The organism is Bacillus cereus group sp. BfR-BA-01380 (genome assembly GCF_022663535.1).
In the GTDB taxonomy this organism is placed as follows: Bacteria; Bacillota; Bacilli; order Bacillales; family Bacillaceae_G; genus Bacillus_A; species Bacillus_A cereus_BB.
The window spans coordinates 115344-230686 of record NZ_JAKUFS010000002.1 but is presented as its reverse complement, the minus strand read 5'-3'; the positions used below and the strand labels follow the sequence as shown (position 1 = coordinate 230686).

Genomic DNA, 115343 nt, shown 5'->3' with positions numbered 1-115343 from the left:
TTGGATAAAATAAATAATCCACTTCTACTTCACGCGCTAAACGCTCATCACGCTCAATATCACGCGGATAACGATCTAAATCTTCATTCGGTCCAAATTGCAACGGATTTACAAATATACTTAACATAACAACATCATTTTCTTTTTTCGCTTGTCTCAGTAACGTCAAATGCCCTTCATGCAAATATCCCATCGTTGGAACGAATCCAACTTTTTTTCCACTTGCGCGAAGCTCACTTGCGATTTGCTGCATCTCTTGCACTGTTGTAATAATATTCATTACTGTTTTCCTCCGTATAACGCTAAGCATTCTTCTTCTTTCATCGTAAACGAATGTGCTTTCTCTGGAAATTGTCTCAGCTTTACTTCATGAACATATTGTCCAATCCCTCTTACAATTTCTTCTTGTACAGACGTATATTGCTTCACAAATTTCGGAACACGATCCACACCATACGTAATCAGATCGTGATAGACAAGAACTTGACCATCCGTTTTATTACCAGCGCCAATACCGATAGTCGGAATCAATAATTGATTTGTTACAAGTTCTGCTAATTGCATCGGTACACACTCTAATACAAGTGCAATTGCTCCTGCCTCTTCGCACTTTTTGGCATCTTCAAGCAATTTTTTCGCACTTTCTGCATCTTTCCCTTGCACTTTGTAGCCACCTAGCACACCGACAGATTGCGGAGTTAATCCAAGATGAGCTACAACTGGAACACCTGCATTCGTAAGGAAACGAATGATTGATACCACTTCATCTGCTCCTTCAACTTTTACAGCATGCGCACCGCTTTCTTGTATAATGCGGCGTGCGTTATGCATTGTTTCTTGCAGCGAAACGTGATAAGACATAAATGGCATATCCGTTACAACAAATGTATGTTTCGCACCGCGGCGCACTGCTTTTGTATGATGAATCATATCATCAACTGTTACTGGAATTGTTGAATCATAGCCGAGCACAACCATTCCAAGCGAGTCTCCAACTAAAATCATATCAACTGCTGCTTCTTCAGCAAACTTTGCTGATGGATAATCATACGCAGTGACCATCGCAATCGGCTCATTTTGTTCTTTCATTTTCAAAAAATCCGTCACAGTTTTCACAAATTTCTCCTCCTGTACCTGGAGAGAGGAGATGACCGGATGAAAAAACATATAAAAAACCCTTCTGACCATAAAAAAGGCAGAAGGGTAGTATCATTCGGTAATATTCATCCCTCTGTCCCAGTCCTATTTTGGATCAAGGCAGAACCACATGTTTATTTTGATTTTCCCACATAGCGGTGCAGTTCCTATTGATACTGCCCATATTCGCCCTTATTATATCAAATAGCAAAACATAATTGCTATACTTTTCTAAAAAAGAAAATCATTTTTCACATCCAATAGCCCTTCGCTTGTTTAGCAAAGGGCTATATATTGATGCTCATCCATTGAGCAATGAAACTTCGTTTTTCATAAGCAACAAAGAAAAGACGTGAAAAATAGCTGTTAAACGTCTCACTTTACTTCAATATCAGCGGAATGAATATGATGTACGACTCCATCATGATCTTCAAGTATAAGGACACCATCAGCCGTAATTCCTTTTGCAATTCCCGTAATTGCATTTGTCATCGTACGCGCTGTAATTTCTTTTCCGATACTCACAGCGTAACTTTCCCAAAGAAGTTTAATAACTGAAAAACCACGTTCTAAATATTCTTTATATAGCTTTTCCATCTGCAAGAAAATTTGCTGCATAAGTTCAGCTCGTACAATTGTTTTTCCGGATTCAATTGCTAAAGAGGTGGCAATGTGCTGGATATCTTCAGCAAAATGCTCTTGCTTTTGATTCACATTAATGCCAATTCCAATAATAACAGCATTAATTTTATCAGGATCTGCTTGCATTTCTGTTAAAATGCCAACTACTTTCTTCCCATTCATTAAAATATCATTCGGCCACTTAATGCCAACGGAAAGATTCGTGCATTTTTCAATTGCCTGCGCGACGCTAACAGCAGCTAACAATGTTAATTGCGGTGCTTGATGAACCGGAACAGTTGGACGTAAAATAATGCTCATCCAAATTCCTGTCCCTTTTGGTGAGTACCACTTTCTGCTTAATCGGCCACGACCTGCTGTTTGCTCCTCTGCAACAACAATCGTTCCTTCAGCCACTCCTTCATAAGCAAGACGAGCTGCGATTTGCTGTGTAGATGTTACCGACTCTTCAAAGTATACCGTTCTGCCTAGAAACTCTGTTTGTAAACCAAGCTGAATTTCATTTGCCGTTACTTTGTCCGGTTTACTTGCAATACGATAACCTAAGCGTCGTACAGCCTCTAGCTCATATCCTTCTTCCCTAAGAACTTCCATATGTTTCCACACAGCTGTTCTTGAGCATCCTAGCTTCTCGCTAATCGTTTGTCCTGATAGAAATTCACCATTAGCTTCAGAAAAGATTTGCAATAACTGTTTTCTTATAGCAGATTGCATCTATGCAGCCACTCCTTTATACACTCTTTCTCGTTTTTTAATCGCCCGTATACGACTTCTTCTTCAATTTTTTGCAGTGCATTTGCAACCCACGGTCCTGGCTGTTCACTTGTCCATGATAATAAATCATTCCCGCTAACTTGCAACTCTTGACGATTACGAATTGGTAAATCTTCATATCCCTTTTCAACACGCTCTACATTTGAATTTAAATATGTATTCATGATTCCTTCGTATACGCGCTCTGCCATAACGGCAATATCTTTTCCTGCTTTATATAATAAAAATGCATCCCATTCTTGTTTTTCCCTTGCTTTTACATATAATAAAACGGATACAATCTCTTTTATTTTTTTATTCGAGAATTTCCATTGTCGTAAAAAAACAGAGGGATGTTCTTCCCTAACGCAATATAAAAAGAACGCCCACGCTTCAATATCATTTTTAAAAAAGCTCCAATCATGCTCCGCTGCTTTTGAAATAAAGTCTCCGCACATTTGTAAATAAGGTAAGTGCTCATATAATTTTGTTTCTACCAATAACTGAAGCGCTTTTGCACACTGTGTACCGACAAGTAACTTTTCAAATTCAACTGCAATTCTTTCAATTGCGATATGTTCCAGTAAATGTCCATATTCTATAATGGCTTGTTTTGTTCTTTCTTCTAATGCAAAGCCGAGTGTACTAACAAAGCGAATGCCGCGCATCATTCGCAGAGCATCCTCTTGAAAACGGTCTACTGGATTCCCGACAGTTGCAATTTCTTTCTTCACAATCGCTTCTCGTCCACCAAATAAATCCACTATTTCTCCCGTTTCTTTCATCGCAATTGCATTCATTGTAAAATCACGGCGCTGTAAGTCTTCATCTAACGAACGAACAAATTGCACACTGCTAGGACGCCTGAAATCTTCATAATCTCCTTCTGTTCGAAATGTTGTTACTTCATATGGAATGTCTTCTTGTAAAACAATAACTGTCCCGTGTTCAATCCCAACAGGAACATGACGCGGAAATAGACGCATTACATCTTCCGGCAAAGCGGATGTCGCAATATCGATATCACCAATTGGTCTACCAATGATAGAATCGCGCACACTTCCACCTACAAAATACGCTTCAAAGCCGTTCTCTGTTAACGTCTTAATAATTGAAGCCGCTCGTTTAAATCGTTTCATGTTTGTCATCCCTTAATATGTCATAATAAATTGCTTCATATTGCGAAACAATCTTTTCTGAGCCAAATTGTTCATACGCCACTTGCATGGAACGTTTGGCCATTTTAGCATGTAATGTATCATCTTGAAGAAGCTGCACAGCGTGCTGCGAGACTCCTTCTATATCTCCTACTTCACATGTATATCCCGTTTCTCCGTGTTGAATGACCTCAGGAATTCCGCCAATACGCGTACCAATACAAGGGACACCGCACGCCATTGCTTCAAGTAATACGAGTCCAAAACTTTCTTTTTCAGACAATAATAGCATGACATCACTCATCGCCAAGAGCTCCGCTACATTATCTTGTTTTCCTAAAAATAAGACCCATTCCTCAATTCCTAACTGCTTCACAATCTGCACAATCGTACAAAACTCAGGACCATCACCAACGAGTAATAGTTTTGCTTTTACTTGTTTTACAATGAGGGCAAATGATTTCACGATATCCTGAACACGCTTTACTTTACGGAAATTCGAAATATGAATGAGTACTTTTTCGTCTTCTTGTATACCATATTCTTTTCTTAACTGTGACATATCTCGCTGAAAATACACACGCTCATCAATAAAATTATAAACTGTTTCAATTTCTTTTTGTGTGCTTATTAATTCATACGTTTCTTCAATAAGTGAATGTGATACGGCCGTCACAACATCCGATTGTTCAATTCCAAAACGGATTAAATTATTTAGAGAAGGATCAGACCCTAATATAGTAATGTCTGTTCCATGCAACGTCGTAACAATTTTAATGTTTTCCCCAATCATTTGCTTTGCCAAATATGCACAAATCGCATGTGGAATTGCATAATGTACATGCAGTATATCTAACTTTTCTCTCTGCGCTACTTCTGCCATTTTACTTGCTAACGCTAAGTCATACGGCTGGTATTGGAAAACAGAATATTGATTCACTGTTACTTCATGAAAATAAATATTCGGATATACTTTATTTAAACGAAATGGCAACCCTGATGTAATAAAATGAATTTCATGTCCGCGCTCCGCTAACAACTTTCCTAATTCCGTTCCAACCACTCCAGAACCGCCCACAGAAGGATAACAAGTAATCCCTATTTTTAATTTCATTTTATTCCCCCTATTAAATCTTCATCTAATAGAATTGTTCTTTTGCTCATAAACCCTTCTGCATACATCACGCCAACTTCTTTTCCAAACATTTTTTCCCGTGCTACAACTGTCTCTACATATCCTTCCGTCAACGGAGTGATTACTCCGTCCGTCCCTTTTGTAAATTGACTTTCATACGCTTCTAACGCAGCAATCTTATCAGAAATATAAGAACTAATATCAATACAAAAATCCGGTTTATGAAAACCATTAATCATATAAAAATAGAGTGATTGTACGCGATGCGGCGGAAATTCCGGCATATATTTACGAATTCCCGCTGAAAATATGGCTTCTTCTACAAGTTTGGCGCAATTCGCATGATCTGGATGACGATCTTCATAAAATGGTACGAATACAAGCTGCGGTTTATATGTACGGATGATTTTCACGATCTCTTGTATATACTCTTCCTTCATATAGAGGCCTCTGTCTGGCATCGCTAGGTTCATACGCTTTTGTACACCAAGTATGTGTGCTGCTTCTATCGCTTCGTGTTTTCTCAGCTCCACTGTTCCGTTAGAAGAAAGATCCGCCTCTGTTAAATCACAAATTCCAACTTCATACCCTTGTTTCGTATATTTGACAATCGTACCCGCCATGCCGATTTCAACGTCATCGGCATGGGCACCAAAAGCTAATATATGTAATCCGTTCATCTTATTCCCCTCATTTTCGTAGCTTTCGATAATCTAAATCGCCTCGCTCTAATGCATGCATTAAAAGCTCCGCACTTGCCATATTCGTTGCAAGTGGAATGGAGTATACATCACATAAGCGAAGAAGCGCATTTACATCCGGTTCATGCGGCTGTGATGTCAATGGATCACGGAAGAAGATCACCATGTCTAAGTCATTTTTTGCAATCATTGCACCAATTTCTTGGTCTCCACCAAGCGGACCAGATTGATATCTTGTCACAGACATACCTGTCGCCTCCATAATTCGAAGACCTGTCGTTCCTGTTGCAAACAACATATGTTTCTCTAAAATAGGCTGATATGCATACGCAAACGAGACCATATCATTTTTCTTTTTATCATGGGCAATTAAGGCAATCTTCATCTTCACTTTCCCCTTTAGTCAATAATATTTTCTAAACCATATACAAGATGATCTAAGTTCATCACTGTTTCAATAGAAAGTTTTACTCCTGACATAAATGATGCTCGGTTAAAGGAATCGTGGCGAATTGTTAACATTTGTCCATCTCCGCCAAATAGTACTTCTTGATGGGCAATTAATCCTGGTAAACGTACACTATGAATATGAATACCATCTACATTCGCACCGCGTGCACCTTCTAATTGTTCTGTTTCATTTGGATGCCCTTGCTGTTTTGGCTCACGATTTTGACGAATTAAATCTACCGTTTTCACAGCTGTACCAGACGGAGCATCTAATTTTTGGTCGTGATGTAATTCAATAACCTCAACATCTTGGAAATATTTCGCTGCCATTTGCGAGAATTTCATCATTAAAACAGCTCCAACTGCAAAGTTTGGCGCAATGATTGTACCAACTTGTTTTTCTTTTGCTGTTTCCGTTAAATGCTGTAATTCCTCTTCTGTAAAACCTGTTGTTCCGATAACAGAACGAATCCCTCGCTCTACTGCAAGAGTTACATGTTTTTTTCCGATTTCTGGTGTTGTTAAATCCAGTAAAACATCGGCTTCTATTTCATCTAAACAAGTATGTAAATCCGTATAAATTGGAGCATCTATGTTAGGCAATCCAGCAATATCAGAAATTTTCTTTCCGCCATGTTTATAATCAATAGCAGCAACTAAATTGAAATGAGGTGTTCTTTCCATAAGAAGTACCGCTTCTTGGCCCATACGTCCTCTTGGTCCTGCAATAATTACTTTAATCTCTTTCATTTCTCTTTCTCTCCCTCTTCTATGCGTGTCCAGCGATCTTTATCACGCGTATTAAACTTTTCTAGAACTATATTATGAGCCGTTTCTAAATCAATGTTTAAACTATTTGCCATACAGATCATCACAAATAACACATCGCCAAGCTCTTCTTCAATTGTACGCTCTTTTTCTGTGCTTTTCTTTGGCTTTTCACCATAATAATGATTAATTTCCCTCGCAAGCTCTCCCATCTCTTCTGTTAAACGCGCTAGCATCGCAAGTGGACTAAAGTATCCTTCTTTAAATTGACTAATATATGCATCTACTTCCTTTTGCATATCTTTCATTGTTTTTTGTTCCATATTATTCACCTCTAATCCTTCATTTATCATGTTAGCCAATTCATGACGATTTGACAAATGTTATCGCTCATTTACCACGTTTTTAAAGTTCTGAATTCCCTTCTGATTTTGAAAGAACAGTTCCCTTTTTCTACATGCTCAATATGTATGAAGTTTTGCAACTACTCAGCCATACACCATTTATTACCTTTCAGCACATAGATTGCTGCCATGAAGATAAAGTGAAACTTTAATCAGTGGGAGTTTTCTTCATCCCCCACTGATTATTAGTTGAACCAATCGGGCTTTTACGGACAGTTTATCTCCCACCTAACCTCTTTGCTTTCGCCGAATTTTGAGGTGGGAGTATTACTGCCCGTTAATGCGGGATAAAGTGAAACTTCCTTTTGGAGTGTTCTTCCCCAAAAGGTTAGCCCTCACCAATCGGGTTTTTACAGGCAGTTATCTTCGCTGTTATCCCCCGCCTTTACTGCCTACGAATAGCGGGGTAAAAATAGCAATGCACCTTGCTTCCTTTCTTTGTTTTAAAACGTTGCGCGTGGCAGAAATGGGCCCCGACCGCTCCCATACATGGCCAGTCCCTCTCGCCCATTTTAAAAAATGCTTTTCTTTCTTTTTTTCATAAAGTGGCTGAGTAGTTACGAAGTTTCCTTGCCAATTTTTCTATATATTACGTATACTATCCATAAGAACAAGCTATGATCATCACTACATACTAGGGGGATTCGCATGAAATTAAACTTAAAAATTAAAAACATTCTTTTCATTCTAGTTGGTTCTGCTATTTTCTCATTTGGCATCGTTAATATTAATATCGAAAACCATTTAGCAGAAGGCGGTTTTACTGGGATTACATTACTGCTTTACTTTCTATTTTCACTGGATCCTTCCTATACAAACTTACTCTTAAATATACCCATCTTTTTTATCGGTTGGAAACTGCTCGGTCGTACGACATTTTTGTATACATTAATCGGAACATTTAGTGTTTCATTATTTCTTTGGATTTTCCAGCGTTATGATGCGTTCAATTTACATTTAAACTTACAAAACGATATGACACTCGCCGCATTATTCGCCGGCTTATTTATCGGGGTTGGATTAGGGATTATTTTCAAGTATGGCGGTACAACAGGTGGAGTTGATATTATTGCACGGCTAGCTCATAAATATATCGGCTGGAGTATGGGGAAGACGATGTTTATGTTTGATGCTGTTGTTATTATCATCTCAATCCTTACATACTTATCATACCGAGAAGGAATGTATACATTAGTCGCTGTCTTTATCGGGGCAAGAGTCATTGATTTTATGCAAGAAGGAGCCTACGCTGCAAAAGGAGCAACCATTATATCTGAGAAAAATGATGAAATTGCCGCGAAAATTTTATCAGAAATGGATCGCGGAGCAACTTTCTTAAAAGGAATCGGTACATACACAAAAGTGGAACGACACGTTTTATATTGCGTGGTTGCGAAAAATGAAATTGTAAAACTGAAAAGTATTATTACATCTGTTGATCCGCACGCTTTCGTTGCTGTAAGTGATGTGCATGATGTTGTTGGAGAAGGGTTTACATTAGATGAGAATAAAAACCCGTTACATAATTAATGAAGAAGATGCTTCGCAATCACTCATTTTCTTACTAAATAAAAGACAAGAAACGCTTTCGAACACGAGAGCTTTTCTTGTCTTTTTGAATTTTAAAAGAAAATTTTGATTTTTTATACTAAAAAGCCTTCATTGAGTTACTTCACCCGTTGTAATTTTTAGAATTCTTATGATTTCAAGAACTGATTATTACTAGATTGAACCATTTTTTTATTGTATTATATTTCCTAACGATTATATATTAAATTAGAGAGTGGGATTATTTGACTACTGAAACTCTTATGTTATCAAGTAAAGAAGTATATGTATTAACTAGTCTGTTTAATCATGAAACAATGATTGGAATTCAAAGTTCCCTCGAGAATTAGTTGGACGTTAGATGCAAACGCATACAAATAATAAAATCTTTTCATTTTTCATGAGGTGCATAATGGACAAATATAACGGCAACAACATAGAAGATTGTATACGAATATTAATACCATTTGATGTAAGAAATATTGTCGGGGCCTTCGTATGGTGTATCATGAATTTTTTGCTACTCATCATTCTATTCATATTTCCACCCTACAGTATATACTCTTACGCGGCTCTTCCGTTTTATGTGATATGTAATCTATGGGGAATATGGATTTCAATTCATAAGCCTCGGCAACCTCAATTACAACATTTACTATATTCCGGATTTGTTGCATCAAGTATTTCATTGTGTAGCTTTATAGCTGTTCAAAAGTTAGCTTACGAATTCGTCGAACTAGAATCACCTTTATTTTTTATCCTATCGCTGATAGCATTTGGTTTAGTTGTTTATAAATCCGAGTTCTTCTGGATTAAATATTTTACAGCCCGCTTAAGAGGGATAGCTGATCCAGATGTAAAAATTCCTAAAATCGTACTTTTTTCAGGTTTAGGCTATATGATTGGGCAAGTTAGTATTGGGATTTTGAACCAAAAATCTATAGCAATTGTGCTGATCATTATCTTATCATTTATTTCAATTGTTTTCCTGGCTTTAAGTACCCATTTATATTTTTACTTTGATTTCAAAAAACAAGTCGAGGCTTCAGGGTATGTCAACATACAACATTCCCAAAAGAAACCTAAACTTACAAGAAAAGAAAGAAGACAATCCAAAACTTCAGGGCATGTCAACATACAACATTCTCAAAAGAATTCTAAACTTACAAGAAAAGAAAGAAGACAATAATATTAGACTATGAAACAATAGCATAACGATAAAGGAGACAGAGCTAGACAAAGATGTCGAAAAATGAAAATAGATTTATAAAGAGAAAATATAATCAGTCATAGGCTCTGTACTAGAAAAACGAGTTGAATTTTATGGGAGATTTATATGGAAAAATATCATGGCAAAAGCACAGAACAAATTATGCAAACATTGATGCCCTTTAGTGTTAGGTCAAGTGTCATTATGGTGTGGGTTGTTATTAACTTTATGGTCTTAACGCCATTTTTATTTCCTCCGACCTTTACCATATATTTATATATCATTTTACCTTTTCTTTTGATATCTAATATATGGGGCATTTGGGTATTTTTTTATAAACCACATGAGTTAAGATTGGTACACATATTATATAATGGATTCATGGGAGCAACTTTTTCTTTCGGAAGCTTTATAGTGATTCAAAAATTTGCTTATACTTTTATTAAGATTGAAACACCGCTGTTTTTTATTGTTACTTTTTCGCTTTACATTTTTACAATTTATAAACTAATTTCCCTTGGAATAAAAAGTTTTTTAAGACGATTAAACAATGAGGAAAAAGACAACATAAAAATTTCTCCAATTGTGTATGTTTCAGGACTGGGATATATTATTGGGCAGATATGTATAGGTTCATTATCGCAAAATGCTTTAGCAGTCCTCTTAATTTTAATCTTTTCTTTACTAGCTGTTGTGTTTGGTATATATGGTGTATATCTTTATTTTTATTTTGATCTAAAAAAGCAACAAAACAAGTTAGATTCCTTTCATTCTTAACTTGAGTTCAGCAAAATCCCTTACACATATTCACGAATGAAAAAGTGTATAAACAGAGCTAAATTTTTTAAACAGAAAATACTATAAAAGAAGTCAACAACGACGTTAGAGGAACGTAGCTGTTGACTTCTTTTATTGGGCATGTGGCTTTGTCAGTGCCCTAGGGACTCACAAAATAGCTAACACTTTGCTTATTCGTCGAACACTTTCCAGCATAACATGCCCACCGTTTGCTCTAATTGTTTATCTTGTTCTTTTAAATTTTTCTTTCTCTGCTCTTAGAATCTAGCAAAATAGGTAGAAAAATTATAATTGTAAATTCAATTTTCACTCATATTCTATATATATCCTCAGAACTATTTTGTTCTAAAAAAGATAAAATTTCTTTAATCACTTCAATTAATGTGTTCCTCATCGAAGAAGATTCTTTTATATTATCAATGTCAAAAGTTTTCAACTGCTTAATAGTCAATGAAACATCATCAATAAGCCAAGGTGAATCATTATACCAGCCTTCATAATAAAAATACTCTTTTAGAGTCCCCTTTTTTTCTGTATTTGAATCTAACAAAGGAAATTTCTCCTTCTCCTTCAAATCCATTATAAAATGTACTATTTATCATTTATATCAATCCTTCCAATAACCTCTATCCATTCATCATCACCTATTTTAAAAAATGTTTGAGGTTTACTGACTAATTCATGCGATTTCGTTTCTTAAAAACAATTCATATTATTTAATCTGAAAATTTTCTATGTAGTCTTCTGCTATATCAATATCGTTTGTCATTTCTAGTTCTGGAAACTTTTCATCCAATTTTCTTAAACAATTAATAAAGTGTTTGCTTTGAAAGTTTTCTGCTATATCTTCAAAAACTTCACTTATCCAATATAAATTATCTTTACTACAACTTTCTAAATATTTTATAGTATTCCCTTCATTTTCTGAGAGAACTTCTATTATTTCATGCCAACTTTTTTCTATTCCATAGTCATCATTTAAATTTAATTTTTTCCTTTTATTTAATATTACTTCCATTTTACTTACTAAGCTCATACTTACCCTCCTAACTCTATCTAAGGTAGTTTGATAATATCTAGGAAAATACCCCCTATTTCTCCTAATCGGCTTGTTTTGAGCACCAACACATAATTTATTTGGACAGACGAAAGATGAGCAAGTATCTCCTGTAAGCCCATCCCCTGTCTATTTCCAATGTCTTCATTAAGTTTGCTCCATTAATTCCTTTACCTCTAAAAATATATATCAAGTTCCATTTGATAAATCAAAAAAACTTGAAAGGCATATAGCTAATCAAGGTTTCTATCCTAAATTTTATTCCATTTATCACAACCCATTATTCTATTAATAATATGTTTTGTCTCCCAAACCGCAGCAATTTGTTTGGCAAAGGAATTGCAAAAACATCACCTAATTTAACCCTTTTTTCGTTTACTCATACTTACTACTCCTTAATCGTAAAATTGGTGCTATTCGATTTATTAAGGTGAAAAAACCTTCTCCCTTTAGGAAGAAGGTCTATCTTATGTTTTTAAGTCAGTGGTAAGCTATCCCTTTTTATATAATTGTAGGTTTCAATACTATCCTTTAATGAGTAGTTTTCCAATAGGTATCTTGTTACATTATTTAGACTTTCAATCTTAAAATAACCAGATTCAATCGCATTTTCACCTAATATTCTTAGTGTTTCGTCATCAATCACTTCAACCACTTGAGGAACAAATTTTCTTTTTTCCTTTTTATATGCTTGATAAGCTGTATAAGAAACAGCATCTAAATGGGAACATTTTTGATGAATCGATGATAACATTCTCACCTTTTGAAAGGGATTCTTCTATATCAGCAATTGCCTTTTCCAGTGTATAACCCTTTGGTGCAAATTTTGAATACCATCCTTTAACATCCTACTTTACACCTGTTTTATCAATAAATTCTGCACCTGCTGGATTAGTATCTCTAACTATAGGACCAGGTAAGTCCCCTCTACTACTGTCTGTACTTCTTTTAGCATTGGTTATTTTGGGCATACAAAAAAGCTCATTCCTACTCATGGTTCAAGTTGGAAAGAGCTTTTAAAAGTTTATCCAGTATTTTAGTGTTTGGTTTGTTGGTTGTACTATACGATTATGTTGTTGGATTTGCAAACAGGATTTGATTATTTATATCTTTCCAAGTCATGATATGGGTTAGAAATGTTCTCACCAACTTCATCAATGGTTTCTAATATTTCATTCAGTATCATTTCATCTATTTTTTCATTTTGAGTTATTGACTGCTTAATTTTCGCAAAGCAATTCTCTAAACCAAGGTTTACAACAATTGAAAGTATAATATCAACATCCTCATAGGAGTCAGTATTCCATAAACTACAAAGAACCTCGTCCACTTGTTTTCTTGTTTCATTCTCCAGTAATTCATAGGTCATGACTTGTCTATCTGTTAATTGGCTAAAAATTAATAAAAACTCTTGTTTATCAATATTTTCTGATGCAAGCTCAATTAATACATTTTGGAACATTAATGCTAACGCCCCTGTTGGCATTCTATCTGGTAATTTCTCAATTTCTTTAAGATTCATTTTCATTTCCCCTCTATTGGAACGTGAACTTCATTTAAAGACTGATTTTTTGTCCATGTTCCATCCGTTTTCATTTGTTTATTCCCAATCTTTATTTATGCAGTCCAACGATTTCCTGAGACAGATCCAGGATACTTACTTGCAGCTACAGGGTCTGGCGAGTGCCATCGGATAATTACCTTTTGGCCATCGACAAGTAAAAATTCATACTTTGCTCCATCTGTAATGGAACTTGTTTTAACAAAGGTGTTTGGGACTCCCGATGGAATCATCGACTCTAAATTGGATAAGCTAATCTCTCCATTTTGAAGCAGATTTTGTGCCGCTTGTCTTGCATCATCTCTTGTGAGTGTCTCCATTGAGGTATTTATAGACTTAGTACCTTGTCCCGTCCACTTATCCTTCATAAACTGATACGCATCTTTCAGCGATCCTGCATCTCTTACAGATCCACCACCCTCCACCGCATACTCTTTGCCTGGAATCCACTTATACTCCATAAGAGTTTTAATCGCAGCTTGTACCTTCTTGTCTGTTTCGTGGTCTTTTCCGATAATGGTACGTATGCCATCGTTAATGTCTAGAAACTTTTTTGTTCCGGTCCATGCTTTTTCTAATCATGATTTTTCTTTCTTATTTAGAAAAGGTGCAAGTACTGGTGATATTATTGTTGAACAGATTAATAATGTTGGGGCATATGACGTACAATATCGCTATGAAAATTGGATTTTTGTAAATGGTGGTGAGATAAAAGAAAGCGGCTGGATGTATTTTGATGAATCATATGTAAATTAGCTTAGATAATGAAGAGAGCCACTCCAATACAAAGGGGACGGCTCTCTAATACTTTTACATGTTTCTTTCAAGATGTCTAAGTTACACTAAGGTGTATGTATTATTTTGTAGCTAAATTAACTTTTTTACTATTGCTACAAACTATTTTCTATTATCCATTTCTTTGCTTGTTCTTGCTCCAACAGGATGGGTTGCTCCAATGTACCAATATTAATGCTTACAAAGTGAGCTTCTTCTATACCTTTAATATTTTTCAATGTTACTCCGTTTAATAATACTTCCTTAAATCTGGAACAACTTATATCTACATTATTTAATCTCGCATTACTGAAATCAGTTAAGTAAAAAGAAGCATTTATCAAATTACATTCTATTAAATCTGCATTATTAAAAATCGCTTCCGAACAATCACTTTTACTAAATCTAACATTTCTAATAGTAGCATTAGAAAAATCTGTATATGACAAATCTGCTTTATAAAAATCACATGCATTCAGATTGGCATTTCTATAAGTTGATGAACATAAAATTGATGCATAAAAATCGATATTCTCCAAATTAAGATTATCAAAAATACAATCTGTTACATATGCTTGATCTAATGATTTATCAGATAAATCGAAATTTCTTAGATCCACTTCATCTAACCTTAACTTTTCACCTTCCTCACCAATCGTCTCAACCCATTTTTTATGCAATTCAAACTTGCTAATAATATTGTTTTTCACTTGTTTCCTCCTTATGGATACCATATTATTTTACCTGCTACTCCTGCTTCATCAATTGCTTTTTTTAGTTGTTCAATATGTTCAGGAATCAATTTTCTTGTGTCAATAATTACATTATTTCCTTTGTTAAACTCTTCTTGAATCTTCTTTATGCCTTTGTCAACTTTAAAAGCACCTTTACGTGGACTTGTTATAGGTTGTCCATTAGAACCTATTGAAGACCTACTTCTCTTTCTTTTATACCTTGAGGTTCAATTTTTCCTCCATGGGAAGGGTCTCTTGCTAACTCGTCTAATTCAGCTTTGGTTCTTCCGCCTGTATAACCAGTAACTTTATTCCCAGTCTAATTTTTAACTTTTTCCGAATCTTCCATAAAATGGTACACGTCTTTCAGTGAACTTGCATCTCTTACAGATCCACCATCCACCAACGCTTATTCTTTTCCTGAAATCCACTTATACTCCATAAGGGTTTTAATCGCAGCTTGTACTTTCTTGCTTGCTTCTAGGAATGTTGTTTTCACGACTGTTTTTCCTTTATGTAGTGCGTCTCCTAGTTTTTGGACAAAGGATTTTGCTTTTGAGGTGATGATTTCCACATCTTTTGCAATTGACTTGGTTACCTTAATAACTACCTTCTCAACTGGTAACCGTCTTGAAGAAGCAACAAAAAATATCATAGAGAACTAAAAAGTGGCTTAATAAAATATATTCGAAATAAACAGAGCTAAATTTTTCAAACAGCAAACACTATAAAAGAAGTCAACAGACCGCCCCGTTCTCCTAACATCGTTGTTGACTTCTTTTATTGGGAATATGACTTTGTCAGTGCCCCAGGAACTCACAAAATAGCTATCACTTTACTTATTCGTCGAACACTTTCCAGCATAACATGTCCACCGTTCGCTTTAGCATTTTTACTTGTTCTTTTAAATTCTTCTTTCTCTACCCTCAAAATCTAGCAAAATAGACGTTTATTCTTCCTGATTAATACTCAATATATATTCAATTCTAGACTTATTTTCAAAAGTAGTTTCTATAATGTCATAACGGCTATTTAATAGCATTTCTTTATAAATTGATATACCTTCTTTTAGAAAATTTATTTCATCGTTCTCTATTTCTAAAATAACCGTATCTATATTAGACAATTTTTCATAGAGGAAATCGGCAATTTGATTCCTTTTTAGGCTCTCTATTCCAACTCTAATAAAATAAAAGTATCTAATAAAATCACTTGTATTTAAATTTCTCCATTCTTCTTCAATAATCTTTGAAGTAGCTTGTGTGACTGTTAAACCATCTGCATCAATATACTCTTCAAAATCCAATTGAACATCGTCTATTATTGATTCATAATTAACATTATTATTCATATTACCTCCACCAATCATTTATGAATTTTAACACTTATTTCACTATGCTATTGGTAACAACATTTAATTTAATATTAGGGAACTTATCTCTAAATTACAAAATTAGGTTACTATAACTTTAACAACAGTCCAGTTCTGAAAATATAGTTATTTCTCCTTTGATATTAGATCAATGAGCTTTATAGAAAAGAAACTTTCACTGATTTTCATTTACAGCTACCTTTTGCACAAAATTTAAAACGCTTAAGAACTGAAGCTGAATTTTCTAATGAAGAATTGGCAAAAAAGCTTGATATTATTATCGATAAACTAATGATCCTAGATAAAGGAAATAAATTACCAAATGAAGGATTATTACAAAAGATAGTTAAAATATTTTCTATATCAACGGAAGAATTATTAGAAATATGATTTCACAACAAAGACAATATTGGAAATTGAACTCGAACATTTTATTCAATATAGAAACTATATACTTTAAACTACTATTAATATGAAAAAACATGGTGATAATATCGAAGCTGAAGAATTTAACCTAGAAACTGATACTTACTACAAAAAAATTATTACAAGTGAGAAACAAGCAAAAAATATTTTGTTAAAAGAATTAATTAGTTTATCCTTTAATGAATTGGTCGATTTATGTAAATATTATTCTGCTCAAAAAGTAATAGAGCAGTTTAACCAAATAAATACCCAGCAGCTAATTAGCTACTAGGTATTTGTTTTTATTATTTAGACATAGTAAAAAGTTGCATGTCTTCATCCTCAGCAGGTTCATAGCCAAATAATATTGAACTATAAGTTATTCTGTTAATTAGCATTTCTAATTTTTCTTTTAGTAATATTACCTTTTTATCCTCAGCCATCTCAATATTTCCCCAATCATCTTCTGAAAAATTAAACGTTATATCGCCGTATACCTCGTCAAATGAAATGATAATTAACACTTTATTTATTGTAACTCCTATTTCTAAATCATTAATCAAGATGTTACACGTACAGGGCACTTGAAAATAATTATCTAAGTTCTTTATATCCTGATAAGTTAAATCTTCATCATTCATAAAAAAATGTGATGAGACGATATTCTCCTCATTGAAATGCAAAAAACTGAATATTTTCTTTATGTCAAATACCATCACATCTTTAAAAATAAGCTCTAAATTTTTCATAAATTCTCCTTCTTATCGCTTTTGGTCTATAAATCCTTTGAACGTTCCATCCATATTCAAACGTACCCCACGACCATCTGATAATTGTTTTTCTAAAAATGATAACCCATTTTTAGACTTGACCACCTTAAAATCTCCTGGAGCATTTAATATTTCATCTAAGTGTTTTTTAGCGGTGTTATTAATTTGTTCAGAATTACCTTTAACTTTCCCCCAAATATTCAGGTTTCTTCCAGCCTGTTTTTGCAGTGCATGCCCAACAACTGTTTCCCTACCTTTTTTAGGAGCATTTGCAGTTTGATTGACCTTAGACATATCTATCTTAGGAATGTTAGCTCCGCTGGCCTTCTTACTAACATCTTCCGTCTCCTTACCACCACTACCAACAATCTTCTCCCCAGTCTCTTTCATAAAATGATACGCGTCTTTCAGCGACCCTGCATCTCTTACAGACCCACCACCTGGAATTGCATACTCTTTTCCCGTCCCTGGAATCCACTTATATTCCATAAGGGTTTTAATCGCTGCTTGTACCTTCTTATTCGCTTCTAAGAATGTTGTTTTTACGACTGTTTTTCCTTTATGTAGTGCACCTCCTAGTTTTTGGACAAAGGATTTTGCTTTTGAGACGACCATTGTTACGCCTTCTGCAATTGGCTTGGTTGCCTTGATGACAGCTTTTTCGACGAATTTCCCTGCAAGTTTGATTCCTTTTGCTGCAAGGCCTAGAGCTTTCCCGATTGGTATAAAGTTTACTACTGTCCAGCCTATAGCAATCCACCGGTCTTTCGTTGAGAGTGTCTTACCTGTTTCAGGATCCTTCCCGGTAATTGCGTGAATTGCATCGTTAATACCTAGAAACTCTTTTGTTCCAGTCCATGCTTTTTCTAATCATGATTTTTCTTTCTTATTTAGAAAAGGTGCAAGTACTGGTGGTTGTTGAACAGATTAATAATGTTGGAGCATATGACGTACACTATCACTATGAAAATTGGATTTTTGTAAATAGTGGTAGGATAAAAGAAGGCGGCTAGATGTATTTTGATGAGGAATATGTAAGTTGGCTTAGATAATGAAGAGAGCCACTCCAATACAAAGGGGACGGCTCTCTAATACTTTTACATGTTTCTTTAAAGATGTCTAAGTTACACTATGGTGTATGTATTATTTTGTAGCTAAATTAGCTTTTTTTACTATTGCTACAAACTATTTTCTATTATCCATTTCTTTTCTTGTTCTTGCTCCAACAGGATGGGTTGCTCCAATGTACCAATATTAATGCTTACAAAGTGAGCGTCTTCTATACCTTTAATATTTTTCAATGTTACTCCGTTTAATAATACTTCCTCAAATTCGGAACAACTTATATCTACATTTAAATGTTCAAGTTATTTAATAATTTTTCTATTCTCTTCAATTCATTATTACTATGTTCTACAAGATATTCATCGGGACATTCTTTCAATATATCAAAAAAGTTTTCTGCTCCTTTTAATAAAGCAAATAATAATTCATTTTTATTAAAACATGTTTTTTCTCCTGCTATAGATAATAAAATTTGCTCCTGCGAAATAAACTGCATTTTTACTTCTAAAGGTTGGTCTGGAAAATAAAAACTTACACCGTTTTGATTTTCCAGCAATTCTTCAATTGCATTTATGAAATATGACCATAACTGATCAATCATATCCCACTGTTTAAATCCTAAAATAGGATTTTCATAATAGTTTATTATTATTGCACCTTCCATATAATCAAAATCAGTAACTAGTTCTAAACATTTTACATCGTTAAAATGCATAAAATATTCAAGAAAATCACTTTCAATATTATCTAATGAAGTTATTATTTTATCATTTTTTATATATGATTTTACACTAATCATATTAACACCTCCTCGGATTTTTATTTAGGGTATAATTGTCCTATTCTTCCATTTTTAAATCCAACAATATATGTTATTCCATCTACTTTTCCCTCAATTTGATACATACCTCTTGTTCCTTTGGAAATAATAATATCCCTATTCTGACTTATAACTTCTCCTGCTATATTTTGTATATCAGATATTGACAAATCTTTGTTTAAAAATGATTGTTCTGCTTTTACTGAACCATTCCAATAATCTGAATGATGTCTTTCTAAAACATGTTTCATTCCTTTTTTATCAAACATTATTTTGTTTCCATCAACATTCCATTTTTTTGATGTGTAATCACGTAAATCATTAATAAGCTTTTCTGGTTTTGTAGCTCCCTTACCACCACCAACAATCTTCTCCCCAGTCTCTTTCATAAACTGATACGCGTCTTTCAGCGACCCTGGCTCTCTTACAGACCCACCACCTGGAATTGCATAAGCTTTTCCTGTGCCTGGAATCCACTTATACTCCATAAGGGTTTTAATCGCTGCTTGTACCTTCTTGTTTGCTTCTAGGAATGTCGTTTTTACGACTGTTTTTCCTTTATGCAGTGCATCCCCCAGTTTTTGGACAAAGGATTTTGCTTTTGAGGCGATCATTGTGACGCCTTCTGCAATTGGCTTAGTTGCCTTGATAACAGCTTTTCCGACGAATTTTCCTGCAAATTTGATTCCTTTTCCTAATAGGCCTACGACTTTCCCAACTGGTATAAAATTTATTGCTGTCCATCCCGCGGCAATCCACCTGTCTTTTGTTGAAAGTGTCTTGCCTGTTTCAGGATCCTTCTCGGTAATGGCACGTATTGCATCGTTAATACCTAGGAACTCTTTTGTTTCAGTCTATGCCTTGTCTAGCCATGACTTTTCTTTTTCTTTTTTATGAGGTTCTTGTAGTTTTTCTTTCTTTTGTTCTCCTTTGTGTTCTTCATCCGCTTGGCGGAACTTCTGTGCGATTTACTGTAAATACTAACCCCCAGTAAACGAATACTCCTAGTTTACTTAAAAGTTGAATTTTTTGGCGAAAGTGTAAAAAACATCTTAGCAAAACTGTCAATTTTATTTTAGCGTTTACAGCTCATTTTATTGGCTCCTGAAGATACCTGTTCTAATTATCCAGGAAGTCCTTTATCAGATACCTCTATCTGTTAAATTATTAATACTTTTATCCTACACATACGATTGTTATGACTATCAGCTTATAAGCGAATTTATTGAGCATAGATTTTCCTAGCCCATCAACTTACACATCGCTTTCATCCTTGCTTTACTGGCTCCTAAAGGTGCAGGCATTAATTATCAAGGAAATCCTCTATCAGATACTTATACTTGATGAACTGCTGTAAAGATTTTAATCATCTATCAATTTCTATTAAATTCAGTAGCTTTAGGCTTTATTCAACACTTTTAAAACTCTATGCCATTCTTATTCACAGTCCTTTAAAACTCCTTTTTCTGGTGTGTTATCGTTGCTTTTGAATGTAGTTCTTTTGAAGAATGTATTTGTAGCATATATTAACTGCTAAAAAAATAATGAACCAGCCTACTTAAATTTCAGCTGATTCATTTCATTTTTCACTACATTATTAATATTATGACTCTAGTTATTATACAACTAATTGTTACTTCACATTAATCAATTAATACTTTTATAATATGCAGTTAATTTTATATTTATTATTAAGCGAGTTTTAAATCTTCTATTATAATTTTATTCATACTTTTCGGGATTACTTGCTCTATATTCTTTGAAAACAGCTTCGCATTTTATTGGATATTTTACATCTGGATAATACTTATTAAATTCCTGTTTTGCTAAAACTACATTATTCTTAAATTCACTATAATCATTTAATACTATTCTAGTTTTACTCTGTAAATCTAAAACGCCTTTAATCTTATATTCTTCATCTATTTTTATCAGAAGTTGAATTATCTTATCTACTATTTCTATTGAATTGGGTTTAGCAAATCTAATATATATTCTTAATTGATTTCTAACTTCATCAAGTTTTTCTTCCCCATATAGACCTTTGTGTACCTCATATGGATTTTCAAGTAATACTTCAATTACACCTTGTTCAAGATTGAAATCAATATTTACATAACCACATTTACTATCTTCATCAATTAGATTACCACCTAATTGAATTAACTTTTTTTTAATATCATTCTTAGAAACACTATCCTCTAATCTTACTGCTATTCTGTAAGCTTCGAATCCCATAATTAATCCCCCCAAAATTGTTCTTCATTAATATATTTTTTCCAATCAACATATGACCAGTCTGGCATTCCTGTTGGTCTATTGTCTTTCTTTATTTTTATTTCAATCAGAATTCCAGTTTCTTTACTTGCAACATATCTATGATGTCCTTCAATTATAAATTTTCCTTTTCCTTCAATATCTACAACTTCTATTGGTTCTATCTTTTCTCCTGCCTTAAGTTTTTCAATATAATAATCTACTTTTTCTCTATTAACCATATCTTGAGTAGGTTTAATTGCATTATGCTTTGTTCCTACGATTTCTTCAGCTTGTGTAGCCCCTTCACCTCCAACCCAATTCTTCACTTTTTCGCCCGTATCCTTCATAAACTGATATACATCTTTCAGCGACCCTGCATCTCTTACAGACCCACCACCTGGAATTGCATACTCTTTTCCCGTCCCTGGAATCCACTTATACTCCATAAGGGTTTTAATCGCAGCTTGTACTTTCTTGTCTGCTTCTAGGAATATTGTTTTTACGACTGTTTTTCCCTTATGTAGTGCGTCTCCTAGTTTTTGGACAAAGGATTTTGCTTTTAAAGCAATCATTGTGACGCCTTCTGTAATTGGCTTGGTTGCCTTGATAACAGCTCTACCAATTGGTAACCGTCTATCAAAACTTTTAGAAGCATTAGAAGTAACTCCAGAACAACTATTGGGTAGCTAAAATTTACAATTAGAATTAGAAAAAAGTTATTCAAAACATCGGAAGAACAAGGAAACGTTTTAGCTAGATATGATATAACAGTACAAAACCTTGAAGAAAACCAGTAACTTATGCAAATGAATTGAGCAATACTATTATTCGCTATACGAAAAATTCATTAACACCTATGAATATTATTACCAATCCTCAATACTAATCACACAATAAATAATCCGTAATGACTAAATAATGTCCGTCACGGATTACTTCATAGTAAATATTTAAGTACATATTTGCATTCATCCCATTACAACAGCCGTTTCCTAATTGAACGAGCCTCCACCATCTTAAACTCCCATAAGCATACCCCACAGGGAATTTTCACCCTATGGGGTACACTTCTGCTAGTTTACTAAAGAGGGATTTCTCTTTTCAATAAGACTACATTTTCAAACTGAAATCATTTAACCTAAAAATTATTTTCTCCCTATCCAATTAATCAAGCATTTTTATTTCACATCACTAGATATCTCAATATCTTTGCACCATATTTCTACTTCCATAGGGGGCATTAGTATTTTACATAAATAAAGTTCCCTCTTCTCTTTTTCAATTTCTTCCACTTTTATATCTTGAAGAAAATACGGTATTTGTTCTTGCTTTAAAGTTCTATATGGCTTTTCCTTTTCATAATCTAACCAATGAAGAAATTCAGATTTATAGCAACAAAGAAATCTATAAGTTACTATTTCCTCTCCATCATCATATGCTAGAATAACTACATCACTAAAATTATCACTATACAATTTCAATACCCGAGCATCCCAATAATATAATTTATCTATCTTTTCTTGTAGTTGTTGAGCATTCATTTCTTTCCTTCTCCTCATTTCTTATATGGAATATGTGCATCTGGGCTCTTTCTATCAACAATATTTCCATTGATATCTAAGGCATTCCCATTTTTATCATATATATGGACATGATCATATTTTGTAACTTTATCTGGTGGATCTATTCTCATTCTAATAACGCCATTTTCATCTCTTATATGTGCAAACCCATTATTATCACTAACTTTCCAATTATCGGGTATGGAATCAATAATTTCCTGCCTTTTCATATTAGGGATATCACTATTTTTTATTACCTTGGATAATTTAGCCTCACTGGCTCCCTTACCACCACTACCAACAATCTTCTCCCCAGTCTCTTTCATAAACTGATACACGTCTTTCAGCGACCCTGCATCTCTTACAGACCCACAACCTGGAATTGCATAAGCTTTTCCCGTCCCTGGAATCCACTTATACTCCATAAGAGTTTTAATCGCTGCTTGTACCTTCTTGTCTGCTTCTAAGAATGTCGTTTTTACGACTGTTTTTCCTTTATGCAGTGCATCCCCCAGTTTTTGGACAAAGGATTTTGCTTTTGAGGCGATCATTGTGACGCCTTCTGCAATTGGCTTAGTTGCCTTGATAACAGCTTTTCCGACGAATTTTCCTGCAAATTTGATTCCTTTTCCTAATAGGCCTACGACTTTCCCAACTGGTATAAAGTTTATTGCTGTCCAGCCCGCGGCAATCCACCGGTCTTTCGTTGAAAGTGTCTTACCTGTTTCAGGATCCTTTCCGGTAATTGCGCGTATTGCATCGTTAATACCTAGAAACTCTTTTGTTTCAGTCCATGCCTTGTCTAGCCATGACTTTTCTTTTTCTTTTTCTTTTTTATGAGGTTCTTGTAGTTTTTCTTTCTTTTGTTCCCCTTTGTGCTCTTCATCCGCTTGGCGGAACTTCTGTGCGATTTGCAATGTGCCTTTTCGATTCTATGCTAAAACATAAAAAAGCACTTTTTCCTTTAGTTGAACTGGACCACTGATGTGAGACAGGAATAAAACACCTATACTCAACCGGGGACAGATAGTTTAATTTTTTAAACGGTTGCATGTGATTATAATAATGCATGAAATCATTCACTTTTTCTAGTACAATAGAGTTTGTAAGGCGTACCCTTTTTGGGGTATAGAATTCTTCCGACTTTATGGTGGAGTGGAAGGATTCAATGACGGCATTATCGAAGCAGTTTCCTTTCCTGGACATGCTTGTGATAATGCCTTTTTCTTCAGCTAAATTCTGAAAGGCATAGGAAGTATAGACGGATCCCTGATCACTATGAAGTGTGACTCCTTTTACTTCTCGGTTCTCGCAAGCAGCTTGTAAAGTCTCTAGCACAAGAGATACATCCTGACTCTCTTTCACACGATAAGCGATGATTTCGTTATTATACAGGTCCATAATTGTTGATAAATACATCATAGATTCTCCAAAAGGTAAGTAGGTAATATCCGTTACCCACTTTTGATTCGGTCTGTCCGCTTGAAAATTTTGTTCTAAACGATTAGGTACCACTTTCTGACTTTCTCCTAATATCTTCACTTTTCGTTTTGGTTTTACTCTACACCGAAGGTTGTATTTTTGATAATTCTTTGTACTGTCTTTCGGTTAACGTGTATTGCTAATTTTGTTCGTAATAACCCCGTAACGGTGCGGTGTCCAATTCAAAATTTGTAAGTTATACAAAAATTTTTAATTTACTTTTCTAAAGGAGATAAGTCCCATGACTTTTTTCCAGCGATAATAAGTAGCACGGGAGATCCCTATGCATTCACAGATAAGACCAATGGGATAACGATTTTTCATTTCCTCTACGAGTGTAATGATGAATTCTGGGATCATCTCCTTTCGATTTCCTGATACTTTTTTAATATTTCTACTTTCATCTTAAGATAAGCATTTGTTCGTTTTAACTCTTCCACTTCCGTTAAATCTGCAGAGTCTTTCCCATAACTATACTGTTTGCCAATTGGTTGTGCGAATCGATGTTCTTCCCCATTTCGAAACCATTTCATCCATCTTTTAATCTGCGACACATCACGAATACCAAACTTCTCCATAATTTCACGATTGGTTAACTTTCCCTCCAACTTCAATTCAATCACTTGTCTCTTCACAGATTCTGGATAATAATTTTTCTTTTTCCCCATAGAAAAAACACCTCCAATTTGTCGTTTACATTTACATACAACAGTGGAGGTGCTTTATCCTTGTCTCATTTTACTGGGTCATTACACATACGACAGTGGGGGTGCTTTATCCTTGTCTCACTTTACTGAGTCATTACATCCATCCAAAGGAGCGTTATTTGTCCAATGAAAGACTATCACATCAAAAAGAAATCTACAACAGTTTAGTCGAATGGAATTTACCATTTTATTTCTCAAAGCCTGTCATCCGTCACTTTACTCACTTCATAGATGGAATGTTAAGTGTAGGTCTTACAAGAAAATTGACTGAAATCCACTCGTTTAGCCATCATCCAAAACATCGCTAAGTGTGAACCTGTATTTTTCCTACTTGATGATACCATTTGCGAAAAGACAAAGCCTTCGTCACAGGCAAATCTCCCCACCGAATCATGTGGGTATCATTTTTCGCATACAAATGGCAAAACTGTTTGGGGACATTAAGTCGTACAACTAATGATGAAAACGAAGGAACAAGCTTATCCGTATGAGTTTCAATTGTTTCATAAAGAAAAAACGGAAAGTAAAATTAAGCTTTCCATGGACATGATCAAACGTGTGCCGTCCTTTCAACAACCCGTTTACTTACTATGTGACAGTTGGTATACCTCACACTCCATCATCGAAACAGCATTATCACAAGGCATTCATGTGATTGGTGCGTTGAAAACCAACCGCATTCTCTATCCAAAAGGAATTCGGATTCAAGCAAAAGAATTCGCCAAATACATTCAAGAAGAAGAGACCGATTTAGTGACAGTCGGTAACGAATCGTATCGAGTCTATCGTTACGAAGGTGCGTTAAATGATATAGATGATGGTGTCGTTTTAGTGTGTTGGAACCAAGAACACACAATGGAGCCCAAGTACATGCGTTGTTTTCTAAGCACGGATTCAGAACTGGCAACGGAACAAATTCTAGCGTATTACAGTCATCGCTGGAGCATTGCAAGTAAAAAGCGTGGTTGATTTCAATGGCTACCAAGTTCGAAATCAGCGAGCCATCAAACGATTTTGGATCATGGTTCAGTTCACTTACATTTTTGCCATGTACCTTAGAAAGACTGCATTCAACATAGCAATTCAAGACATGAGGAAACAAAAAATGGGTAGTATCATTGAGTTTGTTTATTATGAAACCACAATTGGGACGTCACTTGATCAAATCAAAAACGAGCTTTAAGTGGCATAGGGTTCCCTTTATTTCTATTTATTTGGTAAAATTTGTATCTTAAAATACTCATTTAAAGTTATCTACTAAAAAAATGAACCAGCCTACTTAAATTTCAGCTGATTCATTTCATCCTTTCACTGCATTATTAATATTATGCATCAAAATACTGTACATAATTTATTAGTTAATATATCCTATTTAAGTTCTTTAATTTATGCAGTTAAATACTATATTTTATTGCAGTGAATATTCAAGTATATTTAAAATTCTTTAACCATTATAGCTTCATGCTTATATTCATCTAAATCAGCTTTTAACCATGAACTTTCATTTTCTCTAACTACATGAAATCTCATAGTAACATACCCCTCACTAAAACTAAGTATTATACAGAACTTGTATTGTGGATATTCTGTTTTTAATTTGTATTTCCATGTATCCATAATAATTTCAGCTAATTGTAGAACTACAATTTCATCAGAATAATCAATATAATCATTTATTCTTATTTCATTGCAACTAGCCTCATATCCTGTTCTATCCCTAAACATAGAAAGTATTCTTTTGAAATTTACATTTTCCACATTAATTTCATTATTCATATCAATTATAATACAATCATGTACCTCTTTAAAGTTTGGAATCATTATTTTAGCCAGATTATCTGTATTTATTTTAATTACTTCTTCTTTTTTAATTTTTGTTTTTTTCAATAGCTCTATCATATTTTTATTAGTTCTTATCAACATAATTCACCGGTTTTCTGATTATAAAATTGCTTTTCTTCAATATCAAGATACCATTTTGTATTATTAGGCTCATGGTAATGAATTTGACCAGGTCTTTCTCCCGGAGCAGGATTTTCAACATCAATTCTTTCAGTCTTACCATTCTGCCAAGTTGTTTTACTTTCAAATCGTGTACCATTTTTCCAACATCTGCCGCCCCCTCACCTCCAATCCAATTCTTCACTTTTTCGCCCGTATCCTTCATAAACTGATACACGTCTTTCAGTGACCCTGCATCTCTTACAGACCCACCACCTGGAATTGCATAAGCTTTTCCCGTCCCTGGAATCCACTTATACTCTATAATAGTTTTAATCGCAGCTTGTACCTTCTTGTTTGCTTCTAGGAATGTCGTTTTTACGACTGTTTTTCCTTTATGTGGTGCATCCCCCAGTTTTTGGACAAAGGATTTTTCTTTTTCTTTCTTATGAGGTCCCTGTGGTTTTTCTTTCTTTTGTTCTCCTTTGTACTCTTCATCTGCTTGGCGGAACTTCTGTGCGATTTGCAATGTGCTTTTTCGATTCTATGCTAAAACATAAAAAAGCACTCGTTACCTTTAATAGACAATCAAGTGCTTTAAGTTTATATGTTTTTAAGTAGCATAAATTTGTAAGATTTATAGTAACAGTATGACACCTTTTACATATCATGACAACTACTGCGTTAAAACTTACGGGTTTGTACGAGTTCGTTAATTTAATATACATTCCATGTGTTTATATTTGGCGCCCAATAAAATGTCATCTCACCTAAGCTCGTACTTCTTTTTCTATTCTAACATTGCACAAGGTACTCCATGATGGTACAACCATCATAGAGTATGTACTTTTTAACAACTTATTATTTTTCTTTCCACTTCAAAAATACATTCTTTTTCTTCACTTTTCTTATAAGTCTATATATTTCACTTTAACATGGAACGTTAAGTCTTGTTATATTACTTATAAAGTTATTGTAACCACTTTTATTGTGTTATCTCTATAGCAAATACTATTAAATAAAAAATCGCTTTTTATTCTTTTCCATCCATCTTCTGCTTTAAATATTCAGCAATTTCTGTTTGCCCTCTTTCAATAGCAAATTCATAAGCTCCCATATCTTTCATAGTATCCCCTGTATACTTAACAGTAATATCAATACCATTCTGAACAAGATACTTTACAATATCAAGGTGCCCACCATAAATCGCTGAGAATAGAGGATTTTTATTTGGGTCACTAGCATCTAATATTGCACCATTATCAATCCGCTTTTCGTCTTCGCTCCGCACAGCCGTTTTCCCATCTTTTCACCGCCTAACCTCATATCACGGGGTATCATTTCCCGACCGTGGGACAGCATCTTGCCTCCAAGCTGTTTATCTATCCGTTTTTACTACATTTTCAATATTCTTATTCATCCATTAAGCATGATTCTTCTAACAGTTTCCTCCTACTCTCTGCCTTTGTTTCTGATGTAATTGAAATGCTTCAAACTGATCTGTCTTAGCGATAAACGTCACTATCCGTGTTAGCTCTGCTTTCATTTGGCTTTCTTGAAGTAGCAATTCCCATAAGAATTCTTCATGTTTCGTCATTGCGTTACTTCCCCCTGCGACTATCGTATTTGGTTGCTCCAGCCGCTCCTCTGCATCCTAAATCATTTTCGCCGCTGCTGCCTTTGCATCTTCAAGTTCTTGCTTCTGCCGTATTAGAATTGTCTGGTTATACTGCACAAGCTGCCTGCAATCTGACACTTCTCAGTCTAACCTGTCTATGAGTTCTAGTGCTTGTTGGCGTGGCAGTCCATCCTTCTGCTCTGCTACCGAACCCAAGTGCTCCGCTCGGTTCAACAACTGCTGAACCTCTTCTCTAACCTGAAAATCTGTACGTCCTGATTGCTGTAACACTGCCGCCTGTTCACGTAATTCCCTTGCTCGCTGACAGTAACTAAGAATTTCATAAGCTGCTCGTATGTTGGACGGGCTTAGGCAATAGAGCGTACCTCCTTTTCTGCTTCCTGTGCTGGCTGCTGTTCCTTCAACTCTTCTGACGCTATCTGTTCCCGTTTGGCCATTCGTTTCGTCCTCCTTTGATTTTGGGCATGCAAAAAAAGCTCATTCCTACTCATAATTCAAGTAGGAATGAGCTTTTGAAAGTATATCGTTTATCAAGTGTTTGAATTATTTAGTGTTTGGCTTGTTGGTTGTATTGTACGATCTTGTTGTTGGGAAAGTAAATGGTCTTACATAAAATTCTTAACAAATCCTATTTAACTTGTTTCTTGCGCAAGGAATCTAATAAATTGTCATTTCGCTGATGAAGGTATTATCCTCTCCTCTGCTCCATTAACCACTTTTGGATATCATCTCCGTCCAACCTTATTGACTTCTCTTCAGTTCCAACAAAAATATGATTGGCAGACACTTGATCAATCCCCTTTATTTCTTCAAAACTAGCTCCATAGAGAAGCGCCCCGTCAAGTAGAGCGTTTGTTAAATCAACATTAGAGAACTTTGCGTAGCTTAGATTTGCTCTTCGAAATGATGCTCGCCTCAAGTCAGATCCAGATATGTTAGCAAAGCTAAGATCTGTATCTTCAAAAGACGATTTTATACCTACACAATTTGTTATATTTGAGTGTTTTAGGGATGCGTAATCAAATACTGTTTTACTCAGTATACATTCCGAGAAATTCACTTCTTCGAATGATGTACTTAAAAAATAGCAATCACTCATATCATTATTCGTCAAAAACGAATTGTTCATATTTGACTCTACAATCTCTGAACAACTCAGATTCATCCCTGCAAGATTTAGTTGTTTTAATTCTTCCTTCACAATTTCCAATTTCTCTCCAATATTACCATCTGACTCTGCCCATTTATGATGTTGTAAAAACATACTATCCTCCATATAATACTTCCTTTCGCATATTTTATGGCCACCAAAGCAATTTATCACTTAAACCGAATTCTTTTACTGCTTCGCGTACTTCGTCTATATGTTCTGGGAACATTTTTGATGAATCGATGATAACATTTTCACCTTTTGAAAGGGATTCTTCTATATCAGCAATTGCCTTTTCCAGTGTATAACCCTTTGGTGCAAATTTTGAATACCATCCTTTAACGTCCCACTTTACACCTGTTGCATCAATAAATTCTGCACCTGCTGGATTAGTATCTCTAACTATAGGACCAGGTAAGTCCCCTCTCGCCTCTAACTCTAAGCCTGCTAGTCTCTCAATTTTTGACTTCTCGTTTATTTTAAAGTTTTTTGCTGGATCTTTTGCCAAACTCTCGTACTCTTCTGGAGACCTAGCGAAGTATCTTCCCTTATCCCCATACTTGTCTATCAATTCTTTATAGTAATCCGGCGCAGTTTCTCTAATTTTGTCTAAGTCAGCTTTTGGCGTCCCCTTACCTCCAATCCAATTCTTCACTTTTTCGCCCGTATCCTTCATAAACTGATACGCGTCTTTCAGCGACCCTGCATCTCTTACAGACCCACCACCTGGAATTGCATACGCTTTTCCTGTGCCTGGGATCCACTTATACTCCATAAGAGTTTTAATCGCAGCTTGTACTTTCTTGTCTGCTTCTAAGAATGCTGTTTTTACAACTGTTTTCCCTCTATGCAGTGCGTCCCCCAGTTTTTGGACAAAGGATTTTGCTTTTGAGGTAATCATTGTGACGCCTTCTGCAATTGGCTTAGTTGCCTTGATAACAGCTTTTCCGACGAATTTCCCTGCAAATTTGATTCCTTTTCCTAATAGGCCTACGACTTTCCCAACTGGTATAAAGTTTATTGCTGTCCAGCCCGCGGCAATCCACCGGTCTTTCGTTGAAAGTGTCTTACCTGTTTCAGGATCCTTTCCGGTAATTGCGCGTATTGCATCGTTAATACCTAGGAACTCTTTTGTTTCAGTCCATGCCTTGTCTAGCCATGACTTTTCTTTTTCTTTTTTATGAGGTTCTTGTAGTTTTTCTTTCTTTTGTTCCCCTTTGTGCTCTTCATCCGCTTGGCGGAACTTCTGTGCGATTTGCCGTAATTTATTTTCTGTTCCCTGTAAGTTATGTATATAATTTTCCATTAACTTTGTTGATCGAACATATTCTCCGTAGAAGTGTTGACTTGTCGCTCCTTGCCAAACCGTTTGGATACTGTACATGGATTGATTTAGATGTTGCTGTAGTTCTTGGCTGCGTCTTTGCATATCTGAGATTCGCTTTGCAACTTGTTCAAGCTGCTCAGGCGTAACTTTAATCTCCAAAATTTCCACCGCCTTCCTTTATTCTATAACAAAATGTAAAGGAAACCTACCTGCTTCTTACTCCCCTTTTCGGTACAAATCAAAAATGGAACCATCACAAATCGCTTCTATTTCTTCTTTCACAAACAACTTTTGAAACATAGTTCCTGGGTTTAGCATAATATTCGCTTCTAAATCTACTAGTTTTAACAACTCCACCGCATTCATACAAACATAAGGGCACTCTTCCGGTATTACTAATTCTAAATGTTTTAAATCCGAATAAATTGGTAAAAGGAGCCCGTCTTCCATTTCAAAGTAATGCAGCTGAAGCTTTGTATGATCAGTCGAAAGCATATTTCCTTCTTCATCTGTCTTTGTATCTCCTTCTACAGAAGCAATAACATATAAATCAGACTTTTGCAGTACATCATAAAAATGCCCTCTTTTCTTCTCATACTGCATTGCTCCTACTAATGCTTCATCTAATGGACATACACCTGATATATTCATATATAATCGCTCCGTTTCTTTTATATAAATTCACCACCTTATCTAAATAAGGTGGTGAATTTATCATTATTGGTTTTTGTCTCTTTCTTTAATTTCGTTTAACTTTTGTAATGCTTCTGCTCTAGTTGTTTCAGGAATAAATTCATAATCTGTGCGTGTTAAAAATTCATAGCATTTATATGCAGTATTTAAATCATTTGCCTCTTTTCCTTTTTGAAGCATATCATCAGTTACTGTTTTCATAAAGCCAGTAGATACTGGGTTATTATATCCAAGTTTCATTGACTCATTTGTCAATGCGATTGCTGTTGCTAAATCTTCAATGCTAGTATTAGAACCTTCTTTTTTCTTGCTCTTTGCAGCATCAAACGTACCTAAATATTGAATTGGTTTTTTCAAGTCATGGACGCCTAGTTCTTTCACACCTGGAGTTGCATATAAAAATTGATATGTCTTCAATGCTTGTCCATAGTCTTCATTTTCAAGTTGTTGTGCTTGTGCTACTAAATCATTAACTACGTTTGTAAATCCAGTTTTTTCGACAACACCGCGAGCAGCCGCTTGTCCATAGTAATGCAGCGCGTTATATAGACGATTCGTATCATCTTTGTTTGCTTCAGTACTTGCAACGTTTAATAACTGAATTCCTTCCATTTTTCTTGACGCCTTATCAATAAATACACCTACCCCTTGGATTTGACCGATAGTTGAATCAATATCTGTTAATTGCGCCAATAATGTATAAGATGGAAGTACTTTCTCTTTCGCATTATCTTGCCAACGTTCTTTTCCGTTAATTTCATCCCAAGCTGCCTCTGTTTCATTCCATAAGCTTGTTGCATAAGTGTTCAATTCGTCCCTAGCTCTTCTTTCAAGTGGATGTTTTACACGAATTGAGTTTGCCATATAAAGTACAGCATTATAGTGATTTCCAACACTCATCGCTTTACTTGCATTCGCTTCAAATATTAGCGGCATTAACCATGTATTTCTCATTTCATCTTGAACCGCTTTTTCAACACGATTCACTTGAATTAATAAATTTGCTTTCTGCAATGCGTTTTCAACTGGTGTATTGGAATCCTTTACCTGTCCTACAAGTCCTTCGACAGCTTGAGTAAAGTACTGAATAAGCTGGCTTTGTTTTTCTCCTTTTGCTTGGTCAATCCATTGATCTGCGAGGAGTAAAGCCTGTTCGTAATTTGGACTTTGCGAGTGCAAATAGTCTTCTACTTGCTTAATGACTTCATCGATAGAATCTTGTTTTTCAGATTCTTTCGTTCCTTTCATTTTCTCTTCCTGTTTCTTTTCTTCATTTGAATCTTGCTTTGTTACTTGCCCATCATTCGTTGTAACTGATTGACCAGGAACTGGGATAGGTTGAATTTTCATAGTTTTTAATTTATCGTCTACTATTTTATTAAAAATAGATTTAACACGTTCATTTGCTCGTTCTATCAATTTATCATCTATATCCGCTAAAACAGATGTTACTAAATAATATTTACTTAAAGCCTTTCCTAATTCTTCTGTCTTATTCGGATCGTCCATCCACGCCTTTTCCTCGTGTAGCGCAGCCCGGTATACTTGCTCAGCTAGTGAGTTAATAAATTGTTTCTTTTCTTTCGTTAAAAATTTTTGTAATTCTTGCTCTTTCATATTCGCATCACTTAATGAATTTAATGCATTTCGTTGATTTCGAATATAAAACAATCGCTCATTATCCGAAAAGTCCATTTGTAAAATTTGTCCTAAGTTATTCTGTGTTAATTTATAATTTGCTTTCCCAGTGGCACCTGGATTTGCAGTTGTTTGAGATACAAGCGTTAAGTCTTCTTGAGGAGCTGAGTAATTATCCACCATGTTATTTAACGTATCAGGATTTAGTTGCTTAGTGGAAGATTGACCAAAGAGGTCACTAGAAAACTGATTAAAGAATACAGTACTATATTTCTGATTATTTTCATACCACGTAACTAGAATGTCACCTGTGTTAGGTGAAATACTGATTATAGGGCGATCTGGAACTGGCTTTGGCTTTGGATCTTCTGGTTTTGGCTTTGGATCTTCTGGTTTTGGTTTTGGATCTTCTGGTTTTGGCTTTGGATCTTCTGGTTTTGGCTTTGGATCTGGATCTGGTATCGGCTTTGGATCTGGCACTGATGGTTTTGGATCTACCACAGGTGTTGGTACATTTGTATTTGGTACATTCTGAGGTGGCGGTGCTGTTCTATCATCCAACTTGATTACTGGTTCCTTCTTATCAACCTGCGCTTCATTTGAATTATATGTTACAGGTGTAATTGGCGACTTTGTGTTACCAAGTAAATCAGATAAATTTATCTTCCCCGGTTCGTTCGTTTTTGCATCTTGTGGTTTATTTGGGTCCGCTAATACATTTGGAAACATAGACTGCAGATTGTTATTTCCTGTAATACGATCATCTTTTTTCTCTGTTTCGCTTGCTAGTTTAACTGCACTTTTCTCTGTTCGCTTGAATCCCTTATCATACACGATGTATCCCGAAGAACCTAATAATGCAGCTGCCATAGCGGATATCGCGACTGTTTTCCCCACTTTTTTATCCATATTGTTATCCCCATTCCCTATTTATTGAATCCAACCGTTTGTTTTTAATTCTGCAAGCTTTTGCTGTGCTATTTGAGCTTCTTCTTTATTTTCATTCGCTTGTACAGTTTTCTTTAAGAAACGGCTTGCTTCCTCATATTTTTTTTGCTTAATTTTGAACATACCATATACAAAGTTAACGTGCGGATCTTCATCGTTTTTCGTCAACGCTTCTGCAAAGAAACGATCAGCTTCGTTTGCTTGCCCTGCTTTATCATATAAAACCCCCATGTTAACAAGTGCATTTGTATCTCGCATACCGAGATTTAAAAGTTGACCATACGCATTTAAAGATTGCTTATATGCCTCTGTACTTTTTCCCCCATCACGCGTTTCATAAAATTGGCCACATTCATAATATACTGTTCCTAATTGATTTAGCAGTTGTACATTTTGTTTATCTTGTTCAATTGCTTTTTGCAAGTAGAGAGCAGCTGCCTGATAGTTTTGTTCTTTTTTAGAACTGTCGATTAAATTTGTCTTATTCCATAGTACATATAAATTAGACAGTTCGATCACATATGTTGCATTGTGAGAATCTAACTGAATCGCTTGTTTGAAAAAGTTTTCTGCTTTGTCTAACTGTACTGTTACCGTTGCTAATTGTCCTTTTAAATATGCAATAGTTCCTTTATCTTGCTGCGTATTTGTTTCCATCTTTAAGATGACATCTTCCGCTTTTTCAAACTCTTTCATTTTCATATGACTTACCGCTAAGTCACGCATAGCATCTTTCTTATATCCACCTAAGCCTTTTCCATCTTCGCTAAGCGCCTTTTCATAATTTGGAACAGCTTCTTTGTAGTTTCCTATATTGAAGTTTGCAGATGCCAATACATACATAGCCTCTTTGTTTCTATCGTCAATTTCACGCTCTTTTATTAACTTGGTAAGATAATCAATAGCAATCTTATTTTTCCCTTCGGCAATGTAAATCTTCGCAAGTTGTAAATACGCTTCTTCTTTCCCTTTTACTTCAATTGCCTTTTCTACATTTTCCTTTGCAATTTGATACTTATGCGCATCATAAGCCTTGCGTCCTTCTATCATAAAACTTTGATATGTTGCGTTTGTTTTATAAAAATAATAAGAAATGGTTCCAGCACCTAAAACGAATATAGTAGATCCGATAATAAGGACTCGTTTTTTATTCTCTTTCCACCATTTCGCAAACGCTGACGGCTCTTCCTGTTCGTGTGTCGCCAATGTTAACGGTTGATTAGAAGCCTTTGCATTTAAAATCTCATCATCGATATCGTACTCAACTTGTTTTGTTTTTTGCTTTCGGTTATTTAGTACATTGTTTGGAATTGCGGAAATGGAAGCAGCTACTTCTTGACTAGAGCCACTTTCTTGTTGTTGTTCTTCAAGCTCTTGAATAATGCTTTCCAGTTCACTTTTCAAAGCTTGATCAACGTTTGGAAATTGTATGATTCGTTTGTAAACGAAACAAGCAAAACTTGTATTATTTTCTCTCTCCAGTTCAGTAGCTAATTCCAAATAACATTGCAGCACCGCTTTTTCATCAATATGTAATTGTGCTGTCTCAATCGTTTTTATAATGACTGCTAGTTCTTGTTTTAAAGCATTTGATGTATGTGGCGAATTAAGAATTTCCTTATATTCATATAAGGCAGCTTGCTTATATCCTTTTTCCTCTAACAATCTCGCAATTTCCAAACATTTCGATACGAAAAAAGTATTCGATATCTCTTTATTTTTTTCCTCATCGATTTTGATGATGTCTCTTATGCCTTCGAATGCTTCATACCACTCAGCAAAACTCGGACATTCCATAAATGTATTACTATTCCAAGTTCGCTCCAGTAAGTCCACAACTTTTTCTGTCCAGTTGCTCTGCAAAGAATGTTGCAAAGTGCGATATCGTTCGCACGCTGTTTGTATTTCCTCTGTTTTGAAATAACTAGCATCGGTCCATTTTTGCTCTCGAACTTTTGGATCATACCAACTTAAAATTTCTGCTAACAAAATAGCTCCCGCAAAGCGATCTGCTTCTGGTTGCCATATCCCGCCCTTTAAAAACGTTGGAGCATATCCAGCTGAACCCGCAGGTAATAGAGATGGTTTTTTACTCTTTGGACTATACATTTGTTCAATATCAACTAATTCTATCGTGTGCTGTCCAACAATTTGATTCTCGCTTAAATACGGAATTAAAATATTACTAGACGACAAGTCATTATGAGCAATTTGTTGCTCTTCCATCGTTTTTAATGTCGTTACAAATGCTTCTGCAATAACAAAACATTGTTGTTTAGATAAAGACTTTTGTTCTTGTAAAATATCTGCCCATGTCGGCCCTTCAATCCATGGCATAACAATGCTGTTTACAAGTTCTTCTGATTTTTCAATCGCACCTGGATGCTCCTCTTTCGTAACAATATAACGTGAAGAAACTTTAAAACCTAATATACTTGAAAGCGGCTGTAAAAATTGCAGTTGATGCTTTTCTTCTCGATACCGTTCTTTAAAAACTTTTAAAGCGATCCGTTCACTATTATTTTCATTCTTTAATTGATAAACAATCCCTTGCCTACCTTCTTGTCCGTAAGGCATATCAAGCCCAAACACCGCTGGATGTCTTGTAAAAGCATACTCAGCTTTATTTAATATAATTTTCTCGGCTACTTCTGGTCGAAATCCCATTTTATCCCCTTACTCTCATATCACGAATTATTTAAAAAAAGACCAGGAACAACTCCTGGTCTTTTGTAATTGTTCCGTATTAATATGTATTATCAACTGAACGGAATTTTTCAGCAATGCGTTTTAACTCTGTTGAAATATTTTCTAAAATAGGAATATATTGTTGCATCGCTTGCTTAGATTGAGTAAATTCATCTCTAAATTTTGCTTGCGTTGTACCAGCCCATTGGCCTTCTAGACTATTAATATCCCCTTCTAGTCTATTAATTTGCTGTTGTGCCTCTCCTGCCGCATTAGTAAAATTACCTGCGATTTGGTCAAGTTGTTCGGGAGTAACTTTAATTTCTGCCATTACTCATATCCCCTCTCTATTTTTCAAATAAGTTGAACAATTCCATTATAAACTATTTCACCTTATTTTTGGAAGATTTTCTTCGTAAAAATGACAAAAAATTTATTCATTTCCGAATTGTAGAGAAAAAACACGAAGAAACGACGACATTTTTTGCTGTTACCATTTAGAGATGGGGCATGAAATTATCACTACATTTTCTATTAAAGTTTTGAATTTCTAACTCTCTTCTTCTGATTAATGATACACTCTACCTGCACTAAATACACCACACAGCAGTAGCTCTTTGTAGGAAAATATTAAATTTCATAAGGTCCTCCTAATTTTTGATTTATACAAAACCAAAGTCTTACATTATCTCGAATGTTAGGCACAAAAAAGGACAAACCTCTGATGTAAAAAGTATTACATTACAAAGGTTTGTCCTTTTCTAAAAAATTCCAGTTATTTAAATTGTATTGCGTACATAAAAATTTTTTTACTATATTTTATCCACTTTATATATACTGGTCAATTTACATTTGACAAAATTAATATCATGAAGGGAAACTTTTTTTACGCAAACCATAATTAGATTTATTTTCTAATTTGTTATTTTAACACATGAATTGCGATAGATCGACTTTCCCATATAAAACAAGTTATATTATGCCTAAATAATAACATATAAGAACTATTAAGGTTACACATAAAACGCACACTAAACCTAACTTATGTTTAATGCTTAATTTATCTTTATGTTTAAATAAGAAATTTAAAATAACCATAGAATTAACTATATAAACAAATATTATAAAAATCATATATGTAGTCATAGGTCTAATTGCTAAATATAGTAACAATAATCTCACTCCAATTGTGTAAAGAATTTATTTTAATGAGGCATTAAAGAACGTATATACAATAAATGTTGCTTTGAATGTGAAAGTGTTGTTTTTATAAATAAATTCGACAAAATCATCCAAATTCCTTTTTCATATATGATTTTTATAAAATAGTTCTCGCTATGTTTCATCGAAAATCTAAACTATTTACTCTAGTAGAAACCCGAAAAAAGTAACGCTTACTGCCCTCTTCGCACATAATAAAAATAACGAATGGTATAAAAAAGAATACAAACTGCCCCAATGCTGGCAATCACCACATTGATTGTATACAAAGTATCATTAAACGGATGGTCTTTCCCAATGAGTCTATTTACAATACACGTAATTGCAAATACAATCCATACACATACTACCAGCTTGTATATTTTCATAAAATTGTCCCTTTCTTTTTCCGGGAGATATGTTTTGATATCTTGCCGCATTTGTTTTGTCATAATAAAATCTTCTTTTAGGTACTTTAACATCTTTTAATCTCCCCTTACTTATTCTTGTCTGAAATAGCAGCGTAAGTAGCGTACATAATGAAAAATCATGTAGAATGCACTAATTATAAATAAAGCTACACAAAATAAAATCGTTACAACCCAAAGCTTATTCTGTGAATCAAATAGAATTACTAATAAAACATCTGTAAATACAGCTATCATCATAAAACGCATCCAAATGTATAGACTCCCGTACTCTGCAATAGCTTTTTCTGTAGAATAACTTCTCTCTTTTTTCATACAATCTCCGCCTTGTATATTTATCTTATGTTGGTGTACTTTGCCGTATAGCACCATACCATTCTACTGCACTAGTTGCTTTTCCTATTAAAATATCTTTTGGCATTTACATCGCTTCACCATTGCTCGTACTTCGATTGACCCAATGTGAAATGGACATTTGTACTTTTGTTCCTCCTATTCCCGCATTCTCCCCTTTTTTATTCTTGTCTGAAATAGTAGCGTAAGTAGCGTACATAATGAAAAATCATATAGAATACACTAATTATAAATAAAACTACACAAAATAAAATCGTTACAACCCAAAGCTTATTCTGTGAATCAAATAGAATTACTAATAAACCATCTGTAAATATAGCTATCATCATAAAACGCGCCCAAATGTATAGGCCTCCGTACTCTGCAATTGCCTTTTCTGTAGAATAACTTCTCTTTTTTTTCATACAATCTCCGCCTTGCATATTTATCTTATTTTGGTGTAATTTATCGTGTAGCACCGTACCACCCTACTGCACTAGTGAATGTTCCATTGAAATATGTTTATTCTCTAATGTATACCGATACCAAGATTCAAATTCCATCACATCGTTCCCTCTTTCTTATAATTATATTTCATCGAAAATCTAAACTATTTACTCTAGTAGAAACCCGAAAAAAGTAACGCCTACTGCCCTCTTCGCACATAATAAAAATAACGAATGGTATAAAACAGAATACAAACTGCCCCAATGCTGGCAATCACCACATTGATTGTATACAAAGTATCATTAAACGGATGGTCTTTCCCAATGAGTCTATTTACAATACACGTAATTGCAAATACAATCCATACACATACCGCCAGCTTATATATCTTCATAAAAGTGTCCCTTGCTTTTTCCGGGAGATATGTTTTGATATCTTGCCGCATTTGTTTTGTCATAATAAAATCTTCTTTTATGTACTTTAACATCTTTCAATCTCCTCTTACTTATTCTTGTCTAAAATAGCAGCGTAAGTAGCGTACTAAATGAAAAAATATGAAGAATGCACTGATTAGAAATAAAAATCCCACAAATGTGTTGACTACATAACCAAACACATTAAACTGACCAAACATAACTACTATTAGACCGTTCATAAATATACTTAATACTCCAAAGCGTACCCAAATGGATAGGTCCCCGTACTCTGCAACAGCCTTTTCTGTAGAATAACTTCTCTTTTTTTTCATACAATCTCCGCCTTATACATTGTCTTATTTTGGTGTACCGTCCCGATAAACACCCTGCCATCCTGCTGCACTAGTGAATGTTCCATTGAAAATACTTTTTGCCATTTGTTCCGCTTCGCCATCGCTTACATTTCGGTTGATCCAATGTGACAGCGATCCTTCTCCTTTTAGGCTGGTAAATAATGGCTTTATCCCTTTTATTCCTTTCATTCCGCTTACGACTCCACCTACTCCTGGAAGGGCACCTAGCGCATCTAATCCCACAGTTGTTAAATCTTTTTTCCCCATGGTGTAGAGTGTCATATCAGCAGCCAACCCTGCCAGTCCTGTTACTGTAGAAAACGCACCCAATACTCCCGCAACCGGCGGACACCATACTGTTAAAAGAGCTAATGTTCCTGTTACTGCTGAGATTCTCCCACCCCAGGTAGATACGAATGATAGTAAGCCGTCTGGGTCTTTCACATAGTCAACAGCTTTGTTTGCTGCATCTCCTGCTTCATCTACAAGTTCTTTTACTTTATCTGTCGCATCATCAACGAACTTCTTTGCGCCCCCCATCATTTTGTCCCAAAATCCTTGTTCCTCTTTTTTTGCTTCTTTCTGGTTTGCTCCAGTTGGAACTGTTCCTGCTAATTCTTGCTCATCTGCTCTCGCAACTTTTTCAGCTGCCCGTTCAAGGGAGCGCGCTAAGTTATGCGCATGGTGCATCGATTCGTTCATTTGTCTTTTTGCTTCATACCATTCTTGGTCAACAAATGATTTTGCTTTTACACTCCATGGAATGGATTGATAGTTTCTTTCATAGAAAAAGAGCATCCCCTTCTTAAGCACATAGGAATACTCTTTTTCTGTAAAACAATCAGTAGCCTATTATCATTACACCAATTGAAACGAATTTACAATTTGGAAAAATGAAGGCTCAAGCGCTATCGCGTCATCTATATGTAGTGTAGAAAATGTAATACTGTAAACTTGCTGTTTTTCTAGCATTGGAATCAAAAATTGATTTGTACATAAAGTTAACTGTTCATCGGCATATTCTACCCCAGTAAAACTCCGTACATGTACGACATTGCCAATGGAAAATGGTAATTCTTCAATCGAATGCAATTTATAAACATCTGATTCTTCCTTTTTTAACAATTCTTCTATATGATGAATCGAAGAATACGCTTTCTGATACGGAAATGTAGAAATTGTAACATCCGAAAAATGCACTTTATTCTCTTCATCCCCAAGAACTTGTAGTGCAAATAAGTCTACTTTCATCGCCTCTAAGTTTTGTAAAATATACGCTAATTGTAATTGAACAGGCTCACGATTTTCACTAACAAATGGAAAGATTTCAGCTTGTTGCTCTAAAAATAAAGAAGTAAATTCTTCTACATGCTCAGGATCTGTTTCCATGAGTGTCCACGTGTCTGGAAGCGCAATTGAAATATGTTTATTCTCTAATGTATACCGATACCAAGATTCAAATTCCATCACACCGTTCCCTCTTTCTTATCATTATGTTTCATCAAAAATCTAAACGATTTACTCTAGTAGAAACCCAAGAAAAGTAACGCCTACTGTCCTCTTCGCACATAGTAAAAATAACGAATCGTATAAAACAGAATACAAACTGCCCCAATGCTGGCAATTACCACATTGATTGTATACAAAGTATCATTAAACGGATGGTCTTTCCCAATCAGTCTATTTACAATACACGTAATTGCAAATACAATCCATACACATACTACCAGCTTGTATATCTTCATAAAATTGTCCCTTGCTTTTTCCGGGAGATAGTTTTGAATATCTTGCCGCATTTGTTTTGTCATAATAAAATCTTCTCTTATGTACTTTAACATCTTTCAATCTCCTCTTACTTATTCTTGTCTGAAATAGCAGCGTAAGTAGCGTACTAAATGAAAAATTATGAAGAATACAATAATTAGATATAAAAATTCCACAAATGTATTGACTATATCACTAAACACGTTAAACTGGCCAAGCATAACTACTATTAGAACATTCAGAAATAAACCTATTATCATAAAACGCATCCAAATGGATAGGCCTCCGTACTCTACGACAGCCTTTTCTGTAGAATAACTTCTCTTTTTTTTCATACAATCTCCGCCTTGTACATTGTCTTATTCTGGTGTACCGTTCCGATAAACACCTTGCCATCCTGCTGCACTAGTGAATGTTCCATTGAAAATACTTTTTGCCATTTGTTCCGCTTCGCCATCGCATACATCTCGGTTGATCCAATGTGACAGCGATCCTTCTCCTTTCAGGCTGGTAAATAATGGCTTTAGCTCTTTTATTCCTTTTAGTCCCTTTACGACTCCACCTACTCCCGGAAGGGTACCTACCGCATCTAATGCCACAGCTGTTAAATCTTTTTTCCCCATGGCGTAGAGTTTGGCATCAGCCAATAATCCTGCTCCACCTGTTACTGTAGAAACTGCACCTAACGCCCCCGCAAGTGGCGGACACCATACTGTTAAAAGAGCTAATGTTCCTGTTATTGCTGAGATTTTTCCACCCCAGGTAGATACGAATGATAGTAAGCCGTCTGGGTCTTTCACATAGTCAACAGCTTTGTTTGCTGCATCTCCTACTTCACCTGCAAGTTCTTTTACTTTATCTGTCGCATCATCAACGAACTTCTTTGCGCCCCCCATCATTTTGTCCCAAAATCCTTGTTCCTCTTTTTTCGCTGCTTTCTGGTTTGCTCCAGTTGGAACTGTTCCTGCTAATTCTTGCTCATCTGCTCTCGCAAATTTTTCAGCTGCTCGTTCAAGAGAACGCGCTAAGTTATGCGCATGGTGCATCGATTCGCCCATTTGTCTTTTTGCTTCATACCATTGCTGGTCAACGAATGATTTTGCTTTTATACTCCATGGAATTGATTGATAGTTTCTTTCTAGTTGGTGCTCTAATCTTTGCACTTCTTCAGCATATTGAATAAATGATTTACTTAAGTCTATTAACTGTTCTGGTCTGACAACAATTGTAGTCAAAGTTCCTCCCGCCTTTCCCCTTTTACCATATTCCGTTATATAATAACATATATTTACTTATCTATAACATACCAAAAATTTAAAGAGCGAAAACAACTAGTTTTATAGATATCATTGGAGACGGGTATTACAATATCATCCCGTCTCTTAGTAAAGAATAACAAACTTTTATTTTACACAACCTGACCCCTACTTGTTTTCTCCTTTTGTTTTAAACCTTGCATGTGGCAGAAGTAGGCACTGACCGCTTCTATGCATGGCCAGATGCTCTCGCCCGCTTAAAAAGAAAGAGGGTTTTTATGTCGGTTTTTTAATTCGTATTTCTATATCATTGCTGGATTTTACTCCATTTTGAAGCTACTCTCGTTATCATTTCTTGCAATTCATGCAATGGTGTATACGCAGCTTTCATTTTAATCGGCTTTCTGCGAATGCAATATCCTTCTCCGGCAGGTAATTCTTTATCCGTTTCTGGATGTGGCAAACGAATATTAAAGAAATATAGATCATTATTTTCAGTTGTTCCTAGTAAGTAAGAGAGACCTCTTTTCTTAATTTCCGCAAACCATTTTTCATGGTTATAGCTATTCAAGTTGGATGTTGTACCTGCTATAAAGAAATGAACACCTTTATTTCGTCCTTCTTGAACGATTTTGTCTATTTGTTCCTTTGCACCATAATCAGCAGATAATAATGCTAACACTTGGTCTACATCATCAATTGCAATTACAATACGTGGATATGGATATTTCGTTTCCTCATTTGGATGAATAGACGGCAGAACAGGTTCTCTTGTTTTTACGATTTCACTAAGTTCTTCTAACATTTCTTTTAGCTGATTTCCATCTGTCACCCGCTTTTTAATATGCGGCAATTCTCCCATAGCAAGAATACCTGTTGGTTTTCCACTTAAGTCAACCATGTACAATTCTACTTCTTCCGCAGCGTTCTGATACGTCATTGACAGCAACAATGTTTGCAGAAGCGATGTTTTCCCGCCTTCAATTCGCCCTGTAATGAGAACGTGGTTTATTTCTTCTAATAAGAATCTTTGTACTATAATATCGTCTGTTTCTAATCCCACGCAAAGTTCTTGTTGTTCGGTTTGTTCCAATATATCTGCTAAATACAAGTGTTTTGGAACCATCGGGATCGGTTTTGCATTTGCACCATCCCATGAATCATTCATCTTTTGAATCAATTTCCGCAACTGCTGAGAGTACTCTAATTCATTCTCTCCAACAAACGGAAGTGCCGCTTGAAATAACTCTGGCGGCTGTCCTTTCACTAATCCTCGTCCCGGCGGTACATCTGTTAATGGAAAATTCGGTTTTCCTACTAAATAATGATATTCCGTCCGATCTAACAGCTCAAATGAGATTGCTAGTGGGATATTATTTCGGAACCTGTCAAACATATCACTTGTTTGATTTAACGTAATGTGGAAATACACACCATATGTACTTGCTTCACGTAATAATTGCTCAAGAATTTCGTTCTCTTTTTCATTTTCACTACGAAAACGCATATAACTGTCAATCATCACAAAAATAGCCGGTAATTTTTCGTCTGCAATGCGGTTGTACATAGAAAATGATTTTGCACCAATTTGTGAAAACACATCTTTTCTATGCATTACTTCTTTTTTCAGAAAACTGAACAAACGTTTCATTTTTTCTGTTTCGCCTTCTTGGACAATGCCGCCAACATGCGGTAAGTTCTTGAAATCTAAAAACATTCGGCCAAAATCAATAATATAAAAGTTCACTTCTTTTGGTGAATGGGATAACGCCAGAGACATAATAATCGTTTGTAATAACGTAGTCTTTCCTGTTCCAGGCATACCGTAAATATTTAAATGCCCTTCCTGTAAATCCAATTGAACTGGATATTGAGCTTGTTTTGCTACATCATCAATTAACCCTAATGTTGGACGTAACCAATTTTCTTTCGTTCCCATCCAAGACTGTATATTCCAGTTTTCAATAGAATAAAAGTGATTTAGTAAAAGTGCTTCTGGTAACGGATCAAGCCACGGTCCTGGCAACGGCTGGATATGTTCTTTTTCTGCAATAGATTTTACATACTCGATAAACGCTTGTAATTGCTTCGGACTATTCGTTAATGGCTTCGGTCGTTTCTTAGATTTTATTCTTTGCCCCGTTAATGTTACTTGCGTAAAATCAACATACTCTATCGCTTTTTCCTCATCTGGATTATACGGTGCACCGCTCCACGCTGACTGGAATAATTCAAGCACTTCATTATTACCTACTTGTAAATAGCCCCGTCCCGGCACGTTAATTTTGGAGGCATTTGGAATTTTAATCATTTCTCGACTATCTCCATCATCTTGTACACGCAAGCAAATACGGAAGCGAGAGTTACTCCAAATTTTATCATTTACAACACCGGTTGGTTTTTGCGTCGCAAGAAGTAAGTGAACACCGAGCGTACGTCCAATTGCAGCAACGCTAATGAGCTCATCCATAAACTCTGGCTGTTCTTTCTTCATTTGCGCAAATTCGTCAATGACAATAAATAAGTGCGGCAACGGCTCTTTCTCTCTCCACGCTGTCTCATAATATTCGTCAATATGCTGAACATTCCCCGATTGAATGAATAGTTTTTGTCTTCTTTCCAATTCTGCTTTTAAAGAAATACGTGCACGCTCAATTAAATTTGGATCTTCCAAGTTTGTAATCGTCGCAATAACATGCGGCAATCCAGCAAATGTATTTGACATACCGCCCCCTTTATAGTCAATCAGCATAAACGCCATTTCATGGGGATGATATGTAACTGCTAATGCGGCAATAATAGATTGAATAACTTCACTTTTTCCTGATCCAGTTGTTCCCGCCATTAAACCATGCGGTCCATGTCCTTTTTTTTCAATTTTATCATGGATATTTAACACAACTGGTTTGCTTCCTTCTCGCACGCCGATAGGAACAGGTAAAGTCGTTGGATAGCGATTTTGTTGCCAACGATCTACAATTTGTAACTCTTCCATCGTTTTTGCTTGGAATAAATCTAAAAATGTCAACACCTTTGGAATATTCCCAGCAGCCGAACTCTTTAAACGAATTGGTGCAAGGCTTCGTGCACCCTGTTCACATCTTTCAAACGATAATCGATCTATTTGAAAATGAGAATATGTGTCTCCAGCATTCTCTGCAGTGCTAGAAAATGTTTCAAATACTTCTCCTTTTTCTCCATTTAAACTTACAACTATGTCACATTCCATCGGCAAGCGATCTTTTCGATCTGCAAATATGAATGTCGAAGCTCCTACATTTTCTCCTTCTCTTAATAACATCGGAAGCAATGGATCATCTTCTAAAAACTCACGTGCTGATAAAAAGAAAAGATACATTGGAACTAACGGCACTTTTGCATCAGCTTGCGATGAAGAATTATAAATTCTTCTCATATTTAATGGTGTAAATAACGCCTCTGCTAATTTTTGTGCCTCCTGTTCTGTTTCTGCCAAAAAGCGCATGCTATTTTGTTCATCCCAAACATGAGGTAGCCATCGCATCCAATCCCATTGTTTCTTTTCCTTTTCATGATAAAAAGATGCAATTTTCACTTCATTTGGCGCATGGTGCGTCATAATCTGTGTCGTCACAACACGAACAAAATTTAAAATATCTTCTCGATTTCCAACTATCCCTACAACATCATGCTTTTTTAAAGAAATCGAAATATGTCCATTAGAGATGTATTTAAAATCTCTTTCTACATTTTGCGCTTCTGTCACTAAAGGATTTTCCTCATATCCTTGTTGCCCGGGTACTTTCAAGTCAACAAGAAACGGTCTTTTTCCGGTCCCGATGCGAATATCCAAGAAGTCATCACTCTCTGGTGTTCGCTCCCATAAATTACTTTCGCGTTTTTCAATGCGCTGTATACTTTTCAGCGGACTTGGATTTTTTGTAATTAAATATTTTGCCTGTTCTACTTTTAATGTGTCTAATTCAACACGGTGTTTTTGAATTTGTTCTAAGTAACTCGTTTGCAGTTGTTCTGCCATTTGACGATATTCTTTCTTTTTTCTGAACAAACCCCTCGTCGTAAAAAGATATGACCCGAGCATCGGAATACTTGATATCATCATTAACGGCATATAGCTTGCATTCATTCGCGTACTTTTCATAACGACAAAATACAGAACCATAGTCAAAATTGTCATACCTGCCGGCAATAGCACAGTTTCTATTGAAAACTTAGGTTCTTCTGGCATTCTAGGCGGGTCATGTATAACAACTTTTCCCGTTGGAATATCAACTTTTACACGTGGTGAACGTTGAAAATATGGTGATTTTCGCACAATTTATGTCTCCTTCCTATTTCAACTGTTTTTACTCAATTAAATTCCAAGCATATCCTGTCTCTTCATTCGCAACAGGCTGCGTCTCCACTTTTGGCTGGGGTTTAGACTCTTCTTGCGGAATCATTTCAAAAGAAGGAATCAGCGCTCCTTTTTTATGTAAAGTAATATAAAATCCATCCCATATATTGTTATCCCGTAATGTTTCATTATGTTGAATCGAAATCCATTCTTCTTTATCACTTGTTATTCTTAATTCATATAATTCACTATGATTCACATCAATCTTTTCATAATGTAAAATCGCTTCTATAATTTGCACTGTTTTTACATCATTCGGAATAGCAATATCCATCTCTTCATTTGATTGCGTTACATACGTTACAATAATCTCTTCCAAACCCTATCACCTTTTCATAATGTTTTACCATGAAATATCAAGAAATGATATGTCATCACTTGCAGGAGAACATTGTGCGAGCTGAATCGCTTCTTCCACTTCTGCTTCATCATACTGAATGAGTGGAGACAATCCATCTGAATGAACGATAATTCGATTTATCTCATCTATAGCTATCGTTTTACAAACAATTTGCAACGGCTCTCCTATCATTCCTTTACGAGTTGACCATCTATTTCCGGTTTTTCGTTTACCTTGTAATCCGCATGTTGATAATTCCTTATCTTCAAAAAATTGAATATAAGAATCTCCATGCGTAATGAAGAATAGCCTAGCTTCATTTTGACCTGGCAATACATCAATCTTCCCACAAATAAACATTGATTCACTTCCATGCGCTCGCTTTTCATTCAGTACATCTCGCAGAAGCCATGGCGTGTTCTCTGGCAACTCATACGTATCGACTATCTTTGTTCCTGCAATTGTCCATTCCTGTAATTTCTCTTTCAATGATATTTCCAAATTCTCTGTTTCATGTAAATGAGCTACGGAAACTAACCACTCCATTAATCTTTCTCCTAAAAAAGATGACGCTAATTCCCCGTGAAACGACATTCCAACACCATCACATACAGTAAACAAGAAGGAAGAATCAATGATTTGAAAACCAAGAAAGTCTTGACCGCTCTCCTCCAATTCTTGCGATTCTTTTGCTCGGTAATATGCATACCGGCATTTAAATTTGTCATTTCCCCACCATTGTAGGGACGTTTCTTCATTTTGTGATACAGATTTCACATTCATTCCCCCGTTTCTTAACGAACAGGCGTAGCCGCTGACATTTGAAAGCCTAGGGAAACTAAATCTGCATTGGTCCCCGGTAACATCATAAGGGCTCCCTTTTCAATCTTGTATCCATGTTCAACCATCATTTCACGATAGCTTTCTGGAATTGGTGAAGAGAGTCTTTGTAACTTCACGCCGTACTCATCTTGAATTTCTGTATGAGGCATGATACCTGACCACTTCTTCGTATTTGGAATTGGCTCTTGCAAAATTTCATCCGAAATAAAAATATTTTCAACAAGGACATTTCCATCTGGAATCGATAAATTCATAATGCGCTGCACAATCGGTTCTGGATCTTCTCCGGTGGAAGCTCCATCTGTCATATGGCAAACGAGCGGAGCTGGCCCTTCTTGAAGATTTGGCAATTCATCATGCAATAATTTTTCAACAACGGAAAATGCCTTCGCTGTATCTGTTAACCGCTGCGTTTGTATCTTCTCTAACGGCCGCAATCTAGCAACCTCATCAATTGTTTTCACACCGCCCAATAAATCATATACACGGTCACTATAAGCTAAAATAGATAATCGATAGCGTGGTAACAATCGACTCCCTTTTGTGGAACGAAATACCATTTGACGAATAGCTAACGAAAGAGCATCTGTCACAATATCAATTCGACGCTTTTCTCCCTCTCCTGCATCCATCATTTGATTCATTGAAGCACTAACATCGAGTAAATAAATAATATAAGCTGGTGTTTGCTGCGTTGCTTGTGTCTGATATAACATTTCTCCTACCCTTTCTAAACCTTTTTATCATAATAAAGTGAGGGGTTTATCACTCATTAAGCGTAGTCTATATTTCCTTAATTTCTCATTTTATTATATCGTAAGCACTTTCATTTTCCCAATGATTTATAAAGATTTTGAGATAACTATTTTCTCCTCCAGTCATGGAGGCTGTTTGGGGATCTGGACTAGCTTTCATATGAACTGGTTTTTCTAAAGTAATATAACCAATATCTGTAGCAAGGTCTGAGGTACCGCCTCCGAAAAGATCGTCACCTTGCGTTTCCCTAAATGCTACTACTTGCTCATTATCATCTTTTATTTTTACTACATCATTTGGTTTCTTCTATGCTTCATTAGACAAACCAGAGAAAGTTTTATCTAAAACTTTCTCATTCCCCACCCCTCGAGTAAATAGTTTATTCTAATTATATAGTTTATTCTTAAAAAGAGGGAATATCTTAAAGAAAAAATTTTAAAATTATTGCAATTATAATTATTTCAATTGTCATAGGACGGTATAAAGTGAAACTTTAATCAGTGGGGGTTTTCTTCATCCCACACTGATTATCAGCCCTCACCAATCGGGATTTTACGGGCAGTTTATCTCCCACCTAACTTCTTAAGAAAGGCGGAAGCGGCTCGCTCAGAATCGCAGGACGCCCACGCACAGGGCGGAGAGGCGCTTTCTGCCTCGTCCGAGGGGGCAAAACGGCCGGAGATTCTAGCCGCTAGAGCTGGACAACAAAGAAATGTGGAAGTGGCTCGCCCAGAATGTGAGGGGGATGGAGCTTCTGACGTAGAGGTGTTTTTTACCTCGTAGGAAGAAGCGAAGCCACCGAACATTCTAGCCACTGGAACTGGACAATGCTTTCGCTGAATTTTGAGGTGGGAGTATTACTGCCCACAAATAGCGGGATAAATATATGAATTCTAAAAACGAACTAGAAAAAACAAAGAATATCAGCTACTAAGCAACTTCATTCTTACCTAGGGTGAACTCTCGTGCCTAGCTTATTTGGGCTAGAAAAAAGAACCCGTGTAAGAATACAGGTTCTTTTTCTCTGTCACAATTCATTCTATACATACTTCTTCAATTTCTCTAAATCCTCATGAATCAAATCCAATAAACTACGATTATAAAAGATTGAAGCGGGGTGGAATGTCGGGAAAATTGTATAGGTTTTCTCTGTCCATGTATAGGTTGTACTATTAGAATTTGCTAGTTGCTGAACAGGTTGAGTAAACATTTGACCGTGCATCTCTGATACTTTTTTGTTTGAACCAACTAATCGTTTGAGTGCAATGTTTCCTAATGTAACAATAATAGGTGCTTGAATATGCTCAATTTCGTAATCTAAAATGGGAGCGTGGGCAAGTATTTCCTGCTGATTTGGCGTACGATTATATTTACGCTTCACGATTTCTCCGTTCCGTTCTCGTTTCTCGTCCCATTTGTACGGCCGACTACGCACTGCACTCGTAATATATACTTCTTCTCTTGTTACACCAATCCGCTTTAGAAAATCCATAAGTTGCTTACCGGCTCTTCCGCTAAAAGGTATCCCGTTATGAATTTCTGTTTCGCCCGGTGCTTCTCCTACAAGCATCATTTTTGGATTTTGTGGTCCTTGTCCATATACGAAGCCTTCAACAGGATAGGGAGATATTCGCTCTCTTGCTTGCTTTTCTAATCGCTCTGGATATTTCATGTTTATCACCTCTTGCATGTTATACATTTATCATGCTATTCATGGACAATAAGCACCCACTGATGGAAGTTTCACCTTATTGAAATGCCCAATGACTTTTCACTTCCTCTAATTCATCACGTAATATCGGATCGTCACATTCAATGTAAAATTCTAAACCGGATCCGTTATATTTTTCATTATCTCCAGTTTCTTCAAACGTATCAAATGGATCAGATAGACCATCGCTCGCTAAAATAACCGCCTCTTCTTTTTGAATACGCACAAACCCTTGTCTAGTAGCTGGCCACTTAGGACCACTTAAAAAGAAAGGAGGTTTTTATATCGTTTTTTTAATATATATAATCCTAAAAATAAAAATACAAAGGAAAAAGGCTATCAAAATCGATAGCCTTTAATCATCATTACGTTGCATTCCTGTATAAATTAATACAAGACGAAACAGTTCAAATACTGCAACGGCAGCTGCTGCGACGTACGTAAGAGCTGCTGCATTTAATACTTTACGAGCTTGACCATATTCGTCCGTTGATACAATACCAAGCGCTTCAATTTGCTTCATCGCCCGTTTTGATGCATCAAATTCAACTGGTAATGTAACAAGCTGGAATAATACCCCGCCTGCTATTAGAATAATTCCTAATAACAACAAATTGGTCATATGCGCAAACATACCAATCATAATAAAAACCCACGACATGTTGGAACCAAAATTTGCAACAGGAACAAGCGAATGACGGAAACGCATAAAGTTATAATCTTTTGCATCTTGAATCGCATGCCCCACTTCATGTGCAGCTACCGCCGTACCAGCAACAGAATGACTATAATAGTTGTCAGTCGATAAACGAACTGTTTTCGTTGTTGGGTCATAGTGGTCAGATAAATGCCCTGGCGTTTCTTCTACCGCTACATTGTACAAACCATTCTCATCTAAAATCCTACGAGCCACTTCCGCTCCTGTCATACCCGAAGTTGAATACACTTGTGAGTATTTACTATATGCGCTGCGTACTCTAGACTGTGCATACATCGGTATGATCATGATGATAGCAAAGTAAATTAAGTAAAAACCCATCATGAACCTCCCATGAAATTTTATTATATAGTAATAACCATTCTATTTTTTTCCCCTACCATTGTCAACAAAGAAACCTTACAACATCGCTTCTATATTTCACTTCGCTTGAAAACAAACTTATCTATTTTTTGAATGCAAAGTACTTTTTTGTTTCTCTCTTTCTCCTTTATATTTTCTCCAACCGACATACGTTAATGTAAAAATAATAATACCTCCTGTTACGGTCATAAACCATATAAGCGAAGAATCTACCTCATCCTTTTTCGCTGTACGAAAAATTTTCTTCAAGTCATCTTTTATAATTTTCACTTGTGTTTGGCCGCTCTTATTTTGGATCATCATATAACGAAATTCATCTAGATACGACAAATGAGAATTCACACGTTGCAACTGTTCCTCTGGTAAGGCAATCATTAAACTTGGATAAATAATATCAAATTCATGCAAAAATACATTTAACGCTTGTTGAAAACGATCATGTTCTTCCTTTTGCATGGCATTTTCAATTTTTCCAAATGTACTCATTACATTTTCTTCCCGCTCCATCCAAAGCGGCTGATATTCTGATATTTCAGCATCTAACACGAGGCGAAGCGCGAGCACATCATCTATTTTTATTTGTTTATCAGTTCCTTGTTCTTCTAATGATTGCAGTGCTTTATCATAAGCAAGAGAAATCACGCGAATATGCTCCGGTGCAATTTTCTTTTTTTGATCGACCATTAAAAATTGCTTTGAAAAATATGTTAACAGTTGCGTCGCTTTGTCATATTCTTCTTGTTTTACAAATTGTAACGAGTCATCTAATAATCCATTTAGTTCATTCCATGTAGCTGCATATATCCGAATAGGAAACAATATAAACATAAACGCTATGATTCCAGCTAATACTTTTTTCATTCTTGTCCCCCCTATAGCTTCTAATTCAATATATGAACTAGTGGACAAGAATAGACCTTGAACCTATACCAATGAAAGTGAGAGGTTCATTTTCCGATTAGGCGTTACGACTTTCTACATGCAATCCTCTCTTTTTCATAAAAAAACGATATAGAAAATAACAATAAGCACTCCCAAGCAAAATAAGTAATAAAATGATACAGGCAGCATGCATAAAGAATTGTTCTGGTAACATACAAATAATAGGATCAGTCTCTGGATCAAACAACCAATAATCATTTTGAAAAAGAAGCTTATGAAAAAATACAAAACTCTTTTCAAAATTGATTGCGATTGGAAGTATGAGTACGATTGGAAATACAATTGTAAGAATCGCTGCATACAACAAAAACTTTTCCTTTTGTTTTCGTATAAGATAAAGCCCCCCAGTAAAAGAAATACAAATACTTATATACATAGCATATTGAATGGCAACAAAAATATTTTTCACATCAACAAAATGAATTCTTCCCTTCTCGGACATATCTAAAGTTGGAAAATGTAATGGTTTATTATAAAAAGGAGAAAAATAAGTAATAAGTGCATCATAATTTTGAATAATTACTTCTTTTGTCATACTTGTCATTTCAGGAATATTTAACATGTCAATCTCTATGTAATAAATCCATTTCCCATATACAACACACATGACTGCGATTGAAAAAATGCAAAAAGCGATACAAAAAGGAACAAAACATAATAAGACTCTATTCCAAATTTTTGAATATACGCTATGTGAATTCATCCATCTTCCCCATTCCCTATTTTTTATTTATCACGCTTTAACGGACAGTAAGACCCCCACTGTTGGAAGTTTCACTTTATAAAGAAAACGTTAGCCTTTTCTCTCTTAAACAAAAATAATATGTAGTAGCCAAAACAACGATACTAAGCCAAAATGTAAAATAGCCAATTTGCCGGTCATACATATACATAACACTATATTTCGGCATTTGTCCCCATACATAATCCACAACATCATTATGCAATGTCCATATAACTGCAATAATAAAATGCCAATATTTCATTCGGTAAAATGGTGCGTATAAGAGCCCTTGTACAGCCATTGCCAAATGAAAAACAATGAGTATATATCCTCCTATTCCAATATATCCGGTTACAATAAGAGTGAATACATTTACTACAACTGCCCAAATCCCATATTTGACCAATGTCACAACTGCTAACGCTTCCATTAGACCCCAATTTTTCTTTTGTATAAACGCAATTAATACAAAAACAAAAAACAAACTTGCCGTCGGACTATCTGGAACAAACGGCCAAAAAATAGCTGGCGTTTCTATCAATTGGCTTTTATACCAAATGTATCCGTAAATCGTCCCCAAAATATTAATAATGAGCAAAAGCCATAGAAAAGAACGTTGTCTTAATAACAAATACATAAATGCCAAAATGTAAATACCTCAACTTTCCAAAAATGAACATCACTATGATGCATGAACTGTCACACAATACATTGGGCTACAATTGATCTCGCTATTTGTGGGCAATAAGCCCTCCATCTCAAGATTCAGAGAGGGGCGAAGAAGATAGGTGAAAGATAATTGCTAGCATGTAGCCGATTGAACGTGCTTTCCATCAATGTAGGATGAAACCCCACGTTAATTGGAGTTTCACTCTATTATAGCAAATTCCCTGACCAAAATAGAAAAACTGACTACAAAGTTGTAGCCAGCTCTCTCCTGCTATTCGTATGCAGTAAGACCCCCCACTAATGGAAGTTTCACTTTATTTTTTATTATATTTCCCAATAAATTCTGACAGTTTCTTCAACTCTTCATCTGTTCCTTTAAAAACACCTTTTGGCATTGCACCTTTTCCATCTTTTGCAATTTTCGCAATTTCTTCTGGCTTTAACGCTAAGTTTTGCAATGCCGGTGCAGCTGCTCCCCCTTGCAAGTTGTCACCATGACATGTTAAACATGTATTTTTTTGCATAAGTTTATAACCGTCATCATTTTTATCAACTTGTACCGTTTTTACAATCGCACCTTGCTTTTTCGCAGCTGCCCAGTCATGCGTGGCAACAGATTCCCACGTTAGAAACACAATGGATGCCAACGCTAAAAGCATAAATCCTGTTGCAACTGGGCGTTTAAACGGACCGCGTTCTGGCCCCCGGTCAAGAAATGGAGCAAGTAATAATGCGCCAAATGCGATGCCCGGCATAATAAATGCACCAATGACAGTATACGGGCCGGACGCATAAGAATACTTTAACAATTGATACAGAAATAAGAAATACCAGTCTGGAAGTGGTATATATCCCGTGTCTGTAGGATCTGCAATTCTTTCTAGTGGCGATGGATGCGCCACTGTCAAACAAAGATAGCCAATTAAAAAGACGGCACCAACCATCCACTCTTTTAATAAAAAATTTGGCCAAAACGCTTCTGTTTTCCCTGGGTATTCCGAGTAATCTTTCGGAATATTCGGTTTTCGAACAGCAGGTACTCGCGAATCTCCGACAAACTTCATTCCTTTGCCGCGATGCATAGTCTCCCTCCTTTAATTATGTTCTCCCTTTCAATCTAGTAATATCTTATAGTGGGCCAGAAATACCTTGTTTGCGAATCATGATGAAGTGAACTGCCATTAATCCGAGAAGTGCGGCTGGCAAGAAGAATACGTGAATAGCAAAGAAGCGAGTTAATGTTTGAGCACCAACAATTTCGGAGTGGCCGGCAAGCAACGTTTTTACATAAGATCCAATAAGCGGTGTTTGTTCTGCAATTTGAATCCCTACTTTTGTTGCGAATAATGCCTTCATATCCCATGGTAATAAATATCCTGTAAAACCTAATCCTAACATAACAAAGAAAATAAGAACTCCAACAATCCAGTTTAATTCACGAGGCTTTTTATAAGCACCTTGAAAGAAAACTCGAAGTGTATGTAAAAACATCATCACGATAACGAGACTCGCTCCCCAGTGATGCATACCGCGAACAATTTGTCCATATGCCACTTCATTTTGTAAGTAATAGACAGATTCCCACGCATTTTTAATATCTGGTACATAATACATTGTCAAAAACATTCCTGATAATATTTGAATGACAGTTATAAAAAATGTAAGACCTCCAAAGCAATAAACAAAGGCAGAAAAGTGATGCGCTGGGTTCACATGTTCCGGCACCTCATGGTCTGCAATATCGCGCCACAATGGCGTAATATCAAGCCGTTCATCCACCCAATCATAAATTTTATTTAACATCTACTTTGCCCCCCCTTGCGGCTTCGCTTTACCTAAATAAAGCGTTCCATCTTTCACCTTTGACTCATACACATCAAGCGGCGCAAGCGGTGGTGTTCCCGGTACGTTCTTTCCATCTTTCGTATAACGCCCCCCGTGACACGGGCAATAAAATTGATTTGGATGTGACTTGTCCGAATTCCAGTTTACTGTACATCCTAAATGCTTACAAATTGGAGAGAATGCCACAATGTCTCCGCTTTCATCTTTGTGTACCCACGCTGACTTTGGTTCTTCTGATTTATACCAACCGTCAACTTGTTTCACCTTAAAATCGAAGCGTTTCGGTTCAGCCGTAATATCTTTCACTTGCCCGACTGCAACCATCTCCCCCCCTGCTTCTTTCCTTAGAATTGGGTCAAGTGCAAAACGCGTCATTGGCATTAAAATCCCTGCCGCCATAAAGCCTCCTACACCTGTAAGAGTGTAGTTTAAAAACTGTCTTCTTGACACCCTGTGTTCTCTCTCACTCACGAAAATTTCCCCCCTCTATCAGAAATTGTCCCCGTGAAAAATTGAAATAAAAGATAAAGACTAGGACACTATCATGATATAATACCCTACTACATTGGTCAATATCATACTAATCCCAATTATTAAAACCTTCTGTTAATTATTTATTTTCCCATTTTTCAGTTAATATTTCCATAATATTTTTTATTTGCGCATGAATTATTTCTCTTTTCGCTTGATCACTGAGCTGTTCTAGCGGTAGTGCTGGTAGGCAAAATAATTGTTCTGTTAAATCGTATTCAATTTCTTTCCAAGAAAAGTCACTCGTAATTAACGCAATATGCTGCAAACCTTTCTCTTTTAAATAGTTTGTCCAATCACGTAGACGTTGCCTCTCACTTGCATACGCTCCTTCTACATACGTAAATGCTGGTAATAAGAATACTCTACCTTTATACTCCCTCTCTAGCTCTCTCGTTAAAGTTGAAATAAATTCTCCTTCTACAGCAGCTGTTTTCATTTCCTTTTCAAACGAAATTGAAAGCAGCGGTATAATTCCTGTATCAATATATTCTCTTGTTTTTTCGTATTGTACGACATCTGCTACAGCCCATTTCACGCTCAATAGCCCCCTTTTCCCCTTATTTCTACTTTAACAAACTATATGACTTCTCCCTATGCTACTTGTCTATAAGAACTTTCTTGCTTTTTAGAGAGACTTAAAACGAAAGAAGAAAGCAAGTCGCGGTCATGTTGTATTCTGCAAAGCAATATGATCTCAAAACAGCTCACTTTATTTCTATTAAACCATACAGATAAAGGTAAAAAAAGAAAAACCATCTATAAAAGACGGTTTTTCTTTGGAATAGTCTAAAAATTGTCAAAATTACTTTTCATTGAGAAGTTTATAAGCGTTTTAACTCGCCTGTTAACCTGCGAAATGCTTCTTCATCTTGAGTATCAAGTGCTTCGTCAATTCGTTTCAAAAGTCGTTCTTTCCGAAATGAATATACACTTTCCTCTAAAAATCGCTCTGCTAATAAACGATCTTTTTCATTTATTTCGATATTCTTCGGTAAATATGGATTTTCTTCTAATACCGCAACATAGTTCGCATTTTGGAAAGATGACTTGAAGTTAAGCTGAATATAAATATCTTCATCTCTGTTTAAGCGAATATCATGAAAAGATTTTTCCGCATCAGTCGTCATTACATTTTGTTTATAAAAATGAAACGGTAAATCTTTCACACAATTTGCTGACATCACCAGCCCACGCGGACAATATTTCGCATGCTCTACAAAATGCACCTTATCCATTAATTGATCGTGACTCATTAAATAATTTAAAATCCAAACACATTCTCGCTGTTTCAGTTGATAATTATTTAAAAACCATTTTACGAAATCTTTCTTTTCGTTCACAGAAACAGGGGTATTCATCGCGCTTAATCCCTCCTCTGCCCTTCTTTTTTCTTTTTTACATTCAAGAAGCAGCATTCAGTTTCCTTCCAACTTAAGAAAAATCTTCTGAATTATATAATAATTCTTCGATATGCGTTTGCGTTGGATCTAGTTGTAATAAACGTATAAATACTTCTTTCGCCTCTTTTCGCAATCCCTCTTCTAACAAGAAGTAACCGTACTCCTCTAAGAAGTCTGGATGATTCTTAAAAGAAGTATATGCACTTTGGTAATGTTTTAATGCATCTGAATACAATTCTAATTGTTTTTTCGCATAAGCAATATCCCAAATTAATTGCATGTCTGTCTCTCCATTATCAATGGCTTTTTCTATAACAGCAATAATCTCTTCATATCTTTCTTCTTCTTTTAAGATGTATGAATACTTTAATGTAGCCCCTAAGTGTGAAGGATCAAGCTCTAATGCTTTTTTCAGCGCAGCTTCCGCTTCATTTCTTCTCCCTAATTTCGCTGCAATGTTAGCAAACTCTACATAAAACGGTATCGATAATTCATCAACTTTTATTCCTTCTTGAAGCGTTTCATAACTCTCCTGAAGCATTCCTTCTTTTTCATAGCATTTCGCTAAATACATATATAAAGAGGCATACTCTGGATCTAACTCTTTTAATTCTTCCCATACACTGATTGCTCTTTGATACTGTTCTCCTTGATAGAGCGTAAACGCATATCCAAATAAAGAATGTATATCCTTTTGCTCTTCTAAACCTTCCTCATAATAAGAAATGGCTTCAGCCCATTGCCCAAGTGCACTTAAATTTTCAGCCAATCGAAGCGCAACAACAACACCGCCCATCACTTTATGCTCTGGAAGTAATGATTCATAATAGGGAATGGCCTTACCATCTTCACCTTTACTGCTATATAATTCTCCAAGTCCAAAAGCAACTACTGGCTCATCTGGCATCATTGCTTTCGCTTTTAATAATTTTTGTTCCGCTACTTCGTCAAAACCTTGCATTTGATATAAATCAGATGCAAGTAATAGAGATTGAACATATAATTCATCATTCTCTGGAATATCGTGAAGTACTTCAATTGCTTCATCTTCTTTATCTAAATCAATATATAACTCTGCTAAAAATAGCGTGAATTCACTTTCTTCTGGATATAGCAAACGTAAATCTTCTGCTATTTCTAGCGCTTGATCTATAAACCCTAGCGTATAGTAATAACGAGCAATATCGTACTTTTCTTCATCCGTACTTTGTTTTACTTGTTCTGCTAATAGTTGTATGCCTTTCTCTACTTCCCCATTTTCAATATATGTAACAGCTTGTTCAAACTTTTGCATAACTCGCTCCTTATATAAATACTTGTGTAAATTCCATAATAAACAACTGCTTCTGTGTAATCAACCGTGATGATGACGAAAAGAACCTTCTCAAAAAGAAAAGATTCTTTTAGCTTTGTAGCGTGTGTAACTGTTGAAAGAAATTTGGATATGACACAGCTACCGCATCACTATTTTCAACGATAACTTCTCCATCTGCTATACACGCTGCAATTCCTAACATCATACCAATACGATGGTCCCCATAACTATTTACCACGTTACCGTGTAATTGCATTTTACCACGTACAATCATACCATCTTCTGTCGCTTCAATATTTGCTCCTAATTTTTTCAATTCATTCACAACTGTATCAATACGATTCGTTTCTTTTACTTTTAATTCTTCTGCATCCTTAATTACAGTTATCCCTTCAGCTTGCGTTGCTAACAATGCTATAATTGGAATTTCATCAATGAGTCTCGGGATAAGCGCACCACCAATCTCTATCCCTCTTAGCTGTGAGGTTTCGACTGTAATATCACCGCACGGTTCAAACTCTTCATTCCGAATATGATCTATTGACAAATTTGCACCCATTTGTGACAGTACATCAAGAATCCCAGTTCTTGTTGGATTTAACCCTACATTTTTCAGTACAATTTTACTATTTGGTACAATCGCACCTGCCACTAAGAAGAAGGCAGCTGAAGAAATATCTCCTGGCACTTCAATATTTGCGCTAGAGAGCTTTTGTCCACCATCTAACGAAACGGTTAATCCGTCAACAGTAACGCGGCAACCAAATGCACGTAACATACGCTCTGTATGATCACGAGATTGCAATGGTTCTGTCACAGTTGTCACACCTTCCGCTTGCAATCCTGCAAGGAGAACAGCTGATTTCACCTGTGCGCTTGCTACAGGAGAAGAATAATGTATACCTTTTATATTCCCTCCTCGAATCGAAAGAGGGGTAAACTGTCCATCTTCTCTTCCATCGATTTTAGTACCCATTTGACGAAGGGGTTCTGTAACACGTTTCATCGGACGTTTTCCAATTGAATCATCTCCAATAACGGTACAATGAAACGGTACATTTGCAAGTATACCAAGCATTAACCGAATTGTCGTTCCTGAATTTCCAACATCTAGTACTTCTGTTGGTTCTACTAATCCTTGTAATCCTTTTCCATATACAGTGACATCGTTACCATTTCGCTCAATTGTAATTCCTAATTTTTGAAAACAAGCAATCGTACTTAAGCAATCTTCGCCTTGAAGAAAATTCGTAATCTTCGTTATCCCTTCTGCAATCGCCCCAAACATAATAGCGCGATGCGAAATGGACTTATCTCCAGGAACAAAAATCGTTCCATTTAACCCATTCTTAAGCTTTGTTAATCGTTTCACCTCTATCACCTCTATATCATGTGCAACTATGTATTTGTTTCTCTATTGTACTTCTTTCCTTCTTCTTTAGGCAAATAAGATGAAAGAAACGACTCCAAAGTTTGGAGCCGTTTCTTTCATCTTATGAATATGTCTCTTCTTTTCTCACATTTTTTTCTATGAGTTCAGTAAGCACTGCAATAATTTCCGCGTTCTCTTCTTTCGTTCCAATCGTAATACGAATACCATTCGGTAAACCAAGCGGGCCACCAGAACGAACGATATATCCCTTTTGCAATAATCTTTCAAAGACCTCATCACCTGGAAGTCCAAGTTCTAAAAAGATAAAATTCGTCTGTGATGGATAATAAAACACTTGATACTTCTCACAAAAATCATAATATTGCTGCAATCCTTCATTATTCACTTTTACACACTCTTGTAAAAATGCTTGATCTTCTACCGCAGCTTGCGCAACTACCTGTGCAATTGATGACGTATTAAATGGTAATCTAGCAATTTCTAACGAACGCATTAACTTTTCATTTCCTACCGCATAACCAATGCGGAATGACGCTAATCCGTATGCTTTTGAAAATGTGCGCAACACCATAAGATTTTCATATTTCTCTAGAAGTGGTAATGTTTGCGGATACTCTTGCGCCACGGCATACTCATAGTATGCTTCATCCATAATGACAAGTGTTGTTTTCGGAACAGCCTCTAAGAATGAAAGTAATTGTTTTTCTGCTACATATGTTCCGGTCGGATTATTGGGGTTACAAATCCATACAATTCGTGTATGCTCATCAACTTGTGTAAGCATTGCCTCTAAATCATGTGTACCATCTTGTAAAGGCACTTCACGTACTTCCGCTTTTTCAATTACGGCATGATGACGATATTGTGAAAATGTCGGCTTTGCCATGACAACATTTGTTCCTTCTTGTAAAAGAGCACGGCTAATCATTTGAATGACTTCATCTAAGCCGCTACCAAATAAAATTTGTTCCCCTTTCACACGAAGATGTGCTGCTAATTTTTCACGAAGAGCATACGCTGCGCCGTCCGGATAGAGCGCATATTGCCCAGCTAACGATGCCAGCGCTTCATCTACACGTTTTGAACATCCAAATGGATTTTCATTTGACGCTAATTTCACAATTTTAGATAGTCCATATTGTCTCTTTACTTCTTCAATATTTCTCCCTGGCACATACGCTTTGAGCGACAATAATTGCTCTTTTACTTTCATTCGAATTCCCCCTGTCATTTTTGTAAATCGGGCCTTAGTTGTACCGCTTTCTCTAAATAGACATGTTGAATTTCATGCTGTCGTTTATTTGTCATAACCGTCATCATAACGCGAATGCATTTCTCAAGGGCATCTGGTACTTCTATTTCTTGCATGCACATAACCGGTACATATGACCAGCCTTCCATACGTCTTAATGCAGCCGCTGGGAAACATGCATTTATATCTGCTGTTGTTGAAATGAGTACAGATACAATATCACTAGGCGAAATTCTATTATTCTTTGCTATTTCTTTCACTAAACGCTCTGTTGCAGTCAATATTTGTTCTCTTTCATTACAATTGACTGTAATCGCGCCGCGAATTGCGCGAATCAAATAGACTCCCCCTCTCTTTGAAATGCTTCTAAAGCCGTTCGGACGGTCTCATCTGAAATAGATACGACATCTACTACCCCAATCTCCTGCATAACGACCATACGAATTGTTCCACTGTTCGCTTTTTTGTCTTGCTTCATTACTTGAACGAGTCGGTTCACATCAAGTGTATTGGGCATACTCGGATAGCCATATGCTGTAAACCAACGCTTGATTTCCTTATATTGAAGGTCTTTTTCATATATTTGTTCACTTAAAAAGATAGCAAATAACATACCGATCGCCACACCATCACCATGTGTTATGTTTCCATATCCCATCTCTTTTTCAAGTGCATGTCCAAGTGTATGTCCAAAATTCAAATGAGCACGAATACCTTTTTCAGTTTCATCCTCTGCAACAACTTTTGCTTTTACTGGAATCGCACGTTGCAGTGTATAGATTAATTTATCATCTCTTAAATCAGTCAGTTGTTTCACTTCTTTACGAAGCCAATGATATAATTCTACATCTCCAATAAGCGAATGTTTAATTGCCTCCGCAAAACCAGAGCGCCATTCTTTTTCTGAAAGCGAATTTAAAAACGGAGTATGATAAATCACCGCTTCCGGCTGATGAAATGCGCCAATCATATTTTTCCCAAGTGGATGATTAATTGCCACTTTCCCTCCAACTGCACTATCATGTGCAAGTAAAGTTGTTGGTATTTGGACAAAGCGAATCCCTCTCATAAACGTTGCTGCAACAAATCCTGCTAAATCCCCAATCATTCCGCCGCCAAGCGCAAGAATAAGCGAATGACGATCTAAACCTTTTTCAAGAGCAAACGTTTGAGCAGCATAATAATTTTCAAACGATTTTTCTTTCTCACCACTTGGAACCACAAACGAAAATACGTCTTGTTTTACCTGCAAGGTACTTATTACTTCGTCTAAATGAAATGATGCTACCGTTGCATCAGAAATCAGTAAAATATTTGAAACAGCTGGTTTCATATTTTCTATAAGCGTTAATAGTTGTGATAATGCATCGTTTCCGACATACACATTATATTGTTTTGAACTTGTTTGAATCTGCATTGTCTCCATTAAAACTCCCTCGCACATTCGTTATGTTTCTTAATATTTTCACGAATTAAATCGATGCGATCCGTTCCAAATTGTTCAACTACAGCTGCTGCAAGTTCCCAAGCTACAACAGCTTCTGCTACAACACTTGCTGCTGGCACTGCACAGCTATCAGAACGCTCAATACTTGCTTGAAACACTTCTTTCGTATCAATATCTATACTTTGCAGCGGTTTATACAAAGTTGGAATTGGTTTCATAACCCCGCGAACAATAACTGGCATCCCAGTCGTCATGCCGCCCTCTAATCCACCGGCGTTATTTGTGCGTCTTGTATACCCATGATTCTTGTTCCATAAAATCTCGTCATGAACAAGGCTTCCAGGCTTATGAGCGGCTTCAAAACCAATTCCAATCTCCACACCTTTGAATGCATTAATACTCATAATCGCAGCTGCAAGTTTTGCATCCAATTTATGATCGTAATGCACATAACTTCCAACACCAATCGGCATCCCTTCAACAACAACTTCAACGATTCCTCCGATAGAATCCCCGTTTGTTTTCGCATCATCAATTGCCTGCATCATTTTCTTTCCTGCTTCTTCGTCTAAACAGCGAACAGGAGATGCCTCTGTAATCGTTTGTATCTCTTCAATAGAGGTATACGACTGCTTTTCTGCTTTTACTCCTCCAATTTCAATGACATGTCCTGCTACTTTTATCCCCAATTCTTCTAAAATACGCTTTGCAACAGCTCCAGCAGCAACACGAACTGTCGTTTCTCTGGCAGAAGAACGCTCTAATACATTTCGCATATCACGATGGCCATATTTAATTGCCCCGTTTAAATCAGCATGCCCTGGACGAGGTCGTGTAATTTGCCGTTTTATTTCTTTTGATTCTTCATCTGTTAACGGCTCTGCGCCCATAATTTTTGTCCAATGTGTAAAATCACGATTTTCGACAACAAGAGTAATGGGTGCACCAATTGTATATCCATGGCGAACACCGCTTAAAATTTGAACTTGATCTTTTTCAATTTGCATGCGGCGTCCACGCCCGTAGCCTTTTTGTCTTCTTTCTAACTCCGTATTAATATCATCTGCTACTAAAGATAAACCTGCCGGAATCCCCTCTAATATCGTCGTTAGTTGCGGTCCGTGAGATTCACCAGCTGTTATGTATCGCATCGGTTACTCCCCTTTACTTCAGTATTTATGTAACACTATATCATAACCTTTATTGTTTCGTAACTATATAAGTCCAAATTGAAGAAACGACCTAAAAACCCTCTTTCTTTTTAGGATAGCGAGAGCATCTGGCCATGCATAGAAGCGGTCAGAACCTTTTTCTGCCACATGCGAGGTTAAAAAAAAAGAGAAAAAACAAGTGCAAGTTCCTTTTGCTTTGCATAGCAGTGACTTATATGTTGAAACATCAAAATAAAACAAAAAAGCGCAAGAAGGAATGTGACCATCCTTTCTTGCGCCTTTTCCATTATATCTACTATTTTTAAAACGGTTACAAATTATTTCAAAATAATTAGTAAATCCACTCATTCATTACTCTAGAATACTCAACAAGCTCTTCTTTTTTGAAGAAAATACCAATTTCACGTTCTGCACTTTCAAGAGAATCTGAACCGTGAATAATATTTTTCCCAACTGTTAGTCCAAAATCACCGCGAATTGTACCAGGTGCAGCTTCACTTGGTTTTGTTTTTCCCATCATATTACGAGCTGTTTCAATAACGCCTTCACCTTGCCATACCATTGCAAAAACAGGTCCAGATGTAATGAAGTCTACTAATTCGCCGAAGAATGGTCTTTCTTTATGTTCAGCATAGTGCTCTCCAGCAATCTCTGGTGTGATTTGCATAAGCTTAGCACCGACTAATTGAAAGCCTTTTCTTTCAAATCTAGCAACAATCTCCCCAATGAATGCACGCTGTACACCATCTGGTTTTACCATTAAGAACGTTTTTTCCATAATAAATCTCTCCACTTCTCATTATGTATGTAATTGTATATCCCCAAACACATAGTATCACCCTTATCAGAATTGCGCAATAGTTTTGAAATGGAGAGATTATTATTTTCTTCGAAAAACATTTAAAACTTACGTTTTCCAATATACTTTGCAACATTTTGCAACGCCAGTTTTGCCTGTCCACGAGGCAACGGCTTAATAACTTCTAATGCCTTATGTAAATATCTTTCGCTAAATGCAAAAGCTCGATCAATTGCATCACTATTTTTGACCGCTTCAATGATTTCTTTCATTTCATCTGAAGACGTATTTTCATTTACGCAAACAATTCTCTCACGAAGTTTACGGTCTTCCATTGCATATAAAACAGGAAGTGTAATATTACCTTGTAATAAATCTCCCCCTGCTGGTTTTCCAAGCTTTTCTTCTGTTGATACAAAATCTAAAATATCATCAATAATTTGATATGACATACCGACAAAGTACCCATACCAAAATAAACGATTTACAGTATCACGACAGGCCCCAGATGCAATGGCACCTAATTGACAGCTAGCTGCAATTAACAATGCTGTTTTCCGCTTTATACGGCGTAAATATGTTCGTAAATTTTGTCCAAAATCATACTTATCTTTAATTTGCTCAATTTCACCTTTACACACTTCAAGAATTGTATTCGATAATGCTTTATGCACTTCTGGGTTTTCTAAATTGGTAATGCATTCCAGAGACTTTGCAAATAAATAGTCACCTGTATACATTGCAATGCGATCACCCCAATTGGCATTTACAGTCGCACTTCCTCTTCTTAAAAGAGCGGCATCAATTACATCATCATGCACAAGAGAAGCCATATGGATAAGCTCTAATGCAACCGCAACATGCTTAATCACATCAAGCTTATAATTACCGAATTTTCCTGCAAGCAGAACGAAAACAGGGCGAATTCGTTTTCCACCGGCCTCAATTAGTTGCAACGCTGCTTCTTCCAGCAATTGTTGCTCAGAAGCAACAACTATTTTTAGTTCTTTCTCAATTTTATCAATATCCGATCGTAAAAAAGAATACATAAGTTGTAACTTCATATCGTTCACCTTAACCTAAAACTTCTTTTCTATTTTATCCCGCTCTAATCAATAACAAAACTTCCATCTTACAATTATTAGAAAATAAAAAAGGAAGGTGGGAGATAACTTCTAATATGCTCCCGATTGCTGAAGGCTTTCCATCAACAAAGAATACATTCCCTCGTTTACTTCGGTTTATATCCTAAATGCATTGCTGCTACTCCAAAAGTAAACGGCTTTACTTGTACTTTTTCTAATCCAGCTTCTTCAAACATACGAGCCAATTCTTTCATCCCTGGAAATGTACTTGCAGATTCTTGTAACCATGAATATTCTTTGTAACTTTTTGCAAACAACTTTCCAAATAACGGCATAATATATTTAAAATATAACAAGTAACCTTGGCGGATTCCAATCGTTGTCGGCTGAGATGTTTCTAAACAAATAACCTTTCCACCCGGTTTTACAACACGTGTCATTTCCTTTAATACCTGCATGTAATCTGGTACGTTCCGGAGCCCGAATCCAATTGTGACATAATCAAACGTATTATCCTCAAATGGTAATTCCATTGCATTACCATGAAGTAATTCTACTTGATTTAATTGTAAAGCTGCCACTTTCTCTTTTCCAACAGAAAGCATATTTTTACTAAAATCTAATCCATATACTTTCCCATTAGAACCGACTACCTCAGCAAGCCCAATCGTCCAGTCAGCCGTTCCACAACATACATCAAGCGCTTTGCTGCCCGGTTGAACATCCATAATTCGCATTGTTTCTTTGCGCCATGCTTTATGTCTTTGAAAGCTAATAACCGAATTCATTACATCGTATTTATTGTATATCTTCTCAAATACGTCATGTACTCTTTCTTCTTTTGATTGTTGCATGCTTTACCCTTCTTCCAACTGTAAATTCAAAATGTTCAAGTGGCCTCTTTCAATGTGGAAAGAAATGTTTCAATTCCTGTATTATTTTGCATCAAAGTATTGACCTGACTTCGCATTTTTCTTATCAATTCGTTATATACGTTTTCTACTTTCATTTCACCATCATAAGATAAAATCTTTTGAATTGCAGCAAATACAGGTGACGATTCTTTCTTCATGTATATTTGATGCTCAGTTTGCAAACGATCTATTGCTAACATATTTGTGATTGCAGACTTTACATGTGGCACTTGAAAATGGTCACATGTTTTCTGTAAAAGAGCCGATTCAATCATTCCGACACTGTTTAACATTTCTTCAATCGTTCCATACGTTTGCTGATATAGCATAATTTTTTGTTCATTGATCTCTTTAATCCCGTCTGCTAAGGCACGAATCAATGTGATATCATGATTCATTGAAAGTAAATAATAATATAACCCACTGTAATAATCACCCGCTAATACCGTTAATTGGCGTCGCTTATGAAATTCATCGGTCTCTTCTTTATTTGATACTTTCTCATGCGTGTCCAAAGCAATTTGTACAAGCATAATCGTTACTGCGTAATGTTCAATTTCTTCTTTATGTAAGTTTGCACTTTTTAAAACGGAATATAAGAACGCTATTTTTTTTTCATCAACAACTGGTTCTTCAATATATTTTATAAAATAAGGATGGCGTAGTTTTTTATATAGCTGCTCTTTTATATCCGCAAACCCTCTGTAGATTTCACCCACTAAAATCACCCTTGTTTTCTAATTCATAAAACCTATTATAACACATTCATTCATTTTTCTATAAAAAAACCTGACGAAACAAACCAAAGTAAAAAATTGATCTTTCATCCACTTTATCTTGAGCATGAAATCGTTCCAAAGTGAAACTTCCATCAGTGGAGGTTTTGCTGCGCTTAAAGTAGCGAGATAAAGTGAAACTTTAATCAGTGGGGGTTTTCTTCATCCCCCACTGATTATTAGTTGAACCAATCGGGCTTTTACGGGCAGTTTATCTCCCACCTAACTTCTTTGTTTTCGCCAAATTTTGAGGTGGGAGTATTACTGCCCGTTAATGCGGGATAAAAAAAGAAAAGCAGTTTCCTGCTTTCCTACTAATTCGTTTTAATAAAAGATAAAATTTCCGCACGTGCTGCTGCGTCTGCTTCTAACGTACCACGCACTGCAGTTGTTACAGTTTTTGCACCAGGTTTTTTCACACCGCGCATTGTCATACACATATGCTCCGCTTCTACAACAACCATCACACCATGCGGCTCTAACACTTCCATAATAGAATCTGCTACTGTTGATGTAATGCGTTCTTGTAGCTGCGGTCTACGTGCAACTGTATCTACTGTACGTGCCAATTTACTTAATCCAGTTACTTTTCCACCACGTGGAATATATGCAACATGAGCAACGCCATAAAATGGAACGAGATGATGCTCACACATAGAAAAGAACGGAATGTCCTTTACCAATACAAGTTCTTCATGATCTTCACCAAACACCTTATGTAAATGTTCTTTCGGATCTTCATGCATACCAGAAAATACTTCTGCATACATCTTCGCAACACGTTTTGGTGTATCTAATACGCCTTCACGATCCGGATCATCCCCAATTGCTTCTAAAATAAGGCGTACTGCATGTTCAATTTGCTCTAAGTTTACATTTGCCATCCACTAGCCCTCCCGAATAAAACCTAAAAATGCTACGAACACATTCTAGCATATATATGTTTTTAAATGCAAAAAGAAGAGTTTCCAATTAGGAAACTCTTCTTCCCCGTAATATGTAAGGATTATTTAACCGCATCTTTTAGCGCTTTACCAGGTTTGAATGCAGGTACTTTGCTTGCCGCGATTTCAATTTCCTCACCAGTTTGTGGGTTACGTCCTTTACGAGCCGCACGCTCACGAACTTCGAAGTTACCAAATCCGATAAGTTGTACTTTATCACCTTGCTTTAAAGCTTCTAAGATGGAATCAAAAACAGCGTCAACTGCTTTTGTTGCGTCCTTTTTAGAAAGGGAACTTGCTTCTGCAACAGCATTGATTAAATCTGTCTTGTTCATGCCATTCACCTCCTCCCAAAGATACGACTGTATAATGATCATAAACATAAAATGAGTCTTACCTTCATTTGTAGGCAATTTTTACAAATTCTATACTACAAAGATGTAGATAAATCATTATCAAGGCCTATATTATACGATTCTCCTTTATAATTCAATATTTTTAAAGAAAATGTTGCCATGAAAATGCGAAAAACTGATAAAACTTGACAATCAACTATAAAGTATTAGATAATGACATTTTGTTTTTCTATGAAAAATAAAAAAAGACCCCAAAATAAGGAGTCTTTCGATTATAAAATAATTGCTATTAAGCCACCTGATCCTTCATTTATAATTCGTTCTAACGTTTCTTTTAATTTATAGCGAGCATTTTCTGGCATTAATGATAATTTTGCCTGAATTCCTTCTCGAACGATAGAGCTAAGTGACCGCCCAAAAATATCGGAATTCCAAATAGAAAGTGGATCATCTTCAAAATCTTGCATTAAATAGCGAACAAGTTCTTCACTTTGCTTTTCCGTTCCAATAATCGGTTCAAAAGTTGATTCTACATCAACTTTAATCATATGAATTGACGGAGCGACAGCTTTCAATTTCACACCAAAGCGTGATCCATGACGAATAATTTCTGGTTCATCCAAGCTCATATCTGCTAGGGCCGGTGCTGCAACACCATATCCTGTTTGTTTTACCATTTTTAGTGCATCTGCAACTTGATCATATTCCGTTTTCGCATGAGCGAGGTCGAGCATTAATTTCAACAAATGATCTCGGCCTCGAATTTCAACACCTACCACTTCTTTTAAAATTTGATCGTACAATTCATCCGGTGCATATAAATCAATCTCAGCAACACCTTGCCCCATATCAATTCCCGCAAGACTTGCACGATCGATGAATTCATATTGACTAAATTGCCATACAACGCGATCAACATCACGAAGACGTTTAATATCTTTCACCGTTTCTTGGACAGCCTCTTGATAACTTTGACGAAGCCAGTGGTTGTCATGTAACACCATTACCCAACTTGGAAGATTTACATTCACTTCGAGAACCGGAAATTCATATAACGCCTCTCGTAATACGTTATATACATCACCTTCTCTTAGTCCTTCTACACTCATTGCTAACACTGGAATATCATATTCTTCTACTAAACTTTGACGAAGTTGTTCTGTATCAGGATGATATGGCTGTACTGTATTAATAATCATAATAAATGGTTTTCCTACTTCTTTTAATTCATTTACAACCCGTCCCTCTGCTTCAATATAATCGCGGCGTGGAATTTCTCCAATTGTTCCATCAGTTGTAATAACTACCCCAATTGTAGAATGCTCTTGAATTACTTTGCGCGTTCCAATTTCCGCTGCTTCATGAAATGGAATCGGTTCTTCATACCACGGCGTATTAATCATGCGTGGCCCATTTTCATCTTCATACCCTTTCGCTCCTGGAACAGTATAGCCCACACAATCTACTAAGCGAATATTTACATCAAGCCCTTCTTCAACATGGATAGAAACCGCTTGGTTTGGAACAAACTTTGGTTCTGTCGTCATAATTGTACGCCCTGCTGCACTTTGCGGCAGTTCATCTTGTGCGCGCTGGCGATCTGAATCATTTTCAATGTTTGGAATAACAACTAGCTCCATAAATTTCTTAATAAAAGTAGATTTCCCTGTTCTGACAGCCCCTACAACCCCGAGATAAATATCACCGCCTGTGCGCTCGGCAATATCTTTAAAAATATCAACCTTTTCCAAGTGATTCCCTCCCTCAAAATTTTTGGGAATAAATCATGATTATTCTTGTAGTTTGGACAATACAGCATATGATTTTGTCCCAATTTCATATGACTATTTTAAAAAAACTTTTTATTAGCGCTGCAAATATTTCAAGAAGTAAAAAACCCTTCTTCTAGAACTTATTCGCTAAAAGAAAGGTTCATGACTTATCATTTAAAAAAAATTGGTTCTTTATCCTTCACTGTATACGGCAAAGAATACGCCGGTACAAATGGGGTATGTTTCACAAGCAACTGACGAATATCTTCTCCTTCTTTTACTTCATCACCATATTTTTGTAACATATCGTATAAATCAATACGATAATCAATATACACCTCACCTTTCTCATCAACAACAAAAGGTAAGTTTTTACCAGAATAGGGGCTTTCCACTTGAGGAATTTCTTTATATCCCATTTTATTATAATCAAGCTCATATACACCATCTGTAATTATTTTTTTAAACGGTGGATATCGATGCTCATCACGATAGATTTTTAGTTTTAACTTTAAATCTTGAACTCGCTCAGCTGTTCGAACATCAATTAATTTCACAGTGGGATTTGTTTCTACATCAACTAATACATATTGATAAACGCCTCCGCTTTCAAAGGCATTTCCAGGTGGTTCTTGCATTAGTCTAGGGGTAATTTTTTGAAAATCAATCGGATATTTTTGATAGATTGGTGTATTCATATCACGTGTTTTAATAGGCAATATATGACCATTTTGTTCTCTATATGTATTAACTGCTGTTTGCACCGCTTGTAATTGGTCTTCATATGGTATGACGTGTTGTTGCATCTTTTCTTTCGGGTATAGACACCCAGATAATATACTAGTACAACACAATACGAAAATCAGTAGTATTTTCTTCATCAAAAATCCGTCCTTTAGTTTCTATTGTTCGATCGGTCCGCTAAATACGACAAGAAAAATAATAAGTCCTGATACAATCATACATGCATATGCAAACAAAGCTGTAAACCCTTTCAAAAATGTATTCTTTATTTTATGGCGACTTAGCAAAATGAAAACAACAGAAATAAACATAAGAGCCATTGCGCCCAAAGCAAACCACATCTTTATAAGTCCAACAGACATATATACCCCCCTTTATTTTAATATATTTTTCTATTATTTTAACAAATTATAACTTTTAAACAAATAGAAATATTCCATTTATATATACAATTTAAAAACCTCCTTTCTTTTTAGGGGGGACGAGAGCATCTGGCCGTGCATAGAAACGGTCAGGGCCTTTTCCTACCACATGTAATGTTTACAACAAAAGGAGAACGCAAGTAGCGACTTATATGTTAAAAAATGAAAATAGATATATATTTAACAATAAGACAATACTTCATCTCAAAATGCTGTGCAGCATCACTTATATGAAAACGAATAAAAAAAAACGAAGCGAACGGGACTTCTTCGCTTCGTTTGACCAAATATTCCCACAAACAGCTCATATTCATTCCTTCATAGTATCGTATGCAATATATATATCAGTGGTTTCTCACACTTTATTTTTTAAACATTTTGCTCAATGAACTAAAATCAGTTGGCATGTTATTATTAATAATCGCATTTATAATTTGCTCTTCTTTTTCTTTTGATACATCTCTTCCCGCCATTATTGCAACTTGATGAATTAACTGACGTAATACTTTCTCATCTCGTAAATTTGCATTTTGAACCGAAGAGGCTAATTTAAAAATATCTTCTTTATTTACTTTTGATTCCTTTTCAATATTGTTGAATAAATTATTATCCACTTTGTTCACCCTCTCATATAATCTACACTTCATCGTATGCAGAAAATAAAGAATGGTGAAAAAACCCAAAAGAAAAAGCTGTACAAATGTCCTTTTACATTTGTACAGCTTTGTTTACAGCAAGTCTGGAATCGCTTCTACTTCGTGTTTACGCACACGTCCCATCAACGTTCCAACAGCATCTTTTACATTTTTCCCATTAAACAACACATCATATAAAACAGTTGTAATTGGCATTTCTACATCCATTTTCTTAGCCATCTCATATGCGGCCTTCGTTGTCCGCACGCCTTCAACAACCATTCCCATATTATCTAATACTTCTTCTAACGAACAACCTTTGCCAAGCATGTTACCAGCACGCCAATTTCGGCTATGAACGCTTGTACATGTTACAATTAGGTCACCCATACCTGTCAAGCCAGCAAACGTTAATGGGTTCCCGCCCATTTTACTTCCTAAACGCGCAATTTCTGTTAACCCTCGCGTCATAAGTGCTGCCTTTGCATTATCTCCTAAGCCAATTCCATCCGTAATACCCGCTGCAAGGGCAATAATATTTTTTAACGCCCCGCCAAGTTCAACTCCAATAATATCTGGATTTGTATATACACGGAAATAGCTATTCATAAATAAGTCTTGAACCTCTTCAGCTGCTTCCATACGCTTTGCAGCTGATGTAACTGTTGTTGCTTGACGCAACCCTACTTCTTCCGCATGACTCGGCCCTGATAAGACAACTACATCTCGAATGAGATGAGCCGGAATTTCTTCTTCAATCACTTCCGAAATACGCTTTGAAGTTCCTGGCTCAATCCCTTTACTCGCATGAATCCATGTAATTGGCTGCGAAACAAATTTTTTCATATCTTGCAATACTTCTCGATATGCCTTTGTAGGTACAACGAGAAGCACTGTATCTACTCCTACTAATGCCTCTTCTAAGGAAGAGTAAGCAACAATACTTGCTGGCAGTGTAACCCCCGGAAGATAACGACTATTCTCATGTTTTTCATTCATTTCATTCATAAGTTCTGCTCGGTTTCCCCAAAGGCGTACATCATGACCGTTGTCAGCTAATACCATCGCTAACGCCGTTCCCCAGCTACCTGCTCCTACTACTGTGATTTTTTTCATAAAATCACATCCTCTCCATTAGTCTCGTGCTCTTGCAATAACTTTAATCGGTGTTCCTACGAAACCAAACGAATCGCGCAGACGATTTTTCAAGAAACGCTCATAAGAGAAGTGCAGTAATTCTGGATCGTTTACGAACACAACAAATGTCGGTGGTTTCACCGCGACTTGTGTTGCATAGAAAATTTTCAAACGTTGTCCATTATGCGTTGGTGTTGGATTCATTGCAACAGCATCCATAATCACATCGTTTAATACATTCGTTTGTACACGAATACTATGACTTGCATTTACCTCATTAATAACAGGAAGCAGTGTGTGTGTACGTTTTCTCGTTTTTGCAGATAAAAATACGATTGGCGCGTAATCTAAGAATTGGAAATGAGCACGGATATTCTCTTCGAATTCCTTCATCGTTTTCTCATCTTTTTCAACCGCGTCCCATTTATTCACAACAATAATAACAGCACGACCTGAATCATGGGCATAGCCAGCAATTTTTTTATCTTGTTCAATGATTCCTTCTTCACCATCTAAAACAACTAAAACAACATCAGAGCGTTCAATTGCTCGAAGGGCACGAAGTACACTATACTTTTCTGTACTTTCATATACTTTCCCTTTTTTGCGCATTCCTGCTGTATCAATGATAACGTAATCTTGTCCATCTTTACTGTACGGTGTATCAACTGCATCACGTGTAGTACCTGCTACATTACTAACGATTACACGTTCTTGACCAAGCAATGCATTTACCATTGATGATTTCCCAACGTTTGGACGACCAATTAAACAGAATTTAATTGTTTCATCATCGTATGGTTCTTCTTCAATTTGCGGAAAATGTTTTGCTACTTCATCTAATAGGTCCCCTAAACCTAAACCATGTGTTCCAGATATAGGAAACGGTTCCCCAAAGCCTAACGCATAAAAATCGTAAATTTCACTGCGCATCTCTGGATTATCTACCTTATTCACAGCTAATACAACTGGCTTTTTAGAACGATATAAAATCTTTGCAACTTCTTCATCCGCAGCTGTTACACCGTCGCGACCATTTGTCATAAAAATGATAACATCAGCCTCATCAATCGCAACTTCTGCTTGTTGACGAATTTGTGTCAAAAATGGCTCGTCTCCAATATCAATTCCACCTGTATCAATAATGTTAAACTCATGATTTAACCATTCTCCTGCACTATAAATGCGATCTCTTGTTACACCTGGGATATCTTCTACAATGGAAACTCTCTCTCCAACAATTCTATTGAAAATAGTAGATTTCCCTACGTTCGGGCGACCTACTATTGCTACTACTGGTTTCGGCATATACTTTCATCCTTTCAACTTGCTTCTGTTTATTATGTAAAAAACCCTTCTTTGTGCAAGAAGGGATTTGCATTCCAGAATATTTCTCTTCATATCAAAACACCTCATATTATAACACATTTCAAGAATGTTTCACAATAATATATACATTCTCTTGCAAACGGTGGGCAATTCCATCTAAGATCGCTTCTAAATTACTAGCAACAAACTCCATTTCTTCTACTGTCTCACATACAAATAACGGCGCCCCGCCAGCGAACTTTTCCGGAATTGTTGTAATAACAGCAAGAATACATTTTTCTAATATCATCCTTTTTCTCCCCTTCCATTTGGGGCCTCAGAAGACATATGAATAGCACTTTCTAATGTTGGAACATTTCCAATGACCTGAATCGCTTTATTTACATCTCGATCTTGCGGCAAAACAAATATGCCTATTCTTCCATCATTTAAATCACGTTTTGCAAGCGGTACAAGTGCAGGTGTTCCAGAATCTCGATATACACCAAGCGCAACAGAGATATCATGCAAAATCGCTTGCCTTTGACCAAGGTTTGCCAATGTTACCCGAGCATCAATAGACTTTGGTTTTAAAATAAAACCCATACCATACTTCATAATTTCTTTTTGCCTTGCTGGTAAACCGATATTCATAATATAAATATTATCAACATAAAGGCCTGCTCCTTCAAAATGCAATGGAGCATGCTCGACTTCAACAAGATCGCGCAGTCGTTTACCAGACATCAACTTTTTCGCGAAAAAGAAACTTATGATTCCGGCTAAAATACCGGCATACCATGATTTACATCCTAAATAAGCAAAAGTAGCTACGAAAGATGTTAACATAGCTAAATAATTACGGCTCTCAAATACAATTGCAATTCCCTCAATATATGTGTTCCCCCTAGGGACAAGTTCATACCCGTCTAATTGCTGCAGTGTATTCCGCTCCATATTACGTACATCACGAAACTGTGATGCTGCTAATGTCAGAAATGTAATCGCAGAGAAATCCTTTTTCAAAATAGCTGGAATGGCTACCGCCCCAAGAGCAGCCGCAATAATTCCCATAGCAATATGAATAATCTTGCCATGTAAACGAGTTGGATACTGCCTTGTATCAGTTTGAAGCATTAAAATTCGCGTGACAGTTCCAACGGTTACTCCAAGCAACATAGCTGATGTATACGAGTTCATAAATTAACCTTGTCCCTCCTTTACTTGCTTTTGCTTAAATTGCCCTGTATATGTGATTATTTTCCCAATTCCGTATAAGAAACCAAAGAACATTGTAGACACAGCAATCATATTAAAAAATTGCAAACTCCCTAATTGATACGGAAAATGGAATGTCTTTAAAATAAACGCTACAAACAACTCACCTTGCAACGCCCCTACATATAAGCCCCATATACGTAATAGACGGTCCCTATGTAATAAAACAGATGTATAAACGAGAATACTACTTAACATCCATGTACGATCTACAACAATCCAAATCGGATCATATAGTTCGATTAAAGAAAAACTTGCATATAACATCGCAATTATAAGTGCACATAGTACAGTGTAAATCTTTTTCCATATTGAATATGCCGCAATTCCAATAAATGAGACTCCACCTAACAAAAGGGCATTCATCGATATTGTAATAGAAGCAACTGAAATCACTGTTTGCGAACAAATAATAAATAATAAAATGACCGCACTAAGCCCGAGCCTAACTGTATCTTTTTTCAAAAAAAACGTCGTAACAATCCAGCCCATCCACGCTAAAAAATAAAAATAACCACCTTCCAAGTGAACACCTCCTATTATTTCCATTATGGGGATATTTCATGAAAAATAATCGTCTTCTATCACTGCATATTTTTATAAATAACAGCAACACTTTGTACTAAGGAGGTGGGAACACCATGGGTAAAGATCGTCAAGAAAAGAAATTGAAACAATCAAGACGCGTAGAATCTGACCGCAGCCAGTCATTACAATATCCTGGTGCAACAGGACTCGATACACCGGAGCAAGCAAGAAAACAAAATCAACATTAAAACAAAGAAACAGCCAACATATCATTGGCTGTTTCTTTGTTTATATATAAATCCATTTTGAGCATGTGGCAGAAAAAGGCTTAGGCCGCTTCTATGCATGGCCAGATGCTCTCGTCCGCCTAAAAAGAACGGGTTTGTGTTCGTTTTCCAATTTATATTCATACATATTAACACTTACTTTATAATCCCTTCTTCTGTTGCTTTCTTTATCGCTTCAACGCGATTAGATACATGAAGTTTTGAATAAATATTAATAATGTGCGTCTTAACTGTCGAAAGAGATATACACAATTGTTCACCAATCTTCTTATTTGATGCCCCAGTCGCAAGAACCTTCAATACTTCTAATTCTCTATTACTCAAAAGAACATTCTCTTTATCACAATCCCCTAACTGTAACAACGTGCATAAAAACTCCCTCTCTCTTTCATTTAAATCTTGCAGACGTTCTTCTTTTAATAACACCAATAATACTTGCGTCTGTTTATCTATCCTTTTATAAGGTAATAAAATATGATTTTCATAACTATAATGTACTGCTTCTCGTAATAAATTTAAAAGCTCTCGCTTATATCTTTGCAGATCATTTCCTAAAATAGTCACTTTTAATAACAGCGCTTCTATTAATAAGACCTTCATTTTATATTTCCTTGTAAATTCCGCAATTTCATCAAGTAATTGTAATGATTCTTGTATATGTCCTTTCTGCAATAAAATCTGAGCATATAACAATTTATCTTCAGTTCGTAGTTTCTTTTTTTCTTTTTTTTGTTGATATATGGGAACAAATTGATCTAATTGCTGCACATATTCTTCATCAACATGGATTGCATATTTTAGCAAGGAGGATATAAACAGCTCATTTTGATACGCATCAAATGTTTGTAGCTTTCGAATCGTTTCGTTTGCTTGCTGTTTATCACCTTTCAGAAATTGAAGTTCCATTAAATTATATAAATAAGGTTTTCCTAATGCAGCTTCGTCACCTTGTACATGTTGTAATGATTTTTCAGCCTCATCCAATTGTAAACGTTTTAAATAAATACCCGTAATTCCAATATGACAAGTTACTGTGAGAGCTGATAAAAATGGATGTTGTTCAACTACCTCAAAAAGCTGATTATATAACCGCTCACACTCTTTTAAATCTCCTAAATCCTCTTTAATCTGGCATAAAGAACTTAAAATGCCCATTTTGACATATGGATTTTTCATTCTCTTCTCAAGCATAGACGCTTTATCAAGCACATATAGTGCATCCTTGATTCGCTCCTGAAACCACAGAAAAAATGATAATTCTACATAAATAATTGCCTTGGTTACATCACTTATATCCATGTCTTCAATTTCATCTATAAACAAAACATCTAATTGTAAATTTTCTTCCTCAATTAAAGCCTTGCAAAATTCGAATACCTTCCAAGGATGATGACCACTTTCCCCTTTGTACACGGTATTTAATATTTCTGTGCACAGCTCAAACTCCATATTACAATAATGGTAAAAAATGAGTTGAAACGCCATCTCTTTATTTTGCACAATACATGTTAACGGAATATGTCGCAAATAGCTCCATCCCTGTGGATTTTGCCCATGTATTTCAATTTTCCTCAACGCAGCCTCATAACATTGCATCTCTAATAATTGTTTTATACACTCCTCAAAATCACCACATCGTTCGTATACTTCTGCCGCTCGTAAACGTAATTTCTTTTGTGTCTTCACTTCTAACCGCTTAAAAGAATGTTGTAAAAACTGTTGAAAAATAGCGTGATAGCGATATATTCCACGATCTTCATCAAGATTAATTATAAATAAATGTTTTTGAAATAGACGTGTAATCATTTCTTTTGTACCTTGTTTTTCCAACAATTCATCACAAATTTCCTCATGAAAATAACTTAAAATAGATGTTTTTATAAGAAAATCTTTTTCTTCTTCTTCCAGGGCATCTAAAATCTCTTTCGATAAATAGGTAATCATATATTTATTTAGCACTTTCATATGCTGCATACAATCATTTTTATGATAAGAACGTGCAAGCGCAATTAACTGCAGGCCACCAATCCATCCTTCTGCCACCATGTTCATGTCATGAATTACCTCATAATTTAGATCCATCTTCAATGTATCTTTAATAAATCGAACCCCTTCATCTATTGATAACTTTAATTCTTCTTCTTCAATTTCTAGTAATCTTCCTGAAATGAGAAAATCGCCTACATAAAATTTAGGTTCTTCCCTCGTTAATAAGACAATGCGAATATTTTCTGAGGAATGCTTTAGAAAATATTCCATCGTCTTATTAACACCAACATCTGTTATATAGTGAAAATCATCCATAATAATCGTAATATCATCTTTTGTACTTAATAGGTTAATCAAAGCTACAATAATACGTTTCATATCATCTTTATGCATAATCATCTGAAATAAAGAAATAATCTCTTCTATTTCTGCAATATATACATGCATACTTTCTAACATATAGTACCAAAAAGAAAATACATTATTATTCTCTTTATCTAGTGTAATCCACGAAATTGTAAACTCTGGATTTTCTTTGACAAAAGAAGAACATATAGTCGTTTTTCCACTACCAGCTGATCCTTTTACAACTACAAGCTTATAATCGTACAATGTTTCTAGTTTTTTTAATAATTTTTCTCTACGTACATAATTTTTCCTTGGCGTTGGAGTCATTAATTTTGTAGAAATGATTTGAACTTCTCTCTTCATTTCATCACCTTACTATTTTCTTTATGCATTTTATTTCCATTTTATATGGTTAACATAGAGAATATCAATATCGACCTTCCTGTACTCTTTTTTTACAAATAATTATACTGAGCATACAGAATAACAGGATAATAAAACTTATATACGTAATTGCGCCTCCATACCGTGCTAGTTTATAGCCATTTTCAACACCATCAATAAACGCAAGATATTGTTTTTGCGGTAAGATTCGTACAAACCAATCTACTATCCCATTCTTGTCTTTTAAAGTAAAGAAGGACCCCGATAAAATAGTAGTAAAAACAATAATGGAAGAAGACAACATCATTGTATTGTCAGTAGTTTCTATCATCGTGCTCATAAATAACGCAAAGGATGTTGCAATCATAACAAGGATAGCCAATAAATAACTATATTCTAAATAACTGAATCCTATATCCACCTGAAACATTACCTTTTCAACTATTAAAATGAAAAAGGTTGGAACATATACGATAAGAAAGGTAAACAAATACTGCGCAAATAAATAACTACGAATACGTATAGGTGAAGATACAATACGTGTAAATATACGATTTTCCTTATCTTCTGTAAAAAAACTCATAAACATAATACTCTCTAATAATACAAACATACACAGATACCCTAAAATATTTGTACCTACCTTTCTAACCTCATTTTGATGAAACGAACCAATATTTTTTTGTTGAAATGCCCTCTCGACTTTTTCCTTGAAATCATGTTCTTTAATTGTCTTTACCTCTATTTGTCCGTTTTCTTTTGGAATCACTGCCGCATCATATTTTTTCATTACAAATTCAGACATACTGGGAAGTTCATTTGTATTTTTAATATGAAATCCTTCTACATGTATATCACTCTTGCCTTCTTGAGTTACATATGCAATATTCCCTTTCATTTCAAATTTGGACGTAAAGAAGATAGCAAGTGATATAGAAATAAACGTAAGAAGAATCGTTAACAGTATATAATTCTTTTTACTAATAGCTCGCCGGATATTATGACGAAAAACAATGAAAATCTCGTTCATACATAATCCTCCACCTTAAATAGAAATTTACAGCCAACTAACCCAAAACAAGTTAACAAAACTAACACACTGCCCGTTGTAAGGAAAAGGCTAAAATCTTGATCATATATGATCTTCATCACACATTCTATAACCCACTTTACCGGTGAAATATATGATATTGTCCGAACAGCATCCCCTAGTCCATCGAGGGAAAAGAATACTCCTCCCAAAATTGCAAAAGCGTTATTTAACAAACTTAATATTTTATTTGTTACTTCTTCACTTTTAAACATACAGCAAAATAATACACCGATAACCGCTGATAAAAAATTAAATAACAACACGATTATAATGACATAAGCAACATTCTTTCCTCCAAACGTTACATGTAAGCCTATATGAGCCACGTACATAACAAATAGATAGCAAACAGATGTAAAAGTAAATGTAGCTAATATTTTCGACAAATACAGGTAAGAAACACGAATTGGACTATACATAACTCGTAAATTACTATTTTTTAACCTTTTTTCCATAAAACTATTAGAAGCTGTCATAGATACATTCAAGATGCCATATATCAAAATCGTAACACCGTAATAATCATAAGAAGTAATTCCATTTTCCCCATAACTCCCATTACTTAAATAACCAAAAATCAATATAAATAAAATCGGAGAAATTGTATTCGTTAGTAAAAGGACTGGATTCGTAACAATATTAACTACATCGCGTTTATATAACACAAAGAAGCTCATTATTTTCACCTTCAATCTCTTAATTTTCTTCCCGTTAACTGTAAAAATACTGTTTCTAAACTTGCACTTTCACTCATAATATTTTTCACTTTCATCCCTTCATTTACAAGAAGTGTAATGATTTTATCCAAATTTTCCACACCTTTTAATACGACAACTTCTATTACTCCGTCTTTTACTGTTACTTCTTTCATCCCTTCAATTTTAAAAAACCGTTCTTCTACACCTGCTGTTATATGTTCACATTCTATGAAATAGCGTTTTTCATCTGCAATATGCTTCTTAAGTTCTTCTTTTGTTCCTTCTGCAATCATCTCACCTTGATCCATAATGATAATTCTCGTTGCTATTTCTTCTACTTCTTCCATATAGTGCGTTGTATAAATAATTGTAGATCCTTGTTCTCGTAATTGTTTGATCGACTGTAAAATATGATTTCGAGATTGCGGATCAATCCCAACTGTCGGTTCATCCATAATAATAACTTTTGGTTTATGTGCAATCGCACATGCTATATTAAGCCTTCTTTTCATTCCACCTGAAAAAGTTTTCGGTTTTTCATTTTTTTTATCAATCAGTCCAACAAACTGCAACGCTTCATCTACCGCTTGCTGCAATTGCGTTCCTTTCAGGCCATAAAGAGCAGCAAAAAATGCTACATTTTGTTCGGCTGATACATCTTCATAAATCGCTAAATCCTGCGGTACAATACCGAGGTTGCGCTTTACATATCGTGCATGTTTTTTTACATCTTTTCCTTCAAATAAAATGTCTCCCCCGTCGTACTGTAAAATGGTCGACAAAATATGAATCGTCGTACTTTTTCCAGCACCATTTGGGCCAAGAAAGCATAAAATTTCCCCTTCCCTCACATCAAATGAAATACCTTTTAACGCTCTATAATGTCCATAACATTTTTTTAACTCTTTCACTTCAATTAGCTTTTTCATATCACTCTCTCCTTTCCTCTTCATTGTATGGATTTTATAAACAAAAAAAATCAACCGAATGGTTGATTCATTCGGTTGATTTTTATCTCGCTATTCGTGTGCAGTAAGACCCCACTGATTAAAGTTTCACTTTATCCCGCATTAACGGGCAGTAATACTCCCACCTCAAAATTCGGCGAAAGCATTGTCCAGCTCTAGCGGCTAGAATCTCCGGTCGTTTCGCCCCCTCGGATGAGGCAAAAAGCGCCTCTCTGTCGGGTGCTCCAACGTCCTGCGATTCTGAGCGAGCCGCTTCCGCCTTTCTTAAGAAGTTAGGTGGGAGATAAACTGCCCGTAAAAGCCCGATTGGTTCAACTAATAATCAGTGGAGGATGAAGAAAACCCCCACTGATTAAAGTTTCACTTTATTTAACGCCTACTATATATGGTTGTATCAATCCCACGCTGGGTAAGCCAATGATATGTATCACCTTTAATAACAAGTGGCACTTGCCTAAGCTCAGTGATTGTTCTTACTCCAAGCGCCGTCATAATAAATTGTAAATCTGTATGTAATAATTCAATTTCTTCTATTAGTTTCTCTATACCTTCTTGCATCAATATTCGTAAAAAATGCCCTGCAAATGCAGCGGCTGACGCTCCTAATGCTAATGCTTTCGCTACATCAAGTGCTGTTTGAATACCACCTGATGCGATAATAGAGAGAGGTTTTTGTGTAGAGGATACTTCAATTAAAGAGGAAGCAGTTGAAATGCCCCACTCATTGAAATAGGAAAGCACTCGCTGTCTTCTTTCATTTTCAACCGCCGCAAAGTTTGTACCGCCATATCCACCAATATCTATAGTTGAAACCCCACTATTGGCTAAACCCTTCGCCGCCTCTTTACTCATCCCAAAACCAACTTCTTTTACTATAACAGGAACAGAAGAATGCTTGACAATTTGTTCAATTCTCTTTAATGCACCAGTAAAATCTCGGTCGCCTTCTGGCATTGTCAATTCTTGAATGACATTCAAATGAATTTGTAATGCATTTGCTTCAATCATATCAATAGCTCGCTTCGCTTGTTCTACTGTTGCTTCACTACCTAAGTTTGCAATAACAATTCCATTCGGATTCACTTTTCTCACGATTTTAAAAGACGCTGCTTCATTCGCGTCTTTTAACGCTGCCATTTGTGAACCGACAGCCATCGCAAGCTTATACTGCCGTGCAGCTTGTGCTAGTTGTGCATTTATATGTAGTGTGTGCTCTCCGCCACCACCAGTCATCGCATTGATAAAAATCGGCGAACTTAAAGCAAGTTCGCCGATTTCTGTTTGAAATGATATACTTTCATAACTTATATTCGGTAAGCTTTGATGAACAAAAGCAACGTCACAAAAGCCATGCGTACGAGACTGTCCAGTAGAAAGAGCATACTCAATGTGTTCTAATTTACGCTTTGCTCTTACCACACACATCCCTCATTATTTCTTTAAATTTTTTAGCTTCTCTCCAATAATATCGCCTAATTGGAATGTTGCAGAATCAGAAGTTGGTTCATATTTACTATAATCTTCTGTTACATTATTTTCTTCAAGCGCTTCTTTTATACTTAAAGAAATACGTTTTTCTTCTGAATGAACTTCTAATACTTTTACTTTCACTTCTTGTCCGATTGTTAATACTTCATTCGGATTTTTCACATGACGGTTTGCAATTTGCGAAACGTGAACAAGTCCTTCTACACCTGGAAAAATCTCAACGAACGCTCCAAAAGTAACGAGGCGTTTTACTTTCCCTTCTAATAGATCGCCTACTTTTACTTGATTTGAAACATTCGACCATGGACCTGGCTGCACCGCTTTCATAGATAAAGAAATACGCTGCGTATCAGCATCAACAGATAACACTTTTACTTTTACAGTTTGTCCCTCTGTTAATACATCAGATGGTTGTTCTACACGATCATGAGAAATTTGAGAAATATGAACTAAACCATCCACACCCCCAACATTTACAAATGCTCCGAAGTCAGTTAAACGTTGAACTGTTCCCTCTACAACATCGCCTGCTTGTAAAGAAGAAACTGCTTCTTTTTTCTTCTTGTCTAGCTCTTGCTCTACAACTGCCTTATGAGAAAGAATAACTCGATTTTTCTCGCGGTCTAATTCTACAATTTTTACTGCCAATGTTTTTCCTTTATAATCAGTAAAATCTTCTACATAATGCATCTCTACAAGTGAAGCCGGAATAAAGCCACGTACACCAAGGTCAACAACTAGACCTCCGTTAACGATATCTTTAATTGTTACATCAAATACTTCACCCGATGTAAATTGTCCTTGCAATACTTCCCATGCTTTTTCTGCATCTACTGCACGTTTAGACAACACTAAATCATCATCTTCTAATTTAATTACTTTCAATTCAAGAGTTTGTTCTACTTCTACAACATCGCTTGCTTTTTCAATATGAACATTCGCCAATTCACTAATTGGAATGACACCGTCAGTTTTGTACCCAACATTTACAAATACTTGCTTTTCCTCAACTTTTGTTACTGTACCTGTAACAATATCACCTACTTGTAATGCCTTCGTGTTTACAACTTCTTCATTCATTTTTTCTACCATGGAAATACCTCCCTACTGAAATGGCAAAGCATCTTTATGTATATACGAAATGAAAACAGTGGTTTCCATTTGCATGTATGTAAAATATTTAGAAAATACCCTCTTTTACTAACTTCTAACAAATTGATGAATTTGTCAAGGAAATTATCTTCTTATTAACAGACAGAAACAAAAATAAAGGAAGAGGCTACCCCCTTCCTTTATTTTGCGAATGCTGCCGATACAATATCCATAATCTTTTGAACTACCTCTTCAATAGATAAAGACGTTGTATCTAATTCAATTGCATCCTCAGCTTTCTTTAATGGAGACACTTCACGTTCAGAATCTAATTTATCACGGCGCGCAATTTCTTCTTTTAGTTGTTCTAAGTTAGAAGGAAATCCTTTTTGTGTGTTTTCTAAATGTCTTCTTTCCGCTCGTTCTTCAACAGAAGCTAGCATAAAAATTTTCACTTCCGCATTCGGCAATACATGCGTTCCAATATCACGACCATCCATAACAACGCCGCCTTTTTCTGCTAAAGCTTGCTGACGACGTACCATTTCTTCACGTACAAGGCGATGTCTTGCCACAATTGATACGCGATTCGTTACTTCCGGTGTGCGAATCACTTCTGATACATCTTTTCCGTTTAAAAAGACAAGCTGTGCATTTTCTCCATGCTGAAATGAAATGTCTATATCCCTAATTATCCCCATTAATTTTTCTTCATTTTCAATATCAATACCTTGGTCTAATGCCGCATATGTTATAGTACGATACATTGCACCCGTATCAATATAAACATAAGACAATTTTTTAGCAACAATTTTAGCAACCGTACTTTTCCCTGCAGCTGCCGGGCCATCAATTGCAATTGAAATTCGTTTCTCCATTGTAACACCCCATTTTTCACTTATAAAAACAGAAGGAAAAGCAGGTATTCCCTGCTTCTCTCATCATTGTTTCATTTCACATTAACAGGAAGTAAAAATCCGATTGGTTCCATTAACGATTAGCTTTTCCCCACTAATAACCGTTTCACTTTACCCCGTTTCAAGTCCTCAACTATTGTAGCACACTCTTTCTTAGAAGCAAATGAAAAAACTACTGGTTTACCTCTAAAATATTTGTTATAACCCCTTTTGTGACTCCCTCATAATAGACAACTTTTGATATATATTTCGCAATATATTCTTGTGTTAACAGCAATTGAACAATACATAAGCAAAGACATTGTCCAATAAGTAACCGAATTAAAAATTTCTCTATTGTTTTCAACAACTTACATCTCCTTTTCCTGTAACTACTCAGTCAGTCTATGAAAAAAGGCTGAAAAGCATTTTTTTAGGTGGGCGAGAGGGACTGGCTATGTATCTTTTTGTATCACGCGCAAAGTTTAAAACAAAGAGAGGTAACAAGGGGCAGGTCCATTAGTATCTTCATGGCAGTGATCTAAATGTAAGGCCGAGTAAGTTACCTTTTCCTTATCATTCCACTCTAGCGGACAAATGTTGACAAGCAGTAAGTCCTCTACTTAGGGAAATATCTCTTTATTTTCATTGTGACGATTACTTAGATGTTTTATACTTTTCCATTGTCGAATCCAGTCAAGTCATGTTATGTTTTTAATGTATTTGCATTGATTGGAGAGGGGTAAAGGCATTGAAAAAAATTCTTGTTTTACACACAGGTGGCACAATTGCGATGGAGGAAGATAAAGAAACTGGAGTTGTTCAACCAGGCGCAAAAAATCCACTTTTAAAATTCATTCCAAATTTAGAAGAAGATATCGATTTAATTGTTGAAGATGTCTTTCATCTTCCATCTCCTCACATGACACCAAATGAAATGCTACAATTGCAAGTCATGATTGATGAGAAAGTTAAGAATGATAACGTGCAAGGGGTTGTCATTACACACGGAACAGATACACTGGAAGAAACAGCTTATTTTCTTGACTTAACTGTACAAGCCAATGTTCCAATTATTGTTACAGGAGCAATGCGCTCAAGTAATGAGTTAGGGGCGGATGGTTTATATAACTTTTTGTCAGCAGTAAAAGTTGCGAGTAGTGAAGAGGCAAAAGGAAAAGGCGTTCTTGTCGTATTAAACGATGAGATTCACTGTGCAACGAATGTGACAAAAACACATACAAGTAACGTAGCAACATTCCAAAGTCCACAATATGGCCCAATTGGAATGGTAACAAAGCGCGGTGTTGTCTTCCATCACGCATTAGTGCATCATGAAAAATATGCCGTCGCACAAATTACAAAAAATGTTGTCATATTAAAAGCATACGCTGGTATGGATGAAACATTATTGGCTGCAATTGAGCAATTGCCGGTTGATGGAATCATTATCGAAGCACTCGGACAAGGAAATTTACCACCACGTACACTTCCTGCTCTTCAGCGTTTGATAGATAACGATATTCCCGTTGTTCTTGTTTCTCGTTGTTTTAACGGAATTGTCCAAGATGTATATTCTTACGAGGGCGGCGGCAAACAATTGAAAAATATGGGCGTTACCTTCACATATGGTTTAAATGCTCAAAAGGCTCGTATTAAGCTGCTTGTTGCACTAGAATCAACAAAAGAGCAAACAGAAATTCAAGCTATGTTTAGACATTAAAATTTAATTGTAACCAAAATACCTCAGTCTAATTCTTAAATCTACGAATTAGACCGAGGTATTTTTCATTTGTCACCATTCTATTTTTAATTTTTCTGTTCTCGAGCTGCAATGATTTTCGCAATTGCATCTCCATGAAATCGACCATTTTCTATAAAAATTTCATTTGCGTTATTACCAGCTGCAATTACACCTGCAATAAAAATCCCATTCACATTTGTTTCCATCGTTTCTTCTTTATACAGCGGTCTTCCTGTTTCAGAGTCAATTTCTACACCCATTTTTGTTAAAAAACTATGATCTGGATGATAACCTGTCATCGCAAAGACAAAATCATTTGAAACCGTATATTCTTCGGTTCCCACTGTGTATGTGACTGTATGTTCTGTAATTTTTTTTACATGTGCACCAAATTCCATTTTTATCGTTCCTTGTCGAACTAACGCTTCAAATTCTGGTAAAATCCACGGTTTAATACTTGGAGAATATACTTGACCACGATATAAAACTGTCACACGCGCTCCGCATTTTACAAGCTCTAACGCCGCGTCTACACTTGAATTCTTTCCTCCTATGACGATAACATCCCGATTAAAATAAGGGTGTCCTTCTTTAAAATAATGCGCTACTTTTTCTAACTCTTCTCCAGGAACATTCATATAATTAGGATTGTCATAATATCCAGTTGCGATAATAACATATTTTGCATTGTACTTTTCTCGCTCGCCGTCACTCTTTAACGTTTGAACAAGGAAAGTATCTTCTTCTTTCCGCACTTCTTCTACTCGTTCAAACGCGTTCACACGTACATGTTCCCGTTTCACTACTTCCCGATAATATGCTAATGCTTGATTCCGAACAGGCTTACGGTTTTCTGTAATAAAGGCTACTCCACCAATTTCTAGTTTTTCACTAGAGGAAAAAAACGTTTGGTGTGTTGGATAATTATAGATTGCATTAACAATATTCCCTTTTTCAATCACAAGTGGATTAATTCCAACATTTTGCATCGCAATCGCTGCCGCTAATCCGCACGGTCCGCCGCCGATGATAATTGCTGTTTCCTTTTGCATGTAAGGCTCAACTCCTAGTCTTCTACTCTCTCTATCCAAATAAACAAGAAAAAACCTACTTTCAGCAGTAGGCACCTATCTTTATTGTATTCATTTTTCATATATTTGTCATCTATACGATACGTACATGCGATAGACGTCCGCTAAAAACTGTTTAAAAGGTATACCTTGAATATGTAATACATGTTCCGGATCAATCTTACGAGTAGGATCAAGCTTTTTATGTGAAACAATATCTGCCCTTGGATTCAGCCCAAAATTATGACACAAATAGGCATGATACCAAGTAAAACGTGTATATGCATTCCAAAAATTTATATTCCCACCGTAACAAAGTTCAACACCAATCGCTGCGCTATTAGCGTTATAACCATATATATCATTATCTGTTGGAACGTTGTATCGAACATGATAGGCTACTTCATTGATTGGAATAATCTCGAGTATGGTTTTATCATCAATAAATGTATGAGCTGAAGCCTTCGGTTGCACTTCATTAAAATAGTCTCGATTTCCAATCGCATTACTACCTGGATTCCCAGTGTCATGACTGACAATAAAACGAACTTTTGAAAGTGGAAGGCCAGACCTTGAGCTTCCATGTTTAATGTAATTTCGCTGTATAGGAAACTTCGCCATTCACATCATCTCCGCTCTTATAGAATAATCTTCCTAATCTTATATGTATTCAGATGATGTGTCCCTATCGCAAACAATATTATGAAAACAGAAAATCCATTATATTCGAAACAAACGCCATAAACAATAGCACACTTACTGCGACCGTATAAAAGCCATAAAACCAAATTTCATCTTGCTTCGTTTCTAAACCAAAAAAACGATTCACTGTACGCAAGAAGGAAGACCCTTTCACGTTCTTCTTACGTAAATTTTCAACTCGCTCTATTACATGTGTTGGCATCATAAAACGTTGTTCTGCAGTCGTTTTCATTAAAATCTCTCCTTTATAATGAGTGAATGCTTTCCATCAATGATTTCCGTTTTTCTATCTAAGGAGAGTATAGCACAAACGTTCCGTTAGAACAAGTGTTCTTTTTGTTTTTTTACAAATTCATGTAACTCATAAGTAATACAACTAATGCGCATACACCTGTAATGAGTGGACCGATAACAAATATTCCGAACAATAGAGAAGCAAGTGCTTCTCCTATTAGCTGAATAGGCGGTATTTTTCTCGTTTGTTTTTCCTCTAACTTCTTTTCTAAATTCATAATCCGTTGTTCTAATTCAAGCACTCGTTCCATTAGATCTATTTGCATTTTTCTCCCCCTTTCCCCCATCACTTTTCTATATTGGTTCAACTAACCATCAGTAGAAAAACGAATGGAAATTTCACTTGATCTTGCAATCTAATTACGACAAAAAACCGCAACTTCCTTTAAGGAAATTGCGGTTTTCATGATCAATAATCGGTTTATACCCAGCCTCTGAAGCGACTTGCTTCTGCCATTTTACGAACACCAACCATATAAGCTGCTAAACGCATATCCACTTTACGAATTTGCGATGTTTCGTAAATAGAATCAAACGAGCTCACCATTACTTTTTCTAAACGAGCCTCTACTTCTTCTTCTGTCCAATAGTAACCTTGGTTGTTTTGTACCCACTCAAAGTAAGAAACTGTTACGCCGCCAGCACTTGCTAATACGTCTGGAACAAGTAAAATGCCACGCTCTGTTAAAATTCTCGTTGCTTCTAATGTTGTAGGGCCATTTGCTGCTTCTACAACAATTTTCGCTTTAATATTTGCTGCATTTTCTTCTGTAATTTGATTTTCAATGGCAGCTGGTACTAAAATATCACAATCTAACTCTAATAATTCTTTATTTGAAATTGTATTATTGAACAATTTCGTTACTGTGCCGAAGCTATCACGACGGTCTAATAAATAATCAATATCTAAACCATTTGGATCATGAAGTGCACCGTAAGCATCCGAAATCGCAATTACCTTCGCTCCTGCATCGTGCATAAACTTCGCTAAGAAGCTACCTGCATTTCCGAATCCTTGTACAACAACACGTGCACCTTTAATATCGATATTACGCTTTTTCGCTGCTTCACGAATACAAATTGTTACACCTTTTGCAGTCGCTGTTTCACGACCATGAGACCCACCTAATACAAGTGGCTTCCCTGTAATAAATCCAGGTGAATTAAATTCGTCAATGCGGCTATATTCATCCATCATCCATGCCATAATCTGTGAATTTGTAAATACGTCTGGAGCTGGAATATCTTTTGTTGGCCCTACGATTTGACTAATTGCTCTTACATAGCCACGGCTTAATCTTTCTAACTCACGGAAAGACATTTCACGCGGGTCACAAACGATACCACCTTTACCCCCACCGTATGGTAAGTCAACAATACCACATTTTAAGCTCATCCAAATCGAAAGTGCTTTTACTTCATTTTCCGTTACATTTGGATGGAAGCGAATACCACCTTTTGTCGGGCCAACAGCATCATTATGCTGAGCACGATATCCTGTAAATATTTTAACAGTCCCATCATCCATACGAACTGGAATCTTCACTGTCATCATACGAATCGGTTCTTTAAGTAATTCATATACTTCGTTTGGATAACCCAATTTTTCTAAGGCTTCTTTAATAACAATTTGCGTCGAATTCAACAGTTCAAAATGTTGTTCTCTTTGTTGTGTTTGTGCTTGAGCTCCCTTTTCGGCTACCATAGTAAGTAAACCCCCTGTAATTTCACTTGTTTAGTAAACCTTCATTGCTTAGTATACACTCTTAAAATAGGAATGCAAGAGAAAACGCTAACAAATATATGCAAACCTTTTTTATCTTTGCAAACGTTTTCAATATCATTATAGTATTTTTGTTGTTTTTAGAAAAGCGAAATGATTAAAAAGTTAACATTTTTTATATAATATAATGTTTAAATACTTTATATAAAGAAAAACCTCAACTATATCACTTAGCTGAGGTTTTCTTTTGTGATAAAGTATTTGTGGATTTGTTTAATTGCGTCATTTGCCATCAGTTCTTTTCCATATTCCATCATTCGATAAATTGTAATTGTGGAGGAGCTGCCAAATTCCGCTAAAATAGCAATCATATCTTCTTTCAATAACGTAGCCGTTTCCTCTTCTAGCCATAAATAAAAACGATCTTGCCATCCATAAAGCTTTCCACCTGTTATTCCAAGGCTATATAAACGACCAGCTAATGCAATTATATCGTCTAATGAAGTAAATTCGTATAATATATGCTCACTCTCATCAAGAGTAACCTGCATTTCAATAAATTCATCTTGAAATTCTTCTTCCGTATCTAACTCTTGATTTTCTTTTGTAACAATAACAACCATACCTTGCGCTTGCAATGAAAACACTTCTACTGCAATTGGACCATCAGCTTCAAAGCCGAGCTCTTTATTTGCTTCTTGCATCATATCTCGGAACAGTTGTTGTACTTTAGGAGCATTTTTCCATAAATCTTCCTTCGTAAGTCCACGTTCTGACAAATCATCGAACGTTAGAAAGATTTTTATTTTATTATAATTTAAACGTTCCAGCCTCATCCCGTAACCTCCTTACGCAACCGTTGCATCTAATTTTTATTATATGAAACAGAAAATAGATGGTTCTTTCCGAACAACTATTCTGACATTTTTAACCATTCGTCCCACTCTTCTGTCGTATCCCCAACAAACAAATTACAAATCTCTTCTTTTTCTTCATTAGAAGCAAACCTAAAAGCAAAACCACTAAGTCCGATAGAAAGATTCTTATATTGCTCATGTAATCTCTTTGCAAGTTGAACACTTGCCATTATGTTTTCTTGCATTGTACAAGAAATAAATAAAAATTTAGGATTTACTCGTGTGATTACATCATGAATGCTGCCTTCTTCTATGCTTGTCCCAATATAGATTGTTGGATAACCTTTTCGGCGTAAATATGTTGTGAAAATTAACAATTCGAGTTCATGTAATTCTCCTGGAACACATATAGAAAGCACCTTTGATGTTCCTGTATTGGCGGGTATACTATAGTAAATCGCTCCCATACGTGATCGTAAAAGAGAAATTGCATATTGCTCCTCTGCGCTTGTTATTTTTTCATTCAAGCGTTTCTCTCTTAGCTTGACCAGCAATTTTATGAACACATCTGTAATCACTTTATCTATAGAAAAAATACTAAACGCTTTATCCAATAATTCAAGAGCTTGTATTTCATCAAATTTTAACAAAGAATACAAGATATCGTCTACTAAAAGTTCTACTTTATTATATTCTTTTTCTAATAAATTGTGATTTTGTAATTGATTATTTTCTAATAAACTAACTGCTTGTCCAATGGTAAATCCTTGGTTCAGTTTGTTAATAAGCCATTTAAAAATTTGAACATGTTCTTCCGTGTATAAACGATGTCCAGCATCATTACGTTTCGGTGTAATGATTTGATATCGTCTTTCCCAAGCTCGCAATGTTCCTGGATGTATACCGAGCATATTTGAAATTGCTTTAATATTATATTTACCAGTTGAATTTGGCATATATCTTCCCACCTTAAAAAACAACGTCAATCTTTTCTTCGTAATGTAATCAAATGCGTTTGTGCAGGAGCGCGAAACCGCAATGGTACAAATGTTGTTCCATAACCATTACTTACAAACAGAGTCGTATGTGGATATTCATAAATTCCGCCTTTCAAAAAACGTGTAGCATGAAACAACCTAATTTGTCCACCATGCGTATGACCACTTAATATACAGGAGATGCGCTCGGTTCCATTTAATTTATATAAAATATCAGGATTATGACTCACAAGGATGCGAAAACCCTCTTCTTTGCAATCTGCTAATGCTAAATCTAATCGATCACGCTTCAAACCTACATCATCAACACCTAATAACCATATTTTTTCTCCAAGCTCTGATTCAAATAAAGTCCCTGTATTGTCTAAAATTTTCACGCCATTTTGAAGAAGTAACGCGTCTAATTCGTGAAAATCAATTTCATAATCATTATTTCCCCAAACAAAATATACTTGCCCAATTTCATTTAACCGTTTAAGATTACTAGCTACTTGTGATAGAGGTACTCCTCGTTCCGCTAGATCCCCACCTATAATAACAAGATCTGCTTTCCCTTTCACTTGCTGTATTAAAGATCGAGAAACCTTTCTTTTGTGAATATCTGAAATAAAAAAAATTCGAACTTCTCCAAAACTAATTGGAAAATTCGCAAATGATATAGTGCGCTTTAACAAAGTATCACGTATCGCTTCTCTATACATCAAAATAAAACAAACAATTACAATACATAAAATGAAACTACCTAACACTGCCCATGTCATACACTTTCCCCATCTTTCTTCTTAACAGAATCTAATCACATCATAACACATCTTGAAGAAAAACCTTCTACAATCAGTAGAAGGTTTTTCTTCATCAGGTTATTTGGATGCAGTAAGACCTACATCAAATTTACAAAAAGAGGGATCACTTCCTGTAAAAGTAAGATTGATGCAAACTAGCAGTTATCCCCCACCCATCATAATCTTTAGATAGAGGGCTTACCGTCAGCGAATAGCAGAATAAAGTGAAACTTTAATCAGTGGGGGTTTTCTTCATCCCCCACTGATTATTAGTTGAACCAATCGGGCTTTTACGGGCAGTTTATCTCCCGCCTAACTTCTTTGCTTCCGCTGAATTTTGAGGCGGGAGTATTACTGCCCGTTAATGCGGGATAAAAATTTCTCTTTATTTTTTCTGTTCTGATCCTGTCTTCTTCGGAATTTTCAACACCTGTCCCGGTTCTAATTCTTCTGCTACCTCATTATATTTCTTTATAATCGCTACTCCATCTTCGTTCGGAAAATATTTCTTTGCAACCTCTTCCAAGGTTTCTCCTTCTTTCACTGTATGAAACTGAAATGTCTCTTTTGATTCATGATTTGTTTTCTTTTTTGAATCAAAAAAAATAACTTCAAATGCACTTTGTTTAGAATTAGCAGCAGATTCCTTGTTTTTTTCCACAATGTAACGCTCTGTACACCATAAAACTCCAACAGGAAGAAGGATAAATAATACTGTTAAAATCCGAACAAAAAAGTGCTTTATTTTAAATTTTGATTTTTTCTTTTGTTTGTCTTTATGAACTTCACTACGTGGCGGTAAACCTTCTTCTGTTTGCGTTGACTCTTTCATATTCTCTTCAAATTCTGTTGTCTGCCCCGTCGCCATCTCGGTCACCACCATCTTTCATTTGATTTCTTAATTGTAATCCCATTATGAAATCGACTAAAAAATGCGCAAAAATTGTAATTAGTAAATTTCCTGTATATTGAAACACATAACCAAATACAATACTAATCAGCAATACAAAACAAAACAAAAATGGCTTAGTAATATAGCGAATATGTAAAACCGCAAATACCACACTCGCAAAAATTAGACCAAAATACGTTTGTATCACACCACGAAATAGAAATTCCTCTGCTGCTCCTATTAAAAGAGTAACAGCCAACACATGAATAACGGACATTCCTTGAAACATACGATCATTTATCCCACCGTCATCAAACCATGATTCAGGAAACAGATGCATCGCAATATAATCCAATAGAACGATAATACAAGCTACTCCGCCACCTATAAGAAAAACGGATGAAAAATCCCAATTCCACAAAGATAGAAATGTATCCATGCTTGGAAAGAATATATACGCTAATAGTATTCCCATACATATAACGATTGCTTGTGTAATATATAAATTCAGTCGGATTTCTTTCGGGCTCATGTCTTCAATACTTTTCTTGCGTATATCCATCATTCCTTCCCTCTAAATCCGAAGAGCAATTGTAACTCTGTTTCCCAATTATAGTCGAAAACAGGTTGTCTCGCCTGCTTTTTTTTATAGTCTTCCATATGAATCCCACAATAATTACAACAATTTTCCGGCTGTATTTCCTTTACATATCCAAATCGAGAAAGAATTGCTTCTCTTTTACAATCTGTTCGCCATAGCCATTCTTTCATCATTTCTAATTGACCGTATTTATTATAAAGTCGGGTTCTCACTTCTGTAATTAATTTCTGCTCAGCCTCATCTGACAAGAATTCAATCATCAATTGCCTATGTTGTATAATTTTCATCTTTTCAAAATGATATCGAATAAATCTCCAGTATTGTTCATTTAACCCCGCTGCATTATAGCAGATTTCTTCTACCTCTTCTAACGATAACACTTTCGTTTGTGACGTTGTTTCTCGCAATAATGAAAACAAAAAACGAAGTTGTTGTTCATTTGGTAATTCTTCTTCAATGATAGAAAGGGGCAAATCATGATCAAGTGGGCTACATAACAAAATAGCAATGCTTGGTTCTCCATCACGGCCTGCTCGCCCAATTTCTTGTAAATAAGATTCTATATTTATTGGATAATGGAAATGAATGATATACCGTGTATTTTGCTTATTTACTCCCATGCCAAATGCACTTGTACACACAACAAGTTGAAGTTGATCATTCATAAATTGTTGCTGAATTAACATTCGCTCTTCATGTTCCATTCCCCCGTGATAATGTGCAACATCATCAATACCTTCATCCCTTAAATACGCTGCAAGACGTTCCGTCCAAGCCCGGCTTGAGCAATAAATAACCCCAGGACCTTGTAAATATTTCACATGAGATAATAATGCTTCTTTTTTCTCTTGAACAGTTTGTACAAACTCGACTTTCATAGCAATATTAGGTCGATCAATCGAATATAAGTGCTGTTTTACATCTTTCAAATGTAAGCTTTCAATAATATCTTGTAATACTTCTTTCGTAGCTGTAGCTGTTAAAGCAAGAACCGGCGGGTAACCTATTGATGCAATCACTTGATCTAGCTTTTTATAATCTGTTCGAAAATCATATCCCCATTGAGAAATACAATGTGCTTCGTCCACAACAAATAAAGAGATATGAATTTTTCGTAGTTCTTTTAGCAACACATCTGATTGCAACATTTCAGGAGAAACAAATACAAATTTGTAGGAATGCAACCGCCGCATAGCTTCTTTTTTTTCTATCATTGTCCGAAAGCTATTAAAAGCAATAACTTGATTTTTCACTATATATTTTAATTGTGTAACTTGATCTTCCATTAATGACAATAACGGCGAAACAATCAGTACCGTTCCATCTTGCACAAGACCTGGCAGCTGATAACAAAGCGATTTCCCACCTCCAGTTGGCAGCATCGCTACAACAGAATTTCCCTTTAATAAATCTTCAATGACTCCCTCTTGCCCTGAACGAAATGTTCGGTATCCAAACCACTGATATAAACTATCTTCAAGTTTCATGTAATCCTCCTACTCGGGCTAATACAAGACGAATTTCAAAATAGGAAACATGCTCTCCAGCAGCTTGTTTTAATATTCGCAGCTTCCGCGTTTGTAACTTCTCAATCATTTTCTGTATTTGCTTCATTTTTTCTTTTTCTATAAATTGCTCTACTTGAAATTCTTTCTCACGTAATGCAATTTCTACAATATGATCCTCAATTGTTGCAACTTTTAATTTCCTGATCCTCGCAATTTCTTCCATAGTCCTTCCTTGTTTCCATAATTGATATGTTTTTTGTGTGGATATACTAAATAAATCTGCTTTTTCATTGGGATATGCAATAATTTGTGCTAACAATGGAAACTGTTGCTTATGATGTTGCACATGTTGAATGATGAAATGAATTGTTCCCCAAAATAAAAGATATACGCGAAGTGTATCTTGTTTCATCATATCTCCAAGCTGATTTGTTGTATAACCAATACGGTGATATCCCGTTAGACGATAGACAAAAATAGTTGCTTCTATAGAAGTCACATTCATTAATATGACATAGATTTCTTTATATAACTGCTTTGCTAAATGTCCTCTTGAAATAGAAGAACTCATAATAAATCGTTTTACCCATATCGTAATCTCTGTATCTTGTTGAATTGGAAGAAATTTCACACATTGCTGCTGTAAATTAGATACAGTTTGTACAATTAAAGATAATCTTTTCCAAAAACTATCTCCAAGTTCGCCATATTGCAGGCCATGTAAATGTTTCGGAAAATAAAATATTTTCTCCCATTCATTTATTTGTTTCTCTCCCGCTTCAGTTAAAATGTAAGTATTTTCATGCACACACGTAATAAGTTGTGCGTTTAATAATGTTTCAATCTGTTTATCATAATTATGACGTCTTAAAGATTTATATACACCAAATAAAAAGGAAAGGTGAAATATATTCCCATCTTGCAATGTTTGTGAAGAACGCTTTCCTTTTAAAAGGTGATAAATAGAAGAAACTGTTCGTTCACCTTCTAATTGTTTTAAACAGTATAGTACGGTATATTGTAGCTGCAATGCCGCTTCCACCCTTTCAGTCTACTTCTACTTCCATTGTAACAAAATGCATCTTATTTAGACATTTTAAAAACATCATGAATGACTAAAGAAATGAGTTGACCATCTTAATTGATAAGCATTATCATTATAACTTTGTATTGAAAAGTTCCAAAAACCGTTTTACAATAGGATTAGAATTTTTATCAGTGTTTTTTATACATATTCTCTAGGAGGTAATATAAAGATGGCAAAATATACAATTGTTGACAAAGATACTTGCATTGCATGTGGAGCTTGCGGAGCAGCTGCACCAGATATTTATGATTACGATGATGAAGGTATTGCATTCGTAACGTTAGATGATAACCAAGGTATCGTTGAAATTCCAGATGTATTAATCGATGATATGATGGATGCATTTGAAGGTTGCCCAACTGATTCTATTAAAGTGGCAGATGAAGCATTCGATGGCGATGCATTAAAATTTGAATAGTCTCCATTGTTGACTTCAAAAAAATATCCCTCAAATAATGAGGGGTATTTTTTTGTTCTATAAAAATACATTTCCACCGCTTTCATTCTCCTTCTAAACGAATGGAAGCTGCTAGGCAATCAGACTTTTTCAGAATAAAAAAGCATCAGCAGAAAAACTTCCACTGATGCAAAATCTTCTATTTATGCATTTTTCATTTTCGCAAATACCCATACTTTTAATCGTGAAAATAAAGGAACAAAAACAATTGTTACTATAATTCCTTTAATTAAATTAAAAGGTAAAATTGCGGCCACAATTGTTTGACGCATTGCACCGCTAGACATAGCAGGTTGACCTAAGAACCAAGTGTAAGCTGGTAAAATGATAAAATAATTGAGTACACTCATAATAAGTGTCATACAAATTGCTCCTAACATCAATCCAGTTGTTAAACTTTTAACTGTTTGATGTTTGCGAAACAAAATGGATGCTGGAAGAATAAACAGACATCCAGCAATAAAATTCGCCACTTCCCCTACTGGCACTCCTGTTAAACTTCCTTGAATACCATAATAAAGAACGTTTTTTATCGCCTCTACAATTACACCTGAGAGCGGTCCAAAAATAATAGCTACAATTAATGCTGGAACATCACTAAAATCAATTTTCAAAAACGGTGGCAGCCCTGGAAATGGAAAATCCAGCATCATTAATAAATACGCAATGCTGCTTAGCATCGCAACGCTCATCATTTTTACTACACTCTTCTGTTGTTTCATGTTTCTCTCTCCTTTTCCATCGATCATCTCATGGAAAGTGGAAAGGTTCTGCTATGCCCTAATATTCCAGCATGAAAAAACCCTTTGCGTCCGAAACGCAAAGGGAGAAATTTTAGGTACATCAAACAGACGTTCAAATACTTATCTTTTTTGAACGCTTGAACCTCCATCTTCTCCCATCCAGACTGTACTGTCGGCTTTGGAATCGCACCAAATCCTGCCTTAACGGCTCGCGGGCTTAGAACAAATATATATTCATCACCGCCGGTCGGGATTTTCACCCTGCCCCGAAGATAGACCGATATTCTATTTTCTACATCATTATACAACAACTTTAAAACAAAGTGAATGAAAATACTCCTTTTCACTCACTTTGTGTAACATCTTGTCCCACTTAACAATCAAGCTGTAGAAATTATGAAAAATAATTATATATGAATCCATCAAGTCTCTGCTGCGAAAAACAAAATATGACCGCTTCTATGCATGACCAGCCATTTAAAAAGAAAAAGGTTTTTTATTTGTATTTATATATTTTTATTGAACTTTATGTAGTCATGCCTTTATCCCGCTATTTGTGGGCAGTAATACTCCCGCCTCAAAATTCAGCGGAAGCAAAGAAGTTAGGCGGGAGATAAACTGCCCGTAAAAGCCCGATTGGTGAGGGCTGATAATCAGTGGGGGATGAAGAAAACCCCCACTGATTAAAGTTTCACTTTATATTTGAATGCCATTCTAACAATCAGTAAATAATATGACAAAAAGGAACAAATTTTCGGGTTTATTCCTTTTTGTTTACAATTCTCTAGCCATTCGTACACGAAAGTGATAAGATATGATATTGTTAAGAAAACAGCATTTTCTTACAGTGGAGGAAATGTAATGAGTAAAGAAAAAAAGCAGCCTATTCAAGAAATTATGAAAAAAAATCTTCGCAAAGAATATTTTTATTTAAAAAAAGAATTACTGTTCTATTGTCCTGTTGACTTAGGAAAATTCTCAAGGGATACATATTATGCTGCCTTCGATAAAGATGGAATTAGCATATACCAATATGATAAAAACTCAGACAGTAAACTAAAGATTTGCGAACGACACCCATGGAAAAGCTGGAAAAAAGTCAAAATCGATCATTATTTAACAAAAACCCAATTCGTCTTTCAAGGAGAACGGAATTGGATTCTTTCTCTATTTCACCAGGGAAAGACGGCAGAAGAAATCATTCAAACTTATACATCTTTAGAAATAGAGATTGTTTCTAGACCATTTTTAAAGAAACTGCCCGGTTATCGCTCTAATACAACATTAAATATGTATATTGGAACAATTTGCTATACTGCACTAATTGCGTTTATATTAAAATCTATCGTTCCATTTCAAGTCTTTCAAATCGCTTTGTATTCACTCTCCCTCGGCTGTATGTTGCTCGGTCTACTTTGTTTTGTTATCGGCCTTATTGAACCTTCTATCGTCTTATTTAGAACAGAGGAGAAAACAAGAGCGAAAGTATTTTATTATTATAGCTATTTAGCAATCGCCGGATTTATTTGTCTCTTTATTTTTTGGTAACAAACGAAAGAGCTAGGAAAACTAGCTCTTTTTTCAATTGATATGTAATTTTTGCGATGGATAAATAATATCTTCTTGCAGGTGATTTTTCACTTTCAATTCTCCAACACTTGTCCCAAACTTTCTAGCAATACTCACTAGTGTATCACCCTTTTGTACAACATATACAGAAGCAGATGCTACCGTATTTTGTTTTTCTCCAAGCATTTGCAACGGATTAACCGCATGTGTTTTCGCTATCGTCCAAGATCCTTTATGAATTTCTAAATGTAAATGAGCACCATTTGATTGTCCTGTATTTCCTACTTGACCAATTATTTGACCTTGCAAAATCCCCTCCCCCTCTCTCACAAGTCGTTTATTCATATGCGCATATACAGCTTCATATTCTCTATGCTTAATAAATACAACATGACCATAACTATCAGAAAAATATGATCTTGTTACAATCCCATCTTGCATAGCTATAATTGAAGTGCCTATTGGTGCAGCAATATCAATACCAAAATGCTTTCCATTTCTCGTTCCAAAATAATCGCTAATTCGTCCCTCTACTGGCCACGTCCACTGTTTTTCCTCAGCAACACCTTCTGCTTGTCCTATAAAAAAGATACAAAAGAAAAACAATATCACCTTTAAAGCTTTCATTGTAAATCCTCCGTTTTCTAAATAGCCATCACACTTTCTCTATTGTGGTTAATTATAGAAAAAAGTATACAAAAAAAGAAAGAGTCTATTTCTCTTTCTTTTCTTTCTCATCCCGAAATACAATTGCGCTTCTTTCATATTCTACATCTTTTACATTCGAACGAGCATTCACAACCCTTGCAACTGCAAATAAATAATCTGATAACCGATTTATGTATTGCAAAACATATTCATTTATCTCATCTTGTTTCTTTAAAGAAACGATGCACCGTTCCGCTCTTCTTATAACAGTACGAGCAATATGAATAATAGCCGCTCCTTCACTTCCTCCTGGTAAAATAAAGCGTTCCAACGGCGGTGCTTCTTCTGTGTATACATCAATCCTTTTCTCTAGAAAAGTAATGATATCCTCCATTACTTTATACGGAATTTTTTTCTTCACAATCGCTAAATCTCCGCCGCAATCAAACAGCTCATGCTGAATTTTTTCAAGTTCTTGATAAATATCTTGAAACCATTCATCTTGCAATAACGTCATTGCATACCCTATAAACGAATTCGCCTCATCAAGTGCTCCGTATGCCTCCACACGCAAATCATCTTTATCTGCGCGTCCTCCAATAAGACTTGTTCGGCCCCTATCTCCTGTTTTTGTATATAGTTTCATATTTTTCTCCCTTCTCTTATGCATTCTTTTACTATACGAATATTTCTGTTGTTAACCAAGATACAGAAAAAACAAAAGAAGATAGACAGGAGATACCAATTGGTGAAATTCCAAGTCTATCAGAGAATACAGCTCACTACAAGATGGTTCACTTTATGAAAAAAGCTTATCAATAAGATAAGCTTTTTTCATAAATCATTTCATCATACTTCTGCCGGCAAATAAACAGAGAATGTTGTACCCTTACCTACTACACTCGATGCCGTTATTTTACCCTCATGTCCTCGAACAATGTTTTTTGCAATTGCAAGCCCTAAACCTGTACCACCTGTTTTCCCGCGCGTACGAGCTTTATCTGCTTTATAAAAACGCTCAAATAAAAACGGAATATCCTCTTCTGGAATACCAACTCCAGAATCTTCAACTTCAAATATAATTCCGTTATTTTTCTCATTAATAATAAGCGATACTTTACCGCCGGCATTTGTATGCCTCAACGCATTATCAATTAAATTTGTTAACACTTGTTCCATTCGATCAGGATCAAAAGAATGCTGCTCTATGGAAGTTCGAAAATCAACTAGTAATTGTACTTCTTTTTCCTTTGCTATCCCTTGGAATTTCCGTGCAATCTTTTCAACAAACGGAACGACATCTACCTCTGATATATGTAATTCTACATGACCGCTCTCCATTCGAGCTAAATCTAATAATTCATTCACAAGACGCCCTAATCGTACAGATTCATCATAAATGATTTGTACAAATTCATGCACTTCTTCTTTCGTTTGAACAATGTCATCTAAAATTGCCTCGCTATATCCTTGAAGCATAACCATCGGTGTACGTAATTCATGTGATACGTTTGCAATAAAATCTTTCCGCATTTTTTCAAGACGACGTTCTTCCGTCATATCACGAAGAACCGCAACAGCCCCTCGAATCTTTGTCTGATTGTACAGCGGCGTCATCAATACAACGTAATTACCTTTTTCTAAATTAATTTCCACAACTTGTTGCTGTTCACTTTCGACAACTAAATGAAACAGTTCAACAAGCTCAGATGGCAAACTTACACTTAACTCTATCTCTTTTTCTTCATGCCATACTTGTAAGAAATGCTCTGCTGGCGGATTAATTACAACAACTTCTCCTTCTTGATTTAACGTAATAACACCATCGGCCATACTACTTAAAATGCTAGAAAGCTGTTCTTTTTCTTGCTGCAAGGCATTAATATTAAACTTCAATTGTTTCCCCATTTGATTTAAAGCTGTTGCCAATTCACCGATTTCATCTTGCGAAACCGTTAGTACCTTCGCATCAAATTTTCCGCGCGCTACTTCAAATGCCACTTCACGCATTTTACGAAGCGGTGCTGTAATCCGAGTTGATAAGAAAAAGGCAAAGAATGTTGTTAAAATAATGGCAATTCCTGCAGATAAAAAGATAAAATCTGTCGATTTTTCTATTCCCTGTCTTGGCACTTGTAACGATTGATATACAAAAACTGCACCATCTTTTGATGACTTTAACGGAACACCGACAACCATAATATCATTTTCATGATTTTTCTTGTTTTTTTCATCTGGGACGCTTTTTGTTTTTTGTACCTTTTTACGCTCTGTAAATACTGCTTGTAACTCTTTGTCATGTTTTAGATCATCTAGTGTTAATGTTATCAATCCTCGTTGAGTAGGAGACGCAGATACTTTATTCTCCTCATTAACAATAATAATCCGTGAAAGAGGATCAGCGAATTTATATGCGATATGTTCTATCGTCTTCTCATCCGCCCCCTCTTCTATTAATTCAGAGACGCTCGTCGCAACATTCGTCAGCCTCGTTTCTCCCATCGTCACATAATATTTGTCGAAAAACTGAGAAAGTAAAATCGCAACAAAACCAAGGACGAAAGAAACGAGGAGCAAAATGGTCATCCATAATTTCCCAACAACACTTTTCCAAAGCATCAATCGTTCACAACCTCAAACTTGTAACCAACACCCCATACTGTTACAATCATTTTCGCTGCGTTTGCAGATTTTTTACTTAATTTCTCGCGCAAACGCTTTACATGCGTATCAACCGTACGTAAATCACCGAAAAACTCATACTGCCATACTTCTTTTAATAATTGTTCACGGTCAAACACTTTATCAGGTGCCTTCGCTAAAAATAGTAACAATTCATATTCTTTTGGTGTTAAATTCACTTCTTCTCCATCTGCTGTCACACGATGTGCATCATTATCAATTGTTAAGTGAGGGAATACAGTAACATCTTTTGTTGTTGTATCTTGCGTAAAGAATGTTGTTGTAACAGAACGACGTAGCACAGCTTTTACACGCAACACAACTTCACGTGGGCTAAACGGTTTTACAATATAATCATCTGTGCCAACTTCAAATCCTTGTACTCGATTTATTTCTTCTCCTTTTGCCGTTAGCATAATAATTGGTGTTGCCTTTTTCTCACGAATACCTTTACACACTTCAATACCATCTATTCCAGGCATCATAATATCTAAAAGGATAAGATCATAGTCATTTTGCAATGCTTTTTCTAAAGCCGTCTCTCCGTTGTCAGCTTCGTCAATAATGTACTGCTCTCTCTCTAAATACATTTTTAACAAACGACGGATACGATCTTCGTCATCTACAATTAAAATCTTTAGTTCATTTTCCATGGGCTATCCACTGTACACATACATGTCACAGCGGCTCACACCTACCTTTCTTCAATAAAGTGAAACTTTCCTTATGAGAATTAGTTAAATCAATAGGACACACGCTAACAGTAATTTCCTGTTAGAGCGAAATAACTTTTCACGGACAAATCTCGTTACAATTAGAAAGTTCACCTTCACATTATGTTTCACATAAATAATAAAATTTGTTCATAGTTTTTCCAAAAATATGTATTTTCTCTGAACTATACAATTTGTCCTCGACATCATTTTACAAAATCACCCTATACTTTGTCATGTTTTTCTCAAAAAAGAAAAGAAATTAACAAAATTAAAATAGGAAAGTGACAGTCACCTTCCTATTTTATACCGCAATAATGAACTGCACAATAGAATTCGTTGAACTTCAATTCTTGTTATGCATACGAATGCAAACCTGCAATCACTAGATTTACTACTACAAAGTTAAACATAATAATTGCAAAGCCAATTACTGCAAGCCACGCTGATTTTTCACCGTGCCAACCTTTAGACAAACGTAAATGTAAAAATGCTGCATAAAAGAGCCAAGTAATGAGTGCCCAAACCTCTTTCGGATCCCAGCCCCAAAAACGCGTCCATGCGATTTGTGCCCAAATCATCGCAAAGATTAATGCACCTAGCGTAAAGACTGGGAATCCAATTGCGACAGAGCGATATCCGATTTCATCAAGCAAATCACTATCAACTTTCTGTACTACCGGTTGAATCGCTGCCGCTACTCGTTTTCGTAAAATCAGTCTTAAGAGAATATATAGCCCTGTTCCTATAAATATCGACCAAATGACAGTGTTTAATTTTTTCGCATTGATAATAGCCGGAGTTTCTATTACAGGCTCAAACTTTTCAGCTGTAACTAACTTGCCTTTATGGGGACCGACTAAAGCAGGCAAATTATATACCATTTCTGCTTTCTGCTCATCTTTATTCACCCATTGGAACTTCGCTTCATACTTTACACTTGAAAAAGCAGTTGTTGCTGCTATAAATCCAATTACACAAACAAGCGAAAAAATAACTGCTTCCAGCCAAAACGTTTGCTTGCTTTTTTTAGACTGGTCCACATTTTTTAATAAATATATAACACCCGTAATAAAACTAATCGATAAAATAGCTTGCCCAGCCGCTGCTGTTGTTACATGAATATGAAGCCAGTTACTTTTTAATGATGGAATAAGCGGTGTAATTTCTCTTGGAAACATGCTTGCATAGGCAATTAGTAAAATAGCAACTGGAAGCGCAAATAAACCAAGTATACTTGTCCGATACATAAAATAAATAATAATAAACGCACCGACCATCATCATACCGAAAAATGTCCCGAACTCAAAAAAATTACTAACTGGTGCATGCCCTGATGCAATCCATCTCGTAACAAAATATACGAACTGAGCAGCAAAGCCTAAAATCGTAATACTTATCCCAATGTTTGCCCACTTTCGTCCTTTTTCTTTAATCGCTCCCCCAAAGAACAGTGTTGCAACTAAATACAATACGAAAGCAGTAAATAAGAAATTACTACTTATTTCTACCATACTCTCTCCCCACCTTAACTAATTTTTTTCTCATTTACTCTATCATTTGGCTGCGGAATATTTGTCCCTTCTAACACTTTTTCGATCTCTTTTCGCAAACCATACCAGTTTTTATTTGTATGACCAGCAATCCACCATTCATTATCAACACGCTGCACCCAAATGCGACGATGATTCCAATACATCCCCTGAATAACGCCGACCATGAAAATAAAGCCTCCTAAAGCGATCACCCAAAGCGTTAAATCTTTTCGGACAGTAAGTGCAGTAACGTTATGCGTTTCGATACCTGCAAAAGACATTTTGTATAAGTTGTTTCCTTCAGGCTCTATATTTTGTCGAATTCCAACAAAGCTCACTTCTCCATTTGGCGTTTCAGGCGTAAACATTTTAAAGACAAAAGCAGGGTTGTTAGGAAGCTTCGTTTTTGTATTGGGCTTTCCGCTTTCATCAAAGTAAAAATCAGGGAAATAACTTAATAAATGCAGAGAATATCCATTTCCTAAATCGTATATTTCTTTTGGATTTGCTAGATCAACTGTAATCGGACCCCACTTTTGACCGCCATCTTTCTTTTGTAAAAAGAAAGACATTTTACTTAATTCACCTTCTTTAAAATCGATTTGGTACAAAGCATAGTCATCAAATTTAAGAGGGTCATTTACTCGAATGTTATAATCTTTCACTTTTTCAAGCTTCGGCTTTTCACCAGCAACATTTTTTCCGACTACTTTATACAATACAGCATTTGTTTGAAAATTTTTCGCAATCATCTTATTTCCAACTCGATCAATCGCTGCATTAAACACTTCATTTTCTTTACTTTTATCATAAACTTCTTTAATAAACTTTTCATTTTTCAAAAAAAACTTTCCGTCTGTTCCAGGAATTTCTTTCGTTTCACCTTCACGAAGCCAAAGCGTTGCATCTACATACATACCAGGGACAAAACGAAGCATCGTTCCAAATAAGAAAATAATAAGACCAATATGATTTACATATGGACCCCAGCGTGAAAAACGGCCTTTTTCTGCTAGAATATTATCTCCTTCCACTTGAATATTATATTTTTTCTTTTTCAAGTTCTCTTTCACACATTCAATCTCTTCTTTTGTCGCAAGTGCAGTCCCATATAATCGCTGTCTTTTTAAAAAACTCGGGTGTCTTGTTACCCTTTGTTTTTTCAGCGCTTTATATAAAGGAACAACACGATCTAAACTACATATAACAAGAGAAATCCCAATAGATGCCACTAAAATCATATACCACCAGGAACTATAAAGATTATTAAACCCTAATTGATAATACAATTTCCCAAGGAAACCATATTGCTGTTCATAATATTCTCCCGGCGTGACATTTTGCGGAATATACATTTCTTGCGGAAAAATCGTTCCAACCCCAGACGCGATAAGTGTAATTACAATAAGCCATATTCCAACTTTTACGGAAGAAAAAAAGCTCCAAATTTTATCTACTACTGTTTTGGTATGTGTAAGAGAGCGCCTCGCACTCCCTTCATATCGCATATCTAGTAATTTTGTATCCTGCTCACCTTCAAAAGGCTTTCCGCAAGCTTCACAAAAAATTGTACCAATTGGATTTACGTGACCACAACCACATTTTATTTGTTCCAAATCCCTCACCGCCTTTTTTCTTTTTCTATATATCTATGTTTCATAGAAAATTAACGAAATACTCAGAATTTTTTTGATAGGTGCTGAAAACCAGAGCACAGCACCTCGATTAACGAAGATTACTTGTACGAATGGTTCTCTATACTCTTCTCATTTATGGAGTAATTTTCTTTAAATATTCTTCCATTTGCTCTTTCGATTGTGTACCTGTAATTTTTTCGATAACCTTGCCATCCTTATCGATTAAAAACGTTGTCGGTAGTGGACCTACACCATATGTATTTAAAATTTCTTGTCCTTTATCAATGGCTACAGGAAATTTCAATCCGTACCCACTCACAAAATTTTTCACAGCGAGTTCCGTTTCGTCTGCGTCTAATGCCACTATTTCAACACCTTTTTCCTTATATTTCGGGTACAGTTCATTCATATACGGCATTTCTTGCTCGCAAGGTTTACACCATGTTCCCCAGAAATTTAAAAATACTCCTTTTCCTTTCAACTCTTTTAACGTAATCTTTTTGCCTTCTAAATCTGTAGCAACGAAGTTTGGTGCTTCTTTTCCTACTTGTACGTTCTCTTTATCAACAAAAAAGTTTTGATATAACGTAAACCCTAATGCCCCTCCTAATATGAGCAAAATGATAACACGGAATAACAGTCTATTTTTCTTCACAGTGTCTCTCCTTCCTTAACCAAATAAAGAAGTTTAGCACATACTAAACTTTTCTATAAACATACCAATTGAAAAGCCGACATAAAACCCTTTTTTAGATGGGTAAGAGGATCTGGCCATGTATAGAAGCGGTCAGGTCCTTTTCCTGCCACATGCAAGATTTAAAACAAAGGGAGAAAGCAAGTGGTGATCATGTATTTTTCTGCATAACAGCGACTTATAAAGAAAAGCGGCGCCGACTGTTTAGACCTGTTGGCTAAGGTTCTTTCACACAGAAGGTGTTTTTTACCTTCTCGTGTGGAAGGTTCTTAGACATGAGGGCCTTGGAGGCAGAGCTAGACAAAGATATCAAAAAATTAAAATGAATTTATATATGTATTCACTTCTATCAGCAAAATTTCTTTACTGATAGAAGCTTTTATATTCTGTACTATCTTGGTTTCGTTGAAGCAAGAGCACGAAGTTGTTTTACTTCATGAGGAGATAATTCTCTTGCATCCCCTGGGCGTAAATTACCTAACTCTAAAAAGGCATAACTCTCACGCTTTAATTTCATAACTTTACATCCAACTGCTTCAAACATTCTTCGCACTTGGCGATTTCTTCCTTCATGAATTGTTAATTGTACAATTGCAATCTCTTTACGCTTATCCCAAGAAAGGATTTTCACACGCGCAGGCGCTGTCTTTCCTTCTTCTAGCATAACACCTTTTTCTAACATGCGGATTTTTTCACCAGTTAGCTGACCTTTTACCTTTGCCACGTATGTTTTATCAACCTTATACTTTGGATGCATTAAAATGTTCGCAAACTCTCCGTCATTTGTCATCAATATTAAACCAGATGTATCATAGTCTAATCGGCCAATTGGAAAAAGACGCTGTGGAATTTCTGCAAAGAAATCTGTCACTACTTTTCTTCCTTTATCATCTGTTACACTCGAAATAACACCAGTTGGTTTATATAATAAAAAGTAAGCAGGTGTTTCTTTTTCAAGAGGAATATTGTTTACTTCAACTTTATCTTGCGCACTCACTTTCGTTCCTAGTTCGGTCACGACTTTTCCGTTAACCTTAACCTTACCTTGTTGAATGAGTTCCTCTGCTTTTCTTCTCGATGCAATACCTGCTTGCGCTATTACCTTTTGTAGTCGTTCCATTTCGTTTCTTCACCTCAAATTCATCTTACCTTCATTAGAAGGACTTGGCAACTGTCTAGCCTTGCTAGCAATTACCCTTACTTACCATAAACAACATCGTCAACTTTATAAGCTAATAAAGGAATATAATTCATTTTTCCTCTTTATTATGATTTACTGCCTTCTCTTTGCTTACAACAAATGTTCACGATTTTGTCAAAAATAACCCATAAAAAAGCCACTATTAAGCACATTCTTAATAGTGGCTGTATCCGTATTATAGTCTAATTTGAATGAAAAATGAACCATTATTACTGAAACATAAGTGAAACAAATACAATTGAGCACACAATACCAATTAAATCAGCAAATAATCCCACCTTTAAAGCATCGCCCATTTTCCGAATCCCAACCGCTCCAAAATAAACTGTTAAAATATAAAAGGTTGTATCTGTACTTCCTTGCATCGTAGACGCAAGTCTCCCAATAAACGAATCTGGTCCATATGTGGCAATTAAATCCGTTGTAATACTTAGCCCTGCTGATCCAGAAATAGGGCGAATAAGTGCAAGAGGAACAATTTCTGCTGGCACATGGATAGCATCTAACATTGGTTTCATGACATGTATCATTGCATCTAACGCGCCTGAAGCCCGGAAAATTGAAATAGAAACGAGCATACCAACCATAAATGGTAAAATAGATACAGCAATTTGAATTCCTTCTTTCCCGCCTTCTACAAATGATTCATACGTCGGTACTTTTTTTGCCGTCCCATATAATAGAATAAATCCGATCACACATGGAATAACCCATAAAGAAATCGTATTAACGACGCTCATTTTTTCTTCCCCTTTCTATTTCTTCTTCGGTAAAAATAACGGTCAATCCAAATAGCTCCAATCATAGATAAAGCTTGGGCGATAAACGTTACGCCTACAATTTCAGTTGGATTTGCAGAGTGATACGTCATCCGAATCGAAATAACGGTAGTGGGAATAAGTGTAATAGCCGATGTATTTAAGGCAAGAAATGTTATCATAGAGCGACTTGCAAAGTCTCTTCCTCCATTTAACTCTTTTAAATGTTCCATCGCTTTAATCCCAAGCGGTGTGGCTGCATTTCCTAATCCAAAAAAGTTTGCCATCATATTAGATAAAATAAAACCCAGTGCTGGATGATTCTTCGGTATTTCTGGAAACAGTTTTTTTACAAGAGGCATAAACAGTGCAACAAGTTTCTTTAGTAGTCCCGCTTCCTCCGCAATCTTCATTAAACCAAGCCAAAAAACAAGAACACTAATCAGTCCGATACAAATGGTTACAGCGTCTTTTGAACCTTCGAAAACTGCTTTATTTACTTCGTCCATCGTTCCATTAAACATTGCATATACAATACCAATTAACGCCATCGCAACCCATATAATATTAACCATCTATTTCCACACCTAACATATGAGAAAATACTTCTTTAAAATCTCTCCAAAACAAACCTGTTGTCACAATAAGTTTCCGTTTACTATAAAATAGGTTACGCTCTCCAATTTCTTCTTCATTTAAATAAGCGACAGCACGCCCTACTTTCTCTCCATCTATGAGCTTGGCCGTTTTATCAAATTCAATTTTTAATGTAACCTTTTTAGCCTCTTCTTCTGTTAGCGGCACTAATAAATCATTTTTCGTATATATATGATTCGTATACTTTTTGTCTTGAAGTGCAGAAAGTGCCCCCTTCGCTAATACCGTAGTTTCTGTATACTGTTTAAACCCTTCATTAAATAAGTACATATGATCGTCCCAATCGCTAGAAGCCTGCAATGTTACAACAATCAAATCTAACCCGTCTTTTGATGCAGTCGTTACAAGTGTTCGCCCAGCTTTTTTCGTAAATCCAGTTTTCCCTCCTGTTGCATACTCGTACATTGAAGTAACAAGCTTATGTTTATTTTTCCATGGATAATCCCACACTTTAGACTGATACGTTTTCGTTCCAAAAATTTTTCGAAATGTCTCATTTTTCATGGCATACCTTGTTAACTGCGCCATATCATATGCTGAAGAAACATGTGTCCCATCTCCGTCTAAACCATGTGGGTTAGAAAAATGGGTATCCTTCATTCCGATTTGTGCTGCTTTTTCATTCATTAAATATACGAACCCCTCTGTACTCCCGCCAATATATTCTGCAATTGCCTGAGCTGCATCATTTCCAGAGCGCAGCATTAAACCGTATACTAAATCTTCTAACGGTACTTTCTGTCCTGGCTTTAAGTAGATAGCTGACCCTTCCACGCGAACAGCTGTATTACTAATGGATACCTTTTCTTTCATTTTCCCTGATTCGACCGCTAAAAGGGCGGTCATAATTTTTGTAATACTTGCGATTTTTTCAGATTCATGCTCTAACTTTCCATATAGTACACGTCCCGAATGCTGCTCCATCAGCACAGCATTACGTGCACTAACATTATTCATTTGCGCATATGTATCATTTGGTAACATACTTGCACATATTATAATAAGTGCAATCACGATCGCTCTTCCTCTCATGCATTCACGTCCTTTTTGGCACTTTTTGTACAAGTGTATGCTTGGACCTTTAAAATATGAATGGAAGTTGAGATGAGAGACTAACTTCATAACAACTGAAAGACAACGAAAAAAGACGCATCACGATGTATGATGCGTCTAATATGGTATCCACTGTAAATTTTTTGCACTTTCAAATCTTTTCTCTACATCACTCCAGTTGACAATATTCCACCAATTCTTAATATATTCTTCCTTTCGGTTTTGATACTGTAAATAATAGGCATGCTCCCATACATCAAGTACTAATAAAGGGATTGTATCCCACTGCGTAAATAATTGATGAAGTGTACTTTGTAAAATTTCTAATCGCCCGGAACGAGGTGCCCAAACGAGAATTGCCCACCCGGAACCTTCCACCTTCGCTGCCGCTTCTGTAAAATGTTTTTGAAAACGTAAAAAGCTCCCAAAATCCTTTTCGATTTCCCTCGATAAGTCTCCATGTGGGCTGCCACCACCATCTTTTTTCATATTGTTCCAAAAAATAGTGTGTAAATAATGTCCAGAACCATGGAAGGCTGCTTCTCTTTCCCAATGCTTTATTAAATCAAATTGATTTGTTTTTCGTGCTTCTGCCATCATCTTCTCTGCTTTATTCAATCCCTCTACATAACTACGATGATGCTTATCGTGGTGAAGCATCATAATTTCCCTTGAAATATAGGGCTCTAGCGCATTATACGGATACGGAAGTGGGGGTAAAGTATGTCCGCCAATCGGGACAGAAGCTCTTGCATAATTTCTTTCATATAATGCATATTGTTCTGAATCAAACATTAACACTTCTTGTAAGTAGTGTTGAATATGCTCGACATCATCACTAATTTCATAAACAAACTCTGCATCGTAATCATATTCATTTTCTTTAATCCGATCTAATAGCATTTGAATTTTATATGCAAGCATATGGACATCATACACTTCTGTTGCCCGGCTATCTAATACGTGGAGAACACTTTCGCACCAACTTTCAACTTCATGAAAGTAATCAGTGAACACTTCTTGCTGACTCATATGACACCTCCATCAATATATCCTTTTAAAATGTATTCAAAATTACGGGCGTATATGACGGTTCAAAAAGCAAAAGAAGCTAGGAGTTACCTAACTTCTTACAGTAGTTAATATTTTTGTATCATTTTCGTTTGATAGTCTGTCTCATAGTATTCTAACTCTTCACGCAACATTTGAAATTTCCCTTCTAACTCTTTCATCATTTGTTCAACGGAAAAAGGAGGTTGCTTTTGAAACGCAATTGAATTTTTTCCTGTATAAGCTGATCGACTATTTTCATACCAATGATCATTTTTGGGTGAAAAAAACTCGGCAATCACTTGATGATAGATTTTATATAGCGTTCTTTCCGCTGCATTTTTTCGAAACGGCTTATTATTCAGTAATACGCAGCAAGCATCTAAGCCTTCTTCACAAAATACAAGCAAGCGCCGAATGGAGGCTAACACTCCA

At 35.8% G+C, this 115343-nt stretch carries 125 protein-coding genes, 5 pseudogenes and 1 riboswitch (2 of these 131 cut by a window edge); of the genes and pseudogenes, 10 read left to right on the top strand and 120 right to left on the bottom strand.

Annotated elements, in window-relative coordinates; genetic code table 11:
• The 9 genes from panC to MR076_RS02975 form a co-directional block, all read right to left on the bottom strand.
• Positions 1 to 280, bottom strand: the start of a protein-coding gene (gene panC / locus MR076_RS03015) for a pantoate--beta-alanine ligase (RefSeq protein WP_242217435.1). Its footprint begins 569 nt before the window's first position; the window shows 280 of its 849 coding nt (coding positions 1-280); the start codon lies at positions 278 to 280; its stop codon lies off the left edge, out of view.
• Entirely contained in the window at positions 280 to 1116 is an 837-nt protein-coding gene (gene panB, locus MR076_RS03010) for a 3-methyl-2-oxobutanoate hydroxymethyltransferase (RefSeq protein WP_242217434.1), read from the bottom strand. The genes panC and panB overlap by 1 nt, the downstream gene beginning before the upstream one ends.
• Positions 1117 to 1512: 396 nt before the next feature.
• Positions 1513 to 2493, bottom strand: coding sequence for a biotin--[acetyl-CoA-carboxylase] ligase (locus tag MR076_RS03005; RefSeq protein ID WP_242217432.1), 981 nt, complete (start codon positions 2491 to 2493; stop codon positions 1513 to 1515).
• Entirely contained in the window at positions 2478 to 3671 is a 1194-nt protein-coding gene (locus tag MR076_RS03000) for a CCA tRNA nucleotidyltransferase (RefSeq protein ID WP_242217430.1), read from the bottom strand. Before MR076_RS03000 ends, MR076_RS03005 begins: the two co-directional genes overlap by 16 nt.
• Positions 3658 to 4803, bottom strand: coding sequence for an N-acetyl-alpha-D-glucosaminyl L-malate synthase BshA (gene bshA, locus MR076_RS02995; RefSeq protein WP_242217428.1), 1146 nt, complete (start codon positions 4801 to 4803; stop codon positions 3658 to 3660). The genes MR076_RS03000 and bshA overlap by 14 nt, the downstream gene beginning before the upstream one ends.
• Entirely contained in the window at positions 4800 to 5504 is a 705-nt protein-coding gene (gene bshB1, locus MR076_RS02990; protein ID WP_242217426.1) for a bacillithiol biosynthesis deacetylase BshB1, read from the bottom strand. The genes bshA and bshB1 overlap by 4 nt, the downstream gene beginning before the upstream one ends.
• 10 nt (positions 5505 to 5514) lie before the next feature.
• Positions 5515 to 5910, bottom strand: a complete 396-nt coding sequence (mgsA, locus tag MR076_RS02985) for a methylglyoxal synthase (protein ID WP_242217423.1) — start codon at positions 5908 to 5910, stop codon at positions 5515 to 5517.
• Positions 5911 to 5924: 14 nt separating this feature from the next.
• Positions 5925 to 6725 (bottom strand): 4-hydroxy-tetrahydrodipicolinate reductase, encoded by an 801-nt coding sequence (gene dapB, locus MR076_RS02980; RefSeq protein ID WP_242217421.1) that lies wholly within the window; start codon positions 6723 to 6725, stop codon positions 5925 to 5927.
• Positions 6722 to 7123, bottom strand: a complete 402-nt coding sequence (locus MR076_RS02975) for a nucleotide pyrophosphohydrolase (protein ID WP_242217419.1) — start codon at positions 7121 to 7123, stop codon at positions 6722 to 6724. The genes dapB and MR076_RS02975 overlap by 4 nt, the downstream gene beginning before the upstream one ends.
• A 672-nt stretch (positions 7124 to 7795) precedes the next feature.
• On the opposite strand from MR076_RS02975, the gene MR076_RS02970 reads away from it, so the two are divergent.
• The 3 genes from MR076_RS02970 (at position 7796) to MR076_RS02960 (ending at position 10682) form a co-directional block, all read left to right on the top strand.
• A complete protein-coding gene (locus MR076_RS02970; protein WP_242217417.1) occupies positions 7796 to 8677 on the top strand; it encodes a YitT family protein in 882 nt (293 codons plus the stop codon).
• A 430-nt stretch (positions 8678 to 9107) separates the two neighbouring features.
• Entirely contained in the window at positions 9108 to 9884 is a 777-nt protein-coding gene (locus MR076_RS02965; RefSeq protein ID WP_242217415.1) for a hypothetical protein, read from the top strand.
• 147 nt (positions 9885 to 10031) lie between these two features.
• Positions 10032 to 10682: a hypothetical protein gene (locus tag MR076_RS02960; protein WP_242217413.1), complete on the top strand. Its 651-nt coding sequence runs from the start codon at positions 10032 to 10034 to the stop codon at positions 10680 to 10682.
• A gap of 331 nt (positions 10683 to 11013) precedes the next feature.
• Here the strand turns inward: MR076_RS02960 and MR076_RS02955 are convergent, their stop codons facing one another.
• The 6 genes from MR076_RS02955 to MR076_RS02935 all read right to left on the bottom strand — a co-directional run bounded on the left by MR076_RS02955 (position 11014) and on the right by MR076_RS02935 (position 13782).
• Positions 11014 to 11253 carry a hypothetical protein gene (locus MR076_RS02955; RefSeq protein ID WP_242217411.1) on the bottom strand — a complete coding sequence of 80 codons (240 nt, stop codon included), beginning with the start codon at positions 11251 to 11253 and terminating at the stop codon, positions 11014 to 11016.
• Between the two features lie 162 nt (positions 11254 to 11415).
• Positions 11416 to 11739 carry a hypothetical protein gene (locus MR076_RS02950; RefSeq protein WP_242217410.1) on the bottom strand — a complete coding sequence of 108 codons (324 nt, stop codon included), beginning with the start codon at positions 11737 to 11739 and terminating at the stop codon, positions 11416 to 11418.
• A 496-nt stretch (positions 11740 to 12235) separates the two neighbouring features.
• Positions 12236 to 12514 (bottom strand): Imm6 family immunity protein, encoded by a 279-nt coding sequence (locus tag MR076_RS02945; RefSeq protein WP_242217408.1) that lies wholly within the window; start codon positions 12512 to 12514, stop codon positions 12236 to 12238.
• Between the two features lie 94 nt (positions 12515 to 12608).
• A complete protein-coding gene (locus MR076_RS26320; RefSeq protein ID WP_277928329.1) occupies positions 12609 to 12731 on the bottom strand; it encodes a hypothetical protein in 123 nt (40 codons plus the stop codon).
• A gap of 128 nt (positions 12732 to 12859) precedes the next feature.
• On the bottom strand, positions 12860 to 13282 hold the full coding sequence (locus MR076_RS02940) for a hypothetical protein (RefSeq protein WP_242217406.1): 423 nt from the start codon (positions 13280 to 13282) through the stop codon (positions 12860 to 12862).
• Between the two features lie 95 nt (positions 13283 to 13377).
• Positions 13378 to 13782, bottom strand: a complete 405-nt coding sequence (locus MR076_RS02935) for a hypothetical protein (RefSeq protein ID WP_242217405.1) — start codon at positions 13780 to 13782, stop codon at positions 13378 to 13380.
• Between the two features lie 55 nt (positions 13783 to 13837).
• Here MR076_RS02935 and MR076_RS02930 point away from each other — a divergent pair, with 55 nt between their 5' ends.
• The gene (locus MR076_RS02930; protein WP_242217403.1) at positions 13838 to 14077 is read left to right on the top strand and encodes a hypothetical protein; all 240 of its coding nucleotides are present in this window, start codon (positions 13838 to 13840) and stop codon (positions 14075 to 14077) included.
• Between the two features lie 134 nt (positions 14078 to 14211).
• On the opposite strand, the gene MR076_RS02925 is transcribed toward MR076_RS02930, so the two are convergent.
• The 3 genes from MR076_RS02925 to MR076_RS02915 all read right to left on the bottom strand — a co-directional run bounded on the left by MR076_RS02925 (position 14212) and on the right by MR076_RS02915 (position 16180).
• Complete coding sequence (locus MR076_RS02925; RefSeq protein WP_242217401.1) at positions 14212 to 14805, bottom strand: pentapeptide repeat-containing protein; 594 nt, start codon at positions 14803 to 14805, stop codon at positions 14212 to 14214.
• A 433-nt stretch (positions 14806 to 15238) separates the two neighbouring features.
• Complete coding sequence (locus tag MR076_RS02920; protein ID WP_242217399.1) at positions 15239 to 15484, bottom strand: hypothetical protein; 246 nt, start codon at positions 15482 to 15484, stop codon at positions 15239 to 15241.
• A 294-nt stretch (positions 15485 to 15778) separates the two neighbouring features.
• Entirely contained in the window at positions 15779 to 16180 is a 402-nt protein-coding gene (locus tag MR076_RS02915) for a hypothetical protein (protein ID WP_242217397.1), read from the bottom strand.
• Positions 16181 to 16673: 493 nt separating this feature from the next.
• Between MR076_RS02915 and MR076_RS02910 the strand changes: the two genes are divergently transcribed.
• The gene (locus MR076_RS02910) at positions 16674 to 16898 is read left to right on the top strand and encodes a hypothetical protein (RefSeq protein WP_242217395.1); all 225 of its coding nucleotides are present in this window, start codon (positions 16674 to 16676) and stop codon (positions 16896 to 16898) included.
• Between the two features lie 13 nt (positions 16899 to 16911).
• On the opposite strand, the gene MR076_RS02905 is transcribed toward MR076_RS02910, so the two are convergent.
• The 12 genes and pseudogenes from MR076_RS02905 to MR076_RS02855 form a co-directional block, all read right to left on the bottom strand.
• The gene (locus MR076_RS02905) at positions 16912 to 17355 is read right to left on the bottom strand and encodes a hypothetical protein (protein WP_242217393.1); all 444 of its coding nucleotides are present in this window, start codon (positions 17353 to 17355) and stop codon (positions 16912 to 16914) included.
• Between the two features lie 12 nt (positions 17356 to 17367).
• Positions 17368 to 17991 carry a hypothetical protein gene (locus MR076_RS02900; RefSeq protein ID WP_242217391.1) on the bottom strand — a complete coding sequence of 208 codons (624 nt, stop codon included), beginning with the start codon at positions 17989 to 17991 and terminating at the stop codon, positions 17368 to 17370.
• Positions 17992 to 18069: 78 nt separating this feature from the next.
• A pseudogene (locus MR076_RS26315) lies at positions 18070 to 18228 on the bottom strand (pre-toxin TG domain-containing protein); the annotation flags it as partial.
• A gap of 326 nt (positions 18229 to 18554) precedes the next feature.
• Positions 18555 to 18677 carry a hypothetical protein gene (locus MR076_RS26310; protein WP_277928326.1) on the bottom strand — a complete coding sequence of 41 codons (123 nt, stop codon included), beginning with the start codon at positions 18675 to 18677 and terminating at the stop codon, positions 18555 to 18557.
• Between the two features lie 53 nt (positions 18678 to 18730).
• The gene (locus MR076_RS02890; RefSeq protein WP_242217389.1) at positions 18731 to 19240 is read right to left on the bottom strand and encodes a hypothetical protein; all 510 of its coding nucleotides are present in this window, start codon (positions 19238 to 19240) and stop codon (positions 18731 to 18733) included.
• 20 nt (positions 19241 to 19260) lie between these two features.
• Positions 19261 to 20229, bottom strand: a pseudogene (locus MR076_RS26960) (pre-toxin TG domain-containing protein); the annotation flags it as partial.
• Between the two features lie 754 nt (positions 20230 to 20983).
• A complete protein-coding gene (locus MR076_RS02880; protein ID WP_242217387.1) occupies positions 20984 to 21499 on the bottom strand; it encodes a hypothetical protein in 516 nt (171 codons plus the stop codon).
• A 2-nt stretch (positions 21500 to 21501) separates the two neighbouring features.
• On the bottom strand, positions 21502 to 22092 hold the full coding sequence (locus MR076_RS02875) for a ParB N-terminal domain-containing protein (RefSeq protein ID WP_242217385.1): 591 nt from the start codon (positions 22090 to 22092) through the stop codon (positions 21502 to 21504).
• 310 nt (positions 22093 to 22402) lie between these two features.
• Positions 22403 to 22561: a hypothetical protein gene (locus tag MR076_RS02870; RefSeq protein ID WP_242217382.1), complete on the bottom strand. Its 159-nt coding sequence runs from the start codon at positions 22559 to 22561 to the stop codon at positions 22403 to 22405.
• A 137-nt stretch (positions 22562 to 22698) separates the two neighbouring features.
• Complete coding sequence (locus MR076_RS02865; RefSeq protein ID WP_242217381.1) at positions 22699 to 23061, bottom strand: hypothetical protein; 363 nt, start codon at positions 23059 to 23061, stop codon at positions 22699 to 22701.
• A gap of 14 nt (positions 23062 to 23075) precedes the next feature.
• The gene (locus tag MR076_RS26710; RefSeq protein WP_396021640.1) at positions 23076 to 23999 is read right to left on the bottom strand and encodes a pre-toxin TG domain-containing protein; all 924 of its coding nucleotides are present in this window, start codon (positions 23997 to 23999) and stop codon (positions 23076 to 23078) included.
• 88 nt (positions 24000 to 24087) lie between these two features.
• Positions 24088 to 25232 (bottom strand): annotated as a pseudogene (locus MR076_RS02855) (IS3 family transposase); the annotation flags it as partial.
• A 158-nt stretch (positions 25233 to 25390) separates the two neighbouring features.
• Between MR076_RS02855 and MR076_RS02850 the strand changes: the two are divergent.
• Positions 25391 to 26454: pseudogene (locus MR076_RS02850) on the top strand (transposase).
• Positions 26455 to 26705: 251 nt separating this feature from the next.
• On the opposite strand, the gene MR076_RS02845 reads toward MR076_RS02850, so the two are convergent.
• The 56 genes and pseudogenes from MR076_RS02845 to MR076_RS02570 form a co-directional block, all read right to left on the bottom strand.
• On the bottom strand, positions 26706 to 27158 hold the full coding sequence (locus MR076_RS02845) for a hypothetical protein (RefSeq protein ID WP_242217378.1): 453 nt from the start codon (positions 27156 to 27158) through the stop codon (positions 26706 to 26708).
• A gap of 19 nt (positions 27159 to 27177) precedes the next feature.
• On the bottom strand, positions 27178 to 27741 hold the full coding sequence (locus MR076_RS02840) for a hypothetical protein (protein WP_242217376.1): 564 nt from the start codon (positions 27739 to 27741) through the stop codon (positions 27178 to 27180).
• Positions 27707 to 27934 carry a hypothetical protein gene (locus MR076_RS02835; RefSeq protein WP_242217573.1) on the bottom strand — a complete coding sequence of 76 codons (228 nt, stop codon included), beginning with the start codon at positions 27932 to 27934 and terminating at the stop codon, positions 27707 to 27709. Before MR076_RS02835 ends, MR076_RS02840 begins: the two co-directional genes overlap by 35 nt.
• Positions 27935 to 28245: 311 nt before the next feature.
• Positions 28246 to 28488 (bottom strand): annotated as a pseudogene (locus MR076_RS02830) (ankyrin repeat domain-containing protein); the annotation flags it as partial.
• Between the two features lie 162 nt (positions 28489 to 28650).
• On the bottom strand, positions 28651 to 28809 hold the full coding sequence (locus MR076_RS02825; RefSeq protein ID WP_242217374.1) for a hypothetical protein: 159 nt from the start codon (positions 28807 to 28809) through the stop codon (positions 28651 to 28653).
• A gap of 730 nt (positions 28810 to 29539) precedes the next feature.
• The gene (locus MR076_RS02820; protein WP_242217372.1) at positions 29540 to 30127 is read right to left on the bottom strand and encodes a pentapeptide repeat-containing protein; all 588 of its coding nucleotides are present in this window, start codon (positions 30125 to 30127) and stop codon (positions 29540 to 29542) included.
• A gap of 22 nt (positions 30128 to 30149) precedes the next feature.
• Positions 30150 to 31487 carry a WXG100 family type VII secretion target gene (locus MR076_RS02815; protein WP_242217370.1) on the bottom strand — a complete coding sequence of 446 codons (1338 nt, stop codon included), beginning with the start codon at positions 31485 to 31487 and terminating at the stop codon, positions 30150 to 30152.
• A gap of 57 nt (positions 31488 to 31544) precedes the next feature.
• Entirely contained in the window at positions 31545 to 31979 is a 435-nt protein-coding gene (locus tag MR076_RS02810; RefSeq protein ID WP_242217369.1) for an SseB family protein, read from the bottom strand.
• 66 nt (positions 31980 to 32045) lie between these two features.
• Positions 32046 to 34568 (bottom strand): hypothetical protein, encoded by a 2523-nt coding sequence (locus tag MR076_RS02805; RefSeq protein WP_242217367.1) that lies wholly within the window; start codon positions 34566 to 34568, stop codon positions 32046 to 32048.
• 21 nt (positions 34569 to 34589) lie between these two features.
• Positions 34590 to 37274, bottom strand: coding sequence for a tetratricopeptide repeat protein (locus MR076_RS02800; protein WP_242217365.1), 2685 nt, complete (start codon positions 37272 to 37274; stop codon positions 34590 to 34592).
• A gap of 79 nt (positions 37275 to 37353) precedes the next feature.
• The gene (locus MR076_RS02795) at positions 37354 to 37626 is read right to left on the bottom strand and encodes a WXG100 family type VII secretion target (RefSeq protein WP_242217363.1); all 273 of its coding nucleotides are present in this window, start codon (positions 37624 to 37626) and stop codon (positions 37354 to 37356) included.
• A gap of 1063 nt (positions 37627 to 38689) precedes the next feature.
• A complete protein-coding gene (locus MR076_RS02790) occupies positions 38690 to 38977 on the bottom strand; it encodes a hypothetical protein (RefSeq protein WP_242217361.1) in 288 nt (95 codons plus the stop codon).
• An 18-nt stretch (positions 38978 to 38995) separates the two neighbouring features.
• Positions 38996 to 39238, bottom strand: coding sequence for a hypothetical protein (locus MR076_RS02785; RefSeq protein ID WP_242217359.1), 243 nt, complete (start codon positions 39236 to 39238; stop codon positions 38996 to 38998).
• Positions 39239 to 39438: 200 nt separating this feature from the next.
• The gene (locus tag MR076_RS02780) at positions 39439 to 39681 is read right to left on the bottom strand and encodes a hypothetical protein (RefSeq protein ID WP_242217357.1); all 243 of its coding nucleotides are present in this window, start codon (positions 39679 to 39681) and stop codon (positions 39439 to 39441) included.
• Between the two features lie 221 nt (positions 39682 to 39902).
• Positions 39903 to 40190: a hypothetical protein gene (locus MR076_RS02775; RefSeq protein ID WP_242217355.1), complete on the bottom strand. Its 288-nt coding sequence runs from the start codon at positions 40188 to 40190 to the stop codon at positions 39903 to 39905.
• Positions 40191 to 40208: 18 nt separating this feature from the next.
• Positions 40209 to 40451, bottom strand: coding sequence for a hypothetical protein (locus MR076_RS02770; RefSeq protein ID WP_242217353.1), 243 nt, complete (start codon positions 40449 to 40451; stop codon positions 40209 to 40211).
• Between the two features lie 24 nt (positions 40452 to 40475).
• Complete coding sequence (locus tag MR076_RS02765) at positions 40476 to 41285, bottom strand: hypothetical protein (RefSeq protein ID WP_242217351.1); 810 nt, start codon at positions 41283 to 41285, stop codon at positions 40476 to 40478.
• A 45-nt stretch (positions 41286 to 41330) separates the two neighbouring features.
• Positions 41331 to 41942 carry a hypothetical protein gene (locus tag MR076_RS02760; RefSeq protein WP_242217347.1) on the bottom strand — a complete coding sequence of 204 codons (612 nt, stop codon included), beginning with the start codon at positions 41940 to 41942 and terminating at the stop codon, positions 41331 to 41333.
• Positions 41943 to 42022: 80 nt separating this feature from the next.
• Entirely contained in the window at positions 42023 to 42310 is a 288-nt protein-coding gene (locus tag MR076_RS02755; RefSeq protein ID WP_242217345.1) for a hypothetical protein, read from the bottom strand.
• Positions 42311 to 42595: 285 nt separating this feature from the next.
• On the bottom strand, positions 42596 to 43471 hold the full coding sequence (locus MR076_RS02750) for a WXG100 family type VII secretion target (protein WP_242217343.1): 876 nt from the start codon (positions 43469 to 43471) through the stop codon (positions 42596 to 42598).
• 328 nt (positions 43472 to 43799) lie between these two features.
• The gene (essC, locus tag MR076_RS02745; RefSeq protein ID WP_242217341.1) at positions 43800 to 47807 is read right to left on the bottom strand and encodes a type VII secretion protein EssC; all 4008 of its coding nucleotides are present in this window, start codon (positions 47805 to 47807) and stop codon (positions 43800 to 43802) included.
• A gap of 31 nt (positions 47808 to 47838) precedes the next feature.
• On the bottom strand, positions 47839 to 48207 hold the full coding sequence (locus MR076_RS02740; RefSeq protein ID WP_242217339.1) for a hypothetical protein: 369 nt from the start codon (positions 48205 to 48207) through the stop codon (positions 47839 to 47841).
• A 24-nt stretch (positions 48208 to 48231) separates the two neighbouring features.
• Positions 48232 to 49005, bottom strand: a complete 774-nt coding sequence (locus MR076_RS02735) for a hypothetical protein (RefSeq protein WP_396021638.1) — start codon at positions 49003 to 49005, stop codon at positions 48232 to 48234.
• A 17-nt stretch (positions 49006 to 49022) separates the two neighbouring features.
• A complete protein-coding gene (locus MR076_RS02730; RefSeq protein ID WP_242217335.1) occupies positions 49023 to 49787 on the bottom strand; it encodes a vWA domain-containing protein in 765 nt (254 codons plus the stop codon).
• A 1079-nt stretch (positions 49788 to 50866) separates the two neighbouring features.
• A complete protein-coding gene (locus MR076_RS02725) occupies positions 50867 to 51499 on the bottom strand; it encodes a uracil-DNA glycosylase (RefSeq protein WP_277928321.1) in 633 nt (210 codons plus the stop codon).
• A gap of 76 nt (positions 51500 to 51575) precedes the next feature.
• Positions 51576 to 51764 carry a hypothetical protein gene (locus MR076_RS02720; protein ID WP_242217333.1) on the bottom strand — a complete coding sequence of 63 codons (189 nt, stop codon included), beginning with the start codon at positions 51762 to 51764 and terminating at the stop codon, positions 51576 to 51578.
• A gap of 129 nt (positions 51765 to 51893) precedes the next feature.
• Positions 51894 to 52577 (bottom strand): zinc metallopeptidase, encoded by a 684-nt coding sequence (locus MR076_RS02715; RefSeq protein WP_242217331.1) that lies wholly within the window; start codon positions 52575 to 52577, stop codon positions 51894 to 51896.
• A gap of 120 nt (positions 52578 to 52697) precedes the next feature.
• On the bottom strand, positions 52698 to 53480 hold the full coding sequence (gene ypjB / locus MR076_RS02710; protein ID WP_242217329.1) for a sporulation protein YpjB: 783 nt from the start codon (positions 53478 to 53480) through the stop codon (positions 52698 to 52700).
• 97 nt (positions 53481 to 53577) lie between these two features.
• Positions 53578 to 54264: a lipoprotein intramolecular transacylase Lit gene (gene lit, locus MR076_RS02705; RefSeq protein WP_242217327.1), complete on the bottom strand. Its 687-nt coding sequence runs from the start codon at positions 54262 to 54264 to the stop codon at positions 53578 to 53580.
• 76 nt (positions 54265 to 54340) lie between these two features.
• Complete coding sequence (lhaT, locus tag MR076_RS02700) at positions 54341 to 54922, bottom strand: lipoprotein heptaprenylglyceryl N-acetyltransferase LhaT (RefSeq protein ID WP_396021644.1); 582 nt, start codon at positions 54920 to 54922, stop codon at positions 54341 to 54343.
• 346 nt (positions 54923 to 55268) lie between these two features.
• Entirely contained in the window at positions 55269 to 56036 is a 768-nt protein-coding gene (locus MR076_RS02695; protein WP_242217323.1) for a menaquinol-cytochrome c reductase cytochrome b/c subunit, read from the bottom strand.
• A gap of 46 nt (positions 56037 to 56082) precedes the next feature.
• Positions 56083 to 56757: a menaquinol-cytochrome c reductase cytochrome b subunit gene (gene qcrB, locus MR076_RS02690; RefSeq protein ID WP_242217321.1), complete on the bottom strand. Its 675-nt coding sequence runs from the start codon at positions 56755 to 56757 to the stop codon at positions 56083 to 56085.
• The gene (locus MR076_RS02685; RefSeq protein WP_242217320.1) at positions 56758 to 57270 is read right to left on the bottom strand and encodes a QcrA and Rieske domain-containing protein; all 513 of its coding nucleotides are present in this window, start codon (positions 57268 to 57270) and stop codon (positions 56758 to 56760) included.
• Positions 57271 to 57409: 139 nt separating this feature from the next.
• The gene (locus MR076_RS02680) at positions 57410 to 57868 is read right to left on the bottom strand and encodes a YpiF family protein (protein WP_242217318.1); all 459 of its coding nucleotides are present in this window, start codon (positions 57866 to 57868) and stop codon (positions 57410 to 57412) included.
• A 286-nt stretch (positions 57869 to 58154) separates the two neighbouring features.
• A complete protein-coding gene (locus tag MR076_RS02675) occupies positions 58155 to 58691 on the bottom strand; it encodes a ReoY family proteolytic degradation factor (protein ID WP_242217316.1) in 537 nt (178 codons plus the stop codon).
• 73 nt (positions 58692 to 58764) lie between these two features.
• Positions 58765 to 60027 (bottom strand): tetratricopeptide repeat protein, encoded by a 1263-nt coding sequence (locus tag MR076_RS02670; protein WP_242217314.1) that lies wholly within the window; start codon positions 60025 to 60027, stop codon positions 58765 to 58767.
• Positions 60028 to 60136: 109 nt separating this feature from the next.
• Positions 60137 to 61426 carry a 3-phosphoshikimate 1-carboxyvinyltransferase gene (gene aroA, locus MR076_RS02665; protein WP_242217569.1) on the bottom strand — a complete coding sequence of 430 codons (1290 nt, stop codon included), beginning with the start codon at positions 61424 to 61426 and terminating at the stop codon, positions 60137 to 60139.
• Positions 61427 to 61541: 115 nt separating this feature from the next.
• Entirely contained in the window at positions 61542 to 62654 is a 1113-nt protein-coding gene (hisC, locus tag MR076_RS02660; RefSeq protein ID WP_242217312.1) for a histidinol-phosphate transaminase, read from the bottom strand.
• A 14-nt stretch (positions 62655 to 62668) separates the two neighbouring features.
• Positions 62669 to 63031, bottom strand: coding sequence for a chorismate mutase (gene aroH, locus MR076_RS02655; protein WP_242217310.1), 363 nt, complete (start codon positions 63029 to 63031; stop codon positions 62669 to 62671).
• Positions 63028 to 64119, bottom strand: a complete 1092-nt coding sequence (aroB, locus tag MR076_RS02650; RefSeq protein WP_242217308.1) for a 3-dehydroquinate synthase — start codon at positions 64117 to 64119, stop codon at positions 63028 to 63030. The genes aroH and aroB overlap by 4 nt, the downstream gene beginning before the upstream one ends.
• Complete coding sequence (aroC, locus tag MR076_RS02645) at positions 64119 to 65291, bottom strand: chorismate synthase (protein WP_242217306.1); 1173 nt, start codon at positions 65289 to 65291, stop codon at positions 64119 to 64121. The genes aroB and aroC overlap by 1 nt, the downstream gene beginning before the upstream one ends.
• A gap of 352 nt (positions 65292 to 65643) precedes the next feature.
• Entirely contained in the window at positions 65644 to 66090 is a 447-nt protein-coding gene (gene ndk / locus MR076_RS02640) for a nucleoside-diphosphate kinase (RefSeq protein ID WP_242217304.1), read from the bottom strand.
• A 122-nt stretch (positions 66091 to 66212) separates the two neighbouring features.
• Positions 66213 to 67175, bottom strand: a complete 963-nt coding sequence (gene hepT / locus MR076_RS02635; RefSeq protein ID WP_242217302.1) for a heptaprenyl diphosphate synthase component II — start codon at positions 67173 to 67175, stop codon at positions 66213 to 66215.
• Positions 67176 to 67342: 167 nt separating this feature from the next.
• The gene (locus tag MR076_RS02630) at positions 67343 to 68050 is read right to left on the bottom strand and encodes a demethylmenaquinone methyltransferase (protein ID WP_242217300.1); all 708 of its coding nucleotides are present in this window, start codon (positions 68048 to 68050) and stop codon (positions 67343 to 67345) included.
• A gap of 35 nt (positions 68051 to 68085) precedes the next feature.
• Positions 68086 to 68829: a heptaprenyl diphosphate synthase component 1 gene (locus MR076_RS02625; protein ID WP_242217298.1), complete on the bottom strand. Its 744-nt coding sequence runs from the start codon at positions 68827 to 68829 to the stop codon at positions 68086 to 68088.
• Between the two features lie 371 nt (positions 68830 to 69200).
• A complete protein-coding gene (folE, locus tag MR076_RS02620) occupies positions 69201 to 69770 on the bottom strand; it encodes a GTP cyclohydrolase I FolE (protein ID WP_242217296.1) in 570 nt (189 codons plus the stop codon).
• 122 nt (positions 69771 to 69892) lie between these two features.
• Positions 69893 to 70165, bottom strand: coding sequence for an HU family DNA-binding protein (locus tag MR076_RS02615; protein ID WP_001043860.1), 273 nt, complete (start codon positions 70163 to 70165; stop codon positions 69893 to 69895).
• 293 nt (positions 70166 to 70458) lie between these two features.
• Positions 70459 to 71937 carry a stage IV sporulation protein A gene (spoIVA, locus tag MR076_RS02610; protein WP_090912574.1) on the bottom strand — a complete coding sequence of 493 codons (1479 nt, stop codon included), beginning with the start codon at positions 71935 to 71937 and terminating at the stop codon, positions 70459 to 70461.
• 191 nt (positions 71938 to 72128) lie between these two features.
• Positions 72129 to 72839: a hypothetical protein gene (locus MR076_RS02605; RefSeq protein ID WP_242217294.1), complete on the bottom strand. Its 711-nt coding sequence runs from the start codon at positions 72837 to 72839 to the stop codon at positions 72129 to 72131.
• 21 nt (positions 72840 to 72860) lie between these two features.
• A complete protein-coding gene (locus MR076_RS02600; protein ID WP_242217293.1) occupies positions 72861 to 73064 on the bottom strand; it encodes a DUF2768 domain-containing protein in 204 nt (67 codons plus the stop codon).
• Between the two features lie 422 nt (positions 73065 to 73486).
• Entirely contained in the window at positions 73487 to 73738 is a 252-nt protein-coding gene (locus MR076_RS02595) for a stage VI sporulation protein F (RefSeq protein ID WP_242217291.1), read from the bottom strand.
• 114 nt (positions 73739 to 73852) lie between these two features.
• Positions 73853 to 74875: an NAD(P)H-dependent glycerol-3-phosphate dehydrogenase gene (locus MR076_RS02590; RefSeq protein WP_242217289.1), complete on the bottom strand. Its 1023-nt coding sequence runs from the start codon at positions 74873 to 74875 to the stop codon at positions 73853 to 73855.
• 18 nt (positions 74876 to 74893) lie between these two features.
• The gene (gene der / locus MR076_RS02585; protein ID WP_242217287.1) at positions 74894 to 76204 is read right to left on the bottom strand and encodes a ribosome biogenesis GTPase Der; all 1311 of its coding nucleotides are present in this window, start codon (positions 76202 to 76204) and stop codon (positions 74894 to 74896) included.
• Between the two features lie 121 nt (positions 76205 to 76325).
• Positions 76326 to 76514, bottom strand: coding sequence for a capping complex subunit for YIEGIA (locus tag MR076_RS02580; RefSeq protein ID WP_242217284.1), 189 nt, complete (start codon positions 76512 to 76514; stop codon positions 76326 to 76328).
• Entirely contained in the window at positions 76511 to 77404 is an 894-nt protein-coding gene (locus MR076_RS02575; protein WP_242217283.1) for a YIEGIA family protein, read from the bottom strand. Before MR076_RS02575 ends, MR076_RS02580 begins: the two co-directional genes overlap by 4 nt.
• A 3-nt stretch (positions 77405 to 77407) precedes the next feature.
• Positions 77408 to 78007 (bottom strand): YphA family membrane protein, encoded by a 600-nt coding sequence (locus MR076_RS02570; protein ID WP_242217281.1) that lies wholly within the window; start codon positions 78005 to 78007, stop codon positions 77408 to 77410.
• A gap of 116 nt (positions 78008 to 78123) precedes the next feature.
• Here MR076_RS02570 and MR076_RS02565 point away from each other — a divergent pair, with 116 nt between their 5' ends.
• On the top strand, positions 78124 to 78258 hold the full coding sequence (locus tag MR076_RS02565; protein WP_020059616.1) for a YpzI family protein: 135 nt from the start codon (positions 78124 to 78126) through the stop codon (positions 78256 to 78258).
• Positions 78259 to 78432: 174 nt separating this feature from the next.
• On the opposite strand, the gene MR076_RS02560 is transcribed toward MR076_RS02565, so the two are convergent.
• From MR076_RS02560 to MR076_RS02525, 8 genes are all read right to left on the bottom strand, one after another.
• On the bottom strand, positions 78433 to 80997 hold the full coding sequence (locus MR076_RS02560) for a winged helix-turn-helix domain-containing protein (protein ID WP_242217279.1): 2565 nt from the start codon (positions 80995 to 80997) through the stop codon (positions 78433 to 78435).
• Between the two features lie 64 nt (positions 80998 to 81061).
• Positions 81062 to 82048 carry an ABC transporter permease gene (locus MR076_RS02555; protein WP_242217277.1) on the bottom strand — a complete coding sequence of 329 codons (987 nt, stop codon included), beginning with the start codon at positions 82046 to 82048 and terminating at the stop codon, positions 81062 to 81064.
• Positions 82045 to 82788 (bottom strand): ABC transporter permease, encoded by a 744-nt coding sequence (locus tag MR076_RS02550; protein WP_242217275.1) that lies wholly within the window; start codon positions 82786 to 82788, stop codon positions 82045 to 82047. The genes MR076_RS02555 and MR076_RS02550 overlap by 4 nt, the downstream gene beginning before the upstream one ends.
• 11 nt (positions 82789 to 82799) lie before the next feature.
• The gene (locus MR076_RS02545; RefSeq protein ID WP_242217273.1) at positions 82800 to 83738 is read right to left on the bottom strand and encodes an ABC transporter ATP-binding protein; all 939 of its coding nucleotides are present in this window, start codon (positions 83736 to 83738) and stop codon (positions 82800 to 82802) included.
• A 408-nt stretch (positions 83739 to 84146) separates the two neighbouring features.
• A complete protein-coding gene (gene fni, locus MR076_RS02540; RefSeq protein WP_242217271.1) occupies positions 84147 to 85196 on the bottom strand; it encodes a type 2 isopentenyl-diphosphate Delta-isomerase in 1050 nt (349 codons plus the stop codon).
• A 12-nt stretch (positions 85197 to 85208) separates the two neighbouring features.
• Positions 85209 to 86357: a 30S ribosomal protein S1 gene (gene rpsA, locus MR076_RS02535; protein ID WP_242217269.1), complete on the bottom strand. Its 1149-nt coding sequence runs from the start codon at positions 86355 to 86357 to the stop codon at positions 85209 to 85211.
• A 200-nt stretch (positions 86358 to 86557) separates the two neighbouring features.
• Positions 86558 to 87235, bottom strand: coding sequence for a (d)CMP kinase (gene cmk / locus MR076_RS02530; protein WP_242217267.1), 678 nt, complete (start codon positions 87233 to 87235; stop codon positions 86558 to 86560).
• A gap of 211 nt (positions 87236 to 87446) precedes the next feature.
• Positions 87447 to 87620: a DUF5359 family protein gene (locus MR076_RS02525; protein ID WP_242217567.1), complete on the bottom strand. Its 174-nt coding sequence runs from the start codon at positions 87618 to 87620 to the stop codon at positions 87447 to 87449.
• Between the two features lie 384 nt (positions 87621 to 88004).
• On the opposite strand from MR076_RS02525, the gene MR076_RS02520 reads away from it, so the two are divergent.
• Positions 88005 to 88976 (top strand): asparaginase, encoded by a 972-nt coding sequence (locus MR076_RS02520; protein WP_277928316.1) that lies wholly within the window; start codon positions 88005 to 88007, stop codon positions 88974 to 88976.
• An 86-nt stretch (positions 88977 to 89062) separates the two neighbouring features.
• Here the strand turns inward: MR076_RS02520 and MR076_RS02515 are convergent, their stop codons facing one another.
• From MR076_RS02515 to MR076_RS02460, 12 genes are all read right to left on the bottom strand, one after another.
• The gene (locus tag MR076_RS02515) at positions 89063 to 90049 is read right to left on the bottom strand and encodes a YpdA family putative bacillithiol disulfide reductase (protein ID WP_242217265.1); all 987 of its coding nucleotides are present in this window, start codon (positions 90047 to 90049) and stop codon (positions 89063 to 89065) included.
• A 108-nt stretch (positions 90050 to 90157) separates the two neighbouring features.
• Positions 90158 to 90688, bottom strand: a complete 531-nt coding sequence (locus tag MR076_RS02510; RefSeq protein WP_242217263.1) for a peptidoglycan recognition protein family protein — start codon at positions 90686 to 90688, stop codon at positions 90158 to 90160.
• Positions 90689 to 90767: 79 nt separating this feature from the next.
• The gene (locus MR076_RS02505; protein WP_242217262.1) at positions 90768 to 91001 is read right to left on the bottom strand and encodes a DUF3961 domain-containing protein; all 234 of its coding nucleotides are present in this window, start codon (positions 90999 to 91001) and stop codon (positions 90768 to 90770) included.
• A gap of 112 nt (positions 91002 to 91113) precedes the next feature.
• Entirely contained in the window at positions 91114 to 91329 is a 216-nt protein-coding gene (locus tag MR076_RS02500; RefSeq protein ID WP_242217260.1) for a hypothetical protein, read from the bottom strand.
• A gap of 155 nt (positions 91330 to 91484) precedes the next feature.
• Positions 91485 to 92768 carry a Glu/Leu/Phe/Val family dehydrogenase gene (gudB, locus tag MR076_RS02495; protein WP_242217257.1) on the bottom strand — a complete coding sequence of 428 codons (1284 nt, stop codon included), beginning with the start codon at positions 92766 to 92768 and terminating at the stop codon, positions 91485 to 91487.
• A gap of 248 nt (positions 92769 to 93016) precedes the next feature.
• Positions 93017 to 93622 (bottom strand): genetic competence negative regulator, encoded by a 606-nt coding sequence (locus MR076_RS02490; RefSeq protein ID WP_242217255.1) that lies wholly within the window; start codon positions 93620 to 93622, stop codon positions 93017 to 93019.
• Positions 93623 to 93699: 77 nt separating this feature from the next.
• Entirely contained in the window at positions 93700 to 94599 is a 900-nt protein-coding gene (locus MR076_RS02485) for a MerR family transcriptional regulator (RefSeq protein ID WP_242217252.1), read from the bottom strand.
• A 26-nt stretch (positions 94600 to 94625) separates the two neighbouring features.
• Positions 94626 to 95402 carry a metallophosphoesterase gene (locus MR076_RS02480; RefSeq protein WP_242217250.1) on the bottom strand — a complete coding sequence of 259 codons (777 nt, stop codon included), beginning with the start codon at positions 95400 to 95402 and terminating at the stop codon, positions 94626 to 94628.
• 406 nt (positions 95403 to 95808) lie between these two features.
• The gene (locus tag MR076_RS02475) at positions 95809 to 96291 is read right to left on the bottom strand and encodes a LysM peptidoglycan-binding domain-containing protein (RefSeq protein WP_242217248.1); all 483 of its coding nucleotides are present in this window, start codon (positions 96289 to 96291) and stop codon (positions 95809 to 95811) included.
• Positions 96263 to 96877, bottom strand: a complete 615-nt coding sequence (locus tag MR076_RS02470) for a CPBP family intramembrane glutamic endopeptidase (RefSeq protein ID WP_242217563.1) — start codon at positions 96875 to 96877, stop codon at positions 96263 to 96265. Before MR076_RS02470 ends, MR076_RS02475 begins: the two co-directional genes overlap by 29 nt.
• Positions 96877 to 98403, bottom strand: a complete 1527-nt coding sequence (locus MR076_RS02465; protein WP_242217246.1) for a RecQ family ATP-dependent DNA helicase — start codon at positions 98401 to 98403, stop codon at positions 96877 to 96879. Before MR076_RS02465 ends, MR076_RS02470 begins: the two co-directional genes overlap by 1 nt.
• Positions 98393 to 99454 carry a YpbB family protein gene (locus MR076_RS02460; RefSeq protein ID WP_242217244.1) on the bottom strand — a complete coding sequence of 354 codons (1062 nt, stop codon included), beginning with the start codon at positions 99452 to 99454 and terminating at the stop codon, positions 98393 to 98395. Before MR076_RS02460 ends, MR076_RS02465 begins: the two co-directional genes overlap by 11 nt.
• A 226-nt stretch (positions 99455 to 99680) precedes the next feature.
• On the opposite strand from MR076_RS02460, the gene MR076_RS02455 reads away from it, so the two are divergent.
• Positions 99681 to 99929, top strand: a complete 249-nt coding sequence (locus tag MR076_RS02455; protein WP_017152544.1) for a ferredoxin — start codon at positions 99681 to 99683, stop codon at positions 99927 to 99929.
• A 182-nt stretch (positions 99930 to 100111) separates the two neighbouring features.
• On the opposite strand, the gene MR076_RS02450 is transcribed toward MR076_RS02455, so the two are convergent.
• The gene (locus tag MR076_RS02450; protein ID WP_242217241.1) at positions 100112 to 100690 is read right to left on the bottom strand and encodes an ECF transporter S component; all 579 of its coding nucleotides are present in this window, start codon (positions 100688 to 100690) and stop codon (positions 100112 to 100114) included.
• Between the two features lie 164 nt (positions 100691 to 100854).
• Positions 100855 to 100989, bottom strand: a riboswitch (FMN riboswitch).
• Positions 100990 to 101572: 583 nt separating this feature from the next.
• Here MR076_RS02450 and MR076_RS02445 point away from each other — a divergent pair.
• Positions 101573 to 102259: a hypothetical protein gene (locus MR076_RS02445; protein WP_242217239.1), complete on the top strand. Its 687-nt coding sequence runs from the start codon at positions 101573 to 101575 to the stop codon at positions 102257 to 102259.
• Positions 102260 to 102292: 33 nt separating this feature from the next.
• On the opposite strand, the gene MR076_RS02440 is transcribed toward MR076_RS02445, so the two are convergent.
• The 13 genes from MR076_RS02440 to MR076_RS02380 all read right to left on the bottom strand — a co-directional run.
• Positions 102293 to 102907, bottom strand: coding sequence for a peptidoglycan DD-metalloendopeptidase family protein (locus MR076_RS02440; RefSeq protein WP_242217237.1), 615 nt, complete (start codon positions 102905 to 102907; stop codon positions 102293 to 102295).
• Positions 102908 to 102992: 85 nt separating this feature from the next.
• On the bottom strand, positions 102993 to 103574 hold the full coding sequence (locus tag MR076_RS02435; protein ID WP_242217234.1) for a cob(I)yrinic acid a,c-diamide adenosyltransferase: 582 nt from the start codon (positions 103572 to 103574) through the stop codon (positions 102993 to 102995).
• A 203-nt stretch (positions 103575 to 103777) separates the two neighbouring features.
• Positions 103778 to 105514 carry an ATP-binding protein gene (locus MR076_RS02430; RefSeq protein ID WP_277928336.1) on the bottom strand — a complete coding sequence of 579 codons (1737 nt, stop codon included), beginning with the start codon at positions 105512 to 105514 and terminating at the stop codon, positions 103778 to 103780.
• Between the two features lie 32 nt (positions 105515 to 105546).
• Positions 105547 to 106263 carry a DNA-binding response regulator ResD gene (gene resD / locus MR076_RS02425; protein WP_242217232.1) on the bottom strand — a complete coding sequence of 239 codons (717 nt, stop codon included), beginning with the start codon at positions 106261 to 106263 and terminating at the stop codon, positions 105547 to 105549.
• A gap of 416 nt (positions 106264 to 106679) precedes the next feature.
• Positions 106680 to 107837 (bottom strand): c-type cytochrome biogenesis protein CcsB, encoded by a 1158-nt coding sequence (ccsB, locus tag MR076_RS02420; RefSeq protein ID WP_242217230.1) that lies wholly within the window; start codon positions 107835 to 107837, stop codon positions 106680 to 106682.
• A 14-nt stretch (positions 107838 to 107851) separates the two neighbouring features.
• Entirely contained in the window at positions 107852 to 109474 is a 1623-nt protein-coding gene (gene resB, locus MR076_RS02415; protein WP_242217227.1) for a cytochrome c biogenesis protein ResB, read from the bottom strand.
• 154 nt (positions 109475 to 109628) lie between these two features.
• Positions 109629 to 110150: a thiol-disulfide oxidoreductase ResA gene (gene resA / locus MR076_RS02410; RefSeq protein WP_242217225.1), complete on the bottom strand. Its 522-nt coding sequence runs from the start codon at positions 110148 to 110150 to the stop codon at positions 109629 to 109631.
• Positions 110151 to 110580: 430 nt separating this feature from the next.
• A complete protein-coding gene (gene rluB / locus MR076_RS02405; RefSeq protein ID WP_242217223.1) occupies positions 110581 to 111309 on the bottom strand; it encodes a 23S rRNA pseudouridine(2605) synthase RluB in 729 nt (242 codons plus the stop codon).
• Between the two features lie 290 nt (positions 111310 to 111599).
• Positions 111600 to 112130, bottom strand: a complete 531-nt coding sequence (gene spmB, locus MR076_RS02400) for a spore maturation protein SpmB (protein ID WP_090915509.1) — start codon at positions 112128 to 112130, stop codon at positions 111600 to 111602.
• The gene (locus MR076_RS02395; RefSeq protein ID WP_242217221.1) at positions 112127 to 112723 is read right to left on the bottom strand and encodes a nucleoside recognition domain-containing protein; all 597 of its coding nucleotides are present in this window, start codon (positions 112721 to 112723) and stop codon (positions 112127 to 112129) included. The genes spmB and MR076_RS02395 overlap by 4 nt, the downstream gene beginning before the upstream one ends.
• Entirely contained in the window at positions 112716 to 113837 is a 1122-nt protein-coding gene (locus tag MR076_RS02390) for a D-alanyl-D-alanine carboxypeptidase family protein (protein WP_242217219.1), read from the bottom strand. Before MR076_RS02390 ends, MR076_RS02395 begins: the two co-directional genes overlap by 8 nt.
• A gap of 138 nt (positions 113838 to 113975) precedes the next feature.
• Positions 113976 to 114890: a superoxide dismutase gene (locus tag MR076_RS02385; RefSeq protein WP_242217217.1), complete on the bottom strand. Its 915-nt coding sequence runs from the start codon at positions 114888 to 114890 to the stop codon at positions 113976 to 113978.
• 107 nt (positions 114891 to 114997) lie between these two features.
• Positions 114998 to 115343 carry the 3' portion of a DUF3907 family protein gene (locus MR076_RS02380; RefSeq protein WP_242217215.1) on the bottom strand. 146 nt of this gene lie beyond the right edge of the window, so only the last 346 of its 492 coding nucleotides appear in the window; its start codon lies beyond the right edge, outside the window — the gene reads right to left on this strand; the stop codon is at positions 114998 to 115000.

Bases quoted from the DNA above. Each gene is read 5' to 3' on its own strand.
- MR076_RS02675 (WP_242217316.1), bottom strand. From the start codon at position 58,691: ATGAATACCCCTGTTTCTGTGAACGAAAAGAAAGATTTCGTAAAATGG.
- MR076_RS02915 (WP_242217397.1), bottom strand. From the start codon at position 16,180: ATGAATAATAATGTTAATTATGAATCAATAATAGACGATGTTCAATTG.
- rpsA (WP_242217269.1), bottom strand. From the start codon at position 86,357: ATGGTAGAAAAAATGAATGAAGAAGTTGTAAACACGAAGGCATTACAA.
- MR076_RS02810 (WP_242217369.1), bottom strand. From the start codon at position 31,979: ATGAATATATCAGGTGTATGTCCATTAGATGAAGCATTAGTAGGAGCA.
- der (WP_242217287.1), bottom strand. From the start codon at position 76,204: ATGCCGAAACCAGTAGTAGCAATAGTAGGTCGCCCGAACGTAGGGAAA.
- MR076_RS02945 (WP_242217408.1), bottom strand. From the start codon at position 12,514: ATGTTATCATCGATTCATCAAAAATGTTCCCATTTAGATGCTGTTTCT.
- MR076_RS02440 (WP_242217237.1), bottom strand. From the start codon at position 102,907: ATGAAAGCTTTAAAGGTGATATTGTTTTTCTTTTGTATCTTTTTTATA.
- MR076_RS02715 (WP_242217331.1), bottom strand. From the start codon at position 52,577: ATGGGTTTTTACTTAATTTACTTTGCTATCATCATGATCATACCGATG.
- MR076_RS02590 (WP_242217289.1), bottom strand. From the start codon at position 74,875: ATGAAAAAAATCACAGTAGTAGGAGCAGGTAGCTGGGGAACGGCGTTA.
- hepT (WP_242217302.1), bottom strand. From the start codon at position 67,175: ATGAAGTTACAACTTATGTATTCTTTTTTACGATCGGATATTGATAAA.
- MR076_RS02905 (WP_242217393.1), bottom strand. From the start codon at position 17,355: ATGAAAAATTTAGAGCTTATTTTTAAAGATGTGATGGTATTTGACATA.
- MR076_RS02500 (WP_242217260.1), bottom strand. From the start codon at position 91,329: ATGCAAATAGATCTAATGGAACGAGTGCTTGAATTAGAACAACGGATT.
- rluB (WP_242217223.1), bottom strand. From the start codon at position 111,309: ATGGAACGACTACAAAAGGTAATAGCGCAAGCAGGTATTGCATCGAGA.
- MR076_RS02390 (WP_242217219.1), bottom strand. From the start codon at position 113,837: ATGAGAGGAAGAGCGATCGTGATTGCACTTATTATAATATGTGCAAGT.
- MR076_RS02775 (WP_242217355.1), bottom strand. From the start codon at position 40,190: ATGTTAAAGTACATAAAAGAAGATTTTATTATGACAAAACAAATGCGG.
- bshB1 (WP_242217426.1), bottom strand. From the start codon at position 5,504: ATGAACGGATTACATATATTAGCTTTTGGTGCCCATGCCGATGACGTT.
- MR076_RS26320 (WP_277928329.1), bottom strand. From the start codon at position 12,731: ATGCCCAAAATAACCAATGCTAAAAGAAGTACAGACAGTAGTAGAGGG.
- MR076_RS02485 (WP_242217252.1), bottom strand. From the start codon at position 94,599: ATGCCAAATTCAACTGGTAAATATAATATTAAAGCAATTTCAAATATG.
- dapB (WP_242217421.1), bottom strand. From the start codon at position 6,725: ATGAAAGAGATTAAAGTAATTATTGCAGGACCAAGAGGACGTATGGGC.
- MR076_RS02910 (WP_242217395.1), top strand. From the start codon at position 16,674: ATGAAAAAACATGGTGATAATATCGAAGCTGAAGAATTTAACCTAGAA.
- MR076_RS02505 (WP_242217262.1), bottom strand. From the start codon at position 91,001: ATGAAAACGACTGCAGAACAACGTTTTATGATGCCAACACATGTAATA.
- folE (WP_242217296.1), bottom strand. From the start codon at position 69,770: ATGGCAAATGTAAACTTAGAGCAAATTGAACATGCAGTACGCCTTATT.
- MR076_RS02475 (WP_242217248.1), bottom strand. From the start codon at position 96,291: ATGGCGACGGGGCAGACAACAGAATTTGAAGAGAATATGAAAGAGTCA.
- MR076_RS03005 (WP_242217432.1), bottom strand. From the start codon at position 2,493: ATGCAATCTGCTATAAGAAAACAGTTATTGCAAATCTTTTCTGAAGCT.
- aroB (WP_242217308.1), bottom strand. From the start codon at position 64,119: ATGGAGACAATGCAGATTCAAACAAGTTCAAAACAATATAATGTGTAT.
- MR076_RS02550 (WP_242217275.1), bottom strand. From the start codon at position 82,788: ATGAGCTTCTTTGTGTTATATAAACGCGATGTAGTTAATATTGTTACG.
- gudB (WP_242217257.1), bottom strand. From the start codon at position 92,768: ATGGTAGCCGAAAAGGGAGCTCAAGCACAAACACAACAAAGAGAACAA.
- MR076_RS02800 (WP_242217365.1), bottom strand. From the start codon at position 37,274: ATGGGATTTCGACCAGAAGTAGCCGAGAAAATTATATTAAATAAAGCT.
- bshA (WP_242217428.1), bottom strand. From the start codon at position 4,803: ATGAAATTAAAAATAGGGATTACTTGTTATCCTTCTGTGGGCGGTTCT.
- MR076_RS02435 (WP_242217234.1), bottom strand. From the start codon at position 103,574: ATGAAACTATATACAAAAACAGGAGATAGGGGCCGAACAAGTCTTATT.
- MR076_RS02395 (WP_242217221.1), bottom strand. From the start codon at position 112,723: ATGGTTAATATTATATGGGTTGCGATGGCGTTAATTGGTATTGTATAT.
- ndk (WP_242217304.1), bottom strand. From the start codon at position 66,090: ATGGAAAAAACGTTCTTAATGGTAAAACCAGATGGTGTACAGCGTGCA.
- MR076_RS02880 (WP_242217387.1), bottom strand. From the start codon at position 21,499: ATGGGATTCGAAGCTTACAGAATAGCAGTAAGATTAGAGGATAGTGTT.
- MR076_RS02490 (WP_242217255.1), bottom strand. From the start codon at position 93,622: ATGAGGCTGGAACGTTTAAATTATAATAAAATAAAAATCTTTCTAACG.
- MR076_RS02725 (WP_277928321.1), bottom strand. From the start codon at position 51,499: ATGAAATATCCAGAGCGATTAGAAAAGCAAGCAAGAGAGCGAATATCT.
- MR076_RS02825 (WP_242217374.1), bottom strand. From the start codon at position 28,809: ATGACGAAACATGAAGAATTCTTATGGGAATTGCTACTTCAAGAAAGC.
- MR076_RS02890 (WP_242217389.1), bottom strand. From the start codon at position 19,240: ATGATTAGTGTAAAATCATATATAAAAAATGATAAAATAATAACTTCA.
- MR076_RS02385 (WP_242217217.1), bottom strand. From the start codon at position 114,890: ATGAGTCAGCAAGAAGTGTTCACTGATTACTTTCATGAAGTTGAAAGT.
- MR076_RS02780 (WP_242217357.1), bottom strand. From the start codon at position 39,681: ATGAAAAAAAAGAGAAGTTATTCTACAGAAAAGGCAATTGCAGAGTAC.
- MR076_RS02450 (WP_242217241.1), bottom strand. From the start codon at position 100,690: ATGAAACAACAGAAGAGTGTAGTAAAAATGATGAGCGTTGCGATGCTA.
- MR076_RS02545 (WP_242217273.1), bottom strand. From the start codon at position 83,738: ATGAAAAAGCTAATTGAAGTGAAAGAGTTAAAAAAATGTTATGGACAT.
- MR076_RS02565 (WP_020059616.1), top strand. From the start codon at position 78,124: ATGGGTAAAGATCGTCAAGAAAAGAAATTGAAACAATCAAGACGCGTA.
- MR076_RS02950 (WP_242217410.1), bottom strand. From the start codon at position 11,739: ATGAGCTTAGTAAGTAAAATGGAAGTAATATTAAATAAAAGGAAAAAA.
- MR076_RS02920 (WP_242217399.1), bottom strand. From the start codon at position 15,484: ATGATATTTTTTGTTGCTTCTTCAAGACGGTTACCAGTTGAGAAGGTA.
- MR076_RS02615 (WP_001043860.1), bottom strand. From the start codon at position 70,165: ATGAACAAGACAGATTTAATCAATGCTGTTGCAGAAGCAAGTTCCCTT.
- aroC (WP_242217306.1), bottom strand. From the start codon at position 65,291: ATGCGATACATAACAGCTGGTGAATCTCACGGACCGCAACTAACGACG.
- qcrB (WP_242217321.1), bottom strand. From the start codon at position 56,757: ATGTTAAATAAAATTTATGATTGGGTGGATGAACGGCTTGATATTACG.
- resD (WP_242217232.1), bottom strand. From the start codon at position 106,263: ATGGAAAATGAACTAAAGATTTTAATTGTAGATGACGAAGATCGTATC.
- MR076_RS02445 (WP_242217239.1), top strand. From the start codon at position 101,573: ATGAGTAAAGAAAAAAAGCAGCCTATTCAAGAAATTATGAAAAAAAAT.
- MR076_RS02900 (WP_242217391.1), bottom strand. From the start codon at position 17,991: ATGGTCGTCTCAAAAGCAAAATCCTTTGTCCAAAAACTAGGAGGTGCA.
- MR076_RS02770 (WP_242217353.1), bottom strand. From the start codon at position 40,451: ATGAAAAAAAAGAGAAGTTATTCTACAGAAAAGGCTGTTGCAGAGTAC.
- MR076_RS02875 (WP_242217385.1), bottom strand. From the start codon at position 22,092: ATGATTGCTTTAAAAGCAAAATCCTTTGTCCAAAAACTAGGAGACGCA.
- MR076_RS02785 (WP_242217359.1), bottom strand. From the start codon at position 39,238: ATGAAAAAAGAGAGAAGTTATTCTACAGAAAAAGCTATTGCAGAGTAC.
- MR076_RS02580 (WP_242217284.1), bottom strand. From the start codon at position 76,514: ATGATATTAGAAAAATGTATTCTTGCTGTTATTACAACAATTCCGGAA.
- MR076_RS02730 (WP_242217335.1), bottom strand. From the start codon at position 49,787: ATGTTATATCAGACACAAGCAACGCAGCAAACACCAGCTTATATTATT.
- MR076_RS02510 (WP_242217263.1), bottom strand. From the start codon at position 90,688: ATGGCGAAGTTTCCTATACAGCGAAATTACATTAAACATGGAAGCTCA.
- MR076_RS02755 (WP_242217345.1), bottom strand. From the start codon at position 42,310: ATGTTAAAGTACATAAGAGAAGATTTTATTATGACAAAACAAATGCGG.
- mgsA (WP_242217423.1), bottom strand. From the start codon at position 5,910: ATGAAGATTGCCTTAATTGCCCATGATAAAAAGAAAAATGATATGGTC.
- lit (WP_242217327.1), bottom strand. From the start codon at position 54,264: ATGAATTCACATAGCGTATATTCAAAAATTTGGAATAGAGTCTTATTA.
- MR076_RS02960 (WP_242217413.1), top strand. From the start codon at position 10,032: ATGGAAAAATATCATGGCAAAAGCACAGAACAAATTATGCAAACATTG.
- ypjB (WP_242217329.1), bottom strand. From the start codon at position 53,480: ATGAAAAAAGTATTAGCTGGAATCATAGCGTTTATGTTTATATTGTTT.
- MR076_RS02935 (WP_242217405.1), bottom strand. From the start codon at position 13,782: ATGGAGTATAAGTGGATTCCAGGCAAAGAGTATGCGGTGGAGGGTGGT.
- cmk (WP_242217267.1), bottom strand. From the start codon at position 87,235: ATGGAGAAACGAATTTCAATTGCAATTGATGGCCCGGCAGCTGCAGGG.
- MR076_RS02795 (WP_242217363.1), bottom strand. From the start codon at position 37,626: ATGGCAGAAATTAAAGTTACTCCCGAACAACTTGACCAAATCGCAGGT.
- MR076_RS02465 (WP_242217246.1), bottom strand. From the start codon at position 98,403: ATGAAACTTGAAGATAGTTTATATCAGTGGTTTGGATACCGAACATTT.
- MR076_RS02515 (WP_242217265.1), bottom strand. From the start codon at position 90,049: ATGCAAAAGGAAACAGCAATTATCATCGGCGGCGGACCGTGCGGATTA.
- MR076_RS02965 (WP_242217415.1), top strand. From the start codon at position 9,108: ATGGACAAATATAACGGCAACAACATAGAAGATTGTATACGAATATTA.
- MR076_RS02940 (WP_242217406.1), bottom strand. From the start codon at position 13,282: ATGAATCTTAAAGAAATTGAGAAATTACCAGATAGAATGCCAACAGGG.
- MR076_RS02480 (WP_242217250.1), bottom strand. From the start codon at position 95,402: ATGACATGGGCAGTGTTAGGTAGTTTCATTTTATGTATTGTAATTGTT.
- MR076_RS02575 (WP_242217283.1), bottom strand. From the start codon at position 77,404: ATGAACTCGTATACATCAGCTATGTTGCTTGGAGTAACCGTTGGAACT.
- MR076_RS02560 (WP_242217279.1), bottom strand. From the start codon at position 80,997: ATGAAGAGAGAAGTTCAAATCATTTCTACAAAATTAATGACTCCAACG.
- MR076_RS02455 (WP_017152544.1), top strand. From the start codon at position 99,681: ATGGCAAAATATACAATTGTTGACAAAGATACTTGCATTGCATGTGGA.
- MR076_RS02600 (WP_242217293.1), bottom strand. From the start codon at position 73,064: ATGTCTGTTGGACTTATAAAGATGTGGTTTGCTTTGGGCGCAATGGCT.
- ccsB (WP_242217230.1), bottom strand. From the start codon at position 107,837: ATGGTAGAAATAAGTAGTAATTTCTTATTTACTGCTTTCGTATTGTAT.
- spmB (WP_090915509.1), bottom strand. From the start codon at position 112,130: ATGAGCGTCGTTAATACGATTTCTTTATGGGTTATTCCATGTGTGATC.
- MR076_RS02790 (WP_242217361.1), bottom strand. From the start codon at position 38,977: ATGTTAAAGTACCTAAAAGAAGATTTTATTATGACAAAACAAATGCGG.
- MR076_RS02805 (WP_242217367.1), bottom strand. From the start codon at position 34,568: ATGGATAAAAAAGTGGGGAAAACAGTCGCGATATCCGCTATGGCAGCT.
- MR076_RS02930 (WP_242217403.1), top strand. From the start codon at position 13,838: ATGGTACGTATGCCATCGTTAATGTCTAGAAACTTTTTTGTTCCGGTC.
- lhaT (WP_396021644.1), bottom strand. From the start codon at position 54,922: ATGTATTTGTTATTAAGACAACGTTCTTTTCTATGGCTTTTGCTCATT.
- MR076_RS02670 (WP_242217314.1), bottom strand. From the start codon at position 60,027: ATGCAAAAGTTTGAACAAGCTGTTACATATATTGAAAATGGGGAAGTA.
- MR076_RS02630 (WP_242217300.1), bottom strand. From the start codon at position 68,050: ATGCAACAATCAAAAGAAGAAAGAGTACATGACGTATTTGAGAAGATA.
- MR076_RS02555 (WP_242217277.1), bottom strand. From the start codon at position 82,048: ATGAACGAGATTTTCATTGTTTTTCGTCATAATATCCGGCGAGCTATT.
- MR076_RS02695 (WP_242217323.1), bottom strand. From the start codon at position 56,036: ATGCATCGCGGCAAAGGAATGAAGTTTGTCGGAGATTCGCGAGTACCT.
- hisC (WP_242217312.1), bottom strand. From the start codon at position 62,654: ATGAAAGTAAAAGAGCAATTATTGTCGCTCAAAGCGTATGTGCCAGGG.
- MR076_RS02820 (WP_242217372.1), bottom strand. From the start codon at position 30,127: ATGGAGGATAGTATGTTTTTACAACATCATAAATGGGCAGAGTCAGAT.
- MR076_RS02970 (WP_242217417.1), top strand. From the start codon at position 7,796: ATGAAATTAAACTTAAAAATTAAAAACATTCTTTTCATTCTAGTTGGT.
- MR076_RS02605 (WP_242217294.1), bottom strand. From the start codon at position 72,839: ATGAAGAAAATACTACTGATTTTCGTATTGTGTTGTACTAGTATATTA.
- MR076_RS03000 (WP_242217430.1), bottom strand. From the start codon at position 3,671: ATGAAACGATTTAAACGAGCGGCTTCAATTATTAAGACGTTAACAGAG.
- MR076_RS02430 (WP_277928336.1), bottom strand. From the start codon at position 105,514: ATGACCATTTTGCTCCTCGTTTCTTTCGTCCTTGGTTTTGTTGCGATT.
- MR076_RS02865 (WP_242217381.1), bottom strand. From the start codon at position 23,061: ATGAATGCTCAACAACTACAAGAAAAGATAGATAAATTATATTATTGG.
- MR076_RS02470 (WP_242217563.1), bottom strand. From the start codon at position 96,877: ATGGATATACGCAAGAAAAGTATTGAAGACATGAGCCCGAAAGAAATC.